Annotated in this window: 79 protein-coding genes (1 of these 79 running past the window's edge); 11 read left to right on the plus strand and 68 right to left on the minus strand. The window is 53.2% G+C overall.

Annotated elements, in window-relative coordinates:
- The 17 genes from ASC85_RS22725 to ASC85_RS22805 form a co-directional block, all read right to left on the minus strand.
- Positions 1-909: the 5' portion of a radical SAM protein gene (locus ASC85_RS22725; RefSeq protein ID WP_236712395.1), read on the minus strand. 663 nt of this gene lie to the left of the window's left edge; only the first 909 of its 1572 coding nucleotides appear in the window; the start codon lies at positions 907-909; its stop codon lies off the left edge, out of view.
- A 145-nt stretch (positions 910-1054) separates the two neighbouring features.
- Positions 1055-2116 carry a radical SAM/SPASM domain-containing protein gene (locus ASC85_RS22730; RefSeq protein WP_057451537.1) on the minus strand — a complete coding sequence of 354 codons (1062 nt, stop codon included), beginning with the start codon at positions 2114-2116 and terminating at the stop codon, positions 1055-1057.
- 41 nt (positions 2117-2157) lie between these two features.
- Positions 2158-3495: a hypothetical protein gene (locus tag ASC85_RS22735; RefSeq protein WP_057451452.1), complete on the minus strand. Its 1338-nt coding sequence runs from the start codon at positions 3493-3495 to the stop codon at positions 2158-2160.
- 2 nt (positions 3496-3497) lie between these two features.
- Entirely contained in the window at positions 3498-3872 is a 375-nt protein-coding gene (locus ASC85_RS22740; protein ID WP_057451453.1) for a hypothetical protein, read from the minus strand.
- A gap of 40 nt (positions 3873-3912) precedes the next feature.
- The gene (locus tag ASC85_RS22745) at positions 3913-5031 is read right to left on the minus strand and encodes a radical SAM protein (protein ID WP_057451454.1); all 1119 of its coding nucleotides are present in this window, start codon (positions 5029-5031) and stop codon (positions 3913-3915) included.
- Positions 5028-6170: a radical SAM/SPASM domain-containing protein gene (locus ASC85_RS22750; protein ID WP_057451455.1), complete on the minus strand. Its 1143-nt coding sequence runs from the start codon at positions 6168-6170 to the stop codon at positions 5028-5030. Before ASC85_RS22750 ends, ASC85_RS22745 begins: the two co-directional genes overlap by 4 nt.
- On the minus strand, positions 6170-7369 hold the full coding sequence (locus ASC85_RS22755) for a radical SAM protein (protein ID WP_236712396.1): 1200 nt from the start codon (positions 7367-7369) through the stop codon (positions 6170-6172). Before ASC85_RS22755 ends, ASC85_RS22750 begins: the two co-directional genes overlap by 1 nt.
- Positions 7370-7378: 9 nt before the next feature.
- Positions 7379-8404: a type II secretion system protein gene (locus ASC85_RS22760; RefSeq protein WP_057451456.1), complete on the minus strand. Its 1026-nt coding sequence runs from the start codon at positions 8402-8404 to the stop codon at positions 7379-7381.
- Positions 8401-8925 carry a type II secretion system protein gene (locus ASC85_RS22765; RefSeq protein WP_057451457.1) on the minus strand — a complete coding sequence of 175 codons (525 nt, stop codon included), beginning with the start codon at positions 8923-8925 and terminating at the stop codon, positions 8401-8403. Before ASC85_RS22765 ends, ASC85_RS22760 begins: the two co-directional genes overlap by 4 nt.
- Positions 8925-10085, minus strand: coding sequence for a hypothetical protein (locus ASC85_RS22770; RefSeq protein WP_057451458.1), 1161 nt, complete (start codon positions 10083-10085; stop codon positions 8925-8927). Before ASC85_RS22770 ends, ASC85_RS22765 begins: the two co-directional genes overlap by 1 nt.
- Positions 10086-10098: 13 nt before the next feature.
- A complete protein-coding gene (locus ASC85_RS22775) occupies positions 10099-10596 on the minus strand; it encodes a prepilin-type N-terminal cleavage/methylation domain-containing protein (RefSeq protein ID WP_057451459.1) in 498 nt (165 codons plus the stop codon).
- A gap of 30 nt (positions 10597-10626) precedes the next feature.
- Positions 10627-12399, minus strand: coding sequence for a GspE/PulE family protein (locus ASC85_RS22780; RefSeq protein ID WP_057451460.1), 1773 nt, complete (start codon positions 12397-12399; stop codon positions 10627-10629).
- A gap of 1 nt (position 12400) precedes the next feature.
- Positions 12401-13090, minus strand: a complete 690-nt coding sequence (locus ASC85_RS22785) for a hypothetical protein (RefSeq protein ID WP_057451461.1) — start codon at positions 13088-13090, stop codon at positions 12401-12403.
- 2 nt (positions 13091-13092) lie between these two features.
- Complete coding sequence (locus ASC85_RS22790; protein ID WP_057451462.1) at positions 13093-13560, minus strand: hypothetical protein; 468 nt, start codon at positions 13558-13560, stop codon at positions 13093-13095.
- Positions 13557-14501, minus strand: coding sequence for a hypothetical protein (locus ASC85_RS22795; RefSeq protein WP_057451463.1), 945 nt, complete (start codon positions 14499-14501; stop codon positions 13557-13559). The genes ASC85_RS22790 and ASC85_RS22795 overlap by 4 nt, the downstream gene beginning before the upstream one ends.
- Positions 14501-16156 (minus strand): type II secretion system protein GspD, encoded by a 1656-nt coding sequence (locus ASC85_RS22800; protein ID WP_057451464.1) that lies wholly within the window; start codon positions 16154-16156, stop codon positions 14501-14503. The genes ASC85_RS22795 and ASC85_RS22800 overlap by 1 nt, the downstream gene beginning before the upstream one ends.
- 10 nt (positions 16157-16166) lie before the next feature.
- Complete coding sequence (locus ASC85_RS22805) at positions 16167-17081, minus strand: hypothetical protein (protein ID WP_057451539.1); 915 nt, start codon at positions 17079-17081, stop codon at positions 16167-16169.
- A gap of 130 nt (positions 17082-17211) precedes the next feature.
- On the opposite strand from ASC85_RS22805, the gene ASC85_RS22810 reads away from it, so the two are divergent.
- Positions 17212-18732: a hypothetical protein gene (locus ASC85_RS22810; protein ID WP_057451465.1), complete on the plus strand. Its 1521-nt coding sequence runs from the start codon at positions 17212-17214 to the stop codon at positions 18730-18732.
- Between the two features lie 10 nt (positions 18733-18742).
- Here ASC85_RS22810 and ASC85_RS22815 read toward each other — a convergent pair whose 3' ends face one another.
- The 21 genes from ASC85_RS22815 to ASC85_RS22910 all read right to left on the minus strand — a co-directional run bounded on the left by ASC85_RS22815 (position 18743) and on the right by ASC85_RS22910 (position 41430).
- On the minus strand, positions 18743-19219 hold the full coding sequence (locus ASC85_RS22815) for a hypothetical protein (RefSeq protein ID WP_057451466.1): 477 nt from the start codon (positions 19217-19219) through the stop codon (positions 18743-18745).
- Between the two features lie 3 nt (positions 19220-19222).
- A complete protein-coding gene (locus tag ASC85_RS22820; protein WP_234821229.1) occupies positions 19223-20575 on the minus strand; it encodes a hypothetical protein in 1353 nt (450 codons plus the stop codon).
- Positions 20576-20580: 5 nt separating this feature from the next.
- Positions 20581-21267, minus strand: coding sequence for a hypothetical protein (locus ASC85_RS22825; RefSeq protein ID WP_057451467.1), 687 nt, complete (start codon positions 21265-21267; stop codon positions 20581-20583).
- A 57-nt stretch (positions 21268-21324) separates the two neighbouring features.
- On the minus strand, positions 21325-22203 hold the full coding sequence (locus tag ASC85_RS22830; protein WP_116893068.1) for a hypothetical protein: 879 nt from the start codon (positions 22201-22203) through the stop codon (positions 21325-21327).
- Positions 22193-22993 carry a hypothetical protein gene (locus tag ASC85_RS22835; RefSeq protein WP_156395696.1) on the minus strand — a complete coding sequence of 267 codons (801 nt, stop codon included), beginning with the start codon at positions 22991-22993 and terminating at the stop codon, positions 22193-22195. The genes ASC85_RS22830 and ASC85_RS22835 overlap by 11 nt, the downstream gene beginning before the upstream one ends.
- A 577-nt stretch (positions 22994-23570) precedes the next feature.
- Entirely contained in the window at positions 23571-24149 is a 579-nt protein-coding gene (locus ASC85_RS22845; RefSeq protein WP_057451471.1) for a hypothetical protein, read from the minus strand.
- An 89-nt stretch (positions 24150-24238) separates the two neighbouring features.
- On the minus strand, positions 24239-24928 hold the full coding sequence (locus tag ASC85_RS22850) for a hypothetical protein (protein WP_057451472.1): 690 nt from the start codon (positions 24926-24928) through the stop codon (positions 24239-24241).
- 76 nt (positions 24929-25004) lie between these two features.
- Positions 25005-26234, minus strand: a complete 1230-nt coding sequence (locus tag ASC85_RS22855; RefSeq protein WP_082534449.1) for a DUF3150 domain-containing protein — start codon at positions 26232-26234, stop codon at positions 25005-25007.
- Positions 26235-26405: 171 nt separating this feature from the next.
- Positions 26406-28481 carry a hypothetical protein gene (locus tag ASC85_RS22860; RefSeq protein ID WP_057451474.1) on the minus strand — a complete coding sequence of 692 codons (2076 nt, stop codon included), beginning with the start codon at positions 28479-28481 and terminating at the stop codon, positions 26406-26408.
- Between the two features lie 107 nt (positions 28482-28588).
- The gene (locus ASC85_RS22865) at positions 28589-28816 is read right to left on the minus strand and encodes a hypothetical protein (protein ID WP_057451475.1); all 228 of its coding nucleotides are present in this window, start codon (positions 28814-28816) and stop codon (positions 28589-28591) included.
- Between the two features lie 165 nt (positions 28817-28981).
- Entirely contained in the window at positions 28982-30088 is a 1107-nt protein-coding gene (locus ASC85_RS22870) for an AAA family ATPase (RefSeq protein ID WP_057451476.1), read from the minus strand.
- A gap of 321 nt (positions 30089-30409) precedes the next feature.
- Positions 30410-30661, minus strand: a complete 252-nt coding sequence (locus tag ASC85_RS22875) for a hypothetical protein (RefSeq protein ID WP_057451477.1) — start codon at positions 30659-30661, stop codon at positions 30410-30412.
- Between the two features lie 90 nt (positions 30662-30751).
- Positions 30752-31249: a hypothetical protein gene (locus tag ASC85_RS22880; protein WP_057451478.1), complete on the minus strand. Its 498-nt coding sequence runs from the start codon at positions 31247-31249 to the stop codon at positions 30752-30754.
- A 530-nt stretch (positions 31250-31779) separates the two neighbouring features.
- Positions 31780-32421, minus strand: coding sequence for a helix-turn-helix domain-containing protein (locus tag ASC85_RS31540; protein WP_162254889.1), 642 nt, complete (start codon positions 32419-32421; stop codon positions 31780-31782).
- A 107-nt stretch (positions 32422-32528) separates the two neighbouring features.
- Positions 32529-33752: a DUF7146 domain-containing protein gene (locus tag ASC85_RS22885; RefSeq protein ID WP_057451479.1), complete on the minus strand. Its 1224-nt coding sequence runs from the start codon at positions 33750-33752 to the stop codon at positions 32529-32531.
- Between the two features lie 218 nt (positions 33753-33970).
- The gene (locus tag ASC85_RS32300) at positions 33971-34120 is read right to left on the minus strand and encodes a hypothetical protein (protein WP_156395697.1); all 150 of its coding nucleotides are present in this window, start codon (positions 34118-34120) and stop codon (positions 33971-33973) included.
- An 826-nt stretch (positions 34121-34946) separates the two neighbouring features.
- Positions 34947-36377, minus strand: coding sequence for a hypothetical protein (locus tag ASC85_RS22890; protein ID WP_057451480.1), 1431 nt, complete (start codon positions 36375-36377; stop codon positions 34947-34949).
- Complete coding sequence (locus ASC85_RS22895; RefSeq protein ID WP_057451481.1) at positions 36374-37342, minus strand: ParA family protein; 969 nt, start codon at positions 37340-37342, stop codon at positions 36374-36376. Before ASC85_RS22895 ends, ASC85_RS22890 begins: the two co-directional genes overlap by 4 nt.
- 320 nt (positions 37343-37662) lie before the next feature.
- Entirely contained in the window at positions 37663-39441 is a 1779-nt protein-coding gene (locus ASC85_RS22900; RefSeq protein WP_057451482.1) for a hypothetical protein, read from the minus strand.
- Positions 39442-39626: 185 nt separating this feature from the next.
- Positions 39627-40676 (minus strand): ParB/RepB/Spo0J family partition protein, encoded by a 1050-nt coding sequence (locus ASC85_RS22905; protein ID WP_082534452.1) that lies wholly within the window; start codon positions 40674-40676, stop codon positions 39627-39629.
- Between the two features lie 52 nt (positions 40677-40728).
- The gene (locus ASC85_RS22910; RefSeq protein WP_057451484.1) at positions 40729-41430 is read right to left on the minus strand and encodes a hypothetical protein; all 702 of its coding nucleotides are present in this window, start codon (positions 41428-41430) and stop codon (positions 40729-40731) included.
- Between the two features lie 152 nt (positions 41431-41582).
- On the opposite strand from ASC85_RS22910, the gene ASC85_RS22915 reads away from it, so the two are divergent.
- From ASC85_RS22915 to ASC85_RS22940, 6 genes are read left to right on the plus strand one after another with little or no spacing between them, the layout of a single operon-like run.
- Positions 41583-41939, plus strand: a complete 357-nt coding sequence (locus ASC85_RS22915) for a response regulator (protein ID WP_234821230.1) — start codon at positions 41583-41585, stop codon at positions 41937-41939.
- Entirely contained in the window at positions 41932-42432 is a 501-nt protein-coding gene (locus ASC85_RS22920; protein ID WP_057451485.1) for a hypothetical protein, read from the plus strand. The genes ASC85_RS22915 and ASC85_RS22920 overlap by 8 nt, the downstream gene beginning before the upstream one ends.
- Positions 42433-44421, plus strand: coding sequence for a methyl-accepting chemotaxis protein (locus ASC85_RS22925; RefSeq protein WP_057451486.1), 1989 nt, complete (start codon positions 42433-42435; stop codon positions 44419-44421). It abuts the gene before it with no gap.
- An 8-nt stretch (positions 44422-44429) separates the two neighbouring features.
- Positions 44430-45209: a CheR family methyltransferase gene (locus ASC85_RS22930; protein WP_057451487.1), complete on the plus strand. Its 780-nt coding sequence runs from the start codon at positions 44430-44432 to the stop codon at positions 45207-45209.
- Positions 45206-50794 (plus strand): hybrid sensor histidine kinase/response regulator, encoded by a 5589-nt coding sequence (locus tag ASC85_RS22935; protein ID WP_057451488.1) that lies wholly within the window; start codon positions 45206-45208, stop codon positions 50792-50794. Before ASC85_RS22930 ends, ASC85_RS22935 begins: the two co-directional genes overlap by 4 nt.
- Entirely contained in the window at positions 50791-51720 is a 930-nt protein-coding gene (locus ASC85_RS22940) for a chemotaxis protein CheB (RefSeq protein ID WP_057451489.1), read from the plus strand. The genes ASC85_RS22935 and ASC85_RS22940 overlap by 4 nt, the downstream gene beginning before the upstream one ends.
- A 24-nt stretch (positions 51721-51744) precedes the next feature.
- Here the strand turns inward: ASC85_RS22940 and ASC85_RS22945 are convergent, their stop codons facing one another.
- Positions 51745-52023 (minus strand): hypothetical protein, encoded by a 279-nt coding sequence (locus ASC85_RS22945; RefSeq protein WP_057451490.1) that lies wholly within the window; start codon positions 52021-52023, stop codon positions 51745-51747.
- A 153-nt stretch (positions 52024-52176) separates the two neighbouring features.
- On the minus strand, positions 52177-53187 hold the full coding sequence (locus ASC85_RS22950) for a hypothetical protein (RefSeq protein WP_082534454.1): 1011 nt from the start codon (positions 53185-53187) through the stop codon (positions 52177-52179).
- 125 nt (positions 53188-53312) lie between these two features.
- Here ASC85_RS22950 and ASC85_RS22955 point away from each other — a divergent pair, with 125 nt between their 5' ends.
- Positions 53313-53777, plus strand: a complete 465-nt coding sequence (locus ASC85_RS22955; protein ID WP_057451491.1) for a hypothetical protein — start codon at positions 53313-53315, stop codon at positions 53775-53777.
- A gap of 2 nt (positions 53778-53779) precedes the next feature.
- On the opposite strand, the gene ASC85_RS22960 is transcribed toward ASC85_RS22955, so the two are convergent.
- The 7 genes from ASC85_RS22960 to ASC85_RS22990 all read right to left on the minus strand — a co-directional run bounded on the left by ASC85_RS22960 (position 53780) and on the right by ASC85_RS22990 (position 60960).
- A complete protein-coding gene (locus ASC85_RS22960; RefSeq protein WP_082534455.1) occupies positions 53780-55297 on the minus strand; it encodes a sigma factor in 1518 nt (505 codons plus the stop codon).
- 188 nt (positions 55298-55485) lie between these two features.
- Positions 55486-56667, minus strand: coding sequence for a hypothetical protein (locus ASC85_RS22965; protein ID WP_057451493.1), 1182 nt, complete (start codon positions 56665-56667; stop codon positions 55486-55488).
- Entirely contained in the window at positions 56664-57413 is a 750-nt protein-coding gene (locus ASC85_RS22970; RefSeq protein WP_156395698.1) for a hypothetical protein, read from the minus strand. The genes ASC85_RS22965 and ASC85_RS22970 overlap by 4 nt, the downstream gene beginning before the upstream one ends.
- Entirely contained in the window at positions 57391-58797 is a 1407-nt protein-coding gene (locus ASC85_RS22975) for a hypothetical protein (RefSeq protein WP_057451495.1), read from the minus strand. Before ASC85_RS22975 ends, ASC85_RS22970 begins: the two co-directional genes overlap by 23 nt.
- Positions 58798-59510: 713 nt before the next feature.
- A complete protein-coding gene (locus ASC85_RS22980) occupies positions 59511-59975 on the minus strand; it encodes a hypothetical protein (RefSeq protein WP_057451496.1) in 465 nt (154 codons plus the stop codon).
- An 8-nt stretch (positions 59976-59983) separates the two neighbouring features.
- Entirely contained in the window at positions 59984-60307 is a 324-nt protein-coding gene (locus ASC85_RS22985) for a hypothetical protein (RefSeq protein ID WP_057451497.1), read from the minus strand.
- A gap of 8 nt (positions 60308-60315) precedes the next feature.
- A complete protein-coding gene (locus ASC85_RS22990) occupies positions 60316-60960 on the minus strand; it encodes a hypothetical protein (protein WP_133125567.1) in 645 nt (214 codons plus the stop codon).
- A gap of 505 nt (positions 60961-61465) precedes the next feature.
- Between ASC85_RS22990 and ASC85_RS22995 the strand changes: the two genes are divergently transcribed.
- Complete coding sequence (locus ASC85_RS22995) at positions 61466-61741, plus strand: hypothetical protein (RefSeq protein WP_057451543.1); 276 nt, start codon at positions 61466-61468, stop codon at positions 61739-61741.
- 835 nt (positions 61742-62576) lie between these two features.
- Here the strand turns inward: ASC85_RS22995 and ASC85_RS23005 are convergent.
- On the minus strand, positions 62577-62969 hold the full coding sequence (locus ASC85_RS23005) for a hypothetical protein (protein WP_057451500.1): 393 nt from the start codon (positions 62967-62969) through the stop codon (positions 62577-62579).
- A gap of 86 nt (positions 62970-63055) precedes the next feature.
- Here ASC85_RS23005 and ASC85_RS23010 point away from each other — a divergent pair, with 86 nt between their 5' ends.
- Positions 63056-63439: a hypothetical protein gene (locus ASC85_RS23010; protein ID WP_082534456.1), complete on the plus strand. Its 384-nt coding sequence runs from the start codon at positions 63056-63058 to the stop codon at positions 63437-63439.
- 554 nt (positions 63440-63993) lie between these two features.
- On the opposite strand, the gene ASC85_RS23015 is transcribed toward ASC85_RS23010, so the two are convergent.
- The 18 genes from ASC85_RS23015 to ASC85_RS23105 all read right to left on the minus strand — a co-directional run bounded on the left by ASC85_RS23015 (position 63994) and on the right by ASC85_RS23105 (position 76956).
- Entirely contained in the window at positions 63994-64392 is a 399-nt protein-coding gene (locus ASC85_RS23015) for a hypothetical protein (RefSeq protein ID WP_177343179.1), read from the minus strand.
- Between the two features lie 309 nt (positions 64393-64701).
- Positions 64702-65142: a helix-turn-helix domain-containing protein gene (locus ASC85_RS33945; RefSeq protein ID WP_082534457.1), complete on the minus strand. Its 441-nt coding sequence runs from the start codon at positions 65140-65142 to the stop codon at positions 64702-64704.
- On the minus strand, positions 65070-65711 hold the full coding sequence (locus tag ASC85_RS32305; protein ID WP_057451502.1) for a hypothetical protein: 642 nt from the start codon (positions 65709-65711) through the stop codon (positions 65070-65072). Before ASC85_RS32305 ends, ASC85_RS33945 begins: the two co-directional genes overlap by 73 nt.
- A gap of 123 nt (positions 65712-65834) precedes the next feature.
- Complete coding sequence (locus ASC85_RS23030; RefSeq protein ID WP_156395699.1) at positions 65835-66182, minus strand: hypothetical protein; 348 nt, start codon at positions 66180-66182, stop codon at positions 65835-65837.
- A gap of 657 nt (positions 66183-66839) precedes the next feature.
- Entirely contained in the window at positions 66840-67214 is a 375-nt protein-coding gene (locus ASC85_RS23040) for a response regulator (RefSeq protein ID WP_057451505.1), read from the minus strand.
- Positions 67215-67266: 52 nt separating this feature from the next.
- The gene (locus tag ASC85_RS23045) at positions 67267-68349 is read right to left on the minus strand and encodes a tetratricopeptide repeat protein (RefSeq protein WP_156395700.1); all 1083 of its coding nucleotides are present in this window, start codon (positions 68347-68349) and stop codon (positions 67267-67269) included.
- Between the two features lie 67 nt (positions 68350-68416).
- Positions 68417-68725, minus strand: a complete 309-nt coding sequence (locus tag ASC85_RS23050; RefSeq protein WP_057451507.1) for a hypothetical protein — start codon at positions 68723-68725, stop codon at positions 68417-68419.
- Positions 68726-68799: 74 nt separating this feature from the next.
- Positions 68800-69414 carry a YheU family protein gene (locus tag ASC85_RS23055; protein ID WP_057451508.1) on the minus strand — a complete coding sequence of 205 codons (615 nt, stop codon included), beginning with the start codon at positions 69412-69414 and terminating at the stop codon, positions 68800-68802.
- Positions 69415-69482: 68 nt separating this feature from the next.
- Positions 69483-70529 carry a hypothetical protein gene (locus tag ASC85_RS23060; RefSeq protein ID WP_156395701.1) on the minus strand — a complete coding sequence of 349 codons (1047 nt, stop codon included), beginning with the start codon at positions 70527-70529 and terminating at the stop codon, positions 69483-69485.
- A gap of 73 nt (positions 70530-70602) precedes the next feature.
- Positions 70603-71250, minus strand: a complete 648-nt coding sequence (locus ASC85_RS32310) for a hypothetical protein (protein ID WP_116893082.1) — start codon at positions 71248-71250, stop codon at positions 70603-70605.
- 374 nt (positions 71251-71624) lie between these two features.
- Positions 71625-71963, minus strand: a complete 339-nt coding sequence (locus ASC85_RS23070) for a hypothetical protein (protein ID WP_057451511.1) — start codon at positions 71961-71963, stop codon at positions 71625-71627.
- A 128-nt stretch (positions 71964-72091) separates the two neighbouring features.
- Positions 72092-72619: a hypothetical protein gene (locus tag ASC85_RS23075; RefSeq protein ID WP_057451512.1), complete on the minus strand. Its 528-nt coding sequence runs from the start codon at positions 72617-72619 to the stop codon at positions 72092-72094.
- A 12-nt stretch (positions 72620-72631) separates the two neighbouring features.
- Complete coding sequence (locus ASC85_RS23080) at positions 72632-72880, minus strand: hypothetical protein (RefSeq protein ID WP_057451513.1); 249 nt, start codon at positions 72878-72880, stop codon at positions 72632-72634.
- Positions 72881-73021: 141 nt separating this feature from the next.
- Entirely contained in the window at positions 73022-73516 is a 495-nt protein-coding gene (locus tag ASC85_RS23085) for a hypothetical protein (protein ID WP_057451514.1), read from the minus strand.
- Between the two features lie 133 nt (positions 73517-73649).
- Positions 73650-73943 (minus strand): hypothetical protein, encoded by a 294-nt coding sequence (locus ASC85_RS23090; protein WP_057451515.1) that lies wholly within the window; start codon positions 73941-73943, stop codon positions 73650-73652.
- Positions 73944-74095: 152 nt separating this feature from the next.
- Positions 74096-74932: a hypothetical protein gene (locus ASC85_RS23095; RefSeq protein WP_057451516.1), complete on the minus strand. Its 837-nt coding sequence runs from the start codon at positions 74930-74932 to the stop codon at positions 74096-74098.
- 145 nt (positions 74933-75077) lie between these two features.
- Positions 75078-75323 (minus strand): hypothetical protein, encoded by a 246-nt coding sequence (locus ASC85_RS23100; protein WP_057451517.1) that lies wholly within the window; start codon positions 75321-75323, stop codon positions 75078-75080.
- A 136-nt stretch (positions 75324-75459) separates the two neighbouring features.
- Complete coding sequence (locus ASC85_RS23105; RefSeq protein WP_057451518.1) at positions 75460-76956, minus strand: DNA cytosine methyltransferase; 1497 nt, start codon at positions 76954-76956, stop codon at positions 75460-75462.
- Between the two features lie 455 nt (positions 76957-77411).
- Here ASC85_RS23105 and ASC85_RS23110 point away from each other — a divergent pair, with 455 nt between their 5' ends.
- Positions 77412-77933, plus strand: coding sequence for a YcbK family protein (locus ASC85_RS23110; protein ID WP_057451519.1), 522 nt, complete (start codon positions 77412-77414; stop codon positions 77931-77933).
- Positions 77934-77945: 12 nt separating this feature from the next.
- Here the strand turns inward: ASC85_RS23110 and ASC85_RS23115 are convergent, their stop codons facing one another.
- A complete protein-coding gene (locus ASC85_RS23115) occupies positions 77946-79139 on the minus strand; it encodes a hypothetical protein (protein WP_057451520.1) in 1194 nt (397 codons plus the stop codon).
- Positions 79140-81478: 2339 nt separating this feature from the next.
- On the minus strand, positions 81479-82184 hold a 706-nt coding region (locus ASC85_RS32315; protein WP_236712397.1), incomplete at its 5' end, for a hypothetical protein.

Consider the following 82184-nt stretch of genomic DNA (forward strand, 5'->3'; position numbering starts at 1 on the left):
GGAATCCCATGCACGAACATCCTGCGGCGCTGCGGTGCGGTAGTGATACCACCCGCCTGCGCAGTGGGAGTGAAATTCGCACTGGAAGCAGTAGTCATGGTAGGCGGAGAGTTTGTTGTCCAACTCTTGAGTGTTGTCGGCCAGAACCTTCCAGCTCCAATCCGGGTCGTCGAGAAAAATCAGCCCGCTGCCCAATGACGCCTCGCCAGTCGTCTGGTTTGCATTGAACGTTGTGAGTCCGTCAGGCTCGATGGCTAGGTCATATCGAAAATTACCAATGCATTGATAACTAGTGCCACGGAAAACAGCACTGCTCATTTCATCAGCGGGCGTGAACGTGATCCCCGTTGGAACCAACTCGAAGAGGCGCATGAGATACGCGCTCATGCGCTCGAACTCAACCATGTTCGGCTGCCAGAATGAGCGACCTGACCCGTAGGGACTGATCATCTTGATCGAGAAATCCTTGATCCCGAGAGGCAGGAATGTTTCCAGCAAGTATTCTGGGCCAAGATCAACGACCGTTCGAGTTAGGATTACGTCCAGTATTTTCTGGGACACGTTGGCCTCGCGGACAGTCTCCTTCCACCGATCAAACAAGGCCATATTCTTGCCGAACCGATTAGTCTCAGGCTCCCAAGATGTGTACAGGCACATTTCTGGACGCTGCCCATAGCGCTCGAAAAGCTCAAGATAGTCCCGCCGCTTCCGATCATCGGCGAAGATGAGGTTTGAAAGGACGTTGATTGCACCGGGCGTCTTTAGCGAGCGGTTAAAGTCGGCGCATTGGTCGAGCGCATATGGCAGATTTTCTTGCCAGTATTCGATGGGCAGGCTGGTAATTTCTCCGCCGATCAACTCCCACTCAACTTCCTCAAGGCCCTTATCTAGAGCCAGCAATTCGCGCATTCGAGGAAATATCGCTTTGAACGTGTCTGGCGACATAAAGGCCTTGTTGCCAAGCTCTTTGGGGTCGATGTAGCAGTGCGTGCATCGCCGATTGCACCACCGTGTCGCGGTGATGCTCACATTAGCTTGATTCAACGTTCGCGCTTTATGCACAGCTGGACTCCAAAAGTTGATTCCACATACCTCGCCCCCCAGCGCATTCGCCTGAGCCGTCGGTTACAGGTACGTGGGAGGGGCCACCCTTGCAGTAAGAAATGTGCTCACAGCCCTGACAGGGAGAAATGCGCTTTCTATCAGCGATGATTCGAGCCTTCCTCTTGGGTGACCGCAGTATTTCATCCATACCCTCGACACCGACATTGCCAAGGAACGTGGCTGACAGATCTGAGTAGAGAGGGTTTGTCGTTACTGTCCCGTCAGGGTTCAAGGTAAGAAATCTACTTTCACACGCAACGTTGAACTGGTTGTTCAACTGCCCAATTTGCTGCTGAAAAGCACCGATGGTGATGCCGGCGTCTAGAAACGCAGCCCCCCACCTCGACTCCATTTCGTTTAGGTAAGCCCAGATCGATGAATAGCTCGCAGTAAGCGGCAACTGCGGGACGCTGGCAGCCGTATAGGAAGGCTGACTTAGAAAGGATCGGAAATCCACGGAAACATCGAACTCCCAAACCCTACATTGAGAACCCAGAATTGCCGCGGCTAATGAATCGACGCCTGCCTGGATGGTTTCGATGTTCAACTCAACGTTCACAGGACAGTGGATACCTGAATTCCAGAGCTTGTCCAGGCCTGCGAAAAAGCGCTTTTGGTAAAGGCTCGCGTCGCCAGCGAGCGTGTATTTCTGTGCATGCGCGTATGTAGTTTCTGCACGCCCCCCGAACTCATGGAGAGTTAGGTCGATCAACCAATTGGGGACGTGGAAGCAATTTGTAACCATGGTCTGGTCGGCATGCGGCAATACCCTTCTGGCTACCGCGCAATACTCGTTCATCGCCACACGGCCTACTACGGTAGGCTCCCCACCCTCCCAAATGAGAGTGACAGGTCTACCCTGCCAGAACATCGACTCAAGAAAGACCTCAAGTGTGTGGTGAGGCAGCCTTTCCATGGCTGATCTATGATCTTCGGTCAGGTAGCAACGCTTGCAATCGACATTGCACTGCCGCGTCACATTGATAAAACCAACTGCCTCTTTTGCGTCCATCACGCCCTCGACGCGCCCTGTCTCCAAAGCGCTACAGTCCATCAGCCAACGGCGATAATGATGTTGTTGGAAGACGCTGGTTGCGGCTCAGCTACTGGCTTTGGACGCTCAAGACCAATCTCACTGATCGCGCCGCCCGCCTTCAAGATCGAGCCAATGATGCCTACGAATTCGGCGCCAGCCAGTGCAGCCACCTTCCCATCAACACCGATCGTCTCAGCAGCGCGAGTTGCACCGACAGAAGGACTCACCACGCCTCGATCAAGATCGACGAGGTGCTTGAGTTGAGAAACTGAGCTGAGTTGATCCCAGGCCGAAGCCAGGTGATCTACACCGCCGAAAGCACTCGATACCGCCGCGACGAGATTTTGTGCGAAGGCAACTTGAGCTTTGCTTGGCGTGAATTCTTCTGTGTCTTCGCCTTCGGTCTTCGGCAGGTACTTATCGAGAACCGCGTGAATGCTATTTTTCAACTCGTAGATCATGCCGGCAGCATCGGCAAGCCCGAGACCAGTCATCAAACTGGTGGCCCGGATTAGGTTAGGTACTGGAGTGCGCGAGTCGAGTTCTTCTTCGAGCATTTTCCGGCGAGCTGCACGCAGCTCAGCATCCTTGAGTTTCAGTGCCCCTGCCAGCTTTTGCACCTCACCCTTGAAGTAGTCGTCCCCACCCAGTTCCCGCTCAATGACGTGATCAAGGCGAGCCTTGATGTAATCCATGACCTCAAGCGGCACCTCGTCGGTGAACAAGAGTTTCATTTCATGGTTGTTGGTAATTTCTTTCGGCGTGTGGCCCATAGCAACTGAGAACTTGTACTCAACGTAACCGTCCACAGGTGTCAGGCTGAAATTACCGCTGCTATGCGTGAGCCAAAGCGCAGCGTAGCGCTCCAGTCGATCCACATAGCCTTCTACGCTCGCAACAGATGACGCATCGTTTGGAAGCATCAAACGAACATTCAACCCTTGAGCTTCGGCTTCTTGCAAAACCAACACAGGGTCAATTACGCAGGTTGGCCCAACATCGATGGTTGTTCGACTCAGCGTCCCGGTAGCCAGCAGAAGACTGAAAATAAAGTCGTCGTGAAGCATTCCAGGATCGTCGTCACTGGCACGCGCTTTCAAACCTAATGACAAGGCATCCAGTGGGATGCGTTGCAACTCGGTGTCGCATTCGACAAGGGCATAATGAACGGTACGGGCGAACTTCGTCGTCGCATCTGCGCGGACGGCTTCGGATTGTCTTTGGAAAACTGCATCCAATTCGGATGCAGTCTTGCCAACAACAACCGTCTGCTCTGGCGCCCTACCATCTTCTGGCGACAACTGCTCGGGATCAACAGTCTGCACCACGGGCGAATCTCCGAGGGTCGTGCTCACAATTACCTCCACCCACGCGAGCCGTGGCATGCGCCATGACAAGCCCCGTGACATGCTGTGTGGCAATAACCCCATGCACCAATGTCGGTGGAATCTCGGTCTTTTGCAGTCGCAGTTGCGGCCAGGAGCAGATTATCAATGCCCGAGGCTTCGTTGCTGACTACCAAATCCTTGAGCGCATCCTGATACTGATCGACCACAGGCTTGATCGGATTCAGCTCCAGCATTGCCCTGTAACGCTTGATATCAGAGTCATTACCGAGTTCGGCAACGGTTTTGTCGATGGTGATCTGCGTCGTTGCCTGAGAGTGCTGCGCGAACACAGCAGCACTCACAGCCAGACCGACGAGAATCCGGTTCACGGCTTTGCCCTTCATACCCCTTCTCCTGTTCTTATGTGGCCTTGAGGCCATCAATTCACCCTGCAACAGCAATAAGGCCTGCGCTCTCAGCTGACGCAATGCAGGAGTTCAATAGCTTGAACGCCTGAAAACCACCAGCACACTCGCCAGACTCATCGGTCTTGGGTGTCGCCATACAACCACTGGAACAGATGGGCTTAAACTGACAGTCGTGACACGATAGCTGTCGCTCTTGCCGAGCCTGTACCAACCTTGTTGCCTCTACCACCGCAACGCCCACCGCGTTGCGGTTGCTCACCTCAGAGGTAAGCGCAGTGCAAGCCGAGTAATACCCCGTTTGGTCAAAGGTATGGAAACGGGTGTCGCACTTCCCCGACAAACAACCATATCCACCCGTCAGGCCGCTGCGCAGACGCTTCACGCTGTCGATCAGCCCATCAAGTGGAGAAATGTTAATCGGCTGCACACCAGCACGAATCTCACGCGTGAAGCGCATGTAGGCCACTGCGAACCGGCCAATCCACAAGCTGTACTCATGATTCGAGACGCCGAGCCAATCCCAGTTGGTGATCGCATAGCCTGTACGCGTCAGCCGCTCGAAATGCACCAGCTTGATGCCCTTACCAAGCAGGAAGTCGATGAGGTCTCGGGGATTTTTAAATCGCTCAAGCAGAAGCTTCGTTGTAGTGATGACCATGTAAGGGGAAATCCCCATGCGTTGCAACTCAACTACCTGCTTCCAGAACGCGGTCTCGAACTCAGCGTTGGTGTCAGGTCGCCCCTTCTTCATCATGCGGATATCAACGTCCCACGAAACCCCAACCTGGGAATCGAAAAACTCCCGGTAAAGCTCTGCCCAGCGCAGGTCGAAATTCATCAAGTTCGTTTGAATGCTGAATTTGATGGTGAAATCTGACAGCGCTTGCCGAAGGAAAATGCACACCCTGCGCAGGAATTCCACCCCCACAAGCGTGGGCTCACCACCGTGGAACTGAAACAGCAATATCTGTCCTGGTCGGGCGAATTCACGGACTCTGGCAGGCATGGCCTCGATATCTACCCACTGCATCCGCTTTGGGTTGTTCGGTATGAAGCAATGGGCGCAATGAAGGTTGCAGGCCTCGATCAAACGCACATAAATCATCTGATCGAAGTCTTTTGCTGAATCACTCAACGAATACGCTCCAGCCCGTATGTGTATGGGTCAAATGCTTTATGGCCTGCGGCGGTAAGGTAGGCGGAGGCATGCTGCCGGCCAATAGGCGTATCCACGTATGAATGGACGTGGTGCAGATGAGAACGATAGCCAGCGCACTCACCGCTCCCCGTATGGACTTGGTGATCAGTTATAGGGCAACCAGAGCGGCAAAAGCTTCTGAATGGACATGCCTTGCAGTGGTTGGCAACGTGCCCGATCATTTGCACTTTTATCCAATCCCGGCGCACAGCGCTGGTCTGAAACGCGTCAATGCCGTCCTGGGCTTTCGGCCACTTTTCCTGCTCGTACTCGATCCTATCGGGGCAGGTGTTGAGGGAGCCATCTGGATTAACGACAAGGAAATCGCGCTGGCATTTACCGCCCCACCGCTCCCCTGGTTGACCGTGGAGCACGCCACCTATCGATGCGGCGACAGCGTTGTTCGCAACAAAGGGCTTCCCCGCAGCAATATCAGCCATCCCTAGGTCAAACAACGCTTTGAGAAATTCGCTGTGCTGCTTGTTGTCTGGCCTGTCGGCGCCGGCACCGTACCCGTTGTAACGTTCGATACTGAAATGGTCGAAACCATTGGCCTTGAACCATTCATAAACCTTTTGGGGTTCAGCCGTTTCGTTTGTAGTCGGAACCATGATTGGCCCAACGGTGATGCCGTTGGATCGGGCTAGATCCACCTTGCGCAACCACAAGTCCACGTACTTATCGTTGGAGCCGTTGATGGTGCGACCAGTGAAATCCAGCGATGAGCCGACGAATGATCCGCACCGCTCTTGGATGAACTTAATGTGACCCTCGCGCAGCGGGATGAGGCTCGTTTGAACTGTTTCCTGGATCTGGAAGCGTGCAAGTCCAGCTCTCACGCGATCTGAGTACCAAAACAACGTCTCAGGACTCAGGCTCAGCGGCTCGCCACCATGGTAGAGGATTGCTATCTGTTCATGGCCTTCGCGTAATGCCAACTCATGAATGAGTTCCAGAGTGGCATCGAGCGTTTCTGGGGTCATCCGCGATTTATTCGCTCGAACATCCTCGGGCAAATAGCAGAAATCACAACCTACGTTGCAGTAGTTCGTCGGTTTCAAATAAACAGTCAGCATCAGGCAGCTCCGAGGGTTGCTTCGACGCGATAACGTGCCGCTACTGGGTCTATACCCAGTCGATAGAGAACTCGATCAGCTTCACCAGTGGCCACAGATTGCTTGAGTCGGTCGAAGACCATTTTCCACGACTGGCAATAAGCGAATTTGCCACCCATACCTCGCTCAAAAAGCACAGCATCACGAGCGCAACCGCCCTGGCACTCTTGGAAGTGTCGGCAGGTTTTGCAGTCAGGCGGCTGGTTGCGAGCACGGCCTATGATTTCGCGTGAGGCAGGCGAAGAAGCCAACGCAGGAACCACATCGGCACCACTGTAAAACTGCACCTGGATCGGTTGAGCTGCTACCTGAACTGCACCTGTGAGGATGTTTCCAAAGCGATGCGCAGGGTCGCCAAGGTCGCTGAACTCTGAACAGTTGAATACAGACCCATCGGGATCGATAGTGAGGAATTTTCCACCACACGATTTAGTCCACGGACACAAGAGCGTGCGGAAGCCAGCAACCTTGCTGAGCATCTGATCGAGAGGTGTGATGTTGAAGCTCGGCACTTCATCGATCCAACGGTTATACAGATCAAGCAACATTTGCCCGTAGGTGGCAGGCTGAATGAGCATCCCGGCAGACCTCGCCCTCCCCGCTGGATAGGCGTAGTTGAAACGAATATCGAACCCGTAGCTCCCGTAAGCCTTCGCTCGGTCGTACATCACCTGGGCTCGATCAGCAGCACCTTCGTCATACACGCCGATCACCAACGGGCGGAAGCCGTCGGCAATTACGTCATCCATAGCTCGCCAGAAAACCCTGTCGTATGTCCCAGCATTCCCCTTGATCGTTCGGTACTTTTTGTAAGGATCGAAGCTGGTCGAAATCCGACCTTCGAAAACATCTTCAAATACGCTTTTCCATCGTGCTTTGTTGTAGCCAAGCAGGTTTGTTTGGATGGCGAAATTTAGGTTGAGACCAATCGACTTGGAATATTCCGCGCATGCGCGGAAAAACTCTGGCCCCATGAGCATTGGTTCGCCACCGTGCCAAATCCAGTCAACCTTCGGTGTGAGGTTCCCCTGGAGGCGGTTCGCAATCAGCTTAAAATCGTCGAGTGTCCAGCGATCAGCACCATCAGGTGGCGCTGAGCAGTAGGAGCAATCGGCGTTGCACTCTTTTGTTGGCTTGGCGATGACTACCGAGTAAGGCATTGATCGTCCTCAGTTCGGGTAGTAGCAAAAAACATCGACAAGCGAGTCGAGGTTCTGATAGTCGGCGGCAAAGCCTTCGGCAACAGCGGTGACAACCCAGTAGTTCCCACTCGAAGTCAGTCTGTAGTTGTAACCATAACGGCCAACGAAGTTCGGATCATATGAACCCGCATAGCCACCTCGCATTGCGCCGGGACGTAATGCGCCCTTCGGGGTGCCACCGGCACCACACGCCGGTTTGCTCACCAGCCATCCGTCACGAACGATGTAAGTGCCGATTTGCACGAAGTTGGGCATGCTGTCCGACAGCAAACGATTGCCTCGGTTACGAACAACTACATCATCAACGGTGAGCTTTTGACCTGCGGGTATCACAATCTCACCGTTCTGGGCGCTCAATGTGAGGCTGCCAGACTGGGAGCGAAGCGTTGGATTGGCCTGAGTGAAATTGATATCACCCGCTTCCTCGATCTTCTGCCCGCCCATGTACAGGGAGGTGCGCATGCGGTTGTCTTCGATGTTTCCGGTAGCAACACGCGTCAGCTTGTTGCTCAGTGCCGGCTCGCTACCTGGAATCCCAATCTTGGAAGTAATCGTGTGCGAACCGGCGGCGGTTATCTCAGTGCCTGCAATGCTGTTCACTAGGTAACCGTCCCAGTCCTGAACAGCCGCCTGGACGACACTAAAAGACTTCGTGTCGCAACTCGTCGTGATAGCGTTGTTGTAGCGGTTTGTGGAACCTACTGCGCTCAGGTAACCGCCAGTTTTGAGTTGGGTAATCGCGTTAGTGCAATTGGCGCCGCCCGGCCATGATGCTGTAGCCACACGGTAGCTGCGGGCCGCATCCATGATTGCGGTCGTGTCCTCGGTCGTCAGATTCGCACGACGAAGATTCAGTTCCTCCATCATGTTGGGAGTCATCAGCGCCGCAATCAGGGCCATAACAGCCATCACTACGACTAGCTCGATTAGAGTGAAGCCTTTTTGTCTCCCGGCTTTAGAAGTGTTCCCTTTGTACTTCACCATCGATTTCATCTAATCGTCTCGCCGGTCAATAGTCGTTTCTGGTGCTGTACCCAAGCAGGGCCAGCGGTACTGCGGGCGGGCGTACCGACAATGATCCGAGTACGCGATCCCGATTCCTCGGTTTCGTACCCCTCCCAACCGTCAATGTGAACATCCAATTCAACCGCGACGGTGCATGTCCTTTCAGTCATCTTGAACAGGTACGGCCTATCAAATGGGTTATTTGTAGGGAGGTCGTAATCAGTGGAAAGCTTCGCTTTAAGGGTCGTTACGTCAGTCCACCCCGTGTACAGCGCACCGTAAAAGCTGTTCACCTTGTAATTGGAAGGATCGCGGGAGGTTGATGCAGGCGTGACCCGCACCAGATCACATGCAGCAACGATTTCCTTGGCCTGCGATACCGCTCCCTTGATCTTTGCGTTGCGTATTGGCTCCATGATGTAGGGCACCATGAACGCAAGAATGATGGCGATGATCGCCAGCACCACCACCATTTCAATAGCGGTGAACCCCCCCTGCCTCCGATCCATCACATAGTCATCCGCATGGTCATCATCGGCACATAGAACCCCAGCGCAAACAGGAGGATCGAGCTGATGAGCACCAACATCGATCCTCGTGACATGGAGTTAGCGATCTTCTCGGAATACTGAATGAACATTTCAGTCAGGGCCTCCGATAGGTTGGCGAGGATTGCGCTGCGCCCATCAATGTTTTGCTGGTCGAACCCTTTGAGGTTCTGAGAAATGATTTTTGGCCATTCCTCACTATCGAAAACCTGGCCCAACTCACGTCCTTCCTTGTTGCGCTCAAGCGCTTCTTCGTAGAGCTGGCGCTGATGACCTTTGGAGCGTTCGAGCATGAACCGCAAGACTTGCGGGTTAGTGAACCCGGAAGCTGTAAGAAGCCTATAGGTTTGAACAAACTCCAAGCCGCGCTTACAACGGAGCCGGTCATCAAACAGACTGAAAAACGGCCAACGACGGATGCTTTCCCACACACGCATGCGGAACACGAAGCCGACGCAAAGCGCGGCAACGATCAGTGGCCAGTAGGTCATGTAGAACCACTCCAACCACATCAATATGTGGCTGAGAACCGTCGGAGTGATTGGAAATTTCTGCTTGTACAAAAACTCGCGAAGCATGCTCCCGCCGAAGATCGGGAAACCGATGCCCGCAGAAATGCCCACGAAAAAATTGATCGCCGCCGTTTTCATCGGCTTAGCGAATTCCTTCTTGGTCTTCATGCGGTCACGCAGCACTACACCTGCGCGCTTCAACGAGTCCGCAAGGTTGCCGGCCCGATCACCGGCATCCGCCAAAAGGATTGCTGTTTCATCAAAACGCATGAGCTTGAGCCAATCCGAAGCTCGCTCACAGCCACCAAAATCGGCTTGGTTCATTCCGAGTTTAGCGAGGTCTACAGATTCCAAAATGGCGCGACCGGGCGTCCGGCCTGCCTCAAGCTTCGAGGCAATAGTTACCAGCGCCAGAACCTGTTCAGTCAGTGGAAGCCGCTTCTCAGTTAGCGATGCCCTGATTGCGCCAAGATGATCAACCTCTACACTTTGAACGTTCCTAGCTTGGAACCCGGATTTGGAAATGGCTTCCTCCCTGGTCATTGCCTCAACTGGCTTAGACAGGACGCTGCCTTCCTGCCCAATATATTTGATTACGAAGTAAGCCATTCCCGCCCCCTACTTAGTTGCAGCGGTACGCGACAACGATCTGGGCGCTGGTGCCAGACACTGATTTGACGTTAGGCGCTGCGGTCAGCGAGTCCTTGAGGGCAGTCGCCAGCTCGGTGTCTTGAAGGTCGAGCGGGTAGGTCACGGTAGCGGTGTTGCCGCCCGAGGTGGTAACGCTCCAAGTGCCACCGAACACGGTTTCAGCCGGAGCACCACGCTCTACGAGCTTGTCGTATGTGATAGTAGTGTTGTTGCATTTGTTGGACATGGTGACCAGACGGGTAATGCCCGACGGGAAGTCCTTGAGCAACTGCGTCTTCGCCGCCTGTACCTTGGCGTCTTCCTTGGATTGGAAAAGGCCGGAGGACATGACACCGATGATCAGCGCAAGGATAGCCAGAACGACGACCAGTTCAACGAGTGTGAACCCGCCTTGTTTCTTCTTGACCTGGGCTGGCGCTGGGCGCAGGGATGCGCGGTCAATTTGGGATTCAGCTACTTCATGTTGCATGGATGCTCTCCAGGATGGTCAAACTTTTTATCAAAGCGATGCAAGTGACGGTGACGGTTGTCCCGGTTGCAAAGATTGGTGGTGTGGAACTGGGACGGAGACAGCTTGCCCTGAACCGGGGGTGGCATTCACCTCAACTCGATCCACTTCGTATGGCTTGAGTTCTGCTTCCAGCTGCTCGAAGGAAATGGTGCCGTCTGCAACCAGTCTGAGGCCGTCATCCCAAAGGTCTTGGAAGGTGCCTTCAGCAATCTGCTTGCGTCGCAGAATTGAAGGGTTGACCCCGTTCAAAAGCGCGACTTGTACTTCCGGGGTCACTTCCATGATTTCGATAATGCTGTGCCGCCCCTTCTCCCCGTACTGTCCGCACTTGTCACAACCGTTGGGATTTTTGCGATACACAATGGAACGGCCACGCGCCGCCGCAAATGCCGCGTGACGGCCATATCGAGCAAGACGTGTGCTGTCTTCTTGCAACTGGCCGGAAACCTTGCAGTGAGGACACAGGCGCCGAACCAACCGCTGGGCCAGAAACGCAGTCGTATTCGTTACGATTTGGTCAATACCAATGTCCATCTTCAAAAGGCGACCAATAGACTCGTGGCTGTTGTTCGTGTGCAAAGTCGCCAGTACGAGGTGACCCGTCATTGCAGCTTTGAATGCCAACTCAGCCGTCTCGTTGTCCCGCATTTCACCCACCAAGATCACATCCGGGTCTTGACGCAACAGCGCGCGCAACGCGTCTGCAAACGACAGGTTTTCATTGACCTCGGTGTGGCTCATACCCGGCTGCTGCATCTCCACCGGGTCTTCTACCGTGTGGAAATTTCGATTCGGATTGGTGTTCTGCATGTTGATCAGCTGCGCGTACAGCGCCGTCGTCTTACCGCTACCGGTTGGCCCGGTCATGACGATCATGCCGCTCGGGTAATTCCCGAAACGGATAAGCTTCGCAAGGTTGTGCTCTGATAAACCGAGGCGATTCAAATCTGCCAAAGAGTTGTTGTTGCCCAGCAAACGGATGACCATTTTTGGCGAACTTTCAGAGCGACGGGTAACAGGCAACGTTGAGACACGGAGGTTGATTGCCTTGTTGCTGTTGAGCTGCAATTCAAACTTACCGTCTTGCTGCTTCATCGACTGCAAGGACACTTGGCAGCGCGACTCCAAAACGCCTCGCACCATCGTTTCATAAAGCGAAAGATCGATCTTGCGCTGTGTTCGCAGCGCTCCATCGATGCGGAACTGGAGGTCTACTTTCTCGGTTTGTCCAGGCACAAAGTGAACGTCACTTGCATCCTGCCCAGCAGCGAGGCGAATAATGTCCTCCACTTGCTGGAGGGCTAATTTGTCATCGACATTCTCAGTTTCGCCTTGCGTTTCTGCGCCATGCACAGCCCGCAGCTGAGCCAGATAGCTGTTGGACACGACTCCCAGATTCTTGAAGGGAATGTCTTCGCGGCGAGCCCAAGCCATTGCTTGATCGCAAAGGCCCTTGTCAAATGGGTTTGTGACGCAGAGCGTATCGCTGTATGCGATCCAGCCATCCTCGGCACTGGCGCAGCGCACCGTGAGACCTTCCTCAGCAACAGAAAGGTAGAACATGTCCCCTAGTGCATGAGCAGCCGCCTCAGCAACGGCGTTGTCATCTTTCGCAACACGAACTGCATCAACCAAAATCGCAGCTTGGGATTCAGAGACAGGCTGACTTTCGGCGATCTGGGGGGTGACTCGACCACGCTTCACAAGATGGTCGTATACCCGCCCTTGAAGCGTTCGGATTCGTTCATTTGCTTGTGACATGTCAGTCGTCCGTGTAACGCACAGATTTAGTCCAGTCGATACGCACCATTCGACTTCCTTCTTTGCCACTGAGCGTGGCGTTATCCACCCCAAGCTTTGTGAGCTTTTGGTCGTAAATGCTCCCGCCTACAGGCACCTCCTTAAAGCCGTCATTTGTGAAAAACACCGCGCTGCTTGCCCTCAACTCAACGAGCCTGAGAACCTGCTTTCCTTGGCTCTTTTCCCGTTCAGACGGCTTCGCAACCACCTCGACCTTTTCTTCTTTGGCCTCGGTAGGTTTAGCGATTGGCGGCGGAGTTACAGGTGCCGGTGCAACGCTGGGAAACCCGGTCTCGCCGAACATGCTCGAACCTGTCGGCATAGGGATTACCGGGTCAGACCCTCCGAAAGGGTCGGAAGGGTTGTACCCTTGACTAGCCTGCATACCGCCTCTACGGCGTACCTCAAGCGCCAGCCGCTCCATATCACCGATACCGAGTGGAACGCCTTTCGGATCAACGATGAATCCAGCATCGTTCATTTCTTTGTAGGACTTAGCCATCTGCGCCTGGATGGAAAGCTTGTCCTTGTTGAAAGTCATTTCTTCCAACGTGCGATTACGAGTGAGTAGTTCCTCGTCGGCGCCGTCGGCGAATGCGCCAGTTGAAGCGGCAGCCGCAATCGCGAGTGCGACAATACTCAGTTTCTTCATGATCAAATTCCCACGACTGCCAGATACAACTTGAACTCCCCGTCAGCCATGCTGTAGTCGAGCAGGTAGACAGGATCGGTTTGCTGAATTTTTTTGATGACGGCCAGAACCGTTTTAGGCTTGCCCACGACGAAGCCACCCCAATGCTTCAATGGGCCTTGGTAAGCGCTGACACTTCCGTTCTGCATGCTCCCGTCATCTGGTACGAGTTCGAGGCCGTATAGCTCAAGGCCAGCAGAAACCTCACGCCATGACTCCTTAAGCGGCGGCAACACCGGGGCTGCCACATAGTCCGAAATCAAAGACTGGGATTCCTGGATATCGTGATCGAGGCGATTGAAATCCCGTGGCAACTCACGCGCTGCTTCCAGTTTCAAAGTACCGAAAACACAAAGGGCCAATGTTCCGAGCGTTGCGAATATCATCCCGCTGCTCATGCCATTCAACAGGCCGAAAGCTGGCTTTTTCATTGCGTTACCCCCACGTCAGCATCGTTTTCGGACGGTGCTTCAATAGTCAGCCTGTAAGAGAGGTCGGGCTGTAACGTCGAGGCCACGCCTTTCATGGCAGTAGCTGGATCGACCTGTGCCTTCTTTGGGGTGATCAGGATGTGCGTGCCAGCAAAGCCAATCTTCACATCGTCATTAACTGCCGGCGTCGTCGCGTTTGGGTACAACTCGAACAGATGGAAAAGTTGGCCAAGCATCACCGCATCATCTGGGCGCTTGATCAAGCGTTCCGCAGCCAAGGCTCGGACGCGACCGTCCAGCTCGTCGATCAAACTTCTCTTGGTGCTGTAGTCGGCCATGCGGCTTTTGTAAATCGTCTGCAACCCGTAGTTGGTTGCTGCTGCGCCAACGGCAATCAATGCGCACATGCTGCCGACAACTAACCAGCGGCGCTTGTTTTCAGCCCTGAGTTTCTGGCTTAGCTCAAGGCGCGTGTACGCCGGCTGCCGGGGCAGCTTGAGCAGATCAAGGTCAACGTCGATGAAACTCGCTTTCTCAACATCGATATCGTAGTTATCGACAATGAACCCACCTGCGTACTCACCCGAGGAAACGATGCCCTCTGGGGAGTCGATATCGCCCTCCAACAACAGGTACAACCCCTGCGACTCACGAGGGGTCGATAAGGGGAACGCAACCAATGGGGAACCAAAGCGGATGGCATTGTTGTGGAACATCAACTGCCACAACCCGTACACCTTCATGCCTGGGTAGTCTTCGCGCAGGCGGGCAAGGTCGTTTTCGGAGACGTAGATAGCTGGTCGTCCATCGGCCCCTTTCGGCTCGACCATCGAAAACGTTTCAGAGGCCTTGTCAGTCTGCATGGCCCCGAGAACGTCTCGAACGACGACCACTTCCTCGCCGCCGATTTGCATCGGCTTTCCGAGGCTGAAATTGGTCATCAGCGAGTACCCTCCACCACTGTAGGAGTCACTACCAGAACCAACTCACGACGCTCAAGCTGATTGTTGATGTTCTGGAACAGCGGGTTTACGAGGATCTTGGAAACAGGGTTTTGCCATGGCAGGCGCTCCAGCGCCTTTTCAAGACGCTCGGTGATCAGACCGCCCAGGTGAACAGACTCCCCACTGTTACAGATGAGTTGGGTCGAAAATTCTTTGAGCGCGATGCGCGGAGTTTCAAACGAGTAATCGCCAATCGCGATGGTGTCATAACGATTGAGATTGGAAATAACTGGCGTCACATCAACGAGCAAGCGTTCGTCTTCCAGTACCCGGACGGTGACGGCCAGCGTTACACCTACCTTCAACCGTGCAAGTTTCGGTGTAACCGTGGTGTTGCCGTTCTCGTCTTGGCTTTGCTCAACGTCAGAAATGTAAGTCAACTCTTCGCCCGCATAAATCTGGGCGGGGACACCGTTTCGTACTGTGAGATTGGGTTGATCTTGCAGCTCTACGCGACCGAAGGTTTCGAGGAAGCTGAGCAAGGCTGTCCCCTTCCCACGATCACCTTCGAAGGAACCTGTGATGTTCCAAAACCCATTGCCCGACAGCACCTGGGAAGTATTGCTGAGGCCGACGTTGAACAGGTTCCCGGAAATGCTACCGATCTTGAGAGCGTCCCAGTTGATGCCCTTCTGCTTACCGTTATTCAGTACAACGTCGTATGCCTGAACCTGTACGTTGACGATTTTGGTTGCATCGGCAACCGCCTTTTTCAGGTAGCGGTCGAGAATGCGCATCTGTGCAGGCTTGCCACCTGCTGTCACCACGCCGACGGAGCGAATGCCTTCAATGAAGGCCTGGCGACCGTCGTTCAATGGCTGGGCAATCTGCTCTACAGATGGGCCGAAGTTCAAACCGACCATGGTGCTGCCGTCAGGCATGCGGGTCGCGCCGCTGGGCATGCCGCCAGCGCCAACGGAGGTGCTGTCAGCAGCGCCACCTTGGTTGCGCCCCTTTGTCGCCTCATCAGGCTTCGGGGCTCCGATGATGCGCCGGGCGCCATCCATGATGGTCTTCCACTCGTCTTCGCTCAGGTTCACCGCGATAGAGGAACCAGTAGTCTGGTTTTCTTCCGTCTGAGTGTCGTCACCTGCCTTAGCACCCCGTGATTGCTTGGAAGTGACGATGCTGTCGATATTGCGTGTGGTGGCGAAGGCCGCAAGGTTCCACTGCTTGGTCTCGAAGTCCGAGACATAGACGCGTTTACCGTCGATTTCGATGTTGAGGTCACGGGTTCCTTCGACGTACTCGATGAAGTCCTTGAGGGCCATGCCCTGAGAAGCAACATCGATAGGCTCATTCAGGCTAACACCGCCACGCGGGATGATCGCGTAACCGGGCAGCGTCTCCTGGAGAACCGAGCGCAATGATTTGTTTTGCGCCGTGAGGAAGACCGGACGCTGTTTCGCGAGGTCTTCAGTCTTGATTTCGCGCACGAAAGTAGTACCTCGTGCAGCTTGCATTTTCGACTCGCGGTCTGGAGACAAGTCCGAGTATTGGTTTTCAGGATCGATTTCGAACTGGTTTGCACAGCCCGAGAGTGCGCCAGCGAATGCGAGAGCCAAGCTCAGACGTGATTTCTTGAACAGCATAAAAAGTCCCTTACTTGGCTCGGTCGGTGATCAGAAGCATGGGAGCCGGATTGCCGTTGGCATCGGTCAAATCCCAGAAATAGGCGAATCGAACCCGCGCATCGCGCACCGAACCTGTCAGCTTGCGCAGCGCCAAGTCACGTGGGTCTGTGGAGATAAATTGATAGCGGCGTTCAGCAAGCTCTGGTCTTGCGCTGAATTCGACCTGTACCCGCCAGCCTTGCGGCATCATCCCGCGAGCGATTTCTTCCATGGTCGCTGACTGGTACTCAGCCTTGACCGGCTCATTGAGAACTACAGTCGGATCAAGACGTTCCAGCTGGACTCGTTTCTTGGCAGCGCCTTCGATGGCCACAGCGCTGTTCTCGGCCATCATCAGAATCTGCTGGCTTTCCTGTTTGATCTTGGCGACCTGGGACGCGCCATCTACCTTGAGCTGAGACGCTTCGGCCATCGCGCTGTCATTCAACGCCATCGCCCGGTTCACGCGCAGCTCCTGTTCTTTCACCTGCGCGAGTTGAGCCTGAATAGAGGCACGCTGGGTTTCCAATACACGGACGCGCTCGTCAGCCTTGGCAACGACCTCTGCGTGAGCCTGCTGCACAACTCGCTCTGCATCAGCGCGGGCTGCATCAAGGCTGATGCGGTTCCGCTCCAACTCAGCAAGCGTTTCTTTGTACCGGCGCTCGGTGGCTGTCTCTTCAACCGAGATAACCGGTGCGTCCAAGGAAAGGTCGATGACAGCTGCGGGGGCCGGCTCTGTCTTCTGGAACTTCACAGCACCGGTAACGCTCTGAGCTTTACCAGCCTCATATACGCGGTCGAATACGGAAAGCCCTCCGGGGCTGGCCATCGCCGCATCGCTGTATGCGTGTGCGTTGGCTACAGTGAGGGCGACGGCAAGGCCGATCAGACTTTTCTTCACAACTACCTCGAACGAATTTCTGGGGTGTATATCTCCTAGTGCGAACGGAGAGCCCCCAAATCGGCAGGTAGTTGAGTGGAATCTTAAAAAAAAAATCACCACCATGGGCCACCAGCTTCCAGGAGGCCACATGGCCAAAAAACCCACCGTAAAGCAAAACACCGGAGTATTCGCCGTTACGTTTTGCTGTGCCGCACTCATCCTCGGCTACGCCTACTATCTTGTGCAGGCGAATCAACACCTTGATGTGCAGGCATTGGCTCTCGCGCCAAACTGGTATCAATTCAAGCCGGACTGGGTTCGCCAGATCATTTCTGAGGGCGGTTACATAGGCACTCTTGTCGCGCTCCTACTGCTCATGCTCCAAGGCGTGTTGTACTGCGGTGCAGCCTTTGTCGCCGGTTACCTTGCACTCAGGCATTACCTACATAAGCCGACTGCGGCTCTTATCGATCCTTCTCCAACCGCAGTTCAGCCGAAAGGGGTCTACACGGCTGAGATCCCAGGCTCGGAACTGACGGTTATCCTCCCGAAATACAGAGGCAGCAATGGGGAAATCCAAGGCGGGCAGATTGATAGAAACCCCTACCAACAGAATTTCTACAGGATTGATCAGGCCGACATTCAGACGAAGGATGGCGTTCAGCCTACTGCCTACCAGCTGCTTTACATGGCCATTTTCGGCATGCTCAAAAAACACCCTGACGTTCCAGCAAGTATCGGGGGACACCACGCTGACGCACCTCTATTCGAGCATTCGGTAGCCGTGGCAAAGAAGGTGAAAGCTTATTTCTCGGAGCGTGGAAAGATTGAGCCGCTTGCGCAGATAGCAGGGCTGGGGCACGACCTGGACAAACTCTTGGCCTACAAGCAAAGCGGGGATGTCTGGGTTAAGAACGTCAATGCAACACATCACAACAAGTTCGCGGCGCACATTGTTTCGACACAGCCTGAGTTTCGGCTCCTGCCAGAGGACGATCAGCGAACGTTAGTGCTCGCCCTGCGCTATTACCACGACCCTGACAATCTTCCGATTGGCGCGAGTAATCGCACAGAGACACTGATCCAGGCGCTCCGAATGAGCGATGGATTTGTCATCAAAGAGGAAAAAGCTGCCGGAGTCGAGAAACTGAGTGATGAACAGCTTGAGTCGATAGAGCAAGCATTGATCAACACGATTAATGAGCTGAACATCAATAGCTATCTCAACAAAAACGGACATGCAGGTGGCTGGACAACGCCTGCACTTGAATATTTCATCACGCCAATGTCTACCGTGCTGGAGCTGATGGGCAAACACCTCCCCGTGGAAATGAACAGAAAGCTCCAGCTCGATCATGAAACCAGAACGTTTAAGCACCCAGCAGCTAAGCTTGTGAGCGAACGCTTCAACAAGCTTGGCCTGCTGATGACAGGTTATAAAACCTTTTCATCCGACCTCGGCCTCTACGACTGCCGCATTGGCACAACAAGATTTACAGCCGTACTGATGCTGAAAAAACAGATGCTCGAAAAGCTGATCCCTGGGCTTCAAGAAAAATGGGGCACGGCGGCGTATCGGATCAGGATCACTAAAGCAACGGAAGACAACACAGTCCAGGGTGAATCAGACATAGATGACGAAGCGGCGGAGAAAGAAAAGGAGGCCTAGGCCTCCTTTTTTAATCCTTGAGAATTCTGAGGGCGCTTTCTGTACGCACAGTCCGCCGCGCTCGATCAACATCGCCCAGATCGTTCCAACAATTGTAAGCCTTCTCGTAGACTGCGTTACGCTCAGCCAGCCGGCAGAGCATCACATCCCTCTCATACCCGCTCAGATAGCGCTTGGAAAAGCTTTCAAGAGAAGCGTCACGCCCCGTTTCCCAAAGCATGAGCGCTACAGTATCAATAGCCATCTGCTCTGCATCCGAACCTACGCCCATTGACCTGAACAACAACTCTCCATCCGGGCTTCGGTAGAGGTAGCGGCTAAGCAACTGTTCAGCTTGTTCGAACTTTCCAGTTTTTACTGCTTGTGCGGCAACCTCGATCTGCGCCTCGCGCTGCTCTCGTGTTGGCGGCAAAGGGACGCCGGGTGGCTGCGTAGTACAACCCACTATGCCAAGAGAAATGGCCAGAACAACCCAGCTGAGCCTCATCGATCAATCCTCTTTGAAGTGTCGGACAGCGACGTATTTTTTGCCGGCGCTGTAGAGGCAATTCTCACGGCCTTCGAGCAGCTTGAGTTGGTTGGGCTTGAGGCCGAACATTCGTTGCATTTCCTTACTGCTCGATTCCGGGGTTTTGAGCAGGAAATAGAACGAGAAGTTACGCAACTGATCCTGAGTAACCTGATCAGGCTGCTGTACCCCCATCCACACGCCGATACCAAAGCCGCGCCCCTCAGTAGCGATACGGTTAACCGGGCTAAGCGGTTGTTTGCTGATAGCTTTTGCGTGCTTGCCTTCGTCGCATACTAGTAGGTGACTTGCACTTTTCGGGTCGATGTTTCCGGACGTTTTTGCCTGGAGGACACCCATCGCAAATGTACGGCTTGCGATAATATCCATCATTATCTGCTGGTGAGCAGACGAGATTTGAGTCATGTCATAGACATTGATCTTGTTGCGCTGGAGTGTCGAAGCTTCGCCAGTGAACAAGCGGCTTTCAACCATTTGGCTGATTGTGTCACGCAGCGAATAGATCGAGTCTTTCGACCAATGCTGCCATTCTTCACCAGTACCATTCTTGTTGAGGCTTTCATAGGAAAGCTGCCCTTTTACTATCCCCGCAATAAAGTGGGAAGCAGCATCAGCATGTTCCTGGCATAGCAAAGATATAGAGTCTTCGTCGTCTTCTTCGTCTCGGGCCTTGCGAATTGCAGAGAGAGCCTTGCGCTTTGCGCGCCCGATTTCAGCCATGATTGAACCGACAGAACCAGAATCAAGGCCGCTCGCGATGCACTGATAGATGAGCGTCAGCTTTTCATGCACATCCGCGAATGTGGGAGCCTTATTAGTCCAGGTGGCTTCGTCCTCATGCAGGATTCCAAAATCCGCGTAGACGGCTTTTAACACCTCACCGAGGTAGCCCAGCTGCTTGCCGCCAAGCTTGGGGTTGAACTTGTTCACCAACTCTTTGGCGTTCTCGATAGTCATCACCACGCCACCACCCTCTTGGCTGCGCGGCACTTGCAACGGATTAAGAGAGGAACCACCGTCGAAGTAGGAGAACGTAATGATGTTGAAATCGGATTCGCTGACGAGCTGGCTCAGCCCTTGGTCTAAGAAATTCTGAGGCTTAAAATCTCCCTTCACATCCAAAATATGGAAGGTAGATCCACGAACAAAAACTCGGGCGATCATATTGCGCAGAGTCCAAGTCTTCCCAGACCCGGAAATCCCCATGAACAAACCGTTGAAGTTGTTCAGTTCGGGGTAGCACCAATCAACGCTTTCACCTTGTGGGCAATAGCCGATTAAAATCTTTTCATCAAAGGGAACAAACGCGGTCATTTAACCTACCTTGAAAGCGGAGGGTGATGAATCTTGAGTGCCATCACGCCCTCGTAAAACGTCAGCGCCTCCGTAATTTCGGAGGGCCAGGAATCTTTGGAGACACGACGGTATGCTGACTGGCATTCAGAGCAGCACAACTCTTCTGTCTTTAGCTTCATTAGCGTTGATGCGGTGTTCGCCACTACCACGAATGCACTAAGGTCATCGCAATCACACTCACAAGCGATTCCGCCTTTTTGAAGCTTTATTGGACGATCATCGAAATTGCCCTTCACTTTCGCGGCTGGGTCAGCATCTGGGTTGATATCCAGCACAAGCTCCACCCATTCATCGCCATGACCTTTTTCGGATGCAACGCCACGTTCAGCCCACCGCAGCTCCAGCAGGACATGGGCGATTTCGTGTGGGATTACTTCAGAGAAGAAAGTCGAAAAGTCTTGCCAGATGAACAAGCCTTGAAGACGAATCTCGACCGTCCCATGAAGCTCTCCATTAATCTGGAGCAATGAAACTTTGCACGACGAATGATCTGCCATGCCATAGTCGAATCGCACGTCAACCCAGACCTGTGTGCTCGGGAAACCCCTGAGTCGCAGAATGCGGTCAATCTCACGCACAATCTCTGCCTCGCGACTCGATTGTGCGTTGTGCTGTTTAACGGAGTGAACAATAATTTTTCTGATATCCATATCTGCTAGTGCGCCCTTGAAGGGCACTGATTTGAGCGTGGCTACGCAAAATCTTCTCTAAGCCAGATAAGCATCCCATCCGGTGAAGTTCCCGGCATTTGCCTCGTTGATCAATTCTTGGAGCAGTGCCGAGTCTTCAAGCTGCTGGATACGCTGTAGTGCGTCCAGTCGCATGCCCGGCCATTTCTGGTTTCCTATAGCCCAAATTGCACGGCGTAGCTTCCCAATATCAGCGCTTGAGGCACCAGCAGAGCGATGATGGTCGGCTCTCACCTTGAGGTTTTCTGAGGTGGTTACATCGGCGGAAACCACCTGATTTTCCGCGCATGCGCGGGTATTCTTTGATGCAGACGAAAGAAGCTCCTGCACAGCGGCATCACTCAACGATGGGTAAAGCACCCTTGCGTACCCTACGCAGTGAGCGGCGAGAGCTATCAGATCAGTTTTAACCAAATCAATTTCAACTGAGGTCTTCTGCCCCTCACCGCCACCAGCGGCTCGCAGCGTTACGATGCGGCGACCTTCGCGAATCGTCTCAACACCCTCGATTGACTTAACCGCTTGCCCCTTGCGCACGGCTCGATAGGCATAATGTCCTGCGTGACCTATAGCCACCGCGTACAACTCAGCCGCCTCACCAAGATCGAGGTGGAAGGTTATCCGGTTCTCGTCGTTATTGAGCTTGTAGCTACCATTCACTTTGTGGCTGAAACAAAGCAGCAGGCAGTGACTAACACCAATGCACCGCCCTCGCTCACCAACTCTGTTGTAGAGGTGGATCGAGAGCTGCAATGCATTGTTGCTGAACGCCGTGTGACTACTGACGATCATCCCCTTTCGGGGGTCGAGTGGATGAGTGGACTCAAATTCCCAGTTGTCACCAACATGGTGACCAATGAGGTATGTGCGATGAATATTTTCGTAATCAATGAGCACGGCCCGACCTTCTGAATCGCATACGATGGAATGCAATCAAGGATAACGATCCAAACAACCAAACGCCGTGAGCGACCGTGGCGAGCAAGTAAAAAAGGTCTCTTATCTTGGTATGGATTCGAATTCCTACCTTGGCATCAACGATAACTCTTACGTCGTCGCCGCTCTGATGAAACAAAACAACCGAAACGCCATCGACACCTAGGTCGTTGAACACACCAAAACCGTGACCCACCTCAGCTTCGGGCTTATGGTCACGGTAGAAACGGTATAGGCCCTCGACCTGTTGGCTGTATGCCTCCGGGAGGGCGTGTGCCGCAACATCAGCTCCAATCCAGCAGATCAGCTCCGACTCACCGCATGAGCGCCTGAAACGCTCCACAGAGACCGGCACAAGGTAACTATTTCCCCAGGCTGCGTCTTTGGCCCAAGCGGGAAGAACTTGCTGCACCAGAACGTAGTGAAATAGTACGAAGGTTGCGAGAACGCTTGCACTCGAAATACCGACCATTACCCGATCAAGAGTGCGCCAGCTTTTGAAGGCCAAGCCTATCAACGAAATCAGAGCTGTGAACGCCATCAGCCCTACCGTTGCGATTTGAGGGTTCTTGCCTCGCGGCAGCAAAATCTCGCCAAGCCAGAAGTGACCGTCAAATGTCACGAAAACACAGGCGCAGACAAGCGCACCGACAGCCAGTGAGGCTTTCAGTGTTCTGGAGAAAAACAATGTGAATGAGAGGAAAATAGAGAAGAAAATCAGTGTGTGATCAATTTCTGCAAACGGCATCAAGGCTCGGCTCCTGTGGCTTATGTAAGCCTGCCCAGCCCCCTAAAGGGTTGCAACCGAACTCTATGCAGAAACGCGGGGAAGCCGGGCCTTACCCAGCCTGACTTCCCACACGACGTGCCCAGGCGCACGCACAAAAGAGGAATTCAACCTTCGGCTGAAAAGCTCCCTCCGTTGCCGTTTCTATAGTCATCGTAGAACTCATTGTCAGCGAACAGTACATAAACAATGTCGTCGCCAGAGTCACTTTCGCCAGGGGGGCAGCTACCGTAGTAGCCGCATCCATGGTACGTCGTTCTCAGGTTGCTATTCAGTTTCTCGATGATGCCATCAAGTCGATCCATGCCGAAGTCGGATGGATAGAACAGCCGAGGGAGGTCGTAGCGTGCGATGACGCCAACTGCTCCCGCGTGAAAGGACGGAAGAAAGGTCACCCCGAGTGTACGGAGGTAATCTACGTCTAGCTGTACATTCGGTGTCATCGGAGCCTCGCTTACTGTGGGTGTCACCCCAAAGCCCGTTTCTAGAACTGAGCTTTGGGGTGACACCCACAGGCCAAGGCCTAGGGAGTCACCGAACGTTAGAAGAATAGGTTGATCAACGAGCCAACCCAGCCGAAGCCAGTAGTCAGTACGGTGAACAGGACGCTACCCAGGAGCATGTACCAGCCAAGAGCACGGCTCTGACGGCTAGAAACAGATCGATCCTGGTACATCAGGTAGAACTCACGGTCAGCAGTGTTTGCCTTCATGATCTGGAGGTCTACCTCACTATCGTTTAGGACACCCAACTCAGCCCTTGCGTCGTAGTCGAGGCCCAACTCCTTGTAACGGATTTTCAGCTCGCCCGAGCCATGCGCGAAGCGAAGCACAAATTTTCCGTTAGCCGGATTGTAAATTTTCAACAGGTCACCGCGCTTTGCCAGAAAACCTTCGCCTTCCTTCATGCGGTTATTGTTGATCCGGCAGATATGATCGGTGGCGTCTTCCAAGCTCAATGCATGCAGCTTGCAGATGCTTTGACCCGTCACGTTAACCTTTGCAGCGAAATAGCGCTGTACCCGGTGAGGGTCAAGCAGTCGAAGGAAGCGCCAGACAAGGCCGCAAACAGTTACGAGTGCTTTTTCAGCGAAGTTCATTTGCTCGGTATGGGTGTTCATTTCAAGTCTCCAACGGCGCTCGGTCGCCGCGATATTGCACACACGAAGGTGGCATAAACCCTGCCGCCGAGAATGGCAGGGCTTGCTTATCAAGCAGTTGCTTGTTCAGGTACATCAAGGTGGTCAACGGCTTCAACAGTCGATGCCGCTGCTTTCGCAGCAGCACGCTTTTGCTGCATGTGAAGCCGCTTGGTAACACGACGCAGCGACTCACCCTTTCGGGAAGCATCCAGGAAGTCCTGTTGAGTCATTACTGCCGTGAACGCCTTGAGCAGTTCATACGGGTCTTCTTGCTCGCCGGCAATGCGCAGACGATGGCAGAACAACCAGTAGGCCCATTTTGGAAGCCACGACCCAGTGTCGTCATAAGACTCGTCAAGCACCCTTTGGGCGCTTGCTTGCATCATGACGGCAGTGCAGTCATGAAGCATTGAGCCTTTGAGTCCGAACTCACGCTGCCCCATTACAGGCTTTGTGATCCGATAGGCGTAGAACGTACCGTCTTCGACCCATTCCCCATTCTTGATTACTGGGCTCATAAACAACGCCTGCTCCAATCTTTCGATGGTGGCGTTTTCTGTGAACGATTCAGTGCCAAGAGTGGATAGCGTGTCGTCGTCTTCCAGGGTGTCGAGGTGACCCCCGCTGCCCCAGATTTTTCGACGATCCAACTTCAACGTTGCACGAGGCTTCGTTGTCGCTGGTGCTTTGGGTTTGGGTTTGGAGATTTGCTTTGGTTCGGCGAAGTTTTCACCGAAAAGATCAAGTGCAGCTTGCATAGTGATGGCCTCTTTCAGGCGCACCACTCCCCGTAAGGGCGTGGTGTGCCCATACGGGGTTGGAGGGATTAGCTAATCATTCGAACATGGAAGCGCCCAAGAAACTCAGGCCTGCCATGAAAGGCGGTCGATCAGCAGGAACAGCCTCAACTTCGTCCTCGAAAGAGGCCTCAATTTCAGCATCGTTTGGTGCTTGCTCGTCGCTATCAACAACCGTAGTTGCGACAACGGCAGAGCCAGCGGTGGCGCCGAGAGTGTTCCTCGCGGTAGCAAGAGCTTGCTGAGCAATGCTGCTCGAAACCGCGTGTGAACAAGCCGCCATTACTGGTGGCTGTTGACTCACAACAACAAGAGGCTGCTTGTCGCGAAGGCGAGCCAGCAGTTCGTGCTGGTCACCCATGGCTTCAAGGCATGCAATCAAGTTGTAGAACTGCCCAGGCTGCAAGCCCAAGTCCTTCTCCACGCTTTTAGGCATGAAGACCAGCGCGTCGTCGATGACCGAAGCCAACGGGGCAACTTGCTGGTGTACGAAGGCAAGGCCATGGAGTTTTGCAGTGATTTCGCCGATACGAGCTACCGTCCGGTAGTTGATGTTGTAGACGCCATGATGCTGCTTCTTCCCATTCAACACTTTCAGAATATCGTTGCTCTCACGGGTCAGGTACTGCACAAGCCCACCAAACACCCCTTCTCGCAATGCAACCAGACCTTCGCGCTGAGCTTTGAACAGAACAGGGTCAAATTCCGACTTGCTCTCATCCAACTCCAGCTTGATAGGTACTGGCGAATACGCAAAATTCATACGGCTCACGAAATGCTCCCAAGTGGGTTGGCGTTTACGCAGCGCATCAACAAGCGTGTTTACCACTTCCGCAGAAACGCCCTCACGAAAAGCCTCAGCGGCGATCAGTGCAATACGTTCGTTGCAGATGGTGGAATAGCGGTGACTGTCTGCTTCGATCTGAGTGGCCCAATCTGCTTTGATGGCATTCAGGTCTTCGATCTTCGCGACAGCTTCGGTACGACTGCTTACAACGCCCATTTCAAGGCGAACAGCGGCGCCACGATCCAGAACTGCGTTAGCGCGGTCACGGAGGCGGCTGTAGTTGTTCAGAAACTCTTTCGGGAAAATTTTCTCCTGAATAAGCTTCCGTGATGCACTAGGCAGTTTCTCAACATCAATGCCCAGCTTGGTGAGGTCGAACTGGCGTTCGGCGCTCATGCAGCTAACCATCAAGTTGAACACTACAACTTGGTCATCATTTACAGCAGTGCGTACTTTTGAAACGTAGTTTGTAGTAGTCATGGTATTGCTCTCACCTGCCGCCGCAGGGAAATTTATTTAAACGTCCGATGGCGGATGCCGGACGTATCGAGTTGCAACGAACTCAAAAAACATCCGGCGCGAGCCGAATGTTTTTTCAGCTCACTGGGAGAACAGCCCCCCGTTTTAGGGGGGGCTTTAATTACCGACTTCTCAGGATAGGAATTCAGCCATTTTTGAAACCATGGCTGGAATTAGTCCTTCTGCGTTTTCTGCATGCGCAAACTTTATGTTTGCCGTCCTCAACCAGTCACATGCGCTTTCGGCGCCGATGACCAGAAAAATGACTTCCGCTCCATTACGTTGAATGGTCGAAGTCATCTGAGTAGCGTGTTCAACATCGTCTGGCAGTCCATCAGTCACCACTAGGAGCAGTTTGCGCTGCGCTTCATGGCTCAGAAGGCGAGACCCAGCTTGTAGAACAGCAGAGCCAATTGGAGTGCACTTACCCCCTACCAGTCGATGCATGCCGGCGATGCGATCCATAGCTACACGATGATTGTCCCCGAAGGACTTAACCATGCAGTTAAGTTCGCCGGATGCTGGAGCGAACCCCAGAATCTCGCGTGGCGTGCCAATTTCATGCAGCACCTTTTCGAGCATCGATAGCGCAATGCGAATCTGCTCAGCAACCGAGCTGCCTTCCTGTTCAATCCCGGTGGAAGCGGACAGGTCGGCAGTAATCGTTACAGCAGCAGTCTCTTCAACCCGTTCCTCTGCTTTCGCAAAGACTTTCGAATCGTTGAGTGCAAAACGGTAAAGGGCACGGTCTGATAGCTGCCCGGTGCGAGCAGCGAAGCTTTCCGTTTCCTCCCGATTTGCGAGCAGTGCGCGTAGACGGTTTCCCATCACATTTGCTTTACGACCAGTTACTTGGGCGATTGCCGCAGCCATTTCTCGATCCGCAGTTACGACGGGCATGCCATCAGCAAAACCATCGGCTTTACCTGCACCTGCGGAATAATCAATGACCAGACCATCTACCAGCGGTTGGCCTTCATAGGCAGGATTTACGCCAGAGGCGATGCTCCCAGCCAGTTCTTTAAGAGCCGAGCCCTTGTCGAACACTTCCTGGTTGCCCAGATTTTCGTTCAACATGCTTTCGACCATTTCCTTCAACGACTTCCCATTGTTGGTATCCGCACCCGGCTCTGGCTGGCTATCGCCATCCTCACCCTTGTTGCCTTTACCATCACTGGACTCGTCGCTTTGCTCACCCTTGGAGCCGGCTTTGCCAGACTTACCTCCAGCCTCGTCATCGTCTTTCAACTCAGAAGAGGATTGGTTGGAGGATTCGTCGCCATGTCCTTTGTCACCATCTTGCGGCTTATTGCCGGCCTCGGAAACGCCGCTCTCATCTTCATCACCTTTCGGATCAGCTTCTGAGTTTTGGCTATTGCCTTGACCTGCATCCTCGCTGCTGGCTTGAGATTCACGATCAGTTCCAGTGTTCCGACCTTCACCTTGCGGATCGGAGTCAGGATCACTGTCATTGTCAGAATCGGACTTAGCAGACTCGCTGGAGCCTTCGGCATCATCTTCGCCTTCGCTGCTCTCAGGAGAGTTGCTGGGCTGGGACTGCTCTTGCTCTGCAAGGGATTGCAGAAGATTGATGATCTTGAGCGCGAGGGCGCCGCCATCCTCTGTAGAGGCGACTGCGGGAAACTCGGCATCCAAAAGGTTACGCAACTCTGGAATCACCTTGTCAGCATGTTGGGCCAAATGCTTACGCAAATTTCCCTCGACGCGTGCGGCAGCCACACTGATAGACGGCCAACGTTTCGCTGTCAGGTACGAGAGGCAATAGCAAGCCACCGCCTCCCCCAACCCTGCGGAACCATCACGGAACTGATCACGCTTGATCAGCACCATGGTGGAATCCAGCAAGCGATTTGCAGCCATCAGCTTCCAAGCGGCCTGACGGCCCTCCATAAACACATCATCTAACGCGTTCAGAAGAAACCCGGCAAAAGAGCCATGCTCCTTACCGAATGCTTGGAAGAATTCAATATTACTGCGCTGTATGTGTCCCACTTCATGGAAGGCATTGCCTTCGAACAACACCAAATCATCCGGTGTCAGTTCAGCCGGCAATGCAGGCAACCACATGACCTTGCCATTGGTGGCAGGGCCAACGTTATGACCGACAACGATCTTCAATTTCGAGTCGCGGGCCAATGTACGGATAAACGAGAGCCAACCTTTTGGTGCATTGGTAGCAGTATGCATTTAAAACTCCTTACCCATCACTGGGTTTGTGTGCCCAGTTTGGGAATTCCCAGCGCCAAGGATGGGAACCGACCCGAGGGCCGTTTCCAGCCCAAGGTGGGGTGTTTTTAGATAGTGGTCAGTCTTGCGGAAGCTAGCTCCAGTGCAATCTCCATGGAGCGCAACTGGTAACCCACTTCCTCACGCTTACGTGAATCGCGAACAGGGTGAAGCTTTTTCAAGCGGAACTCTGCTACGGCGTAAACGACAACAGCGTGTGCAATTTCCAGCCTGCAAGAAGCGAGTTGGATTGCTTTCTTGACCATTACCTTTGCGTTGCTGATTTGATTTTTCATGGCATTTCTCTCACACGCCGCGTCGTGGATTGTTGTTACTTCCAGGTGCGGAGGCTGGAAGGGTTGAGCTATGGGCTCGGAAAATCCTTCCAGCGCGTGAGCGGGAAGATTTTCCCAACTCACAAGAGAGGTAACCCCCCCCAGAAGAGGGGGGGGAGTTATGCTTTATGCAGCGTCCCAAAAATTCTTATCTTTCAACTTAGTAAGAAACGAGCTGGCCGTATTGGCGTACTCACTTGGGAGTTCAAGCTTGGTGCCGAACACCAACTCGTAGGTTGGCAGAACGACAAACTGATCGGTTTCCTCCATACCCGTGTAGATCGCATCAACAAACGCTTTCGCGCAGTCGGGGATCAACTTAGGTTTGTTGTCGACCATAACAGTCTTATCAGTGCGGCCATACACAAGAGCCTTGCGACCCCAGCGTTGAAGCTCACGGAACGACAAGGTATCTGTCATTTCCCCTTGCTCAAAAGCGGCACGGACACGAATAGCAAGCTCAATCATGAACTTCGCAACTTCTTTTGGTAATTCGCCTTTGGTGCTACCGATCAAAGCTTTCAGCTCTAGAGCCGGTTTCATAAAGGTCATTTTGAAACAAGTGAAGCGCGAACGAACTGCGGTATTTTGTGTGTTTACTCCGACATAGTTAGGGTTACGGGACATTTTACCGCCAGTGTTATCAGTAGCGAACAAGCGGAACTTAGGATGCCGCTTGATGGTCATCGAACCTTCAACCTTAGCCAGATCATCGGGCTTAACCAAAGGGTCAAGGCCGTGATGTTTCAGGGTAATCGTCTGATCCCCGTTTAATACGTCGTTGATGGACAGCAGTACGCTTGGTTTGATTGCAGCCAATTCGTCGATCAGCACCGGGATGCCGTGACGCAAGCAGTAGCTAAGAACACCATCAGCAGCCTTAACGTTTCCATCCTCAATCGTTTTGGAACCCATCAGGTAAGTTTCATCCAAGCCTGGACCACCGTTAATGGTCATCAGCGGGATGTGCAACCGTGCACAGAATTGCTGCACGAAAGATGACTTACCAGTGCCCTTCTCACCGTTGAACATCATGTTTTCGCGGTTGGCATAAGAGCGCAGCACGCGAGCAACCATGTCTGGTTCAAACACGTAGTCAGGGTTGATTTCAGGCACAAATGGGGAACGAACTGCGTCAATTACAAACGGTTCCTCAAACCCAAGAATGGGATCGGAAAAACCGAAGACTTTGTGCAGGAGAACAGAACGCTGGGTTTTTTTAACTTCGGTCATTAGATTAACTCCGCAACTGCCGCGAACAGTGCATATTGGTTTAATGCCTAGGTCGCGGGGACTAGGCATGGAATTGAGAACTCCAGAAAAACGCCTAGCCTTGAGGGCTAAGAATTTTTCTCGCAGCCCTCTAAGTAACAGAGAATCCCCTCCGACCCGAAGGTCAGAGGGAAGATTGAAGCGACTAACGTGCCGGTTTACTTCCGAACGATGCGTACAGCCAAAGTCCAGTCCCTGCTCCAAGAGCAAGGATCACGCAACCATTTGCAATTAAGTCGATCATTGATATTCACCTGTAAAAGTCATCGAAAATTGAGGTTATTACTTACTCTTTCTTCTCTTTCTTTTTCTTGGTGGTCTTTTCCTCCTGGTCTTGGTCGCTTCGGCCTTGCCCTTTTGCTTAGCCTTCGGGAAGGACATAGCAAGGTCGGACAAGAACATCAGCAGCAACAGAATTGCCGCAACGATGGATACTGGCTTGTAAAAATCAACCGGAATTACCCAGCCACCAGTCAATCCAAGAACAAAAGTGTTTACGCTATAGGCCAAAGCCTTGATTTTAAGTTTTTTCATTTTTATCACCGTAGTTTAATCGGCATTTTTAAAACCAACGCCACGGTGCTACCGGCGACGTTGGAAACCGTCGCCGGTAAGGTTTTTTAATTAATGACGCACTTCGTAGGACGGCAGGACTACCGCAGGGCTTACAGCGAACTGAATCTCGCTGTTCACACCATGAGAGTCACGCATAAGCTTCCGGTGCATGACCTTTTGCTTAATCTCTTCTAAAAGCGCTTCTTTAGATCGCTCGTGCAGAGGTTCCAACCAAACTCCTAGCCAATGGGCTTTGAATTCGGAACGGAACTCCTTCGAGAGCAGTCTATGTATACAGATGACCTGAGTTGGAGCCCAGATTATCTGGATGGCTTCATGGCCGTCTTTGGCCTTTAGGAACACACTGTTTTTCGCAACATATTCCATCTTCTCCAGATGACCCAACTTCAAAGGTTCAAGAACCTTGTCTATGAGGTCACCTTCCGCAAGCATTGCAGCTACAAGAGCTGATCCGCGTTCGAGGGCTTGGTCTAACTCCATCTGACGACGGTGTTGAACTTGGCGCTCTGCGTGAAGTGAGCACATCGAAAATTCGTTATATGCCATTTCTAAGCTCCACCTGCCGCGCACAGGGGTATAAGTGAATACCCAGGCGCGGAGGCTGAGTAGTTACGCTTCGCGCAGACAATACTCAGCCTGAGCTGAATGAGGTCAGCTCGAAGTGTGAAGTTCTAATGGAAATGGAGTCAGCTCTACAGGCGCACTAGGCGTTGTAAAAACTGAAAGCGATTGGTCAAAGACCTATCCTGCTAGGGAAGCAAGATGCTTAACGCGAGGCTCGCGTAGAAATAGAAAAAGCCACCTGGCCACATCTACTCAACAGAGGACGTGGTTGGCAAATTCGATGCGGCAATACAGAGAATCTGTACGCCAATTTGGTTTTGCTATGTCTCCTGATCCTTACACGATGACGTGAGAAGGCTCAAGTCCAGAAAACGTTTGCGATGACGCAAAGGTGAACTGGGTGTGCAAGCAATGCTGGCACATAGAACACCGCTTTTTTACCGCATCTGCCAAACAAAGGCAAGCGACTGCCTGTGTGACTTGCTCCCATTTTTCCGCGCATGCGCGGCTATTCAGACAAGCTGTGACTCTGGGAGCATCGCTGCCACTAACATGCATCGCTGTGGCGTAGTCAGCACAGCACCACGCCCCTCAATCTCCACGGCAAACCCTCCTGACTTATCCGGTTCGGCTACCAAGCCGATTGAATACTTTCCAGCACCATTGCGGACAACTACTCGATCACCAACAACGGCCCGACTTGCTGGCTCAATCACAACGACCCAACCACTGAATCCTATAGGCTCAAGCCCGCTCTCAAAGGTAAGCGCAAAGGCCGTCTCGTCTGCACTGTAAAAAAGAATTCGCCGCGCCGTCACAAATGGCTCGCCCCAACAGCCCCGTGTCACTGAGCGGACAAGACTGACAGAAAGAAGTCGGGATATGCGCATGTTGTCCAAGTCACCGCTCTCATGCGCAAGACGGGGAGAGATCGCGGCGGGAGATACTTTCAGCACCTGGGCGAGTTTGGTTAAGGAGTCGAGTGTGAGGGGGATACGACCACTCAAAATACGATTGAATGTACTAGCGTTTTTCCAGCCGCATTCAGCGGCTACATCAGTTTGCGTTAGCCGTCGAGTTAGCTTGGCTCGCTGATACGCAGCACGCAGGCGGCTGCCTTCTTCTTCGAGGATGATAGGAGAAATCGACGCCATTCGGGGATGCACACCTAAGTAAAGTGCGCCCATTATGGTCGAAAGTGAATTGTTTTAGGAGTCTGCCTGCCTACTGCGCAAAGCGCAGTAGGACAGACAGTTTGCGATCAAGCAGCACGAGAATGCCGCTTGTTTACACCACCATTAACCGCGAATGATTTAAGCGTTTGGAGACGGTAGTAGAACCCTTTCAGGTCTAACACCCCTTCTTCAACGATAACGTCTTCCCAGTCACGCCCCTTAACGTTTTCTGGGTTGCCGCTAGGCATCATGAAGGTCACTTCGAAGCCCTCTTTATAAAGGCGACGGGCGAGTTCCCAGGCAAAGTATTGTCCATCGCCACTTTTACGATTGCGCTTCGGGTTTACCGGATCGCAGTCGCTCCAGATGACGACAGAATCAAACTCAGCCTTGTCCACATGCAACTTGGGTAAGGAGCCGCATGAGTAAGCTACTTTCACTGACTCACCTGTAGCCAGATGAATCGACCACCCCTTTTCAACACCCTCGGCAACGTGCAAAACACGGCCTTGGGTTTTGGCAATGGTGATGGACGAACCAGCGAACCCAGGCATCGGAGCACAAATCTTTTTGACTTTGCTGACCGGTGCTTTATCGCCACTCTCAGTGATGAAGATGCGGTGAAAATTCACCACAACCCCACTCTTTGAGCGAAATGCACTTACTATCGCGGGGTATACCCCGGCGAGGACTTTCTTTTCCTGACCTTTTTCACCATCCACCCAATACTCAAGACCTGGATGGAAGCGAACGTCATGGATATTGGAGTTGAGCGGGATACCCCTTTTCTTGAAGTATTCACGCCCTGGCGCAGCGCTTGGATGGTCAAGAGTCACTAAATCTCGGGCAATGAGGAATAGCTTCTCCTTCCTGTAAGCGATCACATCCTGAGTCATTCCCGATGAAGCAGGTCGTACCACTGGGGCCGTTTCCTTGCGCACATGGTCACTACTCGAAGCTGGATTCAAAGCCTTGAAGATTTCAAGCATGCAAGACGTGTAGTCCTTACCGATGCCGTCCTCCACTAAAAGCTCGACAGCGCTCATGCCACGATCCTGCATGCAGGTGCAGATTGCTCTGCCTTCGTAGCTAGCATCGTCAGTAAACCGGAAGTCCAGCTTCCCGCCGGTCGCACTGTGGCGGCTAGGGAAAGGGCAATCGACGAGCTTGCCAATTTTTCCGAGAGCTTGGTCAAACGTGTTGGTCATCCGACCGATCACGTTAAACCAGCCTCCGTTCTGTTGCACAAGCCGATCAACTGTCTCGGAAAGCGGTTCCGTGAATTTCGATGTATTTCGTTTGCGGTTCATAGCTGCCTGTCTCCTGAGAAAAAGGCAGCCCCATAGGGTCTGCCCCTATGGGTTGGTGGTGTCGCATTGTTAAAGATCGTTCCACGCAAAGCGTGGATTTCCCAGCCGGGATTTCGGCGCCTTACGACACCAAGTCCGACCAAGCTAATGCTGCACGGCGCTAGCTGTGCGAGCAGTGAAAAGGCGAAAAACCCGAGTTACCGGGTTTTTCTGATGGATCATTTGCTAGAAGGGCAATCCAAGTCGTTCGCAGCAAATGCTGCGCAACGTGACTGGTTAGCACCTGCCAAGTCGCGGCGCGCATCATCGAAGGTCAAATAACCCACGAGAGCAGCGACACTTAAAACGGCCAGCAGAGTACGTTTCATATCAAGTTACCTCACGATACTTAGAAAGCGCCTCCACAGCAGCCTACGGCAACCAATGGCGCCGAAGGCGGGTTCACACACGAATAACAGCAAAGCTGATACATCGACGTGCGTGCCCCAAATCAATTTCAGTGCAACAACAACGAACCGACTGAACGAGAAGACAATGGCGAGCCATTATCAGCACATACAACCGGGGCGCATCCGTCACGCCAGCGTACAGGACGCGAACATAGACAAACGCAGGAACAACCTAGGGCTGGAGCGAACTCAAGCCTGTAAGCCGCTAAATCCTGGTCTTCTCTCTAGCCGAAGCCTTCAAGTCGATCAGAAACGTCAGTCAGTAAAGACCTGGGCGAACCCTAGCCAATACAAACCAACAAAACTGCATCGACCCACTGGGAATGCGGACGAACCAACACAAGAACCAAATAGGACGACACAGCTGTCACCTATAAGACCCAAGCAAGCTCAGACCCGTCAAAGTGACAACTCTCGATCAGAACCATCATGCCGAAGCAATCAAAATCCAAAACCGAGAAGGGATTGGAAGTTGAATGCCGAAGCGATCTAGTTCCAATCAGGGTTGCCGAAGCGTGCGATGAATACCAACGCATGCAACAGCTCACAGAACAAACGCGATGACGCATTTAGCTCTGAGGCGTGACCAAACTCTACGAAGACGTAAAGCGGGAGGTCACATGGAGCACGTACAGGTTCGCGCTATTGGCCGTGCGATTCAACCCGGCAATGTCCCCAAAACCATAAAAAAAGGGGGAGCATAAGCTCCCCCTTTCCTGTAGCCGCGCATGCGCGGATTTTGTGTTTACTGATGATTGATCGACACCAAATTCATAAGCTTCAACGGCACATCAATAAATTCCTCGCGCCCTTCGTCGTTCAGGTAAGCGACCACACCCATGCTTGGGGATTTAGCCTTTTTATTGAGGATCAGTTCGCCAGTGAAGTCTTTCTTGGCGTCAGCGCCCATCTTGAACTCAACCATGATGATTGCACCTTTCGCTGCTCCAGCAACTCCAGCAGCAGGCGACTCATCAAGTGGCGCTTGTTCGGCAGGCTCCTTTGCGCCACCGGCTAGCTGTGAGGCACCAGCGGTCGAGGAACTGGCCGGTGCGAGTGCAGACTGCCCGTTATTCTCGGCACTCTGCGTATTCGGGGAGCCCGGTTGTTGTTTGCCAGACTGCGAATCGAGTGCGCCACTCCCTTGCTGGTCAGTTACAGCCGAGCCAGCGTTGCTTGCCGCTTTCTCACCAGCGCCAGCAGCGCTACCCTGGTTGTTCGACCCTGCACCGGTAGGCGTGCTTGGTACGTTACTAGGCGCCGGAGTGCCTGGATTATGCTGGCCGGAGTTAGCGGGCTGATTCGCCGGCGTGTTCGCTGCCGGCTTAGAGCCAACTGCTTCCACTGTGGCTGGCCAAGACCAGCTTGCCTTATCGAATTCGTAGCCATCAGACTCCGCCAGAGTTCGAGCCTGACGCAGTAGAATGCGAGTGCTCGGTGCGCCCTCCACTTTCAAGCTCTCGAAAATTGCCTGACCCAATTGCTCATTCGCCTTGCAAGTAAGGTCGAAGGTGTTGAGGGAATCCAAATCAGTGAGAAGCTTGAGGTGGCAAGCGTCTTTTGCGATCTGGTGGAATTCGGCAGCTTTCAACAGTAGGTAGACGGTCTTTTCGGGCAGGCCGTAAACCTCCATCAACTCGTGCTGCGGAACTACCCTTTTTTCTTCGTTGGAAAGCTCTCGCTTGTAGTCCAGCAGAGCTTGCCCCAACTCAACAGGGTTCAGGTCAACGCGAGCAGTGTTCTCATGAATCTGGCAGCGCAGCTGATACGCACGCCCCTTCTTGAGCCAATCGGTATCGATGATTGCCGCAACCTTCCTTGGAAGATCGCTGATAGCCGGATGGTCTGCACTTGTTAGCCGGGAGCAAAGCGTGCGGCGGTGCCCCACGGCGATGCCGTACTTGAGCGCTGGTTTGCTTGGATCGAGCTTGTTCTGAGGTAGAGGGTACACCCGAATCGGCTGTAGCTGCTTCGACCCTTCGATAGTCAAGCGCAGGTCAATCAGACCATCAACGCTGTCGTCCACAACCTTGCCATTGCGGATGTTTTCCGCTGGGTCATAGAGGATTTCATTGGTCGGATCTAGATGGATAATTTTGTCGGACTGGTTGACGAGAGTGCCTGCGTTTACGCCGGCAGCCGTCCCGCCGCCCAACGCTGCAAGATTGCGCTTCATACTGCCCCCTTCACAGCCGCGGCCCTGGCCACAATATCGGCACGAACGGCGCGGCTAATATCTTTGAAATAATGGATGCGCTCAGCTGGAATCTCTGGGATGCGAGAGGCCATTTCCCCGTAAGCCGCGCACGTTTCCTGACTGGCCTGACGCTCGTTACCGCTTTTTCGAAGGTGCCATACAGGAATGCCCATGCCTTGCGATTTGTCAAAAGGCTTGCTCTGACGAATCGGGGTGGGGATAAGAGCGGCACCGCACAGATCGCATAGGTGCTGGTATTTCAGCAGCGTATCCTTCTCGCCATCGAGCTTGAGCTTGTTGATCAAAATACCTGTGATGGACAGCTCAATGCCAAGAATCTGCCCAATATTCTCGATGCTACTGAGAACGCCTTCGAGAGCTGACTCGGCGAATGTGTCTACCAGCACAGGTGCGTAGATATAGTCGGCGGTCGCGCAAGCGCTTGTGGTGCGCACGCCCGGAGCTGGCGGTGTGTCGATGACAATAAAGTCATAGATTTGACCGAGAGCCTGCAAGTTCTCATAAAAGACGCTGGCAACGCTGATTGGCATCACATCCACGCCATTGAGTTCATGGCAGTTGCGTGGCGTTGCAGCTACGTCGATACCGCTTGGGTGAGTCAGCGGCTGAAATACCTCAGCAGTACCCTGCTCGAAGAGTGCAAGGGCTGGTGTATGAACATAGTTGGACAACACGTCACGGTTGAAGAAAAGCTGAGTGATATTGCCCTGCCCATCCAGGTCGATGACCAGCACTCGGTAACCGAGTTCGTTCAGGTAGTGCGCGTAGTTGAAGCTTGTAGCGGTCTTGCCGACACCGCCCTTCTGGTTGGTCACGGCAACGATCTTGCCGAGCGGTTCTTCACTTCTGGCCAGCACAGCCTGAATGACTTGAGCCAAGGGGCGAAGTGACGGTTTTTTCTTAGTGTTCGGTCGCGTAGTCATAGCCTATCTCCTAATAGCGCTGACGACTACTTTACCGGCTCTAGGCCTCAGATCAAGCAATTTTTAGCAAAAAGCCGCGCAATGCTAGGGAGTAGTGAAGGCTAAAAAACCATTGAACTGCGCTTATGACCAATAGATATAGGGACTTTACTAGGTTTCCGCCTGTAGCGCCGCTTCAACGTATTAGCGCCAGCGCAACACTTTTAATGGTCATTTAGCCGCGCAATGCGGAAATCAGACCGCTTATTCCATAGCGGAAGATTAGCGAAATTCCGCGCATGCGCGGACGGCTTGAACCCCATGGACACCCGGCAAAGCATTCACAAGTCCGTTTCGATGATCTTTGCATTGGCACTGCTCGTCGTCTTATTCAGAAACGCTACGCGACTGGCGGCCTGATCCTTCGAGGTGAATTTCCCCATGAACAACACATGCTGCTTCAACTTCTCGGAATACCGATACGTAAAATCGTTGATTCCATAGGCTTTAAGGAAATTCGAGAACTTGTCAGCACTGCCTTTCTCCCCATAGGTGTAGATGACTGAATAAGAAGTTGCAGCCGGGGCCACAACCAATGGCTTCATATCGCCGCCAGCCATCACGCCAGAAGCAATCACAACATCGTCCACACTGCTTGGTCTCGGACGCGGGGCTTTTGGGGCAAAATCGGAGACTACGACCAAAGGGGCGATGTGATTATCAATCGGCGGCTTGTTCACCTCAGACGCCGAGCCTGCTTCTGCGACTGCTACCGGGGCCGTATGCGGCTTGGCCCTGGCGACGATAGCTTTCGCTGCATTACTTTCTTTCACCGCAAACGCAACCGGCTGCTCGCCGTAGCTGCCCGAATACACCGCACGGTTAGTCAGTACAGGCCCTACCACGGAGGCTTTCGCAATCTCGGTTTTGACAGTCAACTCAGCAAGCTGGCTTCGAGCATCGTTATTGATCTGAGTTTTCTTGGCTGCCAGCTCTGAACGAATAGCTGTTTCGTTCACAACCTTTTCCAATCGAGCATTTGCTTCCGTACCGCTCGATAGCGCTGTTCCCAGTGCCGCTGTGAGATTGACAGATAGACCTGCCAGCTCTTGGGATAGCTGTTGATCAACGTCGGCTAGCTGCCTAGATTTACGCACTTGTATGTCGCGTTTAGCTTGTTGCAAATCACCTTGAAGACGATCCACCTCCAAGGAGGATGCGTGGCCGCTTGCGTTTGCCGAGGCGACAGGAGCATTGATCAAGTCCCGCTCCACGTCGGCAAGTGCGTTGTTCTGCACTTGCAGACCGTCGAGCCTCGATTGCTGAACAGCAATCTTTGCGTCATAACCGGCCTGTACCGCTACAAGCTGGCCTTGAAGACTGTTGATCCGCTCATTCAGCTTGGCAATTTCATCGAGCAAAGGTTGAGAGGCGCCATGCAACTCAGTCTTGAGCAGGGTGATCGCATCTTGAGCCGTACCGATATCTGCTTGGACTCGACGCTTGGAGTCTGCGTTGGCCAGCGCAATTTTAATCCGCTGCGATTGAGACACCTGATCAGCCGCCTGATTGTTGGCGGCTGCGTCCCGTTTTGCGCTAATGATCCGCGCCTGGAAATCTTGCTCAAGCCGAGAAATATCACGCGTCGAATCGGCTTCAATCAATGCCTTTTTTCGCTGAGCCTCGGCTTTGGCCTTTTCAACCTCAAGCTCGCTTTTGAGCCGCGCCTTCTCAGTTGCAGAGCTTGTGCTCTGAATAGAGCTACTGTATTTCTGATCAAGCTCAACAAGCCGGCGATTCGTATCAAGCTCGGCCTCCATCAGCTCCCTGTCACGGTCATTCTCGATCAATGCCTGCTTAACTGCTTGCTCCGATGACTCTTTCGCAATACGGGTTTGGGCATCGTGAGTAGCAGTAGCATAGTCACCCATGCGAACAGCTTCGCTATCACTGGCTTTGAGATTGCCAGCCCCAGCCTCCACTTGGCTTATCCCTATGGAAGTTTCCAGCGCCTTGCGTCTTTCTTCGAGCACATCCAGATCATGCTCAAGGTTCTTTGCCTTCCGCATGTAAAGCATCTGCTGTTCCGTATAGCGCTGCGCCCCCAGAGAGTCGAGCATACGGTCATCGTACTGCGATGCGGGCTGAGTCAGGCCAACCTCGGGTACAGAGTTGAAAGAACAACCGCTAAGCAGTATCGCGGCTGTCAGTAATGTCAGTGAAAATGTGCTTCGCATCTGGGCGTCTCAAGTGGCGAGCTATCTCTGTATTGATAGTGGGAATGAAAAGTCCCCTTTTTTAGGGGTCAGAGCGTTTCCGTATTAACGCCGAGCCGGTCGAGTATTCCTTGAAATTCCTCAGTCGTGCCGGCGACGAAGCCTATTTGCCACCCCCCGCGCTCAGTCCTCACGATGGCGCAGGGGTATCCCGTTTGCTCAGCCACTATTTCTTTGAGGCGCTTTATGTTCACGTCCTCATTAACGCCCGCGCTTGGTGCGGGTCGCTTCTGCATTTTCAGCTTGTTGACCTCATCCACGACCTTGCGAGAAGACCACTTCTTGGCTGCTGCCTCTTGGGCAATCTGCACCTGCTTACCAACAGATGAAAGGCCGCATAGAGGCCGAGCTTGTGCGTAGCTCAGTCGCTCACTTCCCAGCATGTCGCGCACGGAGAGCGGCAGCGACAGGAGCCTCAGATAGTTCGTGACGTGTTCGCGGGATTTGCCTATCTCCTGGGCAACCTCTTGATGGGTCATGCCTGAGTGGAGAAGAAGCTCATAAGAAAATGCTTCCTCCAGTGCGTTGAGGTCTTCGCGCTGAATATTGTCGGCGCCACTGAGGTACAGCGCCTGCTCATCAGTGAAATCACCGATGCAGCAGAGCAGTACCGGCATGCCAATAAGCTGAGCCGCCCGCCACCTCCTTTCGCCGCAAATAATCTCGAAACCGTCGGCGTACTTGAGTGGACGCACAATCAACGGAGTAAAATTTGTGCCAGTGGTTTCGAGGCTGGCAGCCAGCTCCTTGATCGCCTGTGGCTTAAAGTTTTTTCGCGTTTGATAGACCCCAGGCTTCAACTGCTCAACAGGCAGCGTTCGGAAGCTTTTCACAACAGACCGGATATCGAATCGCTTTGCTTCAAGCACATCGTATCTGCGATGTGTTCTGCGCGCTTTCCTGCCGGTGCGCAACGCGCCGTCTCGCGATGACCTAGCTGACATTGATCCGTACCTCGGTGCAACGCTCGTAAATAAATAGGCTGCAAGCCCCGCGCTGCAAGGGATTGAGCAGAGCGTCACGAACACCATGACAGCCCACAATGTTTCACGCGGAACATAAGCGAATCCGCGTAACATGTTTCGCACTATAACCTACGCAGCGCCCCCCACCCCATTTCATACTCAAAAATCATGATGGTAACTGAGGGATCTGTCTGGCTAACTCCATAGTGCTGTCATGAATAAAGCCCCAAGGCTTCGGGGCTGGGCGAAATACAAGCACCAACCCAGCATTAGGCTGCCGGTATGTGTAGGCAATGGGCTGAGCGATGTATTCGCTACGGTCGTCGGGGATGAATTTAGTACGAACCAAGGCATCAATGATCGGCTTGCACGCGGCGGCAACGCTCTCAACGTCAAGGCAGCTGCTCTCAGCTGTCGCGTAGACCTCTTCTACAATGAACGGAAAGGAGCGAGCCTGATTCTGTTTCCAGAGGTCATAGGTCTCAAGATTCAGCATCATCAGCGCTTCGATTCGCTTACGCCATGTGGTCTTGAGTTGTGTCGCTTTCGCGTCATGCATACGCAGGAGTACGTTTTGGCTGAGCAACTGAGCACCTGCTAAAACCAGTATCAGAGTGTTGCTTTCCGGGTCGTAGCTCAGAGTGTCCCTTCGAGAGTCCTGGTTGTTTAAAGCCACCCTCTTAGCCCTTTGTGTTGCAGCTGATGGTTGACGCGGCTGTACAGCCTGCACTTGAGACCCACCCTCATAACCCGAGGCGGGAACTGAGGGGCCGGCGCTCAACCCGCGCTTTGCACCGTTTCTTTCTTCCTGCTCCGCAATCCTCGCCAGTAGCTTTGGATCACTGGCGATTGCCCAGCGCTTACCCATAAGTCCTCCAGTTTTCAGGGGCTGGAGGATAACGGCTGAGTTTTTTTTATAGCCGCGACGACATCACCCCTCAAATTGTGGCCTTTCACTTCCCACTCGTAAGTAAATGGGGCAGCGAAAATCAGGCCATGAGACTTCAACGAATTTGCATAGTGGACGACGCGAAGGGCATGCAGACCCTCGCGCATCGAGTGCTAGTACAGCAGCTCGGTAAAGAATTGGTGGTGGCTTCGAACGGCTTCGAGGGTTTGGAGGTAATTAACTCGAACGAGCCCGACGCATGCTTCATTGATGTGGAAATGCCAGAACTGAGCGGGTTGCAACTGGTTAGCATTCTTCGCGCTAATCCCCGCTTTGAAAAAATGCCGATAGCCATGCTTTCAAGTGCGGCCAGTATTTTCGACAAAGAAAAAGGGTTGATTGCCGGCGCCGACCTGTACCTCACGAAGCCGTTTTCCAAAGACAGCATCGAACAAGCCTTACGAACGATGGAAGGCTTGCATGACTGAAATGATCAACAAAGAGCAGCGTTTGGCCGCGTTCCGCCTCGGCGACACCCCATGCCTCTGCGTCACTTCAAACCTCGACGCGGTGATGCAGACGCCCACAAACGCGCTAATCATTCCTGGAACGAAACCGTACTTCCTCGGTAACGCGAAGATTGGCCGTGACCTCGTTTCGTACTTTCACCTACCAACCTTTCTCGGCCTCAACAGTGCAGGCCAGTCAGAGGCGCAATATGACAAGCCTACGACTCTGATCCTCCGAGACCCGCTTTCTTCGTCAGTGTATGGATTGGTAACCGACGAAATCATCGATTTCATCCCCGCCGTCGAGCTTGAAGACGCGGCACGCGAAGATTTGGCAATGCCCGCCATGCTGACGCCGTACTGCGTGGGAGTCGTTAAAGCCAGATCAAGGCATTGGGCATTGATACACCTGGACAACATCATTCGAGACCAGTCGTTCCGCTCCGTCGAACTCCCGGTACAGAGGCCATAAATGAGCAAAAATCCCCTAATCCCAACCTGCATTACGGCTATGGTTGTGGCTGGAGCCCTTGCTGGCTTCTGTGCCTACGAGTACAGCACTGGAGTCAGTGCAGATCGGTTCTACAGTTCGCAAGCAAACACCTTGCAGAACGCGGCGCTGAACACCATCACGCTCTCGATGCGTGCTGCCAGCGACGCTAGTTATGTTGGACAGCTCCAACAAGTAGCGTCTCAGGTAGATGCATCGGTAAACACGCTTCGGCGAGGCAGCGCCACTGCCGGCATCGCGCCAATTCCCGCAGCAGGAACCGCTAACCTCGATCACCTAGAGGTAGCCTGGGGAAAGGTGCAGGCTGCGATTCAGCAGATCAGCGCCTCGCGAGGCAACAACACGGCATTCGAGCGACAAGCTACTGAGGCCACCCAATTGGCGGTGAACTTACAAGCCGAGTCCAAGGACGCAATTGATCGAATCCAGTCGAGTAGTTTGATCGATGGACGGATCAAGCAAGCGCTCTTAAAAGCACAAAAATCGGTCTCGGAGGGGATCGAGCTATTGGCTGGCACTCCAACTCCAAACAGCGACAGCCTGAGCCTCGCCCTAGAAGCGAGCAAGAGTTACGTGGCGACACTTGCTAGCGTCGGTGGCTCGATGCCACGCGACGAAGCCCTGATTGGGCCGTTACTCAAGAGCTACAAAACGGCACAAGCCCTCACTCGCTCGTCTTTGAAAGCTATCGAAGCTTCAAGCGGAACCGTTGATAACGCCCCCTACGTTCGCGCCATTTGGGCTGAGCGTGAAAACCTCGATGCTGCAATCAACGGTCTACAGCATGCGATCAATACACTCCCCCAATCTCGCATGGTCACGCCGATGACGCTGTTGGCATCGGTCGGTGCTCTCTTGATCGTCGTGCTAGCTGGAGTGACGTTGATTCTGCGTGAGTCGCGTTCGTATACCCGCAAAGCTGAAGCGATGACTTTGAGCGTGCAAAACTCCCAAAAAGAGCGCTCTCAGGAGCTGCGCCTTTTGGTTGACCAAATGCAGAAAGCCGGAATGGGCGACCTTACGGTTTATTTCACAGAGGACAAAGAATCTACATATGAAATCGCGCACGCGTTAAATGACGTATTCCCGAAGTTCCGGGAAGTTGTCAACAACGTTCAGCAGACCATAGCGAGCCTTTCCGCCGCGTCAGAGGAAACTCTGGCGATGGCCAAGAACACCGAGCGCAGCCGGAACGAGCAAGTACAAGCAATCCAGCACATTGCGCATCTGGTTGAAGAACTGAACAATTTCACCAAAGGAATGGATGGCGTGTTCAGCCGCACTCGTGACTCTTCGGTCTCGGTGGGCACACATATCGCGACAGGCTCCAATGCTGTGCATGAGGTTCACGATGCAGTCGTCAAGCTTGCTCAGTCGAACTTGAACATCATGCATAGCGCCAAGGCGATGACTGAAAACATCCAAGGCCTTGAGAACTTGGTAGATGTCGTTCGCCGTGCGGCCAATCAGTCTGCAACCGTTGCGCTAAACGCGTATCTCGTAGCTGACGCCATCACAGATGATGACCTCTCGAAACGAATCAGAATCAGCGCCGAGGCCATGTCAAAGCTATCGAGCAACGCATCTGTGGCAGCCGAGCAGATCGACACCAACCTCCAGGCTATTAACAATGCCGCCAAAGAAACCCAGTACGTCCTGGAAGAAAGTCAAACAGAAATTAAGGTTCTTACAGGCACATCCTCGAACGCGCTAAAGGCGATGGGCAGTATAAGCGAGCAGGTAGCGCAGCTTGTTGAAGGCATTATCAGCATGGCTGGTCAAACTAAAGACCTGAATGAGCGTTCCGAAGAAGTTCGCGACACGATGGATAAAATCCATCACTACGCCTCGGATCACAGTTCTGCGAGTGAGCAGACAGCGACCGCCATTAGCAACCTCAACAAACAGGCTCAAGTCGTGGGCAATACGCTTTCGACGTTTACTGTCTAGGAGGTTACATGGCAGAAGCTATCGCAGAAGTCGAAGATCAAGAAGCATGGATAGACCTCCTATTCAGCCGCTTTAAGATCGAGGTCGCCCAAGACCGGCAGCCGGCGCTGTTTCGTGCCCTGGATAGCTATGCGTCCGGGGTTAATGAGACCTCCGCGACACTCTATGCGAGAGCCATTCGACGCCAGTTGCCTCAAGAAAACTGGGCACAGATCATCCACCTAGCTACGAATCACGAAACAAGGTTCTATCGAAATCCAGCGGTGATTCAGCTTGTCGCGGACTGTGCACGTGGGTTCGTTCGTCCACGCATCCTTTCCGTTGGCTGCTCCACTGGCGAGGAACCCTATTCGCTGGCATGTGAATTGTCAGCGCAGGGATTCGCAAACTACCTAATCCATGGAACAGACGTTTCTGAGCCTTGCATAGCTACGGCGACAGCTGGCATTTACCGCACCAACGAAGCTATTCCAGAGCGGTTTGCTACTCGCTTCGATGGTGGGCAGCGCATGAGGTTCGGTTGGATAAAGGAATTTGTTTCATTTGAACAACACAACATTCTCGGCGAGCGGCCAATTGAGTTTGCATCGCCGAACGTAATCATTACCCAAAACATGCTGATCTATTACCGCACAAAAGCGCGCCTCCGAATTCTCGATAGCTTGTCCTGCTTGTTACCCAGTGGCGGATACCTGATTACCGCCGCAGCCGAAGAAGCAAACTGGAAGCCCGCCGGCTTTGACCGCATACATTCTCATGCAGCAACCGTATTTAGGAAGAAACCATGAACCCTGTAAAAGTGGCCCATTTGTCCTGGTTGCGCGGCCCTATCGTGAAATACATCGAGCGCTGCAAACAGGCAATGGTGAGCATTACTGATCTTCGGGGCAGAATCAGCAATCCTCCAGCAGGCGCAGAACCGGTCTGGTTCGTGAATCAGAAAGAGAAGCTGGCCGTCAGCGAAGAGGAACTAAAGCATCTGCTGTCATGCATCTCGTCATCACTCGATGTAGTGAACAGCAACGGCGGGTACACGCTTGCCAATGAGGTTCGGACACTCGCGACCGTCGCGCTGACAAACATGGACGCTGACCGGCAGGACAAGGCGCTATTAGCGATCCAAGCAGCTCTGAACGTGCTGCCAAGCTACATCGCAATGGTGATCGAAGGTGCCCAGGACGCCCCAGGTGTTCTGCTCAAGTACATCAACGAAATGCGCACACTGCGCGAAGTTCCGCCGCTTGAAGACCAAAGCGCACTTCCGGTCAATTTGAGTTTCGGCTACAAGAGCCCTCCCCTGCACGAAAGCGACTGCGACCTGAGTGAGCGGGATCGGATCTTCAAAAAGGCGTCTAGTCAGTTCTGTCTGCTGTATGCGGAAGCTGTAAAAGAGTCAGCAGAATCTGCCTGGATGGAAATGCGTGACCACATGCGAGAGTTGCAGCGGGTGACTAACGATCCCGAGCTGGGCTGCAACTGGTGGGTGGGAGAGGCAATTATCGATGTGATCATTGCCGACAACTGCTACTTCCCGCCTGCCATGATCAGCGCCCTTCGTGTAGTCATGGTTGCCACACAGAGATTGCCTCAAGGTGAGGATGCTGCAAAGAGCACTTTGAGCCCGGCAAAATTTTCCTCCCTGCTGAACGCCCTATCCATAAGCAGGAAAAAAACTGCAACCTCAACGGAGGTGATCAAGCATTTCGACGTGAAGCAGAACGTCGAAGAAGAGCGGATCTCACAGCTCCAGGAGCAGCTATCCTCGCAAAGCGTCAAGAGCATTACAGACGTGATATCGGAAATCCGGCCACGACTGGAATCCGCGATGTTTGCATTCGGGCGGGCAGCTAAGGCTAAACAGCAGGGCTTTGAAATCCAGGTGCAGGCGTTTGATCAATCGATGCGCACCATCGCGAACATTTTCGGTATTTTTGACCAGGGTGAGCTATCAGAGGTCAGCTTCTATCTTGCTGATGCAGTGAAGGGTCTAAAGAGCCCAGCCGACTTTACGCCAGAGGTGGTGGAGACGGTCAAAACACAGATCCTGTTCTTGGATTCCAGGCTTATCAACATGCAGCGGAACGAAGCTGCTGATCACCTGCAAATACAGAACGTAACACCTGATGTAGTAGATCGAATAGCAAATGAGACGACTGCTGAACTGAAAAAAGTCAGCCACATGATTGCCACCAACGTTGAGAGCGGAGTCGGCCCAGAAAAGCTGCTCGCTGCGCTGGACTCACTTCGTGAGTTGGCCCGTGTGTACGAGTTCGCAGGGTCGCTATCGATTGCAAAAATCCTGTCCGCAATCGTGAGCGTGATCAGCGCCGAGGTTCGCGAGGGTATCCTGTCTGAATCGCCCAAGCTGATTTCAGCCGCGAGAGCGTTGGTGGCTGTCGAAATGTACCTCCAATACATCACTTCGAAAATGCAGCCGCCATCATCACTGATAGACGTGGCCAACTCTGCCGTAGCAGACATGGGCATGGACACGGCTGAATTCAAAATCGTCAGCCACAGCGATTTGTTGGCGAAATTCGAGGCAAGCGCTTCCGAGGAAGACGGCCTTGACGCGCTATTGCGGGAGATTTTCGACGTTCGTCCGAGCGTGGAGGAACTTCAAAAGGCCAAGCTTCCGCAAGGTGGCGCGGTGCTGAGTCAGTTTGCAGCCGCAGGGTTGCGCCTTGAGAACGCAGCGCTGATGAAGGATGAAAGGAAGTTTGCGGAACTGTGCCGTTTTTCCGCCGAGCTTGCGACGATTCTTCCGGGCCGAGTTGACGACCCCGCGTTCGACACTCCGGCAGCTTGGAAGTCACTTCGTGATGCTTGCGAGAAAATCCTTCGCTGCATGGACGATTACTCGGCCAAGGGCAAAATCAATCTGTTCCTTGTAGACTCCATACGCGAAGTGGCAGCATTCCTGGGTACAGTTGGCGCTAGCGAAGCCGTCTCTAACCAAGCGCAAGCACCGACCACTGCTGCCGAGCTGTCGGAGTCGGACTCGTTTGCACGGCCCGTCCCTGATGGCTACGACCAGCAACTTCAAGAGCTGTTTGATGAGGAATTCTCCGAGCAGCTAGTACAACTGCGTGCCTATCTACAGGTGCCAGGCTTCCTCGTTACAGACCGAGAATGTCGGGTAATCCACAATATCCACGGCTGCTCCCTCTCCGCGTCGTGTATGCCTATCAGCACACTATTCGATGTACTTGAAGCTCGATTCTTCGCCTTGAAAGGCAAAGATGAATCGCTCTCTGTACAGCAGGCTGCTGACTTTGCTGTGCTACTCGATGATGTCGAAGCTTTTCAGAAAGAATTCCCCTGGACACCCGATACGGATGCCCTACCCCGTTGGCTGGAGATAGCCGGCACCCTTACCGGAGCATCTGTCGAGCAGGACGATCACACTTCAGAACCGGAGTTTGAGGCTGCTGCGAATGCGCCCGAGCCTTCGAGTTCTTCCGGCCAGACAGCCTCCGAAGAGGTAACCCCCCCTACGTCAGCTGATTCCGTAAGTCATGCTACCGGGCAGACCACGACACCTCCGCCACAGTCTGAAACTCCAAGTTCTGCCGATCTAATGGAGCCCGATTACGATCTTGAACAGTACGACCTGTACCTTTGCGATGCAGACGATGTAATCCCTGAACTTCAACGCAACATCCAGGCATGGATGACGGACATGAGCAATCGAGAGGTGATTGTCGATATCCGCAGGAACATGCATACACTCAAAGGCGCCGCCGCAATCATCAATGCCTCTGGAATTCGGACGCTCACGCATCACATGGAATCGCTGTTTGATGCCATGTCTTCTGGCGCAATAACACCAGATGAAAACTGCGCGACACTCACGACATTCGTTCTCAATGAACTGATCACCATGAGCGATGCGGTTCGCAATCGACAGGCTTACCGGTCACTGCCGGCGCTCAACGAGTTCGTAAGCGACGCGTGCGATATATGCAAAGTAGATGGGGACACGCTGGATCAAGTGATTCGCTCGTCATACTGCGCCGATGAGGCCTTAGCCGTCCCGGAAAATGAATCCGAGCCGCAGCTTCCCATCACTTCGATCCAAGACGCTTCGACCGCTCAACCATTCGTCATCGAGCAAGAAAATGAACAGGAGTTACGAGCCGAGGTAGCTCAACCTGCCGTCGCAACTGTCATCGCATCCGAATCATCAAAGGTTCCTGACACTGACAACCTTCCAAGCGTTAGCGATGACGATTCAATAGATCAACCTGAGCGGGCTGGTACTCGCCGTGGTTATCGAGGTATGCGTAACCGGGCTGTAGGCGAGCGCCAGCAAAACTTTGAGAGCCGGCAGGCACGTAAAGCCGTTGCAGCCGAAGGGATCATCGTCGATGCTGAATTCTTGCCAGCGGAACCAGACTTCACGGAAATCGTAACCGAAAACCGCGAAATCAGCCCACAAGTGCAGAGTCTCATTCACCGCGCTCAGGAGAGCGACCGCGAGTCTACTCGCGCCAAGCGCCGGGGAGTGAAAGGCAGCGAGAAGATTAAGGTCGAGCTTCAACTGCTGGATAACTCAGTAAAACTATCGAACGAACTCAAGGCCTCGTCGTATCGCCAAAACACACTCAACCGTGAAATGCAGCTTTCGGTCGTGGCACTGCGCGAGAAAATCTCGTTGCTGTTGATGCATGCAAACAAAACGACTGTTCAACTGCGGCATTTCAACAACATAACCAACACCGGTAGTGGCTACACCTCAGCTGAGCCTGCGAACGACGACCAGAGGCTATATCTGGAGCGTTTTAACCACCTGTCACACGGGCACACCCAGTTGATCGCCCAGCTTGAACAGTTGCTTCAAGACTCCACCGACATTGTGTCGCAAACCAACGTCATCGATAGCACCTACACCTACCACACCGAAGTGGTAGCAAGCCTGCAACGTGACCTGCTGCTATCTCGTTTAGTCATGTTCGACAACGAGAAGCCCAGCCTCAACGGGGCTTTGGTTAGCGCGCTCCAGATCAGCCAGAAGAAAGCCGATCTGCAAATCCTCGGCACGGAAACCCGCATTGACCGCCAACTGCTGGAGTCCATACGCGACCCGTTACGACATGTGGTCACCAACGCCGTCGCACATGGCATCGAGCCAGAGTCCGAACGGTTGAAGCTAGGTAAGCCTGCTTCGGGCAAGATCACTGTCAAAGCCAGCCGTAGAGCTAAGTCGCTGGTGATAGCCGTTACAGACGATGGCCGTGGCATTGACCCAGTAGCTATCCGCGAGAAAGCTGTGAGCCTGGGGCTTATTAAAAGCGACGAACGCTTGAGTGAACAGGAAGTGTTACACCTCATCACTGAGTCCGGCTTCTCAACAGCCAGAACCGTAAGTGAGCTTTCCGGGCGCGGTGTGGGCATGGATATTGTGCGCAGCAAGATTGGTGCGCTTGGTGGCCATCTGCATATCCAATCTGAGATCGGCAAAGGAACGACCATTTCCTTGGAGCTTCCACTGACTGTTGGCTCTAATCGCGCTCTCGTTTGCCGCATCAGCGAACAATGGTTCGCGATACCGACATTCAACATGGTGCAGGTATTGGACTACCCGACTACGGAGCTGCTTGCCATCAAGGCCAAACCCGGACAAGCAAGCGTCATGTTCGAGGAAAAAACCTATGATGTGGTGCATCTGGCTGACTTGATGGCGGTGCCTGACCTCAAGTTACACAGCGCGCATTCCGCTAGCCATACGTCGCTCGTTCTGATCGACCAAGGCAGCACAAGATTAGCTATCGAAGTGGAAAGTGGCATTTCCATGCCGGAAATTCATGTCACGAAGTTCGAAGGGATCTTGAGCAGCGTGAAGGGCATCATTGGTAGCACCGAAGTGCATGACGGCACCCCCGCCCTTGTGTTGGATGTGATTGAACTGGCCCGTCTTAACCTTAAGATGACGGACGCCGGCTACAGGGCGAAGCTGTTCCGTATTCGGCGCGTGAAGCGTGAAGCGAAGCCTCTTGTTTTGATCGTGGACGACTCAAGCAGTTATCAAAAGCTGCTGACGAAACATTTCCAGAATCTCGGCTGGGATGTGGCATCTGCACACAACGGCCAGGACGCTCTAGATAAACTGCCGACCTTGAGCGCCCCTACCCTTTTCGTGGTTGACGTGGAAATGCCCCGGATGAACGGGTTACAACTCACAGAGCGCCTTCGAGCCCTTAAGCACTTCGACAACACCCCAATAATCATGCTCACCACACGAGCCAACCTACGAGAAAGCGCCTTGAATCTAGGTGTGAACGAGTTCCTACCAAAACCCTATGACCAGTCCGCACTCAATGAAGCAGTGCGAGCAGTTTGCCCCACAACTGAAACAGAAGGTGCAGCATGAGAGTTGGTATCGCCACAAAGAACGGCACTCAAGCCAGCATCATGTTCGAATTGCTGCAACCACTCTTTGGTGACGTGAAGGTCTACGATGAAGCGGCAATGGATCGGGGGGAGTTTTCTCAGAGCAATGTCCACGTAATGATCATCGACTACTCAGTCGAATCCATCATGGAAATAGAGTGTGTCTTGGACATGATCGACAGCGATGAGCCCAAGACAATCCTCTCTGAAAAGCAATTGTCACCTCTCCAGCATGATGAGAGGTTGGCTTGGCGTAAGCGAATTGTGGATCAGATCATATCGCTTCTGCCTGACCTCGCAGGCGATATCAACACCTCTAAAACCGCGATTCATGGCAATGACATTTGGGTGATCGGATCGAGTACCGGTGGCCCAGACGCTCTGAACACCCTTCTGGGGGCGCTGCCGAGGCTGCCAATCTCCTTAATCGTGGCGCAGCACATCGGTAGTGACGGCGGCTCAGTTGCTCTACAGAAGCTACTGAACAGTCGTCAGTCAGGATGGATTGTCGAAATTGCGACAGATGGCATGCAACTGAGGCCAGGGCACGCCTATATCGTTCAGCGCGATACGGCGGTATCCATAGAGGGCGAGAGGATCAGCACCCGCAGCTTTCAATTACCAGACCAGCCAAGCCCTTCGATCAATGCAAGCCTTCGCTCAATCCGCAGGTCTTCATCGGGCGGGGTTGGCGTTATCATTTTGACAGGGCTTGGTGATGACGGGACGGCTGCGCTGAAAGAAATGAAGCACAAGACCTTGATGGTGCTGGCGCAGGAAACAAGCGACTGCGCAGCACGCTCGATGCCTGATGCTGCCCGACTGGCGGGAGTTGTCGATGAAAGCTACGACGCAGCCGGGATAGCCAAGAGACTGGCCAAACATTATCGCGTCGGTGTGTTGTAACTAGAGGGGGCGAAAGCCCCTTCTTCATTGAGAAAGAAGCTCGGCGAGAACCTTGGCCTGATCGTTAATACAACGCTCGAACATACAACCTAAGATGGTCTCAGCTACTGGGTAATCACGCTGTACACGGCTTCGAAGGAAGCTGATTTGGAGGTCGTGTTGTGTCGGGTAGTCCAATTGCCTGAACCGCACCCTACTGATAGTAGAGGTGCCGAGCTTCGACGTTACCTCCAACTCGTTCTCATTGAGCAAGGTCGCGAACTGCTTCAACGTCGGGCCAGTCGTAATCTGTCTGCTATTCATGGGTACTCCTTCATAGTCACCCACATTGTGCAGAAGCAAATTCTGTGTCATCGCGAGCTACCAAAAAAACCGCGCATGCGCGGAGATTTCGCCCGCTTCTGCCCTCCCTACCATTGAAAGAATCCCGCGCATGCGCGGAATTCAAAACACGACTCAGGAACAAGGCGAGGATGGCGTACAGAAGCCGAAAATCTCGTCGTAAGTCTTACAGCAGACCACTGGCAGCCACCATACGAACGTATAGATGTGATCTGGAGCAACCGGGCCTAACAACATCTGAGTATCCAGCAAAAGGCTACCTGGACTGAAACCAACAGTGACCATCGGGGAAGTCTGCTGCAATTTCCCGATGCTCATTGATGTGTCAAAAGGCAGGGAGCCGAGCGCATTACGTGCAATGTGAAGCGCACGGTACGCTGCGATACCGGCAGCCACGATTGGGTTGTCTCGCGGGGTGGCCATTTGTCTGGGATAGAGCGGCCCCCACTGCGTGCCAATGCATCGTTCCAATCCGAACATATTCCCTATCGTGGCGCCCAGGGTCGAGCATTCGAGGTCTGTTGGAGGAAACATCAACCAATCGCGACAGCCGGTGTTCCAGGCAGGGTCACTCTCAGTCGTGTATAGCAGTCTGGGAAAACAGTTAGGCATCGCCTGATTGATCTGATTGGTCGCGGCGCCGATCAGCTTGTCTGTTGCAACTGAGCACAAGCTCGTGCTGAGTATCGACTTCGTAGCTGGGCTGGTCGCAGAGTCAACACCGCACATTTTGCAACCCTGACCAAGCATTGCAATGTTCACTGCCCAGTCGGGAATCTGCCATAGCCGAACATGCATGCTGGTGTAGTCGTTATTATCTACGCCAGCTGACAGCGGCCCAGCGACAGGCTGACCGAGAACCGTGTCCCCACCCCCCTTTACAACCTCACACAGAACTGTCGGCTGGTAATGAGACACAACCATGTAGTCTTGGCAAAAATAGCAGCAGGGGCTGAAAACCTTGTACTCCAGCGTTATTGGATCAATCGTAAGCAACGTTGCAAGGTTCACACCTGCTGCTCGGACTTCCGGCGTAAACACGCCCAGGCCCATAGCTGAAACGGCCATTGCTGCGGCTGAGAGTTTGTTGAAGCGGCGGCGGGTAAGTTTCATCGGTTCGATCATGGGGATTCCTCTAAGCCTCATACTTGAGAGTGGAAACCCGATGACCCCCAATCTGCACATGGTTCGGCGGAATCGTGATTGCGATCCATATAAAATCTTTTTAGATCGATTTCATGAGGTGCGCCGTGTCGCAATTTTTAGGCCTAATTCTCCTTTTGCTGGGTATGGGAAGCTTCTTTGTTCTTTGGCTGATGAAGCTCAACAACCGTTCGAAGGTCGTTGAAACACAGCTTTCCGAGCCTGAACCAATCAAACCTGCCAGAAGGTTTGCAAGCGCCTCAGCCTACTCACTTTCTCCGTCAAATGCGGTTAAGGGGGTTAAGGCCGCGCAAGAGCCCGCTGATGAGGTTCTATCGCCGGAGCCTCACGCCAAGCAGGCCGGGGCGGAGAATTGCGCTCAGAGTGAAAATAGGGCGGCACCGGATGCTGATGATCCTACTGCCGCAACACACCTAGAAATCGCTACCCATTTTTTTGCCATGGCCGACTTTGCTGGGGTCGTAGACATGTGCCAGCTGGTTATAGACAACGAAGCAGCATCCTCAAGTCAAAAAGAAAGCGCCGAAGCACTCAAAGGCAGATGCGGTTAGGTTTACCCTTGCATCTGGTGCCACACTTCTTTCAACTCTGGAATGTTTACAAGCTTCGATTGCGCCTTCTTTTCCATGCGGCTGATATTTTGTGGCGAGGTGTTCAGCAACTTCGCCAGCTCGGCAACCTGGATCACTTCCCCTCCACCCAGGCCAGTTCTTCGAGTGAGGATGAAAAAATCGCGCTCACTCAATGCAGCCTTAATCAGCCCAACGACGTAGGCAGACTCGCTTTCTTCTTCTAGATCGGCAACAAAGTTGTTGTTTTCATCCGCAATAAAGCTGTGCATGCCAGAGTCTTCGCCCTCGGAATTGGACAGACTATCCATGGACATAGCGCCATTCCCTTGCAGGTAGGGGCGAATACCCTCTAGCTCAAACAAGCTGATCCCCGAGGCCTTGCAAACGTATTCATCACTGGCATTTGGAAGGTCAGCGTATACGGCACGCACGCGACCAAGCATCTTGTGGCTACCCTCGGGAAGGCGGATTAACTCCTGCTGGATAAGGCTGCGAATGATCGTCTGTTTGATCCAGGTCACTGCGTAAGTGCTGAACTTCATCCCTTTTTCAGGCGCGTAGAGGCTGATGGCTCGACTCAGACCCTGGTAAGCAGCGGAGCGAACCTGATCGAAGTCTGATGCGAAGTTATGTTCATAAGCGACCTTCTCTGCAAGTCCAGCATTGATCATCGCAAATGTGCCAGAAAGCCGGTCAATGCGCTGATGGCATTTATGGAATGCCGACCAGCTGGCCAGAAGCTCCACGACCGGTACGCCGGTAGCTAAAGCAACGTTAGCGATTCGCTGCTGACGCTCCAGGACACCAAACCGAAACGCTCGCTTCGCCTTGGCTGGCATGATGGCTTGCACATATCGATTGGCGCCAAAGCATATTGCCGGCAACTTGTTGGACAGCCAAAATTGCTCGCAAAGGCTGTGAACCGTGGGCCGGGCAAGATGCATTTCATCTGCCACGTACAGGACAAGATCGCGACAGGCAGCGCTGAGGTCACTGCATCGGTTACGGAATGCATTGGTGGCTTTTGCCAGAATCATGTCGTAGGGAACGAGCTGCGCGAGACTACACCGGAGTGCATCCAACGCACCGTTGTAGAAGAGGTCGCGCTCTTTGCTGTCAAGTGCGGCCATTGATGCCAAAGCGCTCCGCACACTACCAATGCGCTCTCTAGCCAGCTTCGAAAACAATGCGTCAGGAATGCTGCCATGACGCACCCAACGACCGTCTACGCAGATCAACGCCACCGCCTTGTCTGCTTTGTTGTCCTTACTGAATGCTGCCTCAACATCAGAGAGCAAGTCTGCGATCAATTCACGATCACAAGCGAAAGCACTCATCTGGTCAAGGGTCAGTTGGAAGACCGTATAACCGAAAGCCTGCTCCTGCTCCATGGTCAAGCGCAGGCCCTGTCGAGGTGTTGCAGGAAAGTCCGCAAGTGACGGAGGGATTGCAAATCCAACGGGGGCAGAGACGCTTGAGAGATTGGTTTGAACGGTCATGGGTTGCTCCCATCGAATTTGATTGATGGGAGTAATCTTCAACCCTATGGTGCTGTGTCATCGCCGGGCAGGAAAAAAAACAAAGAAGAACTGGCTAATAAATGAGCAACCCGCTTGAGGGCATGCACTGACTGGCCAACAGCTACTTATCCACCGATTTGCTCAGAGTTTCGGTGGATAACTTCTCATCAAAATAGCCCAGGCGTCGCTGATAGAATCAGGCCCAGAGCCTTTTGGCGATCCACCTTAACCGATGCCTTCTGGATGAACCTCACAGCATCACCAACGGCCCGACGTGCTATTTCAGGGCGCCCTAGCTGCCGGGAGATAACAGAAAGCGTTAGGTACGCCTGTAAACGAACGTCATCAGATTTATAGTCGTAGAAGTCCTGCAATGGGGGGTAATCCCCACCCCCGACTCTGATAGCCATCAAGATTAGCTTCTTGTCATCAGCGCTTAGCTCCTTCCCTCCGTTGTAGGCGTCAATAACAATTGCGCCAGCATCTTGTTTCAGGCCAGCCATTGAATAGCAACTCGCGACATACGCCAGCATCGAAAAACCGCTTGAATCAGGAGGTGACTCAAGTAACACAGACCTCAACGCGGAAGCTCGTTCTAAGTCCCCCGTCCGTAGCAGGCCTGGAAGCTTCACAATTAGCGCATTCGCGTATTGGCCTTTGTCCTGGTCGTAGAGGTCATCCAGTAATGTGTTTAGCTGTTCGTCGCCCATGGACTGCGCATTGAGTCTCACGATCCCGGATAGCACCTCTGACCGCAGGGTCTTATCTTCGATGGATAATGCCGCCTTGATACGTTCTTGTGTAACAGGGGCACCACCGTGTAGAAGTGCGCCGGCATCATATGACTTTGTAATCGCCGGATCGCGTTCAAAGCCCTCGGCATCCGACGCGTTTGCACCAGCCGCACCGATGCCGAATGCCAATATCGGAATTGATCCAACATCATTCTCTGACGTGGCCACAATCTCAGCACTCTCCGCCGCTACGGCAGGCTCTGGCGATGCTTCGGCCTTGGCCACTGTATCGAGGCTAGTCACATTCGTGCTGCTTGCCTGCTCGACGGGCGTAACTGCCTTATCAAGATGATCTTCAATCTGACTATCCGCCGCTGTTTTCGAGCGGGCATCAGGCGGAACAGCTTTTTCAGCCGCTCTCTTGGCGGCGATACGAGCAGTTGCTTCTGAATAGGTGCTTTCAGCAAACCCTTTTAGGCATTGCGAATCGAGCGAGGCTGCGCAGAATGCTCCTGTCGGATGGACAAGCCAATCTGGATTCTTGGCTGCGCAGCCGCTGAGTACCGGGATGGCTAGAGCGCAGGCTATCGCCTTTAAACGAAAAAGGCCGGTCATGGCTTAGGAAGAATAGGAGAGACAGTGGCGCCGGACTGCTCAGCGATAGCCAGTATTCGGGCAGATAAGCAATCGTCATCACCACCGACGAACCGGAAAATATGGGTGGAACGCCTACCAATGTTTTCTGCAAGCGCGTCCTCAGTCAGCGAGGAATCCAATAGGATAAACGCTGTAGCCGTTTCTCTCGCATAGTCAGAAATGACCTGGGCGCAAGCGTCATGCTCGATGGCAAACAAGCATTGCGGAAGCCGATTTGCAAAGATGATCTTTAAGCACCCGTCTGCATAACCCTGATCAACACAGCTACCGGCAAAGGCCACCTTGAGCTTTTCTTGCGGAGTCGATACATCACTGATGAAGTCGCCCATTGCGCGGGCCAGATCATCGCTATACGAGCCGCTGGCAACTGATAAACGAGCACCATGGGACAACAGCTGCGAATAACGATCCCTATGCGCAACGGCCTGCATAAATATGCCGGCGTAGAGCAATCTGCCCTTTCTACGAGACCAATCTTGAGAATCGCCCCCGACCTGTCCAATCCCGTCAACCTCTAAGCGAAATAGCTCAGCGTCTTCTAGACGCAGGAGGTATGTACGGTAATGCTCATCAACGCCCCTAAAGCGTTCTGAATGAATGAAGTGTGCAAGAGACGGATATCGGGCCGGACGCCCAGTCTCTTGCTCGATGTAGCCGTGAAAAGGCATTACCTCATACGGGTCAAACGTTGTTCCTGGACTCATTCCAAATCTCTACGGTTTTCAGCCAATGTTGTGCAGCAGCGCGCATGCCAATTGGATAAGCGTCTGATCCGCTAATGGTCGAGCAGTATTTCATTGCCTCTGCCTTCCTTCCTGAGTCCGCGTTACCCATCAAACGGCTCGCGCAATGCGCGTACCACTCTTTTACCTCTGTTTCGTTTAGCAGTGCCGGCTCCAAACGCCTGATCAGCCGGTCTCCTAGAGCTGTGATTCGCGAATCATGTGCAGTACGCACCAAGCCAGCCCATTCAACTCTCGGTGACGCGTGAAGCCTATTGAGTAGATGACAGTCCGATTCAAGGTACTCTGCCCCATATAGCTGGTAGTCCGGGTCGCCTTTGAGGGTGTTCTCAGAAGCGCCTGAGACTTCCATCAGTGCCAGACAAATGTCGTGCTGCAAGGAAATCTGTGCTGCATTTCGCTTGATCGTGGACGCGTCTATACGAAGCCGAGAGGCTGTTTTGCTATCGATTACACCAAGAGGACTGACAAAAGGAATCCGGTTTAGGTTTACCCTAATAATTGGCCTATCGCTCTGGTGAGCTTGCGTCCTTATAAACCGAGTGACTGATGCTCCAGCATCTAGCACCAGATCGGAGAGGTCGCACTGTAGATCGACCATGTAGATGATATTGGCGTACTGCGGATCAGTACCTAGCGCTAGGAAAATCCCCCAGCGCTCATCCGCTAGCAAATGCTCATGGCAGATGAATACAGGACGCAATGCGGCAAGACTATCAATCTGACCATCGATGAGCCCGCATAGTGAGCCAATCTGAGCTGGCGCCGAGTGCGCCACAGCATGCGACATGAGCTTAGGACTGGACGACCAGATCGAACGTGCGAGAGCAAGAACCGTGTCTGCTCTGGAAGACCGCTCGTATATCCGTTGTACTAACTCACGCTTGCGCTGCTCCCCCCACTCTACAGGCAGCTCGAAAGGCATCGTGGTGGGACGCAAGAGCGTTATCGCCCGACAGACAGTGAGCAAATCGATGAAGTGAGCGCCGTCAGGGGCCAGAGTGTTCGGAAGCGTACTCAGGCTTCGGTACAGCGAATAACGAATGAAATGGTCAAGGGCCGAGGTATTCCCTATCCCAACGTGCAACGTGTTAGGCCGGGCAAAAAGCTTCTGCGCCGTGCGCGACCAATCGTATTCAGTCACACCTGTGCTGAAATCCAAATCGAAACAGTCAAGCTGCTCAACATTTTCAGGAAAAAATGCAACGTCAGCCCGTAGGGCTATACGCTCGCTGTACCGGCTGCTATCGACACCTCCACAACTCAACGAATCAAAGGATACAAGCTGACCTTGAGAGGGGGTGCCTAAGTATTGGCCATCATAGAAATGGATTGTTGAGGTCATGCTTGGGCTTCAAAAATGCGAATGCACAGCCCAATATCAACGATGTGCAGGTTGCGTTTCCACTCAACTGGGGTGCAAACGCATCAGGTGGGGATTACTGGCCAATAGTCACTCGTTAGAATGATCACCACCCACATGCAACCACGGGCTCATCGCATGGGCAGTCCATGTACACACATCGCATTCGCTCTTAAAGACGGCATTGTGCATCTGTGCCTGGACTCTTGCGATGCGGCTGACGCTACGGCTACATCGTTGTGCAGGGATCATTCACTTGAAGCACCCCGCGCACCTGTAGCGCAAGATGACCTGTCGAACATCCAGAATTTCATTATCTGCAAAGGTTGTGAGGCCCGCTTCAATCTGCTCGGCTATAGAGCGCATTATGCGCCAGCACTTGCAGAATCGACGCAACACCCTGCTCAACTCGCGCTCTTCTGAGGCTTTCCAGATCGTCGCAGAGCCTCACCGTTGAGTGCCGGTGGCTGTGTGGAGGATGCGTGGGAATGGTGTGCGAACGCCCTTCCATTAGGATTGATGGCGTCAAGGCGCTGCACAGGGTTGAGGATGATATTCGCGGTCAGGTTGAGATCGGCTCAGGCTGCAATGCCCAAGCCGAACCACGCGCCGCCCAGAGAGCCTGTTCCGAAACGGAGTTGGGCTTCGCTCGTCTCAACCGCCTCGAAACTTGCACAAGCCTACTGGATCAGGAACTATTCTTTAACTGTCATGAGCACCGTTGTCTTTCCGTCAACAACCATCACCTTTGGCTTACCAACCTCGATAATGGACGTATCAGAAAAAGCTGCGTTATCAATGACCGGGAGGACGTTAACCCCGCAATCGAGGCGCCCTTTTTCTTCCAACGCTTTCAGGGTAGAGACCTGCCCCACCACTTCCACCTTGTATTGGCCATCTGCGGGCTTTTCCACTTGTCGCAATGTCATGACCATGCCAGTGCGATACTCAGCCTCGCGGCAAATATCCTTTTTCCTCGCTTTGTCTTGTACAGCCACCGTATAACGGTTGGCATCCCGAAGGTCGAGGGTTTGGCGCTGGTCGGAAAGCTGATACTGGTAAGTGACCGGCTCATGACTGCCTTGAGAGACAGCGATATCCAGTGTGGCCGCGTTAGCTGAGCTAACGCCTATCAGCAGGCAGAGTGCAAGTTTACGCATTCAAATTCCTATGAGCAGTTGATCGTGCTCGCAAATTTTTGGGCGAGAATCCGGCCAACATGCAGTTCTTTCCACCGCATATCGGCTTCTGCATTGGCTTCCACGTCGTGTACGCGAAGGTCAACCACATCGACTCCCACTGACTCGGTGCATGCCGGAAGCCCGTAACCGTCCGCAAGGACTTCAAATAGCAACTCAGGCTTGCCTTGCGGGTAAACGGGCTCCATGAACGTGAACAAGCGTTCGTACCGCGTGACGATATCTGCCAGCAACTCATGGACGAGGCATGCGGGGAGTTCTACATAAAGGCGGCGGCTATCAAGCTTGATCACGCAGGCATTCATTTGTTTGGTGCAACCCGTAATTCGGCGGTGTGTTGGATTTGGCTTCCGAAGGACACTTTAACGGGCTGATCAGACTGCTCCATCGAAAAAGGCACTACGACCCGATCCAGATAAACTGGGGGATTAGTAGAGCTTTCCAGGTCGGCCTTTAGAACGTACATGTGATCAATGCCAATGCACGAAACGAAATCCCACCCTTTCACCCCTGGCTGACTTACGCGAATGAAGTAGCCCTCGGGATATGTGAAATGGTCACCTTGCTGAACGATACCGTTGGTTTCTGTGCCGAGCATGAAGGACTTGTATTCCTGCAAATCCTTGGTGTAGACCCTACCACCCAAGGCTAGTGGAATACTGAGGGTAACCGCTGTATCTGGTTGTCCATCGCTTTTTAGATCAATGCCGATATCAAGATGATCATGCCCCATAGGAATAATCCCTTTAGGGGTATAAACCTCTCCTTCCCGCCACTTGCCTGCACACTGAATAGCTTCGCTCGTGTAGAACTTTTCAGTGACATGCACGGTGCCCGAGTGGGCTTTGGACTCATAGCTGTAAGTCGATACAGCTGGCTCCTGGGGCGCCGAGGCGCAGCCGGCAAGCGTGGCAATCGCCAGAGCTGCCAAGGTGAAATTCCGCATTAAATACCTGCCTATCCTCCCCTTTCCAAACCCAAACAGCACCATGCGTGGTCAAGCGCTGTACCTGTGACTGGCGCATTCAGCGTCACAACGGATGGACTATCGTGCCCATTCGCCAAAATAGGCCCTTTCCAAACCCGAATGATAGGAATTGAAGACTTGGGGCCTGGCATGCTGCGTATTTGGTTGATAAGGGTATGAGCTGACGTGTTCGGGACGAACCCGTCTTCGAGGATAAGCAAACCTGACCTCGGGTCTAGGATGCAACTCAATAAGGGGGCAGTTGCGCGCACCGCGAGTGTTGAGTGCCCGAGCATATTGAGCAGCAGCGAATAGCGAAAGGCAGATTCAGGATAGCGGGTGCCCACAACGACGATCATTTTCCACAGCCTTCTTTATGTCCCAGGGGGATCGGTTCTCTCAGCATAACGAGTAACAGCAGCCAGTTGGCATGCAACCAACGCTGGAATGCCTTCAAAATAGATTCTCAGCTGAGAGGGTTGATATGGACGAATACAACGTCGGTTCAGGTATGGATAGCTGGCCAGTGCCAGTGCTCGTCATCACCCAAAAAGAGAAGCTGGTCAAGCTGTCGCAACTGCCCAAAGCGCTTAAGCAAAAGGCGTGGGCAGAAATCAAAACCAACTGCCCTCCCCTTGCAGATTTACTCAGAGACGAGGCATTGCGGGAGACTGTAGAGCGCTTTGATGCCGATATCTTTATCGATGCTCACTTAGCTCCGTGTCTCCCCCCCGAGCCGCTGAGGGGTAGGAAAACCTAGCAGCTACGGTACTCACCTGTCAGTCAGAAAGGGGAGCTGCCAACACTGTAGACCTCGCCGCGCTCCAAGCTTCGTTTGAGCTTTTGGAACGCTGCTCGCTTATCTGCGGGTGACAGCACTATGGCCGGTGTGTCAGATACTGAGTACAAAGGCGACGCATCCAAGCCACTATTCTCAGCTATGGGAGCTGGGGCGCTGGAAGCTTTCTTCGCATCGATTTGACTTAGCAGGTCATCGACTGAGCCACCAGCATGGCCGTAGGCACTAACCAGCAGTTCTAGGCACTCGTCAGTATCAGCCCCTGCGAGGTGTGGCTTGGTCTCCAGGAGGGTGAGCATTCGGGTGTAGGCATCCTGGACTTGCTCTGATGTAGGCTCGTGCTCTTTAAGCCACGAACGGGCTCGCTCGGTGTAGGTCTGTTCTTCTTCGCACATATCGAAACTCCGGCTCTGATCGTGGATAACTCATTGGAAACCACAGAGCCGTGTGTCATCGCGAGAGCCCAATAGATATTATCAATTCTGCAAAGCGGCCCGATAGAAGCTGGTCATTCCCGCGCATGCGCGGCATTTCGTCCATCGAAAACACCTTCCAAAACAGATAAAACCGTGCTCAGTCGTCAAGAAGAAATCGCAGGATGACCGCAGCTAACCAACTGTATTTGTTATCTTTTCTGGAACACAGCCGCGATAAAAGCGCATTTAGGCCTTACGCTACGCGAAATCTACACGGAAACGAGGCCTAACCCCTGCCAGAACTCACACAGAAGCGTGGTTTAAAACGCCCCCACGCTAGTCTTTTCCGCGCATGCGCGGATCGCTCAACGACTTCAAAGCTACAACGATGCCCATTGAAAAATCCTGAATTGGCAATCTGAGATACCCTCGGGGGTATCCAGTATGGAATTAAGTTGCAAGGTCAATGCGCTGTAAGGTGAAAGCTTCACCGCGATTGCCGAAAGCTCAACATACTGATCAGCTGCCACTTCTTCTTCTGCGCAAACTGGCATTCCTTTGACTCGAAACTTGGCAAGCTCGCTGGCGAGAGCGGTAACGTCGAAGCCAGGGGATGCCCCATTCGAGGATCGAAGCTTACCCGGCAGTCCATGCTTGAAATTATCGACGCTCGCCCACCTGTCTTCCGGTTTGGAATTAAGCGCATAGCTCAGTGCAGTGGCGGCAAGCGCGAACACGCCGATGGCGCAGAGGGCGTAATTGCGACGTGACATGAATTTCTCTCCAAATGATGCTTGTTGAGTGGTATTTGAGCCTCTTGATGAGTAGCGTTGGGTGAACCGTTGAAGGAGAACCCCAATTGCGTACCTATGTTTGGCTGTCATTGCTAGGAAGCTTGTTTGTCTCAGGTTGTACAAGTGCCTGGATTGAAAACCCGAGCCCGACAACTCGAAATCTGGTAAATGACCTGCGGCTGGAGGGTTTCGACTGTAAAGCGCGACATTCTAATATCGAGTGCATGCAGAATGAGCCGCTGAGAAATAAGCAGCCGGCAAAGTGCGATGCGGAGAAAGGCTGCGTTAAGCAACCCGATATATTGGTCTACAACCGTTACTATATCGAGCAACTTGATAACGGGCTGCCGTCTTTGAAACACGAAATCGTTGAAATAGTTGATAAAAAAATGTTCGGCGCAACCACGGTCAAGGCGGATGAATCAGACGGCCATCAGCGGACTGAGTAGGTCGCTGATAGTAGTATCAAGAGAGAGGTCTTCCGCTACGCAACCAGTAGATGGGAGGTTGATAAGGCGGTGAATAGCGATCCCTACTGACTCATTCGACGGCTCGGTACACAGCCGGGCCAATGTCATTTTTAGCGTAAGTGATCGATCTACTCCGTCTTGATCATGGATAAACTTTAGGCTCGCATGCTCGGTTCCATGCTTGAGTAAGGTGCCTTGGTAAGCAGCGCCTAGACGCTTGGCCATGATGGAAAATATTGGCTGTGCCACCGTCACCACCCAGCATGCCGCCGCCCGATGTTTGTGCTTCAAGGATGCCACCTGATGCCGGTACAGATTCAATCTGGAAGCAAGTCGCCCACCCGGTGTGATTTTTTGTCTGGCCTGGATCAGTGCAATTCGCCCGTTTAAATCGCTTGCGTCACGATTCAACTCAATAAGGCTTCGCTCGTATACAAATACGAAACTGGATAGTTTCAAAGTGCTCCCCCCAGCGCAGGAATTCGCGCCTGTACTGCTGCGGCGCCATTAGCCCTCTGAGGGTCTGCAAGCGCTCAATTCGTAGTGTCGATAACGTCGATCACCATGGGTAAAGCCTCGACCCAGTGATCTTTAGGAATGCTGCCAGTAACTAGCGCGTAACGCATCCCAATCGAGGGGCGTTGCTTCTTTAGCAAGTAGGCTGCGGCGCCTGCACACATCTTCTCGGCTTCGTAGTAAGGCCTGTGGCCTGCCTGTTCGCTTTCATCTACGTCATCGAAATCTTCAAGATCCTCAGAGGTCAGCGTTTTGTGGCATGAGAAAGTCTTTTTGTCGTTAGCTAGCAGATCAGCCACGATCCCTTCAAGCCGCCCTGGTCGAAGCTCAACTGCACCCTTTTTGCGAAATGGGCAATTCGCGCAGGGCATGCGCATCCGAAAGTAACTTGCAAATGGGTCGAATTCTTTTTGCATTGTTCTACCTAGCGGAAAGCTGGCCGGTGGGCGTGACCAAATTTTCCGCGCATGCGCGGATTCTTTGTTGTTTAGGCTGAAACGTCATCGCCGCTCATGTTGCTAGTGAATTACGACTACACCAAGAGGCTTGCCGGTTGTTTTCGCGAAAAGCTCAATTCCGATCCCGTGAGCCGAAGCCTCTACCTCAGCAAGATACACATCGTACTCATGCAAATGGTCGGCAGCATACGTGGCAATGGAAGTGCTCAACTCGCCCTCATATTTAACCGTAGGCGCTAGGGGGTGGGTAAACGTAAACATGTCAGTTCAATCCGTAAATGCTAATGAGAGCAGCGCGAATGATACCCACCTAGGAGGCGTGTCATTTTCCCACCTGGAGACCGTTGAGCGTGATACGCCCAGCAGCGCTGAAAATTCATCCTGATGCAGCCGCATGCCAGCCCGTACCGCAGCCACAGACTGACCTGTTGCTACGGTTTCGAGGTGCGGCATGATGCGACATTCTCGAAGGCCCCGGCAAATATGCCGCAGAAAATCGTCTTCACGACAACCTTCCCAGCTTCGGACAGTGTTCCTCGATACGCCGAGGGCGACTCCAAGTTCATGCTGTGACAATCCCAGCGTCTTCCTGGTCGATTTAAGTAAACCGAAGTGCTGAGTCTTGCGCCGAGCCACTATCGGACACCGTGCGCAATGCGAAGGATTTGGGTAGCTATCGAGCGACATGCGATTCGCAAGGCCGCGCATTCAACAGCGCCAGCATTACAGAGCAGTCGCTCTACCTGCATGGCAATCGGATCAGGATCAGACTTTGCCGTATCTGAGAATGCCAACTGCTCGATATTTAATGATGTTCGGACTAAAGCGTCCTCTCGCTTGATTGTGATACAGCACTGACCTTGCTCTACTACGAGCTTGTGGGAAACATCATTGCCAGCCGAGACCATTTTGTCATTGCGGCCTAGCGATCCGTCGCGGTCGGCCGCCAGAGAGAGAAGTCGCTGTAGGACATATGTAACACCCGCAGCTGGCAACCGTGGGATAGGGCCATGGCGATAACCGTACTTCCGCAAGCCAATACCGCCATCCACGCATGTGAACAGCTCGAAGTGACCGCTGCGGAGCGCGTGATCGATAAGGGCTTTCCAGTTGGTGAAGCCTAAGCCGAGTACGCAGTCGTCAACAGGTCGATGACTCAAATAATGGGCTGCCGAACCGCAACTGGAGTCACTATCCAGAATGAACCCATCATCGACCGAATTGATATCGAATGTCGCGGCCTCAGCACTGAGAAAGAATAGTTGCATTTCGCTCATGATCGAGACTCCTTAAATGATGGAGTCATGATCACCGGGAAAGGGCTGTGTCACGGGGAGAGGTGGTGGTTTTCAACAAGACACTCGATACCTGAGTTGGGTTTCGAGGACAGCCGCAGCTGCCTATTGATCTGCTTGTTCGGCTTGATAACCAAGGTAATCCAAAGCTTTGAGCGCATCTTCCTTCGTCGCCGGATTGGCGTAGGCTGTAAGAAAGTTCGTGACAAGCTCATAGAGCATATCTGCTGTGGGATGGCCATTCTCAACAGTAGCTAGGCAGTACCTCTCCATCAGATCAAGCGGCATTTTTCCCAAGAAATCCTTTCCCAGCTTAGCCTGTACCTCCTGTGACAAAAAAGCGTACACAGAAAATGCATCGTCCGGGGAGCGCATGTCGGGACTAGGGGCTTCGCCTGGGTTGCCTGTAGGCGATGTAGGGGCGCTCGGAGAATCGAGATGTTGATTGCCCATAAGGGTGACACTCTGCAAGGGGAGAAAATCCACCATTCTAAGAGCGGTCACCCGATGGAGGGAACCGGGTCAGTCGCTTAGGTGGGCTCGATGCCAGCTAGTCGCTGCTCTGAGCTGGTAATCTTCCAAACACTCTAGCGCATTGCGCGCTGTCTTTCCTCGTAGAAGCGCCGGACGGCAAAGTGCCATGCCGATCATCGCATCAATCTTCTCATCGCCAGTCTTGAAGCCAAGGTCTGCTTCGGCCTGCTGGAGAATATGTAAACAGCCCCTGTAGGTTTGGGAGGCGTCCACAGCCCTGGCGTTAACCACCAGCGCTTCCAGAACCCAGGGCCAAGCAAGAGCTTGGAGCGGGGTAGGGGTCTTTCTCTCCACCAGCTGCATGTGTTTAACCACCCCGCAGACTGCATATAGCATGTACGTCTGCTCGGACTGAGAGTGTCTGGGGACAATGGTGATGGAGAAGTTACCCGTGAACTCCGGCGATACCCAGCGGGCACCTGTACTCTTGTCCTTGCGGATGAGCCGACCACTAGCATCGACTTCGTAGCTATGATTCGAGTCCGAAATGACTTCCCATGGCTCAAGCGGAAGCCCAGCTGGAAATATTTCGGGCGCTTGAGAGAACTTTAGGGTAGCTGGCCTATTAGTCATGGATTAGCCCAGATGTTTGGCAATGGCTGCGGCGATTGAATCTTTGCGGGGCGGCTTGACGATGTATGAGCTGGCGCCGGCCTCTGTAGCCAGAGCGACATCAAACATGCCGTCTTTGGACGAAAGCATGACGATCGGAGTGTCCTTGAACATGCTATTTGCCCGAACGAGCTTAGCCATCTCAATACCATTCATTCGTGGCATTTCGAGATCGATGAACAAGATATCAGGCTGGAAGGTCAGCATGTGGCTGATACCGTTCAAGCCGTCCGTGCCACACATGACCTCATGCCCTAGTTCACGAACAAACGCTTCAGCTGTGGTACGGATAGTTTTCGAGTCATCGATCACCATCACACGATATTGCTTTTCGCTCATGCAGCTCTCCTAAATTCCTTTGCCCTGATGACTAACAGTCGCCAGGGGAGTATCAGATACGGCCACTTACCTGATAGTGCAGGTCACGAATGCACTGATCGAGCCGTCCAGGTTGTTTCTTTTCACTAATCGCCCTGACTCCACGAATTAGGGATAGCTCAGCTGCCGCTTGAGGGCTTCCCAACTGATCCGCAACGGAGAGCCAGCAATACGCCGTGAACTCAGGCTCAGGGGCTTTAATCCGGCGAAGCATCACTTGTTGGGCATACTGAAACATGGCCTCGGCATCACCGCGCAAAGCTCGGTCTTGCAAACTTACAGTGTGGGGCTTTTCGGACGCTTCGGTTGCACCACTATTAGAATAAAACTGGGCTCCAGCCACGTCGCCAGCCTTGGCCAGTTCTTTAGCAAGTGACGATGCAGCATCATGGTCGCCCCTATCAGCAGCGTCACGAAGATACTGGATACCCAGCTCGGTATCGTTCAGATGCGGCTGAATTTGGTTTGTAAGCAGTTGGCCATATTCGCGGGCGGCTCTGGCACTGACCTTGGAGGCCTGCTCAAGAAGCTTTCGACCGTAGCTTTGGTCTGGCGCTACGCCCTGCCCACGTAAATAAAGCATACCGAGAACACGGGTCGCTTCTGCGAATCCATCCTCATGTGAGAGCGTTATATACTTCAACGCCTGTGACATGTCGGTTGGCATAGAGCCGTCCAAATGCATGCGGGCGAGGTCGTAAAACGCCTTAGCACTACCCGAGTATCCTGCCTGCTCCAAAAGCGAGGCTTTGCCCTGAATATCACCCAGCGAACCCAGGCGATTTGCCTCGTTAATCATGTCTTGAACAGCAGCTGCTTCACCGGCTCCTGCTGGGCTGACTTCAAGCGATTGGGCAGGTGCCACCGGAAACGCCTGAGCAACGGATGTATCGGCAGTTTCTTGCCGGGGCATGCCAGAGGAATCTACCTTCCCTACAGCAGGGGTACGCGGGAGAAGGGGATTGGGATCAACCCTCTTCTTCACAATGGCTACCGGCTCGTCGAAAGGGTTCGAGTTGTAATCGTAGTTGTTGGGTGAAGCGCAGCCTGTTAAAGCGGCAGCAGCCAACGTGATTGCTGAAAGGCGGGGCGGCATTTGAAAACCCTGAAAGAGGATCACCCAAACTTGCCGGTCACCCCCGATCAATGCAACTCAACATGGATCACTTCCTACGACGGGAACGCATAAACTGGGCGACCTCAAGCTCCAAAGAACCTATATCAACTTCCTGGGACGTATCAGGTTGGCTTTTGGAAGGCGATGCAGAAAAGGTCTCCTGAGCTTGCAGAAGTCGCTGGACTTCCTGCGCATACGCATCAGGCCGCGCCTTGCGCTGGCGGTGCTTAGACTTTGTTGGAGCTGGCTGGGCCGCATAAGTGGTACTGATAGTGCTGTCCAGAAACATTGCGTGCTCGCATTTTGCTAGCAAGATTTCGCTCAGTTCGGATTTGGATGTGGCTTTGCTGAACATTGATGGACTCCATGCTCATCATGTAGGAGGTTGAGCCCCCCAGCGATGGGAGGGCGCAGAATAAATGGTCTAAATCAATCGCTTGGGAGTCGGGCCATTGTCCGTCTGTGGCCATCAATGGTTTCTACGCAGATATCGTGCCCCGCAACGGCGTAGCGAGAGTAAATCATGCCCTTGAAGCTTATGGCTTTCAGATTCGCCAGTTTATCGCCCCAGCCGATGACGCCGTAATCGCCCATTGAATGCCGGCGAAGCAGTTCCTGCAAATCAGCAAGTGAAATCGACCCATTTTGCTGGAGGACATTCACCGCGTGAGACTGAACAGTACGACCTAAAGAGAGTGGAAACACACCTTCGCTTGTGTAGCGGCTGTGTAGCGCGATGAAGTCCTGCTCGCACTGAGCCTGATAGGCCAATTCTGTTGCTGCTTCCGACTTCTTCTGCTCTTTAAACGTAGCAAAGTCTGCCAATGCTTCTGCCGTCACGTCGTGCTTCGCAACCAAACATGGTTGTTGATATTTGTGATTGTAGGTGATGAACACGTCCTCCCGCTCAAGCGAGGCGAGCAGGTGCATTTTTCGTTCATCAAGAGTGGTGAACTGGCCATCGTCAGTTCCATCACGACTCGCGTAGTCGCTGAGCAATTGATCCAATGTTTCTGGGGCTAACTCGGTGTGCGGAATCAGCATTCTTGACGCTCCAATTGATTGGTTCCGCAAATCTTGCAGTGAGAAGCGCTGTGTCATTGCCGGTTCGACTATCTTTCTGAGCAGTGGTTAACGAACGAATAAACTGAATCTCGGCTGTCGGAGACAGGTAGATCAAAACCATAAAAAATGGATGTTTCCGATGGTAACCACGCAAAACCAATCGAGCGAGCCTGAGACAGCTCAGAGGCCACGTTCCGAGGCACCTTGTACGTTGAGGTGAGGAAGCCCTTTTCGATTGATGTAGGTCTAGCCAAAGCCCCTGCTGCCAGACCGATGAACGTACCGTCAACCCTGAGAGAAAGATGCTTTGCTTCTCTCAGAATCTTTCCAGTGTTCTGGTCTGCATCGTACTGGGCCGTCAGGCTCATACCCTCAGACCTTGAGCATGAAACTAACAATCTGCCAGTCCCATTCCAGGTGCGCTGCTCGCCTTGTAGGAAAACCTTTCCCCCTCTCCCGATGATTTCCCAACTAACCGGCAGCACGCCATTGTTCACAAGGTTGAGCTTTAACGCCTCTTCCACAGGCAGCTTCTGCGGAGACGACCCTGCATTCACCATCCGTTCGAAAAGGGTAGGGGAGACGCCTAAACGTATAAGGTAGCCGGTGATCGCTGCTGAAACGACTTGGCCGAGCGCGAGGTCATGGCTTGACACTGATCGGCTATAGAACCGATGTATTCCGAAAAAAGTATTTGCGTCTGCAAATCGGTAAACGCCTCCAGCGAATGTCATTAGACAGGCGCTTTGGCAAGAGCCGGGAATAGCTTTGCCATATGCTGCGCCACGCCTTCCAATTGCTGTGTTGAAGCCCGAGCGGCGTATGAACTCCCCTAACTCCATGCCAGCCTGCAAATCTCCACCGATACTGTTGATATAGATGGTCGCCCTCTCGATCTTGTTACTCGCCAAAGCGCTGGCAAGCTGTCGGGGGAGCGATGGAGTAATCTCGCCGTCAATGTAAATCTCAGCCGGCGCATTTCTCCCGTCTGGGTGTTTGAACGTCACCGCCTGAATCGTTGGCTCTGCTGCATGAGCAAGTGCGTGAAAGAGGGATGACAATGCGAAGGCTGACACTAAGCGCTTGATGTTCAATGGGTGGCCCTTGATGGTTCTCAGGGGCAAGGTTATGAGTTGATCGAAGCCAGTTCCACTCAACTCAATGCAGCTAAATTGCTGTCCACTCTCTTGGGGTCATGCGTCGGTCAGGTAGTTCGGGAATCACCTGCGCTTGGAGAATGGCGTACTGAACCGGGCTGGGTATGGGCACTGATAGCTCGCTGGGCACTTCCAGACCAAGCACATCACAAATGCGCTGAACCAGTTGCTCATACGCTGCCACGTAGCCGAGGTTCTGGGTGATGTATTTCGTCAAGGTGGCATGCTCAGGGGTTGCCCACTTCCAACAGGCTCGATACGGGGGCTTTCCCGAGACTACAAGCGAAATACCTGGAACAAAACGCGATGCTGATTTGGAGCTGATTTGACCAGAACTGATGCCTAACTCAGTTTCCTTGGCGTCTCGCCAGCGCTGGGCCAATGCCATAGCCATCGAATCATTGACCTCGGCTGTGATCATGAAAACCTTGGAATGGGTTTGCCGACTTTCTCCACGACCTTGCTGGATCGTGGGCCGGTAGCCGACAGTGTAACCTTCCGAGTCACGCAGAGGCACTATGCGGCGCTTTGCATAAGCATCAGCGGTCTTCCATCTGCCGGCAGCCTGAAAAGGAAGCTCGTCGCTTGGAAGAGGGGGGAAACTACCATCACTCACAGGAGGTGTTATTGGCACTTCTGTATCGATCAACCGGGTCATTTCCCACCCTGTCGGTGAGTAGAGTCAATCGAGGGGGGCAGCAAGGTCATTGAGCATAAATCCTTCAAAGCTAAGCCACTCATCGTCCGTATGGGACGGTTGAGGCTCCCGAGAATATGGTGTGGGAACCTGGGCCTTACTGCCCACCAAGTCTGAGCGTCCAGCGCGAGGCGCGAATTCGACTGCTTTTCCCTGCATTTGTTCCGAAGCAATATCTGACGTGACCGCTGGGGAATGGTACACCTTGATCACCGGGTCGGCGCCATCGAATACCTCAGCAAGGCGACGACCGGCCCATTTGTCACAACCGTGAATTTGCCTGTCATGATTAATGCCGGCGATCAGGCAGCATCGATTGAAAATCTGAGTTCGGATCACTGAGTAGGCGCAGTGTCATCGGCATGGACGCCAACGCCCCCGATTCCCGAAATGGGTGCCGGTTTGGAGATAGCCTTGTGGCGAGGCCTCATGCTGCCCAGCACAACAGCACCGGCAGCAAGGGGGATCAAACTGAACGTCAAACCGTAGAGAAAGCCATCTTCGTCAATGGTTTCGTGGAGCGATAACAAATACAAAGCCCCAACCAAGACTTTAAAAAGCAGGATTTGGGTTTTTGCAGGATGGCCACCCAAACACCGCTTAATCCATGGCGTGTAGGACACCCCAAAGAGGGCAGCTGCGATGATTGCAAAGTTGATGAGGGTTTCGGTCATGGCGGGCTCCAAAGCTCACGGAAAGGTAAATCTGCGGCCACTGGCGATCAACCGAACTGCATGCAGTTACATGTAGGCGAAAAAAAACCCCCACACGTTTCCGTGTGAGGGTTATCACCATCAGACCATCAAGCTACCCAGGTATCTGGATCGTACTTGAAATCAAGATCAGCGTAGAGACGCTGGAATTTCTCCCAAGAAAGCGATCCATCCCGCACCCGACTCTGCAAGGCAAGCCGCTCAGTCGAAAGCTTCCACTCTCGGGTCTGGGACAACTTGTCCAGCGTGTCGGCGGGTGCCAGCTGGGTAAAACCATTTGCACACAACTCCACCAAGGCTTCTTCTGCCGAAGTGAACGACGACTGGGTTTGGAACCCATTCTTGTCAAAGAGTTGGTAGCTGAAAGCACCTTCTTCACTCGCATCATGCAACACGTAACCGTATTGCGCTTGCGAGTTCTTGTAGATCAAGCCCATGCCCTGCTCATCAAAGAGTTTGAACATTTCATCGAGCAAGACCTGCTTTGCGTCAAGTTCCGCAGCCGAGTTTTCTACGAAGGCTTCCAAAGGCACCTTGCTAGGTGTCTGGGCGAGGAAGTTATCGCGAAAATCAGTTGCACGCTCAGAGAAATACTGACGCAGATTGAGAGTATCCATTTCCGCCTCCCCTTACTCGTTCGCGCCAAAAGCAGACACGGCAGTACCGTTTCTGAATTCTTGGCCATTGAACGTATAACGGATGCTTTTTGCAGCGGTCTCACGCGCTTTGCATTCCCCACGGTGTGGCTGGGATTCGCAGAGTACGTTGAGTTGCGCATTGGCTTGGCGGTCGTGCTGAACCTGATCCACAGCACCGACCAAAACACCTAATAGGGCGGCAGCAATGCTGAGTGAAGCAATTTTCAACTTGGATTTCATGATTATCTCCGACCTGTAGAGCGCAGGCGAATAGATGTACGCCAAGTGCTCTAGGGCTTGGCGGGTATTGCAGGAATCAACCTGACCAGCACAAGCCCGAAGGCCTGAGTTGGTTCAGACCTAGGGCGAAGCAGAACTAGCTTAGGAAAACTGTTCGATGCGTTGCAGCGCTCTCGCGCACAGATCATCCAGCTCCTTTTTTGCACTCGTCGCTAATGCATCCAAGCAAGCACTGACGCGCTCCTCAAATGAATGCAGGCGTGACTTCATGCGCGCTGCGAAGACTTCATCAAAGTACAAGGTCATTTCGGAACCGTGGCCCAATAACTCCCACTGCGCTTTCCCGACTTCCCATTCTGCCCACTCACCAATTGTCATCGGCGCCGGCCATTCTGCGTACTCAAATTTATTATCATCAAGCCAAACGATTTTGGAGCCTGCAACGGCCTTTAGCCATTCCACACATTCCTCGTTTGTCCAATGAATGCCACGCAACGTGTACTTAATCTTGTACGTAGGATCGGGCGGAGCAATACAGTTGTCATCGCAATCCATCCAAGGCGGCATGAATCGCAAGACCATGAACCTCCGACCAATATCCTTATTGTACTTCAATGCATTTTTAAGCGAGTTCATTAGCGTATCCGACCTGTAGAGCGCAGGCGTATTTTTGTAACGCCAAGTGCTCTAGGGCTTGGCGGGTATTCAGGCATAAACCTAACCAGCACAAGCCCAATGGCCTGATTGGTTTCAGGCCTAGGTCATCGTTTCATTTTCGCGGGATGGAAATCGTCAAGGTGCTTTCATCCTCGAAGTGAAGACAGATGCTGACCTCGCCGGTTTCAACCCAGGCAATTTTCCTACCTTTCAAAACACTCGCGTCGTCACCAAGGTTTTCAAGCTTGGTTTGAACGATGGGAAGGCGTGCGTGCGCGTAGCGAAAAGCGACTTCCAACTCCTGCTTTTCGGGGACGCAATGCGTTTCAACACAAGCTTCACGGGTGGAAGTCTTAGGGCGGAAGAAAGAGGCAACGCACAACAGTGCATTTTTGATCGGTTTCATGTGTATCTCCAACCTGTAGAGCGCAGGCGATAAGGTATTAAAGCCAAGTGCTCTAGGGCTTGGCGTGTGTCGCAGGTGTAGACCTGACCCGCACAAGCACGAGGCCTGAATCGTGTCAGGCCAAAGCCGAAGGATTATCCCTTACGGGACATTCAGTTATGAGTGTCGTCTGCAATACGTTGAAGCGCAGCGTTGCAAAGTTCTTCAATTTCCTCTTTGGCGTTCATAGCCATAAGATCCAATAACTCATCAATGTTGAGTTCGTAACCCTCGTCAAGCTCCATTGAATCATCATCGAATTGGTCGTCGTCGAAATGATCGCCATCGCTACCCCAACAAAGCTTTTCAAACCGATGCGGTTCGTCATCGCCAAGATTATCTACCCCGGAAAAAGCCGACCCAGTGATCAACTCGTATGCAACTCGCGCACGATCTTTCGCATGACCTGGCATCCAGAGAATTACTTCATTCTTACCGCTGCAATGCCTCGCAACGAGTGGTCGAATGTACTGGTCTTGTCCATAGTCATCAGTCGAAAAATCTTCCGATCCAGCTGTGATAATCCAGCTTTCCCATTGGAGAACGTTTTGTTTTTCCACGGAGCTATGAATGATCGAAGGTGTCAACTCCTTACAATTCACAACCCTACCTTTCTCAAAAGCCTCGAAGAAGAAATCCTTGAAGTGCAGGTTCTCCACAAGTGGCGATGCACTCGGGTTTAAACCATGCGCAAGACAGTAGCGTCCCAATTCAACACACAACTCCCGCGCTACGTCGCACGCTTGTAGATACGGGTGGTTCCGGTCAAATCGATGTTGGTCGGTCGTTCCCCATTTTTCCGATGGGTAAAGCACCGAATCCAACTCACTTTTGTCTTTGCCCCAGTATTCCGGGCTTTGCTGCCAAATCCCTTGCATCACCTTGAACTGAACATCAGCAAGGGCGGTTTTGATCAGTAGTGGAAAAGCCGATATGTGGTTATTTTTCATGTGTATCTCCGACCTGTAGAGCACAGGCGATGGTTTATTACGCCAAGTGCTCTAAGGCTTAGCGGCTTTCGGGTGTATCACCTGACAAAGCGCAAGCCTGCCGGCCTGAGAATTGTCAGGCCATGACCGGGTGAATCGAGTGGCGTCACATCAGAACCTGGGTATCCAGGATGACGGTGATCCGTGCGGTAGGCATCAGTCCGAAGTGCTCACCATTGCCATACATCTCACCCTCAGACTGAGGGCGGTTGCAGACAAGGATGTTCAGTGGCTCGAAGTGAGCTTTGCCGTGACGATCAAACCAGTTCGATTCGACTGCATACACGCTTCCAGCAATTACGATGTGCATGCCGGCCCGTACTGCGTGTGCAGGGAGAAGTTGAGTTTGCATTTGATGTATCCGACCTGTCGGGGCAGGCAATGAGATAGCACCAAGTTCCCGATGCTTGGCGTTAACAACCACATGGGATGCACGCCGAACCTATAGGCTGGATGCAGCCCATAGTGGGAAGGGGGGGGAGGGAGGTTTAAGCGGTCAAAGCGAACAAGGGCATGGTCACCTGGGTGGCCGGTTTCTCTATCGCTGGTACTTGCTGGGCTTCCTGGGAAACCTGATTCACCTCGGTTGCATGTTTTTTGGTGAGCGGACTGATCAAACCTTTGACGGTCTTACCGATCAACTCGCCAACTGCGACGAACGCGCAGTAGATGACTGACTGCCCGAGAACCTCATGCGCTGTGGTAGCGCTAAGTCCCTCTATCAGTCGTACTGGGATCGTCTTCACCCGTGCATGCTCGTACTCAGTCATGAGTCGCGACAGCGAAGGATCGTGCGATGCAACGATGAAGGGCTCGGTGCTTCGGGCTTTGGCGTAGCCGCGACCGATTGTTCCGCACCCGTCTTCCTCTCCCGTTAGGAGTTGACGCATAAAGCCCTTACCGCTGGCCTTATCACGTACCTCCTTATCCGCCAAGTAGTCGTAAGGTTTCCAACGGTCAGAATCGACCGGGATCACTTCGAGCACGTCGGCGAGCTTTTCCTCTTTTTGACGAACTGGAACCAACTGCTCGAAATCCACTGGCCCGCAAACGCCCGGTGTGGTTGCTACCAAGCACAGGCGTTTCCGCTTCTCCAACGAACCCATCGACGGGCCGTCCAGTACGGTCTCACTCAGCTGATAACCAAGATGGGACAGAACGGATCGGATTACCGTCATAGCAGCTTCCGTCATGTACTCCACGACGTTTTCAAGAATCACGACACAAGGATTCGTGACTTTGACCCAGTTCAGATAGTCGTGAAACAGGCTGCCTGCGGTAGAGTGTTCCTCTGCACAGGACAGCTTGTTTTTTGATTTTCCTGCGCGTGAAGCCCCAGTGCAGGGCACTCCGCCGACAAGTACATCTGCCTGCGGTATGCCGCTACCGAGGATGTTCACGTCACGAATGTCACCGTTGATCACGATGCTATCGTCACGCCACAACTCAGGATTGTTTTTTAGAGAAGCGTCGATGTAGTCGCCTTCCAGCTCCACACCAACTTTCACATAGCTTGCCAACTTTGAGCGCTGCATACCTTCATGCAGAGCCGCGTCTAGTACCCCTCCGCCATGGAACAACGAAACCACATGAAGGGGTTCATTGCTTTTGAGTTTGTCCAGGAACCGCGTTACGCGCTCCTGAACTCTCATAGCAATATGGGAAGGTGAAATGATGATACGGCCATTCTGTACAGCAACACGAAGCTTCGTGCCGATGTTGAACAGCTCAGTGATGATGACGTCACGCAACTCGATGAGTGGGTAAACCCGCTCGTTACGAGTGCGCTTGCTGACAATGATCGTTTTCCCAGCGAAACCTTGCGGCGCAGGGCGTAGCTCGATTCGCTTGAGTTTGCTAGACACGCTCAGAACATACTGAACGCCAATTTCCACTCCTGCATGGGCCAAGCGTTGGCCTTCTAACCAAATCCGAGGAACGGATCGGGACTCAGAAACGAGAGTGTTGATTACGCATGTAGACATTTTTGGATGCTCCTGACCCTCAGCGAAACGAAGTTCCTGGTCGGGTGAGTGGTGGTTGTACGCGCAAAGCGGGGACAAACACCAAGCCCAGGGCAAGAGTTTGTCTTGCCGCAGGCGAGCGATATGAAGATGGTCTGACGATTTCTACCGTCTCGCTCACGATGACGTGAGGGATAGGGTCTGCGAAGAGGCACGCGATGACGCGAGGCTAGCCGCAGTGTAGGCACATTAGAGTGCTACATAGAACATCGCCTTTTTAACACCGCCAGGCCGGCAAGTAAACCGAACAACTGAGCACCCATGCGGAGCAGTAACTGCACAAGGTTGGGTTGAGAATGAACACTAGATGCTGAGAATGATGGAGACACACAGCCAGTCGAGCAGCCGTTTTGTGCCAGCAGTGCCCGATTCCACGTCGCCAATTCCTAACCCAAGGTTTGACAGCTTTAGCTGGCATGCTCGTGCTCATGCATCCAAGTACGGCGCCGGCACAGCCGAAGAAAGACTGGCGCCAAGTCCTCTTGGATCGTGATCGATGGCTGAGCCTGGAGCGCGGTGCCACTGGGGAGAAAGGCCAGTTCCTCTATTACCGTTACGGTAGCGGGTTTGATCGGAAAGGGTACAACATCGCCTGCCACTTGCTTCGTGATGTGGAAAGCGGTGTTACCTTCGCCATGAATCCGAAGCTGATAGATTTACTTTTTTTGATCCAGGGCTGGCTTCGCATCAATAAAATGCCTTTCCACATTATCATTCAGAGCGGATACCGCACGCCGGCACACAACGCCCGCCTTGCGAAAGCTGCCAAGCAGTCTGAGCACGTAAAAGGAAACGCAGCGGATATCAGGATTCCGGGGCTCAGCACGGACGCGCTGACAAGACTTGCGAAGGCCGTGGGGGTGGGTGGTGTTGGCTTTTACCCACAGAACGGCTTTGTGCATGTGGATGTGGGCAGGCTTAGGCAGTGGACGGGCTAAACCCGCCCAGTGTCAATTTGAAACAGGCTTCTTCGCCCGAGGTTTCTTGGGCTGTGCCGGCTCAGGTGCAGGGCCTCGTCCCATAAAATGATTTTCGAAGCCTTCGAAGCGCTCCTGAATTGCTTGTTCGCTACCCCGAGCAATTTCTTCATCCGTATCCTCGATACGCATGAGGTCAAGCGTCGATCTGATCCTGACAGCGTCGCCGGCTCGCAATCCGCTTACGATTTCCTCGCCCTCCCGATTACGCTCGATGTTCCACCCTGGGACTATGTACCCCTTTTCTTCCCATTCGGCGAACCGTTTCTTCTGCTCCGACTTGAAGCGGCGCTTAACCTTGCCGTACTCAGATTTGGAGCCGCTAAATTCGAAGTAACGCTCAAGCTTGATTGGAAAGACCCCATCGCGGTGAGAGGCGATGAGCGGCAGCAGTTTCTTCCCAAAACGGTCGAGTTTATCCCATATCTCGAAGGGGAGAAGGGTCGTGTTTACACCGTCGAAAAATACCGCCGCCAAAGGGTCAAGGTTGATCATCATCCGTTTAGTAACGGGGTTGTGAGTCACGTTTTGGATGAAGCTGAGGGTGATATCAACGTCGTGATCGTTTTCGAGGCCATGGGCAATCATGCCCAAGTGACTTTCGTACCGGTTTTTCACCAATTGCTGGAAAAAGGCGCCATCTGCCATGTCAGAAAGATTCGGTGAAGTCAGGATGCTGAGCAGTCGCCGAAGAGCTGGCTTGCTGCTGACTTTCAACTCACCGGCTTCTAGGTCATCAAGGATTCGCCGAGCCTTAACGTAATTCGCGCCAGAGTTTGCATCGAGGTCAAGCCAGCGTAGAACGTCAGCTTGAGTCGCATGGATTGGTTTCGTGATTGATCGACCTCGGGCGAGAACCATCAGCTTTACCAGCACAATCTCGTGATCAACTGTGAGCACTGGCCCCCTGTAGTGGATGCTGCCACTACCGAGACTGAAAATTTCAGTCCATTCCAAATACTGACTTTTGTTGCGGATGTTTACCTTTCCTGCCGTGAACAATGAAGACCGGAGGATAGGGTTGCTCTGCTCAAAAAAACGCTCGTTCGTGAAGGGAAGAATGCCTTGGCCAGAACCCTGCTCAAAGCGGTCTCGCATAATTGATTTACGAGAGTCGATGATGCCTCGCTGAATTTCTTCCGGCGTCAGTTCCAACTCGTCAGTCATTGATCCCCCCTTTACTCGTATCGGCATAGCTCTCACTGCTGACAGGATATATGCCCTTTACCATTATTTATAACCATTTGTTAGATCGATGAAGAATAAGCAGGGCGGTGGCTGTAAGCGTTTGCTTGGTTGACCGGAATCCTGTGTACGCATCACTGGCTTGCTTGGGGGCACTATAACGGCTAGGAACAGCTGGTAAACGCGTACAGGCCAGTATTCACGGGGCGCTCACCAGATTCCGGTGCCACCCCAAATACCAAAATGGGTATTCAGACCTCGGTATCAACTTGCCGCCTTACATATGGATCAACCATGTAGAGCCCCCGTTGGAGCAACCGCTCAGCTGTTTCCGGTAGGTTTGTACTCTCAACGACAACCTCGGGCCGACGTGTTGCGTGCGCTCAGCCAATTCCGGTGAGTTCAGTTGCAAGCACCCCAGATTTCTGATCAAGCGCACAGCAGATTCCTGTCTCAGCGACTCCGGCTGGAGTGGGTGATGGGTTGCCCAGCCCTTTGATTTCGCGCCGCTCACCAGTTTCCTGCCGGTTCGGTTGCAATTGATTTAGCTATCTGATCAAAGCGCTCGGCAGTTTCCTGTACACCAACGCATCGCAGGTAATCAGGTGAAAGCCAACAAACACGGGGCGCTCGGCAGATTCCGGTCAATCGGTTTGCTTTAATTGGGGGCGTTCAACAGCTTCCTGGAGGTGCCTTTGCTCAATTGCCTGGGGCAATTGTTCAGATCAACAGTTGAGCGCTCGCGAGATTCCGGTCTACCAAGCATTCGTAGGGGCCAATGAAACTTAGGCGTTCAGCGGGTTCCAGTCGTACTGGATGCCTTCTAAATCCACTTGTGTGCTAACTGCGCTCACAGGATTCCGGTCGGCGCTTCCATGCTGCACCTCCTAGCTATGTCCGCACTGGTGGACAGTAGAAACCTAAATCACTCCTGGCGCTCAGCAGATTCCGGTCGGCCTTGCTGTGGAGCGCTCGCCAGTTTCCGGTCGCACCATTCGCCTGCTGGACGCCGAGCGTTCTCCTGGCGCTCGGCAGATTCCGGTCGGCCTTGGCATGGAGCGCTCGCCAGATTCCGGTCGTACTGGTCGCCTGCTGATCATCGGGCGTTCTCCTGGCGCTCGGCAGATTCCGGTCGGCCTTGGGATGGAGCGCTCGCCAGATTCCGGTCGTACTGGTCGCCCACTGGTTGCCGGGCGTTCTCCTGGCGCTCGGCAGATTCCGGTCGGCCTTGGGGCGGAGCGCTCGCCAGATTCCGGTCGCACTGGTCGCCCACTGGTTGCCGGGCGTTCTCCCGGCGCTCAGCAGATTCCGGTCGGCCTTGGCATGGAGCGCTCGCCAGATTCCGGTCGTACTGGTCGCCCACTGGTTGCCGGGCGTTCTCCTGGCGCTCGGCAGATTCCGGTCGGCCTTGGGACGGAGCGCTCGCCAGATTCCGGTCGCACTGGTCGCCCACTGGTTGCCGGGCGTTCTCCCAGCGCTCAGCAGATTCCGGTCGGCCTTGGCATGAAGCGCTCGCCAGATTCCGGTCGCACTGGTCGCCCACTGGTTGCCGGGCGTTCTCCCGGCGCTCAGCAGATTCCGGTCGGCCTTGGTATGGAGCGCTCGCCAGATTCCGGTCGCGCTGGTCGCCTACTGGTTGCCGGGCGTTCTCCCAGCGCTCAGCGGATTCCTGTCAGCACAGGTGGACTGATGATCCTCCAACCCAAAACGACTCATTGCTGCCGAACTAAGCGTAGACGTTGGCGGGCTGTTAGCATCCCGCCCCATCGGTGCATAGAGTAAAATCAACGGGTTGAGTTGCATCGCATAATAGATCGTGGTTGGCGCTCAGCAGATTCCGGTGTTTAGATGAAGAATCAGCTAGATTTGATAACCAACTAGATGAAAGCCACGAAAGGCCCGACACGTAAGGCTTACAGAGGGTTATTACTTAATTGATCACAGCATATTCACAGGATATTCACAGGGATATTCACAGAAAAGCCGCAGCTTATGCACAGCTGGGAGCATGTAAATGGGCTGAACCGGAATCCTATGTACGCTCACCGGAATCTGGCGTGCAAAGGCAGGAAACTCGTGTGCGCTCACCGGAAACTCTTGTACGTCGCCCGGAAAGTCCTGTACGTCAACCGTTATCTCACGTACAGCGTCTATCACGGGGCTTTAAGCGGGGCGGGGCTCGCAGGAATGTATCAACAGCCTATAACCCCATAAGCTCTAACCCGAGGTTCTAACCCCTTTTTTGTAATAACCCTTACAAGTTTCAACCCTGGTTGAAACCCTTTATAAACTGGGCGTGAAAGAATTTTCGTGGGCGCGGTTTAAGGCCTGACGAGTCGCTTCGAAGCATCGGAGTTGAGGATCGCACCAGCGTACTCACGGAACGGATTTCCATAGGTGTGATCAGCAAACCCAGACGATTCCATCATTCCCATCCAGCCAGCGACCACTTCGGGGTTAGCCCCATAAAGACCCACCTTAACGTTGCCGGCTGCATTTACTCGGGTAGTAAGGATTGGCAATCGTGCAACAGCAGCAGCGTCTCTAAGCTCAGGTGTCGAATCAAAACTCGCGTCTACGATTTGAATCCCACCAAAACTCAACCTTGGCAGGGCCTCTAATCGCTCGACGGCTCTGTTGATCATCCTTTTCAGATACCAAGGCTGGATTTGAGCCATAGCCGAGCGAGCTACAATGCGCCAACTCATCAACTCGCTCGGATCAATCCCTGGGCACTCCCCACGCATCGCTGCTGAAAGGCAGTGATCGCTGGCTGCAACTAGACGGTGCTCAGGCCGACAAACCCCAAGAATCTTGGCTACTTGTCCAATGGAAGATCCTTCCCAGTATTCACTAGGGCTTGCTTCGTAGCCTGGGTCACCTGGGTTGTGATGATCAACGATCAAATCTCTGTCCTGACTGTATCGATCTGAACGGCACTCAACCCAAATGATTTGCCGGCATTGATCTATCGGCTTCGATAACTCGTCTGCTCTGTAAGCATTACCACTGGTACAGCGCCGCCCA

Origin of the sequence: Pseudomonas sp. Root401, from assembly GCF_001425105.1 — a bacterium.
Classification (GTDB): domain Bacteria; phylum Pseudomonadota; class Gammaproteobacteria; order Pseudomonadales; family Pseudomonadaceae; genus Aquipseudomonas; species Aquipseudomonas brassicacearum.

Bases quoted from the DNA above. Each gene is read 5' to 3' on its own strand.
- ASC85_RS22730 (WP_057451537.1), bottom strand. From the start codon at position 2,116: ATGGACGCAAAAGAGGCAGTTGGTTTTATCAATGTGACGCGGCAGTGC.
- ASC85_RS22740 (WP_057451453.1), bottom strand. From the start codon at position 3,872: ATGAAGGGCAAAGCCGTGAACCGGATTCTCGTCGGTCTGGCTGTGAGT.
- ASC85_RS22750 (WP_057451455.1), bottom strand. From the start codon at position 6,170: ATGCTGACTGTTTATTTGAAACCGACGAACTACTGCAACGTAGGTTGT.
- ASC85_RS22755 (WP_236712396.1), bottom strand. From the start codon at position 7,369: ATGCCTTACTCGGTAGTCATCGCCAAGCCAACAAAAGAGTGCAACGCC.
- ASC85_RS22760 (WP_057451456.1), bottom strand. From the start codon at position 8,404: ATGAAATCGATGGTGAAGTACAAAGGGAACACTTCTAAAGCCGGGAGA.
- ASC85_RS22765 (WP_057451457.1), bottom strand. From the start codon at position 8,925: ATGGATCGGAGGCAGGGGGGGTTCACCGCTATTGAAATGGTGGTGGTG.
- ASC85_RS22770 (WP_057451458.1), bottom strand. From the start codon at position 10,085: ATGGCTTACTTCGTAATCAAATATATTGGGCAGGAAGGCAGCGTCCTG.
- ASC85_RS22775 (WP_057451459.1), bottom strand. From the start codon at position 10,596: ATGCAACATGAAGTAGCTGAATCCCAAATTGACCGCGCATCCCTGCGC.
- ASC85_RS22780 (WP_057451460.1), bottom strand. From the start codon at position 12,399: ATGTCACAAGCAAATGAACGAATCCGAACGCTTCAAGGGCGGGTATAC.
- ASC85_RS22785 (WP_057451461.1), bottom strand. From the start codon at position 13,090: ATGAAGAAACTGAGTATTGTCGCACTCGCGATTGCGGCTGCCGCTTCA.
- ASC85_RS22790 (WP_057451462.1), bottom strand. From the start codon at position 13,560: ATGAAAAAGCCAGCTTTCGGCCTGTTGAATGGCATGAGCAGCGGGATG.
- ASC85_RS22795 (WP_057451463.1), bottom strand. From the start codon at position 14,501: ATGACCAATTTCAGCCTCGGAAAGCCGATGCAAATCGGCGGCGAGGAA.
- ASC85_RS22800 (WP_057451464.1), bottom strand. From the start codon at position 16,156: ATGCTGTTCAAGAAATCACGTCTGAGCTTGGCTCTCGCATTCGCTGGC.
- ASC85_RS22810 (WP_057451465.1), top strand. From the start codon at position 17,212: ATGGCCAAAAAACCCACCGTAAAGCAAAACACCGGAGTATTCGCCGTT.
- ASC85_RS22815 (WP_057451466.1), bottom strand. From the start codon at position 19,219: ATGAGGCTCAGCTGGGTTGTTCTGGCCATTTCTCTTGGCATAGTGGGT.
- ASC85_RS22820 (WP_234821229.1), bottom strand. From the start codon at position 20,575: ATGACCGCGTTTGTTCCCTTTGATGAAAAGATTTTAATCGGCTATTGC.
- ASC85_RS22825 (WP_057451467.1), bottom strand. From the start codon at position 21,267: ATGGATATCAGAAAAATTATTGTTCACTCCGTTAAACAGCACAACGCA.
- ASC85_RS22845 (WP_057451471.1), bottom strand. From the start codon at position 24,149: ATGAACACCCATACCGAGCAAATGAACTTCGCTGAAAAAGCACTCGTA.
- ASC85_RS22850 (WP_057451472.1), bottom strand. From the start codon at position 24,928: ATGCAAGCTGCACTTGATCTTTTCGGTGAAAACTTCGCCGAACCAAAG.
- ASC85_RS22855 (WP_082534449.1), bottom strand. From the start codon at position 26,234: ATGACTACTACAAACTACGTTTCAAAAGTACGCACTGCTGTAAATGAT.
- ASC85_RS22860 (WP_057451474.1), bottom strand. From the start codon at position 28,481: ATGCATACTGCTACCAATGCACCAAAAGGTTGGCTCTCGTTTATCCGT.
- ASC85_RS22865 (WP_057451475.1), bottom strand. From the start codon at position 28,816: ATGAAAAATCAAATCAGCAACGCAAAGGTAATGGTCAAGAAAGCAATC.
- ASC85_RS22870 (WP_057451476.1), bottom strand. From the start codon at position 30,088: ATGACCGAAGTTAAAAAAACCCAGCGTTCTGTTCTCCTGCACAAAGTC.
- ASC85_RS22875 (WP_057451477.1), bottom strand. From the start codon at position 30,661: ATGAAAAAACTTAAAATCAAGGCTTTGGCCTATAGCGTAAACACTTTT.
- ASC85_RS22880 (WP_057451478.1), bottom strand. From the start codon at position 31,249: ATGGCATATAACGAATTTTCGATGTGCTCACTTCACGCAGAGCGCCAA.
- ASC85_RS31540 (WP_162254889.1), bottom strand. From the start codon at position 32,421: ATGGCGTCGATTTCTCCTATCATCCTCGAAGAAGAAGGCAGCCGCCTG.
- ASC85_RS22885 (WP_057451479.1), bottom strand. From the start codon at position 33,752: ATGAACCGCAAACGAAATACATCGAAATTCACGGAACCGCTTTCCGAG.
- ASC85_RS32300 (WP_156395697.1), bottom strand. From the start codon at position 34,120: ATGAAACGTACTCTGCTGGCCGTTTTAAGTGTCGCTGCTCTCGTGGGT.
- ASC85_RS22890 (WP_057451480.1), bottom strand. From the start codon at position 36,377: ATGAAGCGCAATCTTGCAGCGTTGGGCGGCGGGACGGCTGCCGGCGTA.
- ASC85_RS22895 (WP_057451481.1), bottom strand. From the start codon at position 37,342: ATGACTACGCGACCGAACACTAAGAAAAAACCGTCACTTCGCCCCTTG.
- ASC85_RS22900 (WP_057451482.1), bottom strand. From the start codon at position 39,441: ATGCTCGACTCTCTGGGGGCGCAGCGCTATACGGAACAGCAGATGCTT.
- ASC85_RS22905 (WP_082534452.1), bottom strand. From the start codon at position 40,676: ATGTTACGCGGATTCGCTTATGTTCCGCGTGAAACATTGTGGGCTGTC.
- ASC85_RS22910 (WP_057451484.1), bottom strand. From the start codon at position 41,430: ATGGGTAAGCGCTGGGCAATCGCCAGTGATCCAAAGCTACTGGCGAGG.
- ASC85_RS22920 (WP_057451485.1), top strand. From the start codon at position 41,932: ATGACTGAAATGATCAACAAAGAGCAGCGTTTGGCCGCGTTCCGCCTC.
- ASC85_RS22925 (WP_057451486.1), top strand. From the start codon at position 42,433: ATGAGCAAAAATCCCCTAATCCCAACCTGCATTACGGCTATGGTTGTG.
- ASC85_RS22930 (WP_057451487.1), top strand. From the start codon at position 44,430: ATGGCAGAAGCTATCGCAGAAGTCGAAGATCAAGAAGCATGGATAGAC.
- ASC85_RS22935 (WP_057451488.1), top strand. From the start codon at position 45,206: ATGAACCCTGTAAAAGTGGCCCATTTGTCCTGGTTGCGCGGCCCTATC.
- ASC85_RS22940 (WP_057451489.1), top strand. From the start codon at position 50,791: ATGAGAGTTGGTATCGCCACAAAGAACGGCACTCAAGCCAGCATCATG.
- ASC85_RS22945 (WP_057451490.1), bottom strand. From the start codon at position 52,023: ATGAATAGCAGACAGATTACGACTGGCCCGACGTTGAAGCAGTTCGCG.
- ASC85_RS22950 (WP_082534454.1), bottom strand. From the start codon at position 53,187: ATGATCGAACCGATGAAACTTACCCGCCGCCGCTTCAACAAACTCTCA.
- ASC85_RS22960 (WP_082534455.1), bottom strand. From the start codon at position 55,297: ATGACCGTTCAAACCAATCTCTCAAGCGTCTCTGCCCCCGTTGGATTT.
- ASC85_RS22965 (WP_057451493.1), bottom strand. From the start codon at position 56,667: ATGACCGGCCTTTTTCGTTTAAAGGCGATAGCCTGCGCTCTAGCCATC.
- ASC85_RS22970 (WP_156395698.1), bottom strand. From the start codon at position 57,413: ATGAGTCCAGGAACAACGTTTGACCCGTATGAGGTAATGCCTTTTCAC.
- ASC85_RS22975 (WP_057451495.1), bottom strand. From the start codon at position 58,797: ATGACCTCAACAATCCATTTCTATGATGGCCAATACTTAGGCACCCCC.
- ASC85_RS22980 (WP_057451496.1), bottom strand. From the start codon at position 59,975: ATGCGTAAACTTGCACTCTGCCTGCTGATAGGCGTTAGCTCAGCTAAC.
- ASC85_RS22990 (WP_133125567.1), bottom strand. From the start codon at position 60,960: ATGCGGAATTTCACCTTGGCAGCTCTGGCGATTGCCACGCTTGCCGGC.
- ASC85_RS22995 (WP_057451543.1), top strand. From the start codon at position 61,466: ATGGACGAATACAACGTCGGTTCAGGTATGGATAGCTGGCCAGTGCCA.
- ASC85_RS23005 (WP_057451500.1), bottom strand. From the start codon at position 62,969: ATGTCACGTCGCAATTACGCCCTCTGCGCCATCGGCGTGTTCGCGCTT.
- ASC85_RS23015 (WP_177343179.1), bottom strand. From the start codon at position 64,392: ATGCAAAAAGAATTCGACCCATTTGCAAGTTACTTTCGGATGCGCATG.
- ASC85_RS33945 (WP_082534457.1), bottom strand. From the start codon at position 65,142: ATGCGCGGCCTTGCGAATCGCATGTCGCTCGATAGCTACCCAAATCCT.
- ASC85_RS32305 (WP_057451502.1), bottom strand. From the start codon at position 65,711: ATGAGCGAAATGCAACTATTCTTTCTCAGTGCTGAGGCCGCGACATTC.
- ASC85_RS23030 (WP_156395699.1), bottom strand. From the start codon at position 66,182: ATGGGCAATCAACATCTCGATTCTCCGAGCGCCCCTACATCGCCTACA.
- ASC85_RS23040 (WP_057451505.1), bottom strand. From the start codon at position 67,214: ATGAGCGAAAAGCAATATCGTGTGATGGTGATCGATGACTCGAAAACT.
- ASC85_RS23045 (WP_156395700.1), bottom strand. From the start codon at position 68,349: ATGCCGCCCCGCCTTTCAGCAATCACGTTGGCTGCTGCCGCTTTAACA.
- ASC85_RS23050 (WP_057451507.1), bottom strand. From the start codon at position 68,725: ATGTTCAGCAAAGCCACATCCAAATCCGAACTGAGCGAAATCTTGCTA.
- ASC85_RS23055 (WP_057451508.1), bottom strand. From the start codon at position 69,414: ATGCTGATTCCGCACACCGAGTTAGCCCCAGAAACATTGGATCAATTG.
- ASC85_RS32310 (WP_116893082.1), bottom strand. From the start codon at position 71,250: ATGACCCGGTTGATCGATACAGAAGTGCCAATAACACCTCCTGTGAGT.
- ASC85_RS23070 (WP_057451511.1), bottom strand. From the start codon at position 71,963: ATGACCGAAACCCTCATCAACTTTGCAATCATCGCAGCTGCCCTCTTT.
- ASC85_RS23075 (WP_057451512.1), bottom strand. From the start codon at position 72,619: ATGGATACTCTCAATCTGCGTCAGTATTTCTCTGAGCGTGCAACTGAT.
- ASC85_RS23080 (WP_057451513.1), bottom strand. From the start codon at position 72,880: ATGAAATCCAAGTTGAAAATTGCTTCACTCAGCATTGCTGCCGCCCTA.
- ASC85_RS23085 (WP_057451514.1), bottom strand. From the start codon at position 73,516: ATGAACTCGCTTAAAAATGCATTGAAGTACAATAAGGATATTGGTCGG.
- ASC85_RS23090 (WP_057451515.1), bottom strand. From the start codon at position 73,943: ATGAAACCGATCAAAAATGCACTGTTGTGCGTTGCCTCTTTCTTCCGC.
- ASC85_RS23095 (WP_057451516.1), bottom strand. From the start codon at position 74,932: ATGAAAAATAACCACATATCGGCTTTTCCACTACTGATCAAAACCGCC.
- ASC85_RS23100 (WP_057451517.1), bottom strand. From the start codon at position 75,323: ATGCAAACTCAACTTCTCCCTGCACACGCAGTACGGGCCGGCATGCAC.
- ASC85_RS23105 (WP_057451518.1), bottom strand. From the start codon at position 76,956: ATGTCTACATGCGTAATCAACACTCTCGTTTCTGAGTCCCGATCCGTT.
- ASC85_RS23110 (WP_057451519.1), top strand. From the start codon at position 77,412: ATGCTCGTGCTCATGCATCCAAGTACGGCGCCGGCACAGCCGAAGAAA.
- ASC85_RS23115 (WP_057451520.1), bottom strand. From the start codon at position 79,139: ATGACTGACGAGTTGGAACTGACGCCGGAAGAAATTCAGCGAGGCATC.